Raw genomic sequence first — 115,343 nt, 5'->3', positions numbered from 1 at the left:
TAAAACATTGGCTTGCTTAGGGTCTAATTCTGTTCCAAATAATTCTGCCAAGACATTACCAGAAACTGAATTCAAATTAGGCGTAAAATCATCATGTAATTGCCCAGAAATTTCTACTTCAGAATTTAGTTTTCCCTGAATAGCATTGGCAACGGGCGCCAGAACTTTAAACAACTCTAAACTTTTAAACGTTTCTCCAATAGTAAAGCTATCCATTCCTAGTTTCATATTAAAAATAGGCTCAGTTCCTTTAGTAGAAACGTTTCCACTAAATGTCATATTTCCATTAAAAATAGCGGAAGTCATATTTTTTAGCGTAGCGGTCTCATCTTTAATTTCTAAACTACCAGAAACGTCTTCTAAAACTAAATTATCATACAACACTTTTTTTGCCTTTGTAGTAATAGTAGCCTCTAAAAAAGATGGAATTTTAATTTGTTCAGAAGTGCCTTGTGTTTCTTGTGTTGTAGTTGTAGTTTCTTTAAATTCTTCAACCATAAAATCATTAACCGAAAAGGTGTCTGAATTTACATCAAAAGTACCTTGTATGTTTTCTTTATTAAATAAAAAACCTAGCAAATTAGTAATGGTACCCGCAGCATTAAAATCGGTCTGACCTATTTCTCCACTAAATTCATTTAAAGCCACTGTTTGCGGGTTAAAGGTAACAGCAGCTTTCTTTATTTGTACGGGGTGTTTCAATTCTTCGGAAGTATATTCAAAATTTTCAAGATCTAAATTTCCACTTGTAGTGGTATTTTCATATTGTTCTTTTTCCACAGATGCCATATCAAAAGCCGTTGTAAAATCTGCTACTAGTAAACCTTTTAAATCTAAATTAGGCGGTACTGGATACGCCTTAGATAAATTTGCTAAATTCATTTTTCCATCTAAATGCGCTTTTACTTTTGTATTGGCTAATAGATTAGAAATGGTAGATACCATATTAAACCTATCCTCATCTATTCCAAAAGAGAGTTTCCGAATCTCAACATAGGTATCTTCTGTAATTCCTGTTGTATTTTTAATTTCGGTATCGATGTATATATTTCGAACAGATTTTGGTAAATCTGGATATTTAAAAGAGGCGTTTTTAGAATTTATTTTGATATCAAATTTTGGGATATGCGTGTCGTCTATAATACCAGTAAATTCTCCAGCAACGCTAAAATCACCTGAGGTTTTTACATTTTCAATATTTTTAGCATATGTTTCTGGAATTAATGCTAAGAAGTTTTTAAAATCGGTAGTAGGTGTTTTAAAGCTTATGGCTAGCTCTTGGTTGGTATCGTTTAATTGCATATAGCCATCAAAAACCAAAGGCAACTGATTCACTAATGCTTCATTCTTTAAAAAGCTATATTTATTTTTCTCTAGATCTACGCCTATAATTGCATCTAGCGCTATAGGATTTTTAGATAAATAAGTAGTACTATCTAAAACAAAAGAAACTAATGCTTTTGTTTTGGTCTCTAATTCTGATGTGGATAAGGATAAATCTCCACTTCCAGAATGGTTTACATCTTCTAAAGCTAATTTTATAGCAGTACTAGCATCTTCATAAATAATTTTGGCCTTAGATAAGGTATATGATTGCATAGAGAGCTTAAAACTTTCTGAACTTTTTTCTTCAGCTGTAGTGCGTTCATCTCCTGCAACTTCTTTTGCAATATCATAATTTGCGATACCTTCTTTATTCACAAAAATATGAAGCAATGCATCATCAATAGTAAGGTTAGAAATAATGATAGGTTCATCTGCACTTTTAAAAAGTTCTTTAACAGACATATCTAATTTCACTTCTTTTGAAGCAAAAAGGGTATCTCCAACAAAAGGAGCTTGGTTTACCAAAGAAATTTCTTTTAGCGTAACTCTTGCATTAGGAAAACCGCTAAACAAACTTAAATCTGCCTCTGCAAAATCAAAATCTGCTGTAATAGTTGCATTTACTTTATTTTTAATAATATCAGCAATTTTACCTTTCAACAAAAAAGGTGCAGCTATTAAAATAATGACTGTAAGTAAAAATACAATTCCTACTATTTTTAAAATTTTCTTTTTCATTTTCAAAATGCTTTTCAAAGTATTAAACAGCTATAAAAAGGAAATGATATACGACATTGAAAACTTAATATAAAATTAACTTTCAAGGTCTATTTCTTCTCCTATTTCTAAGTTGAATCGTTTTCTAAATAGATATACGAAGAAATAGAGAAAAGGGGTGTCTATAAAGGCTACAATTATTTTAAAAATAAAACCACTTATAACTAAACCTGTAAATTTATCCCATGTTATTTGACCAAAAGTACACAACAGTAATATCACCGTAAAGGTATCTATAAATTGAGATGTAAAAGTAGAGCAGTTATTCCGAAGCCAAAGATGTTTTCCTTTGGTTAGTTTTTTCCAAAAATGATAGATTTGAATATCGATAAATTGTGCTAATAAATAAGCCATCATTGAAGCAAAAACAGCAATAATAGTGCTTCCAAAAACAGAAGAAAACACATCATTAGAAACATATGACCAATCTGTAGCAGGAACTAAAGAAGACACCGTTACAATTGCTAAAGAAAAAAATGAAGCTAGAATACCTGCAATTACAATCTGATTAGCCTTTCTTTTCCCATAGATTTCAGAGATTAAATCTGTAATCAAAAAAGTAATTGGATAAGGTAATAAGCCCACTGAAATTTCAAAAAGAGGAGCTCCAAAAATAGTAACATCACCAAAAGGTTTCCAATAAAAAAACTTCTGAAAAATAAGGTTAGACACCACTAAAGAGGTAATAAATAATGCTCCTAAATAGAGGTAAATTGTAAAAGCTAGTTTTTTATCCTTATGGGTTATCATCTACAATAAAAAAAATCTATAACAATTTTCAAAAAAAATTGACGTTAACTTCCTACAAACTAAACCAACATGATGAAAAAAATTATTTTATCAACCATATTTATTACGAGTTCAATGTATGTAAGTGCACAATCTTACATTGGCTATCTTACAGACAATTACAGTGGCGTTAATAGTGTTATTGCTAACCCTGCAAATATAGTTGATTCTCGTTTTAAATTAGATATTAATCTTGCTGGTGTAAGTGCTTTTTTTGCCAATGATTACTATGGTACAAGCTTAAGCAATGCACTAGAAAGTGACTTTAATTTTGACACAGATGGCATAAAATCGCCTACAGTCAATAACAATGGAAATGCGAATGTAGATATTATGGGACCTTCTTTTATGTTTAACATCAATAAAAAAAGTTCCATAGCAATTTACACTAGAGCAAGAACTTTTACAAATGCTAATAATATTAATGTAGAAAATATTGAAACGATTGATGATGGTTTTGATCAAAATTTAGATTATGCCATAAATGAAGGTGATATATTTACTTCTGCACATGGATGGGCAGAAGTTGGACTAAGCTATGCTCATGTTCTTATGAATAAAGAACAGCATTTTTTAAAAGGTGGACTTTCTTTAAAATATTTAAAAGGTTTTGGTAATGTTTATGGAAGTGGAGTAAATGTAAACGTAGATTTTGATGCCGATGGTACAAATTTACCAGGAGGTATTACCACTGGCGAACTAACTTCTACAGGAGAAATATCTTATGGGCGTAGTGCAGATTTTGAAGCAGACAACTATAAATATGAAGTACCAGAAAACGCAAGTGGTTTTGGTGCAGATTTAGGTTTTATTTACGAATGGAGACCTAAATATGAGGAGTACACAAAAACAAATACTAAAGGTGAATCCTATACATTAAAAGATGTAAATAAATACAAAATAAAAATTGGTTTATCTGTAACAGATTTAGGAGCTGTAAGCTATAAAGATGCTTTAGAAACCAGTTATGATATTAATGCTACTGTTAATGAAGATACTTTTGATAATTTTGATGGTATTCAAGAAACTTTAGATAATTTGTATACCCAAACAGATGCTAATACTGATATTAAAGCGGCGCTACCTACAGCAATACACTTAAATGCAGACTGGAATATTAACAATTATTTTTATCTGAATTTAAATACCGATATTGCTGCAACATCAAAGAGTAAAAGTAATACCAACAGCATTGCTAATGTTATTTCTTTAACGCCTCGTTTTGAGCGCAAATGGTTTAGTTTTTACCTCCCTATTAGTAGTGTTCAATATTCTGGCTTTCAAGTTGGTGCTGGCCTTAGAGCTGGTCCATTATATATTGGTTCTGGTTCTATATTATCTGTATTAAGCGGAGATAATAATAGAGGGGCAGATGCATATGCAGGTTTAAAAATACCAGTATACCAATCTAGACCAAAAGATAAAGATGGTGATGGTGTTTTAGACAAAATAGACAAATGCCCTAAAGTTGCTGGTCCTGTAGAAAACAATGGATGCCCTTGGGAAGATACTGACGAAGATACCGTATTAGACAAGGATGATACATGCCCAGAAGTTGCAGGACCAGTAGAAAATAAAGGTTGCCCTTGGGAAGATAGTGACGATGATACGTTATTAGATAATGTAGATAATTGCCCTAATGAGGCTGGCCCAGTAGAAAACAATGGCTGCCCCTACAAAGACACGGATAATGATGGTGTTTTAGATAAAGACGACTTATGTGTTGATGTTATTGGCACAGTAGCAAACAAAGGTTGCCCAGAAGTTGAAGTTACTGAAAAAGTTCAAAAAACATTAAATGAATATGCTAAAACAATTTTATTTAACTCTGGGAAATCCTCTATTAAAGATGAATCTACCGCTGTATTATTAGATATTATTAGCATTTTAAACGAATATCCTAACGCCAACTTTGTAATAGAGGGGCATACAGATAGTATTGGAAGCGCTTCTTTAAATCAAAAATTATCTGATTCTAGAGCAAACTCAGTTAGAGATTTCCTAATTAGCAAGGGTGTTAGCGCAGATAGATTAACAGCTATAGGTTATGGAGAAACAAAACCTATTGCTACTAATTTATACAAAGCAGGAAGAGCACAAAACAGACGTGTTGAAATTAATTTAAAAAAATAAATTACATTTTTTAAGCATAAAAAAGCCTCGACTAGTCGAGGCTTTTTTATGCTTAAAATCTATGGTTTTGATTACTTTTTCAATAAGACTATTTTACATCCAAGGCAAATGGCATTCTTGCTTGAATCCCTTTTTGTTGTAGACTTGCTTTCACTTCTTGTAAAAGCGTATATACCTCTACTCCTATTTCTTCTTTAATAATACGTTCTTTCACTTCGGATGAGGCACCTCCAAAATCTTCAAGAAGGCGCTCAAAATCAGATTTATATTTTGGATATTTCCTGATACCATAATTCTCTAATTCAACCATTTCAGCAGCAGCAGCAATGGCAGCATCTAAGCCTCCTAACTCATCTATTAAGCCTAATCTTTTAGCATCTACACCACTCCAAACTCTACCTTGCGCTATTTCATTAGCTTGTTCTACAGTAATGCCTCTACCAGATGCTACACGTTCTAGAAATGTAGTATAGGTAGCTTCTACGCCTTCTTGCATGGTTTTTCTAAAGGTATCCGTCATTGGTTCAAAAACAGAATAGTCTACAGAATTTTTATTGGTACCCACTTGCTCAGCATTAATGCCAATATCTTCTGAAAATTCACTAGCATTAGGTATGGTTCCAAAAACACCTATAGACCCTGTAATTGTTGTTGGATCTGCAAATATTTTATCGGCGCCAGCAGCAATATAATAGCCTCCCGAAGCAGCCACATCACCCATAGATACTACCACTGGTTTAATTGCTTTTGTTAATTCTACTTCTCTCCAAATAATATCGGAAACTAACGCACTTCCACCAGGAGAATTAACACGTAAAACAATTGCTTTTACCGCATCATCTTCTCTAGCTTTCTTTAAAGATTTATTAATAATTCCTTGACCAATTACTGTTGGACTTCCTTCTCCAAACATAATTTCTCCTTGCGCATATATCACCGCAATTTTATCGGCTCCTTTATATATTTTTTTCAGATTAGAAGTACCTATATAGTCACTTAAACTAATATAATTAAGATCGTCTTCTAAAGCTACCTCAGTAAGTTCTTTTAATTTAGTCTCATATTCATCATGAAATAAAATATCATCTATTAATCCAGATTGTTTTGCATATTCTGGAGACCTCCCTCCTAATGTATCTGCTATGATATTTAAATTTTCTGAAGTTATATTTCTACTCTCGGCAATATCATCTATCATAGCAATCCATAAAGAGCTTATAAGTTCTTTTATTTGAGTTCTATTGGCATCGCTCATGGTATCAGATAAAAATGGCTCTACAGCACTTTTATATTTCCCATGCCGAATTACTTCCATTTTAATTCCTGTTTTTTCTTGCAAATCCTTAAAAAATAGCACCTCTGATGATAAACCTTTATAATCTAAATTACCAACTTTATTTAAATAAAGCCCATCAGCAATGGTAGCTAAGTAATAGTCTTTTTGAGTGTAGTAATCCGCATAAGCATATATAAACTTACCGCTTTCTTTAAAATCTTTTAATGCATTACGTATAGCTCTGGTTTGTGAAAGCCCGGAGACTAAAAAGTTATTTTTAATACTAATCCCTTTTATTTTAGAATCTTCTTTAGCAATTTTAATAGCATGCAATATCTCATCTAAACCTTCTGTTTTTTCAAACAAGCCCGCAAATGGGTCTTCAGAATTAGTGCCAACATAATCTGCAATAGGGTTTTGCAACTGAATTTCTAAAATAGAATTGTTTTTTACCAATTTAACATCTTCCGCACTACTTCCAATTAAAGCTACAAAGCCGATAAATATTAAAAATAGAACGCCAAAAGCAATTAAACATCCAAGTATTGCTGCCAATAGGTTTCTTAAAAATTTCATTTTTTGTTAATTATAATTTGCCGCAAATATAACCATTGTTAAATTGTTTTATTTACTTTGCTGTTCAATTATGAATGATCTAAAAACTGTTTATTTATCGCTGGGTAGTAATCTAGGAAACAAGCTGTATCAATTACAAAGGGCTATTTTTTCTATTGGCGAAAAAGTTGGTACTATACTAGACATTTCTAATGTGTATGAGTCCGCTTCTTGGGGCTTTGACTCAGATGATTTTTTAAATAGTTGTATTAGTGTTAGAACGCGTTTAAGCCCTATCCTTCTTTTAGAAAAAATTAAAGAAATTGAAAAAACATTAGGAAGAGAAGAGTATACAGGAGAAGGATACCAAGCCAGAAGTATTGATATTGATATCATTTATTATGAGCATGAGATTGTGCAAACAGACCTCTTGGTAATTCCGCATCCATCTTTAGAACAAAGGCAATTTGTGTTACGTCCTTTAAACGATATTGCCCCTCAATTTTACCATCCTATACACAATAAAGATACTCGGAACTTTATGCAAATGTGTAGAGACAAAACACCCATAAAAAAAACGAATTTAAAACTATATAAAACACAAGAATATTTATTTTCTAAGTTAAACTACATCGCTATTGAAGGTAATATAGGAGCAGGAAAAACAACACTAGCCAATAAAATTGCTGAAGACTTTAATGCTAAATTAATTTTAGAACAGTTTGCAGAGAACCCTTTTTTGCCAAAATTTTACAAAAACCAAGCGAGATATGCTTTTCCTTTAGAGATGTCTTTTTTAGCAGAACGCTACCAACAGTTTACCGATGATACTTCGCAGTTTGACCTTTTTAAAAGTTTTTTAGTGAGTGACTATGATATTTACAAATCGATCATTTTTGCCAAGGTAACTTTACAAGAAGATGAATTTAAATTGTATCGAAAAGTATTTAATTTTATGCATAAAGAGCTTAAAAAACCTGGACTTTATGTGTACTTATATCAAAATACTGAACGCCTTTTAGAAAACATCAAAAAACGCAACAGAGACTATGAACAGGGAATTCCGCCAGATTATCTAGACAAAATAAACAGAGGATATCTAGATTTTATTAAAAATGCTCCAGACCACAATACCTTAATTATAGACATTAGTGAATTAGATTTTGTAAAGCATAAAAAAGATTATGAAATTATAATTGAAAAAATAACTGAGTTCAGCGTATCCTTATAACCTTAACATTTTTTTAGTTTTTTATTTGTGTAAAACAAAAGCTTTTCTTTAATTGCAGCTATAAATAAGTAAATTATATTTATTTACCGGTTTTAGACTAACTAACTCAAACTAGATAATCCTCTGATCTCCTTTATAAAAGGTCAGAGGTTTTTTTAGTTTACGAATTTAATTTAGACCATACATCCCAAATTACAACACCTACACTTACGGAGATATTTAAAGAATGTTTGGTACCGTATTGCGGAATTTCTAAAACCGCATCACTTTCAGAAACCACTTCTTGCGAAACTCCTTTTACTTCATTCCCAAAAACCAAAGCATATTTACTAGTAGTATTCACCTTTAAATGATGTAACATAGTTGCTTGTTCTGCTTGTTCTACTGCTAAAACTTTATATTTTTTAGCTTGGAGTTCTTTTACTACTGTTAGCGTATCTTTTGCATACGCCCAAGCTACACTATCTGTTGCACCTAAAGCAGTTTTACGAATTTCTTTATGTGGCGGTGTAGCAGTAATTCCGCACAAATAAATTTTTTCTATTAAAAAGGCATCAGCAGTTCTAAAAACAGACCCTACATTATTTAAACTCCTAATATTATCTAAGATAATGATCACGGGTGTCTTTGTAGCTTGTTTAAATTCGTCTATATTTAAACGATCTAGTTCTTCATTTTTAAGTTTGCGCATTTCTCTTATCTTAATATTATAGACTAAACCTGTTAGGTTTTTAAAAACCTAACAGGTTTAACTTTATATAAGTTATCCCCAAAATATCAACAATACTAGAGCGTATCATGGGAAAACTGTACATTCGTTTTTGGAGGATTTATCTCCTTTAAAGTGATGCAAAAATAAGTTAATTAAATATTTTTTGGCAAAGACAAACAAAAAGAAGGTGACTCCTTTAATGCAGCAATATAATACCATCAAGAAAAAATATCCTGATGCTTTATTGCTATTTCGTGTAGGTGATTTTTATGAAACTTTTGGCGATGATGCCATTAAAACTTCAAAAATATTAGGGATAATCCTAACACACAGAAATAATGGAGGAGAAAAAACAGAATTAGCAGGTTTTCCACATCATTCTTTAAACACCTATCTACCAAAACTTGTAAAAGCTGGGCAGCGTGTTGCCATTTGTGATCAATTAGAAGATCCTAAATTAACTAAAAGCATTGTAAAAAGAGGGGTTACCGAATTGGTTACGCCTGGTGTGGCTTTTAATGATGATATTTTAAATGCTAAAACCAATAATTTTTTATGCGCTGTACATTTTGGTAGTACTAAAATTGGACTTGCATTTTTAGATATTTCTACGGGTGAATTTTTAACTTCAGAAGGAAACAAAGATCAGATAGACAAACTGCTTCAGAATTTTGCGCCGAATGAAATATTAGTTTCAAAATCACATAAAAAAGAGTTTCTCACCATTTTTGGGAATCAGTTTCATACTTTTTTTATGGAAGATTGGGTCTTTCAAGAAGATTATGCGCAGGAAACCTTAACCAATCATTTTAACACAAAAAGTTTAAAAGGTTTTGGAGTAGACCATTTAACGCAAGGTGTTATTGCAGCTGGGGTAGCCTTACATTATCTTTCTGAAACCCAGCATAGGCAATTACAACATATTAGCAGCTTACAACGTATTGCAGAAGAAGAATATATTTGGATGGATCGTTTTACCATTCGAAATTTGGAACTTTATGCTTCAAATACCCTTAATGCGGTTACCCTTTTAGATGTTATTGATAAAACCATATCGCCTATGGGTGGGCGCATGCTAAAAAGATGGTTGGCACTCCCCTTAAAAAACATCGAAAAAATAAAAAGAAGACATCAGGTTATTTCTTATTTAACGGATCATAATACCATACACGAAAAATTACAGCATTATATAAAACAAATTGGTGATCTAGAACGCCTTATTTCTAAAGTAGCTACGGGGAAAATTAACCCTAAAGAAGTGATACAGCTTAAAAACTCATTAGAAGCTATTGTCCCTATAAAACAGCTTGCAATAGAAAGTAATAACGACGCGGTGAAACTTATTGGAGACCAACTCCATTCTTGTGATCTATTACGAGAAAAAATAAAGGAAATGATTGCTGAAGATGCTCCTGTAAATATGCTAAAAGGAGCTACAATTGCAGAAGGCTATTCAGAAGAATTAGACGAATTACGTGGACTAGCTTTTTCTGGTAAAGATTACCTGAATAAAATGCTGGAGCGCGAAACGGAAAAAACAGGAATAAGCTCATTAAAAATAGCTTCAAATAATGTCTTTGGGTATTATATTGAAGTTCGGAATACACATAAAGACAAGGTACCCCAAGATTGGATTAGAAAACAAACCCTTGTAAATGCAGAGCGTTATATTACCGAAGAGCTAAAAGAATACGAAGCTAAAATTCTAGGAGCCGAAGAGCGCATACAAATTTTAGAGCAGCAGTTATTTTCAAAACTCATTGTATGGATGCAAGAATATATTGCTCCAGTACAAAACAACGCACAACAAATTGCACAATTAGATTGTCTTTGTGGTTTTACGCAACTTGCTAAAGAAAATCAGTATGTTGCTCCACAACTAAACAATACTACAGCAATTGAAATTAAAAACGGAAGACATCCTGTTATCGAAAAACAATTGCCACCTGGAGAAGTTTATATTGCCAATGATGTTATTTTAAATAGAGAAGAACAGCAAATTATTATGATTACGGGACCTAATATGAGTGGTAAATCTGCTATATTAAGGCAAACTGCCCTTATTGTACTCCTAGCGCAAATGGGAAGTTTTGTGCCTGCAGAAGCTGCAAAAATTGGTTATGTAGATAAGATTTTTACACGTGTTGGTGCTAGTGATAATATTTCTATGGGCGAATCTACTTTTATGGTAGAAATGAATGAAACGGCTTCTATTCTAAATAATTTATCGGAACGGAGCTTAGTTTTACTAGATGAAATTGGTAGAGGTACCAGCACTTATGATGGTATTTCTATTGCTTGGGCTATTTCTGAGTATTTACACGAGCATCCCGCCAGAGCAAAAACTTTATTTGCTACACATTACCATGAAATTAATGAAATGGCGACCACTTTTGAACGGATTAAAAACTACAATGTTTCTGTAAAAGAGCTAAAAGACAATGTGCTTTTTTTAAGAAAATTAACCCCTGGTGGTAGTGAGCATAGTTTTGGAATTCATGTCGCAAAAATGTCAGGAATGCCGCAACAGGTAATAAGCAAGGCAAATAAGATTCTAAAGAAATTAGAAAAATCGCATTCTAGTGAGGAGCTTACCGATAAATTGGTAGCGGCACAAGACGAAATGCAACTGAGTTTTTTTAATTTAGATGATCCTTTATTAGAACAAATTAAAGAAGAAATTACCCATTTAGATATCGATACGCTTACCCCGGTGGAGGCGTTAATGAAACTAAATGAAATTAAGCGTTTACTGCTTAAAAAGAAAGAAGCCTAACCTATTGGTTTATAGCCCCTCAGGTAAAGCTTATTCATAGAATCAAAAAAAGGAGTATTTTTTTTTAATTCTTTTCACTTAAAATTCTTTGGTTTTTATAGAATTATATTAAATTTGCACCCGCATCGGAAAGATGTATGTTCTTTAAAATTTAATTGCGAAAGTAGCTCAGGGGTAGAGCATCACCTTGCCAAGGTGGAGGTCGAGGGTTCGAATCCCTTTTTTCGCTCACTATATACCAATTATGATTTGTTATTGATAACAACTCAGGCTCGAGTGGTGGAATTGGTAGACACGTTGGACTTAAAATCCAATGGACATTAGTCCGTATGGGTTCAAGTCCCATCTCGAGTACAAAAGGGAAGCCAAGGTTTTATTACCTTGGCTTTTTTCATTCAGATACAATAAATAGGTACAACAATTTTATTTTTTAACTTTAACATTTTGATTAGCTTTAATTGGTGCTATTCATATTTTTACTCATGTAATCCTGCCATATAACCAGAACATATTTCTCTTTTCCACTTTCATTCTTTTTCAAAAACCCAAACTCGTAAGCGAATAAGTATACTTCACCTTTTTGGTTTTTCCAATAGTGTGTGAAGAATTTTGGATTAAAACCTAATTCTAGAAGAACTTTAGCTCTTATTGTTACTTTACCACCTTTATTGTATTCCTTAAGAATTTTCCTGTTCAGTTTTAATTGATTATCGACCTTGTTATAAAACCGTTCTGGACTCTCCTTCTCCTTTTTGTACTGATATGCACTTTTACAATGTGAGTCACAAAATTTCTTGTCCGTTCTTCCTTTCAGTTCTTTGCCACAATAGAAACATTCTTTATGAATTCTCATAACCAATAAATTAAGTGATATTTATACGTATTCTATTCGATTAAGATACGATTATATAAAATGTAACAGCTACTTTGGTAAAAACTTTCGTTATGGATTCTAATCGCTCTATTACCTTAAAACACTTACTTATCAATAATCAAAAATGTATTGGTCTTAAGTTTAATACAAACAAAGTTGTACAAGCCTTGGTAGATTCCTTACCAAACGTATGTTGGAGTAAGGAATTTGGCTTGTACCACATACCCAATAATAAAACCAATCTAGAGCTGATATTTAAAACATTTCGCGGAGTGGCTTGGATCAATGGAAATTATTTTTTTGCTGAACGTATAATTAATAAGGGTAATCCTGAGGTGAATCTGAAAAAAATCAGAAACCGACCTGCAAAAAAAGGTTTTAAAAAATGTCCTGAAGAGTACTTGCTTAAACTCGAGCTTAAGCGTTATGCAGAAAGTACCATTCGTAATTATGTTTCTTGTTTTGAGGCTTTCATCAATCATTATTACGATACAGATCCAACAGATCTTAATGAAATGGATGTTCGAAATTATTTACAAAAATTGATTCAAGAAAAAAGATCTAACTCATATATAAACTTAGTAGTAAATAGCATCAAATTTTTTTATGAAATAGTATTGGGTATGCCTAATAGGTTCTACTCTATTGAAAGACCCAGAAAACAAAGCCCTTTACCGAAAGTTTTATCAAAAGAAGAGGTCATCGATATCATGAAGTGCACAAATAATATAAAACACAAATGCATTATAGGTTTGCTCTATTCTTCTGGACTTCGACGTGGCGAACTTTTGAACCTATTGGTAACCGATATAGATAGTAAGAGAATGATGATTAATATTAAGAATGCCAAGGGAAATAAGGACAGATATAGTGTTCTTAGCCCAAGTATTCTTAAAGATTTACAACACTATTATAAGGAATATAGACCAAGTAAATACCTTTTTGAGGGTGCAAAAAAAGATAAGTATAGCGGTACAAGTGTATTGAATATTGTTGATGCAGCGGCAAAAAAAGCTGGTATTTTACGAAAAGTAACTCCACATATGTTAAGGCATAGTTTTGCAACCCATCTTTTAGAGAACGGAACCGATATTAGACACATTCAACTACTTTTGGGGCATAGTTCTACCAAAATCACAGAAATCTATACCCATGTAGTAGACAGATCCTTTATGGACATCAAAGATTTATTATCTTAGTGCGCACATAAGCAGGATAGCATCAATGATGCTATCCAATTGTTGTAACCAATTTATACAAGCCTTCAAGATTTTAAGAATGAGTAAAAATTCAATACTACTAATAATTACTATACTTTTGACTTCTTGTAAAGGAAAATCGCAAAACAAACAGAATTCAAATATGATTTCACTTGAGAAAATTCAAGAGATGTATGACAGCATGCATGGTAACGGAGTTGATACTGACCAGGAAATGTTATATGGCTATTTCTTCACAAATACCGAACCTAAAAGATTGGAAAAAGTAGCAGAACATTTAAAAAAAGATGGATTTGAATATGTTGACGTGTATCCTGATGAAACAGGGGAATACTGGTTACATATGGAGAGAATAGAAATCCATAATGCTAATTCACTATTCCAATTAAATAAAAACTTATATGCAGTTGCGGACAAATATCAAGTGACTTCCTATGACGGCTTTGATGTTGGGAATCCCGACAAAAACAAACCTATAGAAAGAGACACATATGCAGTACCTGAAGAATATGGCACTAAAGACTTAATCATTGAAGGAATACCTAAACTAATAGTTGCAAATAAGGCATTTGAACAGTTTCCGCATAAAGATGAGTTCATTTATTTCATTGAAATAAAAACAAAATATGCCGTTGAAAATGCTTCTATGCTACCAACGAATAATGAGTTAGAAGTTCTTAACGATTTTGAGATGTTCATTGAAAACAACTTAACACAAAACAATATATCCAATTACTATATTGGTCGTACAACCTTCAATGAAGAGAGAGTATTCCATCTTGTAACTAATGAGAAAGACGGGGCGACTAGACTCTTGGAATTTATAAAAGAAAACGGAAAACAAAGAGAATTTGAGTATAAAATAATTGAGGATAAGGAATGGAAATTATACTCGGATTTGATTAGTATGCTGGAATAAAAACTGGTTACAACAAAACCTATAAACAATACGGGCTTCGGGCTTAATCGCTGGGTTTATGTATTTTTATGAAGTCCGCAAAATCTTTGGGATTTTGCTTTGGACAGGAAAAAATAAATCAAAACAAAAAGATTTTGCTATGCGCGTGGCGGAAAGCAAACTCAAGTTTGCCCCCGTACTGTTCATAGCCGAGACCGTTACCTGCCATTAGACCAATCCACCAATGATAGAGAAAATCACAAAGAATAAAGACAATTTAGGAGAACCAGACTTACAACCAATTGAAAAAATTGTCGAAAAGCTAGATTATTTTCGTTCATTCTTTGGGAAAATTCAAGATTTAACTGACGAAGAATTTGAGAATTTAAGAAATGAAATTTCAAAGTTCTTTACTCTAAAAGTAGGTTCAAATACTGATGAACCACCAAAAAGACTTGTAAGAATATCGACTAACAATAGAATTCTCGAAGCTCAAGGTAAAGAATTAAGCTACTTAACAGATATATCACAATTATTAGCACCACCAATCGAATATTGTAATTTTGGAAGATGTAATATTCCTAATCAACAAGTATTGTATTGTGCAACTTCGGAAGCTGGTGCATATTGGGAAATAAAACCTCAAAATGGAGATGTAATAACAATCTCTCACTTCGAATTAAAACCAAACACAAAAGTTAACTCTTACATTGTAAAGAAAGAAGTAACAGAGAACCCAGAAATTAAAAGTAAACTTCACGAAGTTTATTATCTGCTTGAACAATTTTTTGAAGAAATTTATAGCCTGCGTGTTTCACGAGATAGACCGAGAGATTATTTGTTTAGTGGACAAATTTCATCTGACCAATTATTTTATCCTGTTGTATCAGATTTAAACTTTGATGCAATCTTATATCCAAGTGTACAAAGAAAAAAACACGGATGGAATGTTGCTATCCGAAATGAGTTAATCTTGGAACGTTATAATTTAATCGGAGTTGAAACAAGATTTATTCTTGACGAATATACTGACCTTGACCATACTGCAGAGGAAGTGACAACTGACCAAATTATAGGCTCTTTTGGAACAGAAGCCTTTGATTTTGACAACGGAAAAATTCTTTACGATGAAGAAAAAGCAAATAAGGCATTTCAGCTATTTAGGGAAATGCAAACAGGAGAAGGAAAACAAGTTCGTTATGAACACGAAGGATTGCCAAAAAACATAATGTTTAATTGCACACCACAGAATTACAAAAAAGAAACAAAAGTTGTATCTAAAGTCAAACTTGGTAGGAATGACCGAATCAACGTGGTGTATCAAGATGGAAAACGAGTTGATAATATTAAGTTCAAGAAAGTTCAATCAGACATACAGGCAGGAAAGTGTAAAATAACCAAATACTAAAAACGGCAGGTAACAATGTATAAGAAAACATAGGGCTTTTGGGCTCAATCGAAAGGTCTGTGTTTTTTTGCAATGTCGCCAAATATAAAATTTGGCGTTTATAGCAAAAAAGATAAAAGCAAAATATTTATATTTGGCTTAGTACCAATCCGAAACGTATCGCTTATCACCTGCCCTACGTTTCTTATACGAGACGTTATACCAAATAGAGTATGAAATATTTTATAATACTGATTATTGTTTCGATAAGTGTTTGCTCTTGTGATAAAAAGAAAAAAGAAAGTATTGCTAACCATGTTCAACTCTTATCGGAAAAAACTGATCAGACTGATCGTAAAGAATTTGAGTGCTCTAAATTTAATTTCAAATCAAATAAAGTTCAAGCAGACTCAATTATTAAGTTTTATGAAAAGGCCAAAAAGTCAACAGGTAATAATAAGATAGAATTTGAGAAGTTGTTTTTTTGCTCATTTCCTAATTCATTTAACCAAATGGAAAATATTTTTGGATTCAATTCGGAAACTGGAAAACCAGCTGCTCTTTATGATTATTCTGGGGGATTTGATGGAGTAAAAAAAGGCAGAGGAATTATGTCACATTCCATAATTGAATACTTTGCAAATCTTAGATCAATACCACCTGAAAATTATTATGATAAATTTGTCAATATATGCACAAATGGCTCTTGGCAAGCGGATAATATTAGAGATGGTTTTTATATTTCTAAGAGATTTGAAAATGATACTAAATCTATTTGTCGTGTTTTATCAAAGAGAAATAAAAAAGAGATTTACAGTGTTTTTAAGTTTATTTTTGATGGACCACATCCTAACAATGAATTTAACGAAGAAATCTTTAATACAATTCACCCCTTGATTTCAAAAGAAAATGTTGAATTAGGTAATGCTTTAAAAAGAGCCTATAATGATTTGATTACAAGAAGTAAACACGGACATTAAAAACTTGGTATAACAATTTGTATATTGCATATGCCGCCTTCGACAGGCAAACGCAACATACAAGAGACGTTGTACACCATTAAACTGAACGAAAAAAATGACCTATAAATATTCTATTTGTCATCCTGAAAAAGAAAATATTGAATATCTTAATAATCCAATTTCTGGTAATGAAGTAAGGAAAATAGCTGAAAATTATCCTTGGATTGAAAAGTTGAAATTTTCGGATTCATTAAATCCTGAAAATATTCATTACAGTCCTTCTCTTGACTTTACTTGTATTGAAAACGGAAAAAGTTTTTGTTTGACCGCTAATTATGATAAAAACCAAAATCTTGAATTTTCTCTTTGGTATAATAGACCAAAAAAAGTAAAAGTTTTATTTGGGTTATTAGGAGAAAAAGAAAAAATGGTAGTTGAAGATGTTTGGGGATTTAGTTTGGAAAAATCTTTGAATTATTTGGAACATTTTGCGAACGGAAATCACTCATTGATTGAAAAATTATATGAAAAATAACGGTGTACAACATTTGACCAAATAAAAATGATATTCTTAATTGATATTGTAGATAATGAACATCAAGTAATTGTTTACAAAAGTATTACTGATTTGACAAAAAGGGTAGAATGGCAAGATATTTTTGAAGGAAAATCAGTTATTATTGATAAAGATGGAACTGAATATGAATGGGATTCTTCAAAGAAAGATGAAATAGGGATTGTTTATGATTATACGCTAATCCCAACTTCAAGAGTTTCAAAATTAATTACCGAGTGTCTAAAAAGTATAAGTGAAGGCCAAAATATTTGTGAATTTAATTTTTAAAAATTGGACGAAAGAGCATTTAAAACATTAATAGAATATCTTGAGAAAATTCCATCAATGACAAAACCAATTTCATTCGGAACAGACGATGATGGGTTTTGGTGGGTTAAATTTCAACTTGACATAACCAATAAATTAGCTTGGAATGTAATTCAAGAATTAGGTTGTGTTGTGAATTATATTTCGATTAATGAAAGATTACCTACGGTATTTTACCCTGTCTCACCCGCACCTTATATGAATGGAGGACCAGAAGACTTTTTATCTTGGGTGATTGAGACAAAGGATAAAGAATTTAAACCTGGAACACTAATAAAATGGTTAGATGGTAGATTACCAAATCCAGTAGATGATTTGGAACAATGGGAAATCGAATAAAACGTTGTACAACAATTTGTATATTGCATGTGCCGCCTTCGGCAGGCAAACGCAACATACAAGAGACGTTACCCAACATTTGAAGAAAACAATATTCATATTAAATATTATTTATAGCACATTAATTTTTGCTCAAAATACCAAATCATCAACTCTTTATGAAAAAGAGTATTATGATGTGATGAATTATATTCCTAAAAGTTTAGAGATTGACACAATTCAAAAACCAAATAATAGAATTTCACAGAAGGAATTAAATACAATAAGTAAAATAAGCCTCTATCAAAAATTAAGGGACGATCTAAAATTAACCGAAAATGAAAAGCAGTGGTTGGATAATAGAATTGATCAAATTGCAACTGCACTATTTCTTGATGGAAAAAAAATTTTAATTACTTCTGTTGGGGGCTATTCTGGTTGCCCAGACAAAATGATTGATACCATTAAATTAAACAATATAGAGATTACTAACTTAAAGTTTTGTCACGGTTGCACTGACTCATATCGTGATAAAAATTTCATCAATATATTTAATAGTAAAATGTACTCTTTGATGAAAATTGAGCCGCCAAATGGAATGACTTATAGATTCTATGGGAAGTTTATTGGTTATAGAAAAAACAATAGTGGAATTGAATTAATTCTAACTGATGACAGAACATTTAAATTTTGGAAAAGAAAAGGACACAGTTCTGATTTTACCGAAGGTTTATGGAAAAACAGAAATGACACGCTGATTTTGAATTCTAAAGCTTTAACCAAAAATGACAGTTTGACTTTTGCTTTGTCAAGTTCAAAGTGGATTGAATTCAATAATTTAAAATTTCGGTTTAAGAAAGAAAGACTGACTGAATTAAATAGTGGAAAGCGAAAATTGAAAAAAAGAACTGAATAAAAACGTTGGGTAACAACACCTATGCGATAATGCGGAGTTTGTGTAAAATCCAAAGGTCATTGTTTATATGGTTTGTCGCCAAAGTATTAAATTTAGTATTTTAGAAAAAAATAAAAACAAAATATAAACTTTGGCTGAGTGCTTGCCCGAAAACCTATGATTTTCCGCTTCCGCACTACGCATAGCTAACCGTTACCATACATTAGATGAAAACAGTAAAATCAATTATTAGTCAAATAATCATTATTGGAATTCTTTTATTGATGATATTAACAGATTATTTGAATCCGATTAAGGAATACTTACCAATTCTATGGACTTTGATAATTATTTGGTCAATGTTTTATAGTATAAAATATCGAAAAGGTAATGTTAAAAACGAGCTAAGGTTTTTGACAAATAATGATGATTATAATAAAATCTATCCTTATATAATTGGAACACTATTGTTAATTGGTGGAGTTTGTGCGATAGTTTTAATAAAAGAGTATATGATTTTCACATCAATAATGACTTTAAATGGATTGTTATTAATTATTTCTGGAATACTATTTATCCCAAATGGTGTAATTTGTATTAAAAATGATAAACTGAATTCAACAAGCGGAAAGCAAAAATATAGTATCGAAATTAGAAATTTAACTGGCATTAATTTATACCAAGATAAAATTATTTTTCTTGATAAGAACCAAAAGGAATATGCTCTTAATCACTTAGATCTAAAATCGATTGATTTTTCTAAAATATCTGATTTTGTAACCAAAAAATTGAATACGAAAATTGAATTAAAAACGTATGGTAACACTATGTAATCGCAATGCTTTCAAGTGTTTAATCCAAAAGTTAGTTGTGTATTTGTGAAGCCGGCGTCACAAATTTTATTATTTTAATATTGAAATATAAAAACTAAAAAGTGTAACGCCTTGTGCTCAACCGAAAGTCACTGACTTCCTGCACGCACAGCCGTTTACATTTAACGTTAGCAAACATTCAGAATTGAATATATGAAAATTCAACTTTTACAGTCAACCGAAGTTTTAAGTGAAATTCTTGAAAAACAAATTATTTCTCGATCTAAATCTTGGATTGAATGGGCGCTTGATGCTATAATAGAATTTAAATCGAATTATGAAATAGAAAATTGCTCAACAGACGAAGAAACGGACGAATTACTTGCCGAATATGGAACGTATAATTGGAATCCAGATGAGGATCCCAAATTTGAATTTACTCTGACTCGACAAATACAACTTGACGGAGAAGAAGAATATTATCAAATTAAACTTAAATTGACTTTCAGTCCTAAAAATTTTGACGGAGTTGAAAGCGCAAATTTTTGGGTGATGGATTTTGAAAACGTATCTCAATGGAAATCTGAAATTGAAAAAACGGATGGATATGTAAATGCAAGCCAAACGGAATTGTTAAATCAAGAAATCAGTTTGGATCTAACTTAAAAAACGTGTGGTAACACTATATATGTGTTCATAGCAACTAAGTGATGAATCGAAAGTTCTTGTCTATTTGGTAAGGCGCAATGCTTTCAGAAGATAAAAGTTAGCAACCAATGCACAGAAATATCGATAATTGGATAACATTTTGCACAGCTACGACACATATATTAAACGTTGCGTGTCATTTGAGAACAGCGTAACTCAATGAAAATAGCTGTTCACTCATTTTGACTTTTTTGATTAATAATATTAAGAGACATTTGAGAAACTAAATTGAAGAAAATGAAATTATTTACATTAATGTTACTTCTGACTTTCTTAATTGGTTGCAAATCTCAAAGCAATCCTGAAAAGGTACAAACCGAAAAAAGTACTGAATTAAAACCGCCTTTTAAGAATCAAGGAGAACAAGAAGATTATTGGACTCAAGAATTATTCAAAAAAGAATATAAAAAACTCTCTTATAAAACATATCGTAATGAAATTGTTAAAAAAGAAGGAACTGAATTTATTTATGACAATAAATCTTTCAATATTTATGAAGTAAATGAAGCTTTAAAACTGATATTTAAAAAAGGAATAATATATCCTCAACTAATTAGTGGATTTACAACTGAAAAACGCAAATCGGAAAAGGAACTTGATTCTCTTTCTGCTACCCATAGATACTTCTACGAAATGAGTAGAGGAGACAATCTAACTATAGCGAATTTAGAAGAACTTCATTTTCTTTCTGACTCACCGAAAATTAAACGATTTCGATTTTGGTTAGGCAAACCAAAGTCTGCTAATCCACAAGTTTATATATTTGAATTAACTAATGAAACTGCTGATAAAAAAACAGAGCTGAAAGATTTTATTGAGAATTCTAAATTGACTTTTTTAAAAGAAGGTTGGTTAATAATCTGAATTTAAAGAAAATCAAACTTAAGAGGTGTATAATTCATTGCTAGTACTCGCCTACTTACGAAAATCCTCGCGGATTTTCTATTCAGTTTGTATTTGCTAAATTAGTTGATGAAAAACGCAACGAAATCATACACAAACACGTTACCACACATTTTGAGAAAATTAAACAACTAACATAATGAAAGACTTTTTCACCTTAAAGAATCTTAAAATGGGATTCGGATTTGCTACTGGATTTTTACTTTATGATTACTTTGTTCATGGCGAACTAAATTGGATTGCGGCCATAATTACAGGAATTATTCTGTCAGCATTAATGCCTCTTTTTTATAAAAGTAAAAAGTAGCAAATGGAATTTTCAATCTGAATGCGGACAGAATTGAAAACCTCTATTTAAATGGACTTTTAAGCTAGTTTACGTAAATAGATTTTACTCAAACGCAATCATTGCGAATGGACTCAACTCTTGTAGAATAAAAAAGAATGTGAAAGTAGAATGTTGCCTACTCGGTCGAAAAAACGTGCGGTAACATAGCCTATAATTAATTGCTTGGGATTTTCCTGCGGAAAATCTAAGCATTTTTACTATGTTTAGAGTGCGACCGGAAATCCTTCGGATTTCTTACGCCGCAACTAATCATAGCCCAACCGTTGTAAGTAAGGCAAAAAAAGAAATATGAACATTGTATTTTTAGTAATTGGAATCATAGTTCTGTCAATCATTGTATTTATGATTTACAGATATTTTGCATTTAAAAAAGAAAGTGCTCAAACTCATAAATTGAGATTTGAAAGAATTCAACTTATACACCAAAAATTAGAAAATGGAGAAGAAATCAAAAAGGAAGATGTTTTTAAATATGCAAAGGATAATAGGACACGTGAAATGACTTATCAAATACTATCTGAATATAATAAAACGGATCTGTTCCCTAAAGAATATTTAACTATTGAAAGTGGAGCCGAAAGCAATTTGGTAAACTGGCTGGAATTCCCAACTGAATTGGACAAAGTACCAGATGACATAAAACATCTTGAAAAAATAAAAATAGAGTTTGACGGAAATGATGTGTTTTATCACGTATTCCAGTATATGACAATTGAACCACATTGGGCCGCAAAAAACGGATGGATGTTAGGAGTAGTTGGACCTTATTTCGTAGACAGTAAACCTTACGATTTCCCTAGAGCAACATTCAGTCGCTGTAGTAGTAAGGTTGGAGAAATTGCACCTGAGGAAGAAGCCAAATGGGTTCACGAAAACATAGCGTTAAAAAGAGCATAAAGCCCTACTTACAACACTATATATAGCAAATAGGGCGGTTTAAGTCAACTCGAAAAGCCTGTGTTTCTTAGCTGTGTCGCCAAATCTTTTGATTTAGCTTTAGAATGAAAAAGATAAATCAAAATACAAAAGTTTAGCTTAGTACCAATTCGAAACGTATTGCTTATCACCTGTCCTACGTTTCTTATACTGAACGTTATGGTCAATTAAAGTGAAATGATAAAAAAACTGATTACATATCTATTAGTGATACTTTTTGGAATTGTTTCTTGTAAGAAAAAAGATGCTCTTTCAGAAAAGGTCAACTCTGAAAAAATCACTCAAGAAAAATTAATCGATTCGTCTAAAATCAAAGCGACTAAAAATCAAATAATAGATTCAGTTCTGAAAATTAGCCAGAGTCCCAAAGACCTTAAGTCTTATCTAAAAAATAAAGTAGAAAGGTTATCTAAATTAGAGCACAATTATATAATTAAAGATTTTGGACTTATTGAAGTTGAAAAAACTAGATTAATTCGAGGATTCGAAAGATTAATAAAGTCTGATTTCAATAAACCAGAAGAGATTGAAAACATTAGTCTTGACAAAATAAAAAATTCTATTCTAGAAAGTAGATTTGCCTTTATTAAAGCTACAAAAAGTAAAACTCCAAATAGGAATACTTTTCCTAGAGCAACCATTACGGAATACATTTTTAAAAATCAAGATATTGCTTATAGTACATTTAAATCTTTAAGTGAGCTAAGAGAAATTGACAAGATTTGGTATAGAATAAGTAAAGAACCAAACTCAATGCTTCTTGAAGATAATAGATTATATTACGTTAGTACTGGAGGATGGTATATGATGGATATTTATAAAGAAATAGAAAACGAAATCAAAAAAAGACCATAACAGTTTGTATAGTTCATTTGCTCCCTTTGGGAAGCAAACGCACCATACAAGGGCCGTTGTAACACATTTAAAAAAACCAATATTGCCTAAAATAAATAGACTGAAAGGATTACCGAATACTATAACTCAACAGTTTTTTAGTACGACTTTTTATTATAGTAAAGGATATATGGCTGATTGGGTTTTCAACGCTGCATCTGAAAAAAATGTAAGTGAATTAACAATTGACTTTTGGAATAATACAATTACACCAAATGAACTCGAAATAAAACCAATCTTAAGTCAATTACCAAGATTAAAAGAGACTGTACATAAAACATTAAAGAGTCAAAATTTCGAATCAGACTTTATAACAAAAGGCTTTGTGACAGTAAAAATGGGTAAGACTGGATATCGATATTTGTATTGTAAAACTATATTAATTGACAAGAATGGAACTAAACATATTGGGAAAGAATATACAGAATCTGTTTACGAAGATGACTTTAAAGTTTTTAGGACTAAAAAAAAATATTCTGAAGCTATTAAAGACAATTTTAAAACATCTAATAAAAGTATGCTTGAACGAATTAAAAATCTATTCAAATAAAAACGTGTTACAACAAGATGTATAAAACATAGTTAATAAGGGCTAAACCAAAAGGTCTGTGTATATTTAGAAAGTCCACCAAATTTTTAATTTGGCTTTTAAAAAGGAAAAAAATTAAAAACAAAATATAAAAATTCGGATCTGTGTTATCCCGATAGCTATCGGGACGAAATTTTAGTGTCTTTTTTACGCTACGGTTCATACACAAGACCGTTGAGGGTAATGACCCAAAGGCCGTATTGCTAGGCTGCAAAAAAAAGAAGTACCTAAATAGCTGTTTTTTTACGAATCCCATAATATGCATTGACCCTCAACGTTCTGGGCATGCCGCGACTTTAGCACAAATATTTTTGTACTTGTTATATTTTGTGACTACTTTAGATAACTACACACAACAGGGCATATATTCAAGAAGTCGCAGCAATATTCCTACTCGGTAGGCCGCATCTCCCAGAAGATATACCCAGAGCGTTAGGCACAAGCTAAAAAATGAAATCAACTTTCTAAACCTTAATAACCTTTTTTACATTTATTAATTCCAATTCATAAATGGGAAATACATACTTCACATGGAAAAAATATTCTGATAACTGGCGGACTGAATTACTGAACGCGATAGGACTTTATGAGAGGATTGCGAATGATAAATTCCCAGAATACGGACTAAATCATCTGGACTTTACATTTGAAAGTAATAAAAGAGAAAATTTAGTAAACCTTTCAAATTCGCTTTCCGAAAAATACAATTGTTCAGAATTAAAGATAACCAAAGAGAATGGACTTTATCAACTATATGGGAATACTGAAGAGTTCCCAATTACCGAAGATAATATAGTCTTTTGGGAGCTATCGTTTTACAAAGAAGGTTATCAGTTTGATTCTAAACTTGCAGGTTATGGAGCATTTAACGACAATGAAAAAGTTAAATTTCTGGACTATTCACCTGACAAAGAAAGGCTCTACTACAAAAAAGCTGTTGAATTATATAGAAAAGAAAACCTTTTTGGAGCCATTGTAAATTGGAATAATACACTCAAAGTAAATCCCAACGATTACCACTCATACTATGACTTGGGTTATGCGAAAAACGAGCTTAATATGTTCACATACGCAATTAAAGACTACGATAAAGCAATTGAAATTAACCCTAAATTTTATGGTGCAATTGTATCTCGAGGAACTTTGAGCGACGAAAATGAAGAATATAATATTGCTATCGAATTTTATGACCGAGCAATCATATTAAAACCTGAAAATCCGCAAGCTTATTTTAATAAGGGAAACACATATTTCAATTTAAAGCAATTGAAAAAAGCATGTGAATTATGGACAAAAGCAAAGGAATTGGGTGCGGAATATGCACAAGAAAGGATTGACAAAGAATGTGAATAAAAAAGCCTGTACCTAACAATGGCTATAGTAAATAGTGCTATATATGTTATATTTAAAGGCTTGAGCATGTTTACTAAGTCTGCCAAATCTTATGGATTTGGCAATTAAAAAAGAAAAAGCTCTGGTTCGTAGACACCAGACGGAAACAAAAAGTTTCCTTGCCTACCCTACTTGCAATAGTCGAACCATTGGCAACAAGTTGAGCAAAAACACTTGAGTTCATTAACATAATATAGAAAAGTTGAAAATAAATATCCCGAAAATATCTTTTGACAAACTGACTAAAAAACAATCAGAAGTATTTTACAATTTAAATTCTAAGAACTATGGTAAACAAATAGCCCGTAGAGTATCTGAGAAATTAACACAGTCTGTTAATGAATATGATGGAATATATTTTTCTCATCGTGATTATTGCGGAATAGGAATATTTTTCAAAAATGGAATTTTTATTTTAAGTACAGTCTATGATGGTTATGGAATTGATAAGGTTATTATTGAATTTGATTCCAACACTGAATTTATCAATTGGCTCTCTAACGAAAATGACCAGAGTATGTCATTATATGGAGAGGATTTTAATAATCAAACTATAACTAAACTGAGATTAGATTGGTTTTTCGAAGAGAACTATTCGCCAGTTTGGAATGACTATTGTCGCTACGTAAGAGAAATTTTGAAATGATTGAATTTTATATTTATTGAATAAAAAGAAAACCTGTTGCCAACAATGGTTATAAGTATTTTTGTACTTGTTACTTTTTGTGACTACTTTAGATAACTACACACAACAGGGCATATATTCAAGAAGTTTCAGCAGTCTTGCTACTCAGTAGGCTGTGCCTCCCGGAAGATATACCCAGAACGTTGTAAGCAGTTGTAGATAAGGTTCAAAAAATTTAATATTGAAATCTGAAAAGATAACATTTGATTCAAATACATTACCAAAATGTAAACTAGAAGAGAAAAAATTTGAATGGGGAGAACCATACACTGTTATGACCCCTATATTTGATTTAGATGTTAAAGAAACTGAATCTAAACTTGAATATTTTATAGATGTTTATGGTAAAAACAATTTCAAAACTCAGTTACTAAGACTTTATAATAAAATTAATAATTATGAAGAGACTAAAGGAATAATCAATTTCCAATATGAAGAATTACCTGATGAGAAAAGGGTTACTCTTAAAAAGAAAATAAATGAATATCTGGAAATGACAAAAGACAGAATTTCTCCTTGGGAATAGTATGAACCTTATAATTATACTGAATTAGATTATATTGAAAAACTCTCGAAAGAAATTAACGGGGAAATATATTATGTTGAAAAAGAATAACTGCTTTTTCATCGATGCTATAAGTAATAGCGGTTAAAGTGATAAAACGAAAGTATAAATATAAAACAAAAGTCAGCACAAAACCGAAAGGTTTATGAGTAAAAAACCGCTACTACTCATACACAAGTCCGTTGTGCATAATAAAAATCCACTTTTTTTTAAAAAATAAAAATGTACTATATAATTCAAAAAAACATATTCCAAGAGCCCAAATATGACGAAATATTTAAGGTTATGAACGAATTGAATCTTGAATACGAAGAAGTACAATTTAAACCAAATAGCACAGAGTTTGATTTTAAAACCAAGCGGAAAGATATTTTTGTTTATGGTTCAGTTAAACTTGCAAAAGTCACATCTGAATTTGATTGGAATCCTGGTTCATTTTACGGAAATAACCATAAATTTGAAAAGTATTCAGCTGGTTATGGAGTACATTTAATTAACTATGGTAGTTACATTTGCGAACTAAAAGATAAAATTGATTGGTCGAACAGTACGACTCTTTTTATAAAACCGAGTGAAGAGGCCAAAATATTTACGGGTAAAGTATTTAATCAGTACGAATGGAACGACTTCATTCATTATAAACTAAACGACCCGAATGAGAATAGAATTACAGAAAAAACAAAAATTCAGATTTCAGAGCCTTATCATTTGACTAAAGAAGCAAGGATTTGGATTATTGGAAAAAAAATAGTCTCCAGTTCATATTATAAATTTCACGGCAATGTTGAGTTTGAAGAAAATGTTCCTCAAAATGGATTGGATTTTGCCCAAAAAATGGCTGAAATATTTAACGTAGCTGATGCTTATGTTATGGATATTGCATACACGATTAATGAGTGGAAAATAATGGAAATCAACTGTATCAACAGCGCAGGTTTTTATAAAGGAAACGTTAAAAAAATAGTATTGGCTCTTGAAGAATTCTTCGGATAAAGTACTATGCACAACACCATGTATAAAAATTTGGCTCTTTGCTAAATTGATAATCTGTAACTGTCTACACGCTGTGGTTCATAAACAAGACCATTGAGGGTAATGACCTAAAGGCACGTATTGCTACGCTGCAAAAAAAAGAGCGCATGAATAGCTGTTTTTTCACGACTCCCACAATACGCATTGACCCTCAACGCTCTGAGCATGGCGTGACTTTACCATAAGTATTTTTGTACTTGTTAACTTTTCTAACTACTTTAGACAACTACACAGAACTATGCATATATTCAAGAAAGTAGCAGCAATCTTCCAACTCGGTAGGCTGTGCTTCCCAGAAGAAATACCCAGAGCATTGCCCTCAATTTAGAAAAATATGAAAGTAAAACTTAATAACTGAATATGGGAAAATTAACTACAGAATTCATAAACGAAATTGCTAATCATTATGTTATAATTAGTGCTCTTTTAGCTGGTTTCTCTATTACATTTATTGCCAATATTATCGTCACTAAAACCAAAAAGAATATTGATAAAGCTTTATTAATTGTTTCTACTATTACCGCAAGTTCGTTTCTAATTAGCGTCTTTGCTTTGACAAAGATTTTAACTATAACATCGATAAATTATCCATTAGAAATTAACTCAGAAACGCTCCAGTTTTTATACAGAGCTTCGGAATGGGCTTTCGGTTTAGGAATGATATCAATTTCGGTATTAATATCATTGTCGGGTTGGACAAAATCGAAAACAATTGGTATTACAACTACAATTATAGGTCTCTTAATATTTATAGGTGCTCAATATTTATCTCGGGTATAATTATTGTGAGGTTAATCTCAGCAGAATAGATATAGAAACAATCATAAAAAACTAAGAATTAAAAAAAGCAGATAGAAAATTGCAAGCCAAAATTAAATACAACTTTTCAGGAAAAATTTGGAAACACAATGCAAATGGAGGGTGGTTCTTTATTTCACTGCCAAAAAACATATCAAAAGAGATTAGGAGAAACTTACAATGGCAGGAAGAAGGCTGGGGACGAATGAAAGCCTCTGCCGTAGTTAATGGACTTTATTGGGATACTGCCATTTGGTTTGACAAGAAACAAGACACTTACCTGCTTCCGCTAAAAGCGGACATTAGGAAAAAAGCCAATATTAAATTAGGAGATGAAATTACCGTGAGTGTCTCTATATAATAAATTTATGAACAGGCTAACAAGAATAACAGCAATCCTCATTCAACTACAATCCAAAAAGATTGTAACTGCAAAAGAAATAGCAGAGCGTTTCGAAATCAGCCTGCGAACAGTATATAGAGATATTAAAACATTACAAGACGCTGGAGTGCCAATAGGTTCAGAAAATGGAGAAGTAGCTATTAAATCTTTGGGTAATGTGGAAATCAGTAGAAGGAATTAGTTTAGAAGAAGCAAAAAAATCAATTATAAAACTAAATGATTTTGTAAGTGAACAATCTGGATTTATAGCAAGAAAAACTGCATTGTCGGTAGACGGAAAGTTTCTAGATATAGTTTACTGGACAGACTTAAAATCGGCAAAAAATGCATCAGAAAAAGCCATGAAAACCGAAGAATTAATGCAGATTTTTAGTACAATTGACCAAAAAGGAATGGTCTTTCAACACTTTGAAATATTTAATGGAATAGAAAAATAACTGTGTACAATAACCTATATATGAAATAGCGGTTTGATTGAAAAATCGAACTGCTATTTCGTTTAAATAATGTATATTACTATCTAAAAAGTAGTCGAATAAAATCTGCTACTGCTCATACAAAAATCCGTTAACACTAATACTAAACCAAGCTTGAGCTTAAAGCTATTTTTTCGATTTTTATTGTCCATGGGCTTTTTTCTATGGATTCTATCTCTTATCGGAGACGCTAAAGGACTCCTACCATTATCGACTTATGGAATGCTTGTTTCCGTGATTTTAACTGCCTTTGGAATTTACCTTTGGTATCTTTCGTATAAATCAATTAGAGGTCATTTTCCAAATTTTTATAAACTCTATATGGTCTGGTATAGGAAAATGAGAAAGAATCCATTTTTTGGGTTTCTATTTTTGGTCAGACATTTCTTGAAATTCTATATAGCACTCTTAGTTTTCTCAATGTTTCTAATATTTCTTGGGTTTTTAACTATTGGTCAATCAAAACCTGTTAAAGCCACCCAAAATTATTGCAAAAATACAGCTGATATAAGAGCAGAAACAGGTTTAATTAAGCATTATGGAATCCTTAGAAATGTTAAATCTCAATACAATGATTTGACCGGGAATTCTAAATTATCATTAACACTAGTTGCAGAAAAAGGAATTTTCTATGTTAAATCTGAGTTGGAAAAAGTTAATGGAGAATGGATTGTAATTGACCTAAAACTGACTAAAAAAAGTACTAACACTAACAAAAACTATAATTAATACGGGTCTAGTGTTTAGCACTAATTTTAATGCCATATCAGAGAAAAATTGGAAGATAATAAGACAGTATAAAACAGGACTATATTATGTATTAATTAATTTCCCTGAAATTGCAAAATATATGTCGAAGAGATTCATTTCAAATTCAATTCCATTGACATTAATTGCTGCTGAAATCCGTAATCCAACTAAAGAAATTGGAGATACAGAACAAGATATGATTAACATAACAAACTGTTTAAAAGACTTTGGAAATCTACCAAATCATAAGTATATCTTAGCCTCCAATACTGAACATAAAGTTTGGAAAAAAAAGCCGAAACTTGTGATAAAGGAAATCATAAAGCTTTACAGACAAACATCAAAGCCAAACCGTTAACTTAAGATGTATAACCGCAATTACAGCATCGACTACACCTGTATCCACTCGGAGTTGCTGGCGTTAGTCTTTGAACGAAAAACAACAAATATAAACTCGTAACTGAATATTATACAGGATATTATGTAAAAAAATACCTATTTTAGATTTATGTTGAGGCTTCTTTTTTTATTTCTTTTTTTATCTATTATTCAAGGGTTTTCCCAAGATCATATCCTTGAACCAAGCTATATTCCCGAATATGGGAAAATTATATGGGATTTTGAATATATTTCTGTAAGAGGAAGACCCAAAAAGGTAATAAAACAAGAGCTTCACAGAGATATTAAAAGGATTTATTCATTTGATCAAAAAAAGAACTTGACTAAAATTCAAGTGTACTCAAAAGATTCATTGAAGTATTCCATTTTAAGATCTTTTAATGCTCAGGGAAATATCAGTAGTTCTAAGGAAATATTGGCAAGTGGTAAAATCGAAGATTCTGTAAGCTATAGATACGATTCATTTAATAGGATAATTGAAGAAAAAAGATTAAAATTTAATTTTAAAAAGCAGTATCAGTACAATAAAGAAAACAACATCATGCAAGTTACTGACTTTTATGGAGATAAGCCTGCAACAATTAGAGTTTTCACCTATGACAAAAATCGCCTGATATTAATGGAGGAGAAGAGTAAGCATGGTAGTTATATAAAAGAATATAAGTATAACTCAAAAGGGTTGTTTATGACACAAGCTATTAGAAAAGATAACAAGCATCCTATAGATAACTACATTATAAAAACAACGTATTCCAAAAAAAGAGAACGCACCGAAAAAAAATTTTCAAAGGAAGCAGGAATCTATTTTAGCGCTCAAAAAATCCCAAAACTACAAGAACTAATATACAGTTCTGAAGAAAATCCAAAAACAATAAAATTTATAGAAAACAAAGCTACTTTATACACTTATTCTATTGAATATGACAATTATGGAAATTATATCAAAGTTATTGATGATAAAATCTCAGAAATAAACCCAATAGCGACTAGAGTCATTGAATATTATTGATTTCGAATTATCCATAAATAAAATAGCGCGCAACAATTTAAAATCAAATTACAAATCCTAATCATGAAATTATGCTGACTGATATCATTCCGAAATTACCAATGCGTGACAAAAATATTACCAGAGCATTTTATATAGACAAGTTAGGATTTAAAGAAATAGGCGATTATGAAGCGTATTTAATGGTACAAAAAGATAAAATAGAAATTCATTTCTTTGAATTTAAGGAACTTAACCCTAAAGAAAATTACGGACAAGTTTATATTAGAACCAATGGTATTGACAATTTTTACCAAACATTATTAGACCATAAAATAAAAATACACCCAAACGGGAAATTAGAATCAAAACCTTGGGGGCAAAAGGAATTCTCATTACTTGATCCAGATACGAACCTATTGACCTTTGGACAAAGCATTTAAAAAAAGTAAAAACGAACCCTCCAATAACATATATAATTAATTCAAGTGAATTTTCTGTGGGGAAAATCACAACTGATTTTCCGCAACGTACCATGTACAAACCTTTGGCACTCACAATTCCAAAAAAAATTAGCATACATTTATAGAACTAAAATAAGCCAAAGGTAAAGTGTATTAGACAGGAACGTTCTGCGCGCTTTATAACTTGACCATTGACATCAATTGAAATTGAATGAAGATAAAAATTTTATTTACCATAGTTGGAATTTTAATTGTGTCTTACTCAATAGCTCAAGACGGTTCAAATATTAGATACTATGAACCGAAAAACCTTGACAATTCATTAGTTGAAAAATATTGTCACATAGATTATGGAAAAGAATCATTTGCAGGACAAGCAATTGACACAATTGAAATCAATGTAAAAGGTCAACAAATGAAGTTCTATGAACATAGGAAAGATAACGGATTTAATAATTGGTTCAATGAACAATATTTGATTCGAGTTGAGGATAAAAATCAGGCTTCGGCACACCTAAAAGATTCACGGATTGACAGTCTTACGAATGACAAAATATATTTAACAAGTATTTTGAGTTATTACGCTAATGAATCACCAATTGATACAATCACGGTTTTTCATCATTGGTATAGAAGAAAAAATATCTCAAAAGTGCTCATAAAACAGTAAAAGTAATAGATTGTAAACGTAAGAAGTGTATAATTAATTTCTTTGGCAAGTGCCTATTTGTAAAATTCATTCAGAATTTTCTCTGATACGTTTTTGTTCGCTAAATTACCTGTTAAACCTCGTAACTAATTATATACCTTAGGCAACATTATGAAACACGCATATATATTACTTTGTGTATTTAGTCTATTTCTGGGATGTAAAACTATTGAAAATCAAAAAGAGAACTCCCCAACTGTTATCAAAAATATTTTGTTGAGATTAAATGGTGATACGATTGGGGATGAATTTACCGAAGATCTAATCCATTCTGTAAAAGGGAATGTAAAATCTGTACAATTTACCAATTACGAATTTTCAAAAATAGATTCCATTTTCACTCCAACTTTTGCAGCTTTCATAGATTCCTATAAAAACAGCACATATAATATTGATAGAAATGGTAAAATTACAGATAGAATAATTTTCAGAGGAGCGGGTAATAGCGGAAATACAATTGAGAAGTATGAAATTATTAATGAAACAGAAAACAAATTTCAAATAGATTATAAACTTTATGACTATAATGAGGGGAAATTAGGGGATTTATATACACAACCTAGATATACTGATTTTTACGAAAATGATAAGCTTGTCAAAAAATATCATCATCTTAAAAAAGATACTTTATTATATCAATATAATGATTCTGGAAAAATCGCAATAATTCATTTCAATTTTGGAAGATTAAAATATAAATACGATACATATGAGCGAATAATAGAAAAATATCATGAATATAATGAGGAAACAAAATACTATTATTACACTAAATATTTCTACAAAGAAAACGGTTATTTTAAAATAAGAATTTCAAATACTCATAATGGAGAAGTAACTGCTATTTATGCAGAATACATAGAGTTTAACAAGTTCAACGATAGAATTGAAAAGATAATATGTGATCCTTTATGGTATAACGAGAAATTACTAGAGATTAAAGATGAAAAAGTTATAATCGAAGAAGTATTATCAGAGCTTGAGAATCAAAGTGCTAAATGGAATTGGAAATACGATACTTTAAAATACAAATATGAGTATGACGAAAATGGTAATTGGGTAAGTAAAACAGTTTATGTCAATAATAAACCGACTTATAAATTAAAGAAAGACATTAAATACTATTAACATTACCTAACACGGTATATAAAACATGGCTAATAATTGTTTACCTCTTGCCAAAATACCATATATTTAAAGTTCAATGCATTTAAAAAAAATATACAAATTAACTATTACATTTTTAATTTTAGGGTTATTCCTAATTTCAAGCTGTGCTATTTTCCAATCTAAATATATTGTGATTGAGGAAGAAAACGGTGAATATTATAATAAATATCAGTATAAAATAATAGAACATAAACTTATAGAAATAAACAACTCAAAATTTAATAACTTAACATTTAAGATAGTTGATTCAGAAAATCTTGAATCTGAACCAGAAATTTTTCCAAGCGCCATTAAACTGGAAAGTGAGTTAGCCAAGTATGAAATTATATTTGATTTTAAAGAACCTATTTCTGTAAAAAATAACACGTATGATATCTTTGTACAAGATTTCGCTCAAAATCCTGAATCAAATGGAGATTTAGGTGAGTATAAAAAAATAGGGACTATTGAATTAGAAAAAGGAGGAAAAAGAGAAATTACAATTAGCAGTAAAGTAATATCTGCCGGAAGTATAAGCTATACGACCAAAAGAAAAATATTAAGAAGTAAACTGAATAAAACCAAAAGGCAATCAAAAAATTAACTGTATAAATTTTTAATGCCTTTCATTACTTAATAAACGAACCACTGCCAGATTAAATATTAAATAACGGTTAAATATAAAAATGCATTATAACAATGACTATAGTTAATACGAGTTTAGGTGCTTAACTAAAAGTTTAAGTATATTTATGAATTACGCAAAATCTGTTGCATTTTATTTTGAAGAAAAAAAAGAAAGATTAAAGTTTTGGCTTGTGGCTAAACCTAAAATAATTGCTTATTTTTTGCCCTACTTACCATTTATTAAACATTGGAAACAAATAAAAAATAATTATGAAAAAAACCTTACTTCTATTCTTTATTGGAATTTCTACATTTGGATACTCTCAAAAATTATATAAAGCTGTTGAGAAAGAAAATTTTGAAAAAGTTAAATCGCTTATTCAAAAAGGAGCTAATGTTTCTGAATATAGCAAACAAGGTTTATTCCCATTGTGGAGATCAGCTGCTGACAATAATTACGAAATATCAGAATTACTCATAAAGAATGGTGCTGATGTAAATCAAGTTAATAAAGTCAATCCAGGAAATTCAACTCCAATTGAATTTCCTTGTCAAGAAGGTTATTTTGAAATAGTAAAACTACTAGTTGAAAATGGAGCTGATGTCAATTTCAAAGGGTATCGTAATTTCACTCCCATCAGAATAGCTGCGAGAAATGGACACTTAGAGATTGTTAAATATCTGGCTGATAACGGCGCTAAAATAGACATTAAAGCTATGGATGGAGCTACTCCTCTTGAACACGCAGCATCTAAAGGTCATTATGAAATATCTAAATACTTAATTGAAAAGGGGGCCAACGTAAATAATAAAGATAAAGATGGTGACTTTTCTTTGGGCGAAGCTGCGAAAAGAGGGTATTTAGATATAATTCAACTTCTAATTGACAATAATGCAGATTTGACTTTAAAAAATAAAGAAAAGAAAAATGCTTTTGATTTAGCTAAGGAACGTGGTCAAAAAAAAGCTGCTGATTTGATTAAAAAATATATGGAATGAATTTTAAACACTTATTATTTGTCTTTTTTTTTATGATATATCAATTGGCTAATTCTCAAAAGATGGTGTCAATTACAATTGATGATGTTCCAAATACAGATAGATTTCAAAAAGATGCTTATAAATCTGTTCTTTTGAATAGACTAGACGCATTAAAAATACCAGTAGCAATATTTATCAATGAAGGATTTCTGTATAAAACTGATTCTATTTCTAAAAATTTTACACTTCTTAACAATTGGGTTAAAAAAGAATATTTAACCTTAGGTAATCACTCATTTAATCATTCTAGATTTTCTACAACAGGAATTGATTCTTTCAAAAATGAAATTATAAATGGAGAGGCTATTACACGTCAACTTGCAAAAAAGTATAAAAAACCGCTTAACTACTTTAGGTTCCCCTACAATGATTTAGGAAAAGATTCCATTCAACACACAAAAATAAATAGTTTTTTGGCTCACAAAGGGTACACAATTACACCTTTTACGATTGAAAGCTCTGATTGGATGTACAATACTGTGTATGCGTATTATTTGAGTAAAAAAGAGTACAAAAAAGCAAAAGAAATTGGAGAAACCTATTTGATTAAAACTTTAGAATTTTTTGAATTTTTTGAGACTCTTGCAAAAAAAGATTATCAAAGACCAATTAAACAAATTTATCTATGTCACGATAACAAGTTAAATGCAGATTTTCTACCACTCTTAATAACTCAATTGAAAAAAAAGCAATATAAATTTATAAGCTTAGAAAACGCATTGACAGACGAAGTTTATCAACAAAAAGATAATTATTTCCAAAAATGGGGTATTTCTTGGCTGTATCGGTGGGAAGCATCTCGAAAAGAGCGGATTGAGAATATGAAAAAGGAACCCTCAATGGAAGTAATTACAAAATTGTATGAAGAAATCTTAAAGGAGAACACCAAATAACTCACAAAACAAAATACGTACACGAGCTATAATTAATACTGATTTTGTGTTTTATATATTTTTTTAATGATGCTCACCTTTTGATTGGGCTTTAAAACAGAAAAATGGAAATAATACAATGCTAACATTTAAACATGAAGCATTCTCAAGGAAAAACTTAAGATCTCGTATCACAAGGTTCAATTTGAAAACAAATAACTATTGGTAGCAAAATGTATAGTTTACTTTTTACTATCTTAGTATTTGCACCAATAAAACCAAACACAAAACGTTTGCAAATGTTAGCATAGTAATGAGTTATTATTTCATTTTATTGATTTTACCTATTATTGCAATAAACCTTGCTATTAAAAGGACTTTGGATAAAGGAAAAGATTTCACGGACATAATTGAGGCGGATTTAAAAAAACACGGACTGAAATACGTGAGCGCTACCTACCCAGGACTTTTTAAAGTAGGTCCTTTTAAAAAATTTGGAATAACAATCGTTAAGCCAATGATTAATAATGGTGCCATACAGTATGATCGTACTTATTATCGTATTATAGAATTGAAAACTAAAAACAACCGTACAGAAAAGATTTGGGCTAAAATAGAAACGAATTGGTTCAAAAACACTCAAATAGAATTTAAACCGAGTTTATCGGAACTCAAAAAATAACATGTTCTTACAATACCTAAAACTCACTGCTTTCGGATTTACTAAACGAAAATCACTAGCAAAAAGCTATCTTTATTCTCAGTTAGATGATGCTTTTGACGAATCACAGTAGAGAAACATATCCAAACTATTAGTGCTCAATTGAGCACCAATGGCCAAGGTGAGAAACGCTTTTTTAAACAAGTAGGCAATCAGCGTGAAATTCTCACCATCCATAGACAACATAACGTAATATAAAGCAAATAAGGTATTCCAAAAGTTAAATGGAGAGGAAAAATCAAAAATCTGAATATCAAAATTGTTGGAGAAGTGAAATGGACTTTAAATATAAAAAACCATTGAAAAATTAACGTATACTAACAAGATATTAAAATTACAAGAGTTAAATACCAAAACTATAGTTGTACATTTTTAACATAGTCCGTAAAAATTTATAATTTAAAGAAAATAACGATAAAATTGTAAATTTAGCTTTAGTGCTTAACCTAAAAAAACTGTTTATTTTCTACTCTAAATACCATATATTTAACATAGTATGCAATTTAAAAACATCTTGTAATGAAATGAAAAACGGATTAGAAATACTTTTAGAGAATGCTAATCTCTTTGATGAAAAAGAAAAAAAAATAATTTTAAATAAATTTTCATTAATTAAGGTTAGTGCTAAAAATGAACTTGTTGCTATCGGAAAAAAATCTAACTCGTTATTTTTTGTCCTAAAAGGTTGTATAAGGAAGTATTGCGAAAAAGACGGAGAACAAATAACCATACAAATTATAACCGAAAATCAATTCGCTGTTGAATTTATAAGCTTTATTACAGGAGAAATAAGTTCTAATTCTTTAGAAACGTTAGAAAATTGTGAATTGCTTGTAATACCTAAAAATGAACTAGAGACTTTATATAAAATAGTACCTAAAATGAATATACTGATTCGTAAGGTATTAGAACAAGTTCTTTTAACTACTGGTAGTTTACTAAACGATTTTATAATACTTTCGCCAGAAGAACGTTATCTAAAATTACTTCAAAACAACCCGGAGATATTAAATAGATTACCCCAACACATCATTGCATCTAATCTTGGTATTAGTGCAACTTCTTTGAGTAGAATTAGAAAAAGAATTTTTAAACCTTGAAATCAATTTCATTTCTTGCCTTTTGTAAACGTTAAAAAATAGGTTTCGCAATAATTTTGTTTTTTTCAATTTAAAAACAATAATATGAAACGCTTCTTTTTTATAATCTTACTATTACTTGCATATCAATTCTCTTTTAGTCAAACTTCGGGGAATTTAAAAATCAAAGTAACAGAACTTAGAAACAATTTAGGTAAAGTAGGGATTAGGTTATTTGACCAATCCGATGGGTTTCCATCAGACAGAAAAAAGGCTATGATGGAATTTTTTGTAACACCAGTTAATGGTATTGCAACATTTACAATAGAAAACCTAGAATTTGGCACTTATGCAATTGGAACTATTCATGACGAGAACAACAATAAAGAGTTCGATAAAAATTTTATAGGCTATCCAAAAGAGGGCTTTGGCACCTCTAATAATCCTAAAATTTTTATGGGACCTCCCGCTTTTAAAAAAGCTAAGTTCAACTTTGCAGTAAGTAACCAAACTTTAAAAATTAAGATAGTTTATTTCTAAGTTATTTTTAAATATGGATAATAAGAGTAAAACAGTATTTGTTACAGGAGGTTCGGGGTTTGTAGGCCGTAATTTAATCCCTTTACTATTAGAAAAAAATTATATAGTAAAGGCTTTATCTCGTTCTAACAAATCAAGAAAACTACTAAAATCTTTAGGTGCAATAATTATCAATGGAGATTTAAATAATAAAGAGGCAATTTCTAAAGGGCTTACAGATTGTATATCTGTTTTTCATTTAGCCGCTTCTGTTGATTTTTATGCTTCTGAAAAGCAACTAACAAAAATTCATGTAGAGGCGAGTAAGTTATTAGTTAAAGAAGCTATAAAAGCTAATGTTAAAAATTTTATTAATCTTGGAGCAGCGTCAGTAATAATTAATGGTAAACCTATAACAAATGCTAATGAAACATTTATTTCTAATAATTTGCGCGATGGATATTCTAGAACAAAATTAAAAGCGGAACAATATATTCTAAAATCTTCTACTCCAAAATTTAGAACAATTTCTTTAAGACCACCCTTAATTTGGGGAAAAGGGGATTTACACACCTTACCATCAATTGTAGAAGCAATACATAAAGGACAAATGATGTTTATAAATGGTGGCAATCATCTCTTTAATACTTGTCACATTAGTAATATTTGTTACGCTTTATTACTAGCAGAAGAAACAAAAGAATCTGGAGAAGCATATTTTATTACAGATGATGAGGATGTAGAGTTTAAAGATTTCATAACACAATATGTGTCAACAAAAACAGACAAAGTGCAACAGAAATCTATTTCTTTGAAAACAGCTAGAGCATTTGCCTCAATATTAGAGCTCATTTGGAGGGTATTCAAATTAAAAAACAGCCCTCCTTTATACAACGGGTTAGTAAATGTTCTTGGATTACAATTTACATTAGACATACAAAAAGCAAAAAAAGATTTGAAATATGTAGCTGTAAAAACTGTTGAACAAGGTTTAAATGAAATGGCAAAATAGAAACTGTATATGATATCGAATAAGTAATTCTTATAAAGCAATATCATGGTAGAGCTTCGAAGTTACAAACTTCAAAAAACAAGCATAGAGATTTGGTTTTAAAGTGAGTTCTATAGTAAATCTAAAAACGCTTTCTTTTTAGATCTGCTTATTAATGCCTGTTGCATATTACTCATAATAATCATATTATCATTTTTCTTGTATTCCTGAACATGATTTATGTTAATAATAAATGATTTATGTATCCTAACAAAAGTATTTGAAGTAAAATGCTTTGTACCTACATCTTTTAATGTCTTGGATATTATTATTTTTCTATCATTTGTTAAATAGATACGGGTATAATTTCCATCAGCTTTAAGCAAAATAATTTCTTCGGGTTGAAAAAAATAAAAAGAACCGTTTATTAATATTTTAATTTTATTATTTACAATAGAATCTTGATATGATTGGCTTTCTACACACCATGATTGGTATTCAAATCTTAGTATACAATTTAGAAGTTCATCTCTATCTATAGGTTTTACCAAATAATCAAACTTGTCTTCTTTAATTCTTTTTATCAAACTTCTTTCATTTGGAGTAATAAAAATAGTTTTAAAAGAGTTGTGCTTTACCAACTTTAGAACATCTTGACAATAAAAGAAAGGCATTTTAATATCAATAAAGATACAATCTGGTTGCAAATTTGTAATTGCAGAGATTACTTTGTTAGGGTCTTTTATTTTTTTTAAAATAGAGAGTTTATTTTTACAATAGCTCAGTATTTGTTGTTCCAGAAGATTTAAACTACTGGAATTACTATCAATTAAAATTACAGTTTTCATAGAAAATATGGGGATTTCTATCAAATTTAACTAAAAATGCATTCAATATATAATACTTTTTTCTTATCTAAATATAAGTAATACCTATACTGTTTATTGAGATAGGACTCTTTATTTACGATTTGATATTCATCATGATAGCTATCAAAAAATTCAAAAAGAAAAACAAGAAAAGAGTTTAAATCACTTCATTATTTGCAAAGTAGAAAAAAGCTCTATGGCTTATGAAAAAGAAAAGTAGAAAGATACAAGGGCATTTCAAAAAGTAAATTCTTTATAAACAAATTCAGAACAGAAAAAACTTAAAAACTATTTATAGAATCAACAGCCATTTATAACTGTAATTGAGCACACTTGTGTTTTAACTATATAACACTAAATTTAATGTACAACAAAAATCCTGTGAAGGTTGCTTCACAGGATTCAAGTTGGCTAGTTTAAAAAACCATAAACCTATTCCAGGGCATGTTCATAGAAATAATTAATTGCTTTCTACTTCAGCTTTTAATTGTGTTTTAAATGCATTTTTACCAAATTCAAAACTAGCAGCAATATTTATACCAGCTTCTACTGTAGTAAGAGGATCTTGACCTTCCAGTACTTCTGTAATAACCAGAAGAGAATGACAAGGTGATAATGGGATAACAAGAGTATCAGAAAATACATTAATACCAGGAGATATAGGAACAGATCCATAAAATCCATATCTAACACCTTCTTGGAAAAAAGAGTTTTCAAATGGAAGTAAAAAGTTTTCTGTACCAAAACCGGGAACAGGTGCTGCTTCAACAATAATCGGCCCACCATTTTCAAGATCTCCAGTTATACCTTGTAAAGTTGTACTCCAGTTAGGCATATTATCAAAATCGATTAGTGTTTCAAAAACTTCGTCTGAACCCTTATTGATCAAGATTGTACCAAGAAACATAAAGTTATCAGGACCCAATTCAATAATATCTGAAGTCTCAAATTCTAATTCTGATGAACAGCTACTCGATTTATTCTGTTTGTTGTCATTTAAAAGTTGGAGTGCACGCTTGTAATTATTATTTACAAGTTGATCAAAATCAGGAATATTGTTGTTCTGATTAAGGAATTCACTGACATCAGTTACTGTAGGTTGGTCACTATTTTGATCATTACCTAATTCTTCTTTAGAACAAGAGGTTAATAATAAAAAAAATAAGGATGCGGTTAAAAAAATGTGTGTTCTCATAATATATATTTATTTGTGATGAATAAAGAACCCAAAATAGAAATAAAAGACATTCATATTTTTTGAAATGAGTAAAGTGTATTTATTCTTAAATGAATGGTATAAAAAAACGATTAAACTGTAATTTTTTAAAACATATTCTTACATTTTATAAATATATTTAGGTTGCAAATATGCAGCGTTTAAATTTTATCTAAATTTAGACCCTATTTTCATATATAGTTAAGAACTGATTTTGGGTTACTCCTCAGTTACCATAAGAAATCTTTAGGCTTTCACAAAAACGAACTACCAAATAAATAATAGCTATTTGTAACAATAAAAATTCACTTTTGTATCTTAACTACAAAACACCAATTTATGGTATTACAAAAAATCCTGTAAAACTAGTTTCACAGGATTCAAGTTGAGTAGTTTAAAAAACCATAAACTTATTCTAAGACAGACTCATAGAAATAATTAATTGCTTTCTACCTCGGCTTTTAATTGTGTTTTAAATGCATTTTTACCAAATTCAAAACTAACAGCCAAGGATACGGCTTCTGCAGCTGTGATAGCAGGATCATCACCTTGGATTGATTCCGTAATAACAAAAAGAGAATGACAAGATGATAGTGGAATCACAAAAGAATTATATGCTACAGTAATAGCAGGAGCTATAGCAACAGATCCAGAATATCCATATCCAACACCATCTTGATAAGAAGAATTTTCAAATGGAAGCACTAAGTTTCCTGTACCAAAACCAGGAGGAGCAGCTGATTCTAGTAGGATTGGCCCTCCATTTTCAAGATCTCCTGTTATACCTTGTAAAGTTGTACTCCAGTTGGGCATATTGTCAAAATCTCTCATTGTTTGCCAAACTTCATCTGCACTATCATTAATTAATATAGTAGTAACATAGTTAAAATGATCAGGTGCCAATTCAGTAACATCAGATGTAGCAAATTCAAATTCTAATGAACAGATATTAGATTTACCCTGTTTATTGTCATTTAAAAGTTGGAGTGCACGCTCATAATTATTATTTACGAGTTTATCAAAATCAGTAGTACTGTTATTCTGATCAAGGAATTCACTGATATCAGTTACTGTTGGTTGTTCACTATTTTGATCATTGCCTAATTCTTCTTTAGAACAAGAGCTTAATAGTAAAAAAAATAAAGTTCCGGTTAAAAAAATGTGTGTTCTCATAATATATATTTATTTGTGATTAATAAAGTATCCAAATTAGAAATAAAAGACATTCACATTTTTTGAAATGAGTAAAGGGTATTTATTCTTAAATGAATGGTATAAAAAATTGATTAAACTGTAATTTTAAAAGATATATTCTTACATATTTTTTCAATAATTGTAAGTTATAAATATGCAAGGATTGAATTTTATCTAAAAATTAAACTCAATTTTCATATATAGTTAAGAACATATTTAGCGTTACACATCAGTTATAAGCTTGAAATCCTTAGGTTAAAAAAACAACAAACTAAACAGAGAAATAAGTGAAAGAAAACAAAACTACACACAAAACATTTTATAAAACATAGCTATTATAGGCTTCCTGAGAGATTTTTGTATATTTACAATGCATGGCAAATTTTTAATTCAGTTTTATTTAGAAAAGAAAATTAAAAATTGGGCTCGTTCTAAATCTAAAAAAAGTCAATGTTATTTTGTGCTATGTTTCAACATAACACCGTTAAGTGCAATGTGAACAAAAATTCCGTTTTAGAATAATTTACAAAAAACTATATGATGAAATTCGTAAATCGACTTTTATTATTACTCCTATTTACACCTATGCTGAATTGCAAGGAATCTGTTGAACAAAAAAATACGATACCTACTCAAGAAAAAACGGAATCGATTGATGCCTTAAAAACAGAAAATATAACTTTTGAAAGTGAAGGCGTTAAATTAGCAGGTACAATTTACAATCCTAAGCATGCACATGCAGCAATTGTAATTGTTCACGGCTCTGACCAAGTACCTCGGATGACAAGATTTGCTGAACTATTAGCCCAAAATGATCTTATGGTACTAACTTATGACAAACGTGGAGTTGGAGAATCTGGTGGAGTTTATGCTGGACCAGAAGTGGGAACGAATAATATTAGTATTGAAAATCTAAATCTATTAGCAAAAGATGCAAGTTCTGCAGTGCATGTAATCCATAAAAAAAATAAAGATTTACCCATTGGACTCATCGGTGCTAGCCAGGCAGGATGGATAATTCCAATCGTTGCCCATAAAAACCCGCTTGTAGAATTTATGGTTTTATTCAGTAGCCCTACAATAACTACTCTGGAACAATTAAGATTTCAGTTTTTCACAAATGGAAGAACAGATTTTTGGGAAAATCATACAGAAGAAGATGCACGAGAACATATCAAAAACGACCCCGACAAATATCAATTTAAAGCTACAGACCCAAAAGACAATCTTAAAAATATTTCAATTCCTGGTCTTTGGCTTTTCGGAGAAAAAGATATTCAGATTCCTGTAAAAATGTGTATGGAACATCTCAATGCTTTAAAAAAAGAGCATAAACCTTTTGAATATGTTTTATTTCCGTCATTAGGACATAATACAAATAAAACGGAACCAATAAATATTTCAGTGAATTGGATAAAACAAAAGGCTTTAGAAATTAGAAATAATAAGTAAAAATAAGCCATTGCATAACTTATAACCTGTATAATTTATTACGAATACTCACTTATTATGTGACAGTAATTTATATTACATAGCTAAAATTTAACAAATTAACTATTTTAACCAAGACTTATGCTACTTGCACAACACGTATGTTCAATACGGTGTAATTGTTTACCAAATAGATTTGTCTTTTTGCGATCTCCATAATACTTATTGACACAATTTTTTCCTACATTTAAAAATTACAAAATGTATTGCTTTGTGCTTAACTTTAAATTTATAGAATTTCTACACTGCACTAAACATACATAAACGTTAACAATAATTCTTATGATAAAACGGCAAAACCTACGTAAAAACACTACTCCAATTATATACCTCAAAGCAATAATAACTCTTTTACTGCGAAAGATAATCAGATTCAAAGTAAGATTTTTTTTCTCTCAAAGTGGAGAAGATATCATTCTAAAGATTCTGCTGGATGAAGTACCAGATAAGGATATTTATTATGTTGATGTAGGTTGCAATGATCCAATTAGAGATTCGAACACCTTCTTATTCTACTTGAATGGCGGTTCTGGTATTTGCATTGATGCTAACAGAGAATTGGTAAGAAGTTACAAAAGAGTTAGACCAAAAGACATAGCATTGTGTCACCTAGTTTCCGACAAAAAAGAAGATGTCACTTTTTACGTTTCACATGAGAATAGGGTTAGTACAGCTCACAAGAAACTTATGGAAAGTAGATCTCAACGTTGGCCTATCAAAGAGGAGCTCATATTAAGTACATCTACTCTCGATGATATTTTAAGAGATCATCTCCCTATCAACCAAAAAATCCATCTCCTATCTATTGATGTTGAGGGCTTTGATTTTAGGGTATTGAAGTCCATTAACTTAACAAAATACCAACCAAAAGTTATTGTAATTGAACTTGCTGAATTCAATTTGGATTCTAAAACCCTAAAAAACAATGAGGTAGTCTTATATTTAAAAAGCTATGGCTACAAATTAAAATATTTTGCTACATGGAGTGCATACTTTGTTTATCACGGAAAAGACAATTCCTAATAAACACAAAAATGGATATGCCAAATGTGCCATTTGATCTTATCGAATCTACATTCTGAGGTTTCAAAAATAATGGTAATATTGACTCTTTAAAGTTAAAAAACGAGGTTCTTTAGAATTAGAACAAATCTTATCCGAGTTAAAAATGGAAAAAAATTCAAAGCAAACTTTTTTAAATCCCAAGTATTCAATAGACTATAAATCCAACAAAATTGACACTATTTATATAAATACTACAATTGATCAAGGCTATTCCGTTTAAAATAAAAATCTTTTGTTAATACAAATGGAACGTTAATAGAATTCTTTAAAAGAAATGACTTACTAACTGATTTTGGCAAAGTTTAAATTAAATAAATAAACCTTTAAAACAACATATATGTGTTCATAGCGGTTAAAGTTCTTGTATTTTTGGTAAGACAAAATGCATGCAGAATACAAAAATTAGTAGCCAATGTACAGTTTTTGTCGAAAATAGAGTAACATTTTTCTCAAACACAACACATCTATTAAACGTTGTAAGTTATTTGAATCTAATATGGAAACTTCAAAAACTTTTTTTAAAAACACAATTATTGATAGGCCACAAGTCATAATGGAAAACATAAAAAAATGGTTGATTAATCAACAAATTATATCATCAAAGGAACAACCATTAGAATTTGAAGCGCCTCACACTTATTATGGAGATATAAATTATAAGAAAATAATAGCAGAAGAAGATTTTTATGGAAAGGTTGAGTTCATTACTAAAAGAACAGAATTAATACATACTATAGGTTGGGATTGGGGAGTCGATTTTTTATTACCAGATGTTGTTATCTGTCCTCAATGTAAAAAAGATTTAATAAAAGGAATTGATCCTGCTACCTTTTATGGAGAAAACAATTTAAAACAAGACGCTAATGGAATTAGGGTTTTACAAGAATTAAGTAGCGGTATTTCATTATGGGAATCAAATAAGGAGGTTACTCTTTCCTGTTATAACTGCGATAGTCAATGTTTAATTGAAGAGTACGATTATAATAACAGTTTAATTTTTACAAATTTTGCCATTATTTTTTGGAACTGGCCCAAATTAAAAGACGAATTTAAAAATATTCTAATAAACAAATTAGGCATAGAGACAACATTATTTATCGACAGGTAAAACAATTTATAACAAAGAGCTGGATTAAAAAATAAACATTTTTAAGCTAATTTTAAAACAAAGTTCTCATCATAGGGCAAGTCCCTTTTTACTATACCAAAAGATTGTTTTAAGAGTTTATTAAAGATTACTATAAGTGTTATTTTTTACTTTTACCATTGATTATAAACGCTTTACATCACCTACTTTATAAACTTACTACAGCAAGTATATACAATACAGATATTTTAATTTCGTATTGTATTGCGTAAGTAATTCCTATAAAACAATATCATGGTTGAGCTTTGAAGTTAAAAACTCTGCTAAAAAAGAGATAAATTCTTCTTTTCTTATGATAAAAAACTGCTCAGAAAAGTTGCGTATATTACTTAAATTTAACTGCACTAATAAATCTCAACTATTTTTAATGTACTTAATACACACTATTCAAAATATATCAATAAGCATCGTATTTGTTATGTTTAATAGAAATGTGTATTTTGGTTTATGCTTTAAAATTAACTGCACAAATATATTTGTTGGGCATAACTAAAATGGATGCTAATGCAAAAAATAACCTTATTGTTTTTAATGGTATCAAGCGCTTTAGCTTACAGTCAGAATAAAGAAACTGACAAAATTCTGAATGAAGGAAAGTTACTTTTTAGATTAGAAAAAGGGTCTTGGTATGGAACCGATGATATGTTAGCGAGATTTAAAACTAAAAAGGATTCAATAGGCGGATATTTATCATATGAAAATGAAGAAAATAAAATCAATACCATTTTTTTTAGTCATTTTGATTCTAATAAAATATTAGTTAGATATGAGTTTGACAGTTTGCCAAAAATTAAACCAATTAAAATCGATTCAACTAACCATATAGCTTCTGATTTAGAAAAAAGCCTAATCAAAATTCGACAAGATGCTAAAAAAAGGGCATCTGTAAATGAAGATAAATTTTTCAGTTTCTATGAAAATACTGCGTTGAATTTTATCCCTGTTATTAATAAAAATGGTAGAAATGTTTTTGTTTTAACTGGTCCACAAATTTCAGGGATAGTATTAATTGGAAATGACTACAAACTGGACTACAATAAAAAAAATGAATTTGTAAAGAAAATGAAAATTCACAATTCAATTTTACAATTCCCATATACATCTAAAAACAAAGAAAACCCAACTGTTTCTACTTTTCATTCACACGTAGTTACCGAATATATTTCATCAACAGACATCTGTACTTTACTACTCTACAAAGACTATGTGGAATGGAATCAGCATATTGTAATCAATGAAAAAGAAGTATCAATATTTAATTTGGAGAAAGAATCATTATTTACAATGAAAAGAAAAGCTTGGGAAAAAATATATAATAACAAGAAAGATAAAAAATAATGCTGCCCCACAACAGTAACTTTTGAACAGCCTCCACTATGCGAAGTATATGTATGTTACACAAAAATTTAATACACCTGAATAGTTATTTTCTTAAGGCTTTTGTAGATGTTATTGCCCTTAAAACTCTGATTATGTTATGACTTTACATGAAGTATTTTTGTACTCGTTATCTTTTGTTACTATTTTAGATAATTAAACAAGGGTATATATGTAATATATCACAGGCATTTACTTTTTTTCACATCTATCGACTGAATTAAAATCAATTGGAAAAGATTTAAATTTTAGAAAGTTTAACGGAATAGTTGACATAGAAAAACAAGTGAAAAAATTATTAGAATAAAAATACTCATGAAATTCTACAGACCCTTTTTTTCTATAATTCTTATTCTTATACAACTACTACTATCTATACTGGCATATTTTGATCATATAAGGTATATAGAAAAAATAAAAACTGAAAATCTAGAGCTATGGGAATTAATTAGCTATAGAACTACCTATAACTACTTGTTTTTATTTGTTTTGATTATTGGAATTTATGAAATGACTACTAAACCGAGTTTATTTAAAATTTTGGCACGAGTATTTTTAGTTTGTATAATTCTTGGAACACAATTTTCTGAAAAAATCCAAATAAAAGACTTTTATTCTGGTGTGTATAATGCAGCTTGGTTCTCTGCGGTATTAGTATTTATCCTGATTTTAACCAGAATCGGAATAAATATTATATCTCGGAATAAAATAAAAAAAGCCATTAAGTAACAAAGAACTAAGTTTTTTTAACGCTGTTGAGCATACTGTGTGCCATACTAAAATTTTAATTTCGTATTGTATTGCGTAAGTAATTCCTATAAAACAATATCATGGTTGAGCTTCGAAGTTACAAACTTCGAAAAGTAAATTTAAAATTTTACCACTGCAGACATCCCTGGCTTTATTAACTTATTAAAAACGATAGTATGATCCGTTTTCATGACTTTGATCTTTATTTTTTCACCAAGCCTTTTCACTTCAATATTAAAATCTTCTCCAAAAGCTTTTATATTATTAAGCATCATATAATCCCAATCTTCAGGCAATTGTGGTGTGCATTTAAAACGTTTAAGTCCTTTAGGCACTATACCAAACAACCCTTCTGTAAATACTCTGCAATACAATCCACTTTCTGCTGACAAATGCGCCATATTCCCCTCTGGAAAAGCTTCTACCACATAAGGCACTCTATCACCCAACAAACGTTTTTCTGAAAAATCAATCAGTTTTTGCATGGATTGTTCTGTAGCACCTGCCAAAAATGTGCCTCTTAAAGCATAAAGCGTAGCTCTATCCCAAAATATCTTAGAAATCGCCTCGTTTTCTTCGTTATTCTCTACATGTAGCCCATTATCAGACCATAAACGCTCAAAAAGAGCTGTTGTAGTAGCCTCTTTCCTATCAAATAATTGTACTACTAAGGGCAAACATATCCAATGTCTTAGGTATTTATGCTCTTTATAATATTTATACGTCTGTAAACCCTTTATTTCAGTTCCAAAATAAGTCTCTATTGCAAACGCTAATGCTTTTGCCTGATTTTTATAGGTTATGAATTCTTTTTTAGGAATTCCTATCGCCTTTCCTAAGTCATGAGCCAAATGTAAAGCTCCATAATACAAACTAGAGGTAGCTAAATTTGCATTTCCTGTTGGGATGCGTCCTTCCATCTCATCAGATTCAGAAGTAACTACTCCATTTTCGTTGAGTTTACGGTTATTGTATTCTAAACACCAAGCAATTAATGGCCATAAACGCTTTGCTATTTCTTGATCTCCACGAGCAAGTGCAAATTGCGATGCTCCATAAGCAATCATGGCAGCATCTCCCCTATCCAAAGGATTTATAGGCGCATCTCCTTCTATTTCAAAAGAATATCTAATATTTTTATAGCTGTCATTAATTTCTTTGGAATAGATTTCAAACATATTGAGTGCAGCATCATTACCTGTTTTATATCCTAGGTAAGGAAAAAATGGATTTACATATTCTGCCTGATCATTTGCCCAAAAACCAACATAATAACGTCCACCACCTGGTGAATGGATTAATCCTAATTTAGATTCAAAAATACTTTCTGATGCCCTTATTTTAGAAAATTCGAATAAAGTATTTAAGGTTTTATTTGGTGTTTTTAAATTTAAAGTGCTTTTCATTTCATTTAAAAACGCTTTACGTTCTTTTAAAAAAATAGCATCCTTAATTTGTATTTCTTTTTCTTGGTTTAGTGTAGCAGATATGCCGATGGAAAAGGTATATGACTCACTGGGTTTTAAATTAATGTCTTGGTTTAAATTTGTGTTTACAAATGCTGTATACTTTCCTTTAACGCCATTAACTTCTTTTTGGATGCGTGTGCTACTCCCTTTTAATTTTATAGTATTGTTTGTGGTATTGGTAAACGTCCATTCTTCTATAAAAATACGTTCTGTGGTTGAAGGGAAAAAAGTTCTCGTTAATGCAATGCCATGAACTGGTTTGTGCTGAAACTGCAACATACCATCAATAACAACTTTATCAACTTCCCCAAGCGCATAAACCTTATGATCAACTACTATACTTGGTAAGATCTCATCTGTATATGTATTTTTAAAGTAAGCGCGATACTGTTTCCATTCTGGGTCATCTGTTTTTATAAAAGTCCTTAACTGTGGAAAAAAAATCTCTCGGGAGATGGATACTTTTTTATTTTCATCAATCTTATATGAAATAATACCCGCTACGCGTTTACCCGCCATTTCAATATTATCCTCATAAGGCACATTAGTAGTTTTAGAAAGATCTAAATAAATTTCATTTGCATGAGCAATATTCCAATGCTGCTCATTTTGAGCAAAAATGGATAGATTTAGTATCAAAAAAATAACTGCAGTTAGAAAATTTTTACTCGTCATTAGTCGCTTTTTCCATAGTTATGTGTCAATTATTTAAAGATACAAAAGAATAAACAACTTATTTTTTTATAAATGAGCACCAGTTTTTTGTTGCTTAAGTCGCATTGCTAAAATGCCTGCGATCACAAAGAATACACCAGCAAATAGCATTGCGTTTATGGCATTTCCCCCTAATACATACTCGTAAATTGGGCCAAAACTTAGCGTTTGTATAAACATTGGGATAACAATCATCATATTTAAAATACCCATATAAACACCTCTACGATCTTGCGGAACAATTTTAGATACCATGGTATAGGGTATCCCCATCATAGCAGCCCAACCAATTCCAAATAATACCATTGGTAAGAGTACCATAATAGGATCTGAAATATAGGGTATGGTAAATAAAGCAATTGCTGTACCTATTAAACTTAAAGCATATACTTTTTTACTTCCAAAACGGAGCGTTAAAGGTACTAAAGCAAGCGCAACTAACATTGTTACTGTATTATATGTTAAACTCATTTTTGCTGCTTGTGAGGCAGCTTCTGATGTTGAATACCCTAAAGTTAATTTAAATAGCGGTGTAGTAAACTGCCAATAGATAAACAATGCATACCATTGAAATAAATATACTGCCCCAATTTTCCACATAAATTTTGGCATCTCTTTTATAGCTTCTATAATTTCTAAAAAAGGTTTTATGATACGAGCGCCAAAAGACAAGCCTTTAATTTTATGTATTTCTTCTAATTCTTCATTCGAAGGTGGAATTTCAGGAGTTTTAAAAACCGACCATAAAATGGTAGTTAAAGATAAAAAAGCTCCAATATAAAAAGAATAATACAGCCATTGTGGAATAGCACCCGCTTCTTCTACAGATTCTCCACCAAACCAATATTGAAATAAAACAATAGAACCATTTGCTAATAAGATACCAGCACCAACAAATAAACTTTGCATTTGGTATCCTAAACTAAGTTGCTTTTCAGGTAATTTGTCTCCAACAAAAGCTCTGTAGGGCTCCATAGCCATATTGTTACCTACATCTAAAATCCACAATAAACCAACAGCAAACCAAAGCACAGGACTATACGGGAATATGAATAAACATACACTACCCAACAATGCTCCAATTAAAAAATAAGGTTTTCGTCTTCCCCAACGTGATGACCAGGTTTTATCTGACATGGCTCCAATAATAGGTTGTACAATTAACCCAGTTACTGGACCAGCAATATTGAGTATGGGCAACATTTCTTCTGGTGCTCCTAAATATAAAAAAATAGGATTTATAGCCGTTTGTTGTAAACCAAAACTATACTGAATACCTAAAAACCCAATATTCATATTAAAAATCTGCCAGAAAGATAATGTGGGTTTCTTTAGTTTCATGTTTAAGTTGGTTTGTTAGGTTTTAATGTACTGATAGAGTCTATAGCAATATACCTATTCTTTAATTAACGCTACTTCTTTAATTCAAAATCTTTATTATTTCAAAGAAACAATAACTGCCTGATAGGGTTTAAGGGTTATTATATCCTTAGCTATAGTTAAATCTTTGTAATTATTAATCTGTGTTTCTCCTATGGTTTTTATTTCTGCTAACTGAACTTTAGAATCGTGATCCATAAAATTTAAAAGCACTAACATTTTTTGGTCATCTAATGTTCTAGTATACGCGTAAACTTCTTTGTTTTCTGCATCTAATAATTGGTAATCGCCATACACTAAAACCTTATTATCTTTACGTATCCTAACCATTTTTCTAAAATGATTTAATATACTATTTGGGTCTTTATCTTGGATTGAAACATTTATTTCTTTATAGTTTTCGTTCATTTTTTTCCAAGGCGTTCCAGTAGTAAACCCTGCATTCTCCGTATCATCCCATTGCATTCCTGTACGAGCATTTTCACGAGAATAAAAGTTAAGATCTTTCATAAATTCTGTCATATCTTTCCCTTCAGATTGGGCTCTTTTATAATCTCCGATTGCAGCTACGTCTACATATTCTTCAATATTGGGCATATCAATATTGGTCATCCCAAGTTCGTCTCCATAATAGGTATACGGTGTTCCCCGCATACTAAGCATAAATGTATTTAACATTTGGGTAGAAACAGTTCTAAACGCTGGACTAGGATTCCCATATCTATTTACTAGTCTAGAATTATCATGATTAGAAAGAAAAATTGCCAGCCAACCATTTTCTTTAAATGAAGTATCCCATTTGGTAAAAACTTCTTTAAAATCTAAAAGTTCGTAGCCTTTACGTCCTTTGGAAATACCCATGCTTTCAAAATGATAAGCTACTTGAAGTTCTTTTCTATCTTCATCAACCAAATCATGTGCATCTTTAAAAGTGGTTCCAGCACCTTCTGCCACAGCAAATAAATTATAAGGCTCTATAACTTCTTTATACATTTCTTTTAAATAATCATGAAGTTGAGGCCTCATACCATACCATTTATTGAAATCTTTTTCGTGTCCTTTTGGCCATTCCGGAAAAGTAACATCTTTACTTGCATATTGAAAAGCATCTAATCTAAACCCATCTACACCTTTCTCTGCCCAAAATTTCATAATATCATACACTTCCTGACGTAATTTAGGGTTTTCCCAATTTAAATCTGGTTGTGCTTCAGCGAATGTATGGAGGTAATATGCATCTGTAGTTTCGTCATAATCCCAACCACCTTCTGGATCAAATAAGCTATGTCTGTATGGTGGTTTTCCTTTTTCTGCTGGCCACCAATGGTAATAATCTCGATAAGAGTTATCTCTTGAACTACGTGATTGTTTAAACCAGTCGTGCTCGTTACTACTATGGTTAACCACTACATCTAAAACAAATTTAATACCACGCTTTTTCATACCATCAAGCATTTCCTGAAAATCTTCCATAGTACCGTATCGTGGGTGTACCGATTTATAATTACTTACATCATATCCATTATCTACTAAGGGAGATTCAAAGAAAGGATTCATCCAAACCGAAGTAATTCCTAAACTTTCTAGATAATCTAATTTTTCTATAACTCCTTTAAAATCTCCAAATCCGTCTCCATTGGTATCTTTAAAACTTTGTGGGTAAATTTGGTATAGAACACCTTCTTTCCACCAAGCTGAATTATCTATTTTTTTTTCTGCTACATCTGTGGTTTTTTCTTTACAATTATTCATTAGTAATAGGGTTAATAGGGATAAAGCTATTTTTTTCATTTTTTTATAATTATATGTACTCATAATTGGTTACAACAATTTCTTGAATTATTAGCATAATTTGGCGTTTTTGGACTATAACCGTTAAATTTTTAAGCGAAATCGTTTTCGAAATGGTGTAGTGAATGTGCTTTATTACAAAAAAATAATTGCAATATTAATTTTCTATAGCAAATGATTGATTTAAAACAAATTACACCAATCAAGAAAAAATTTTTTAAAGAAAAAAGGCTTACTATTTCAAGATTTTTTAAAGGCTTATGAAATTTGATCTTTAATTGATTAGTCCGTTTTAATGGGTATGTAAACTTCTGTCTTCCATTCCAATTCATTACCGCCAAAATTTGGATTATTATGAAATACTTCTATTGGTTTAGGAGTTAGTTTTATATTATTCTTTTCAGCGTAATCTAACAAACGATACCAAGAACGATCGGATGTAGTATAATTACCATTGTAAACTGCTTTTAAAGAAGGTGCTATATTGAGTTGTTTATATTTAACAAGATCACTAACAGGCAAAGAATCTGATTTTATAATTGGATAACAAAAATTATAATGAACACTATCCGTTTTTATATCCCATTTAGTGACTTCAATCATAGGAGTGCCGTTTAATTTAATTCTATTAGACACTACAAAATTATTAAGCACACCATAGTTTTGCATAATTCCTTGTGCCTTATGCAATTGTGTACTTTTAACTGGAATATATGCACAATAGGTACTAGCCAAGCTATCTTTACCTATAATCTTTATCTTTATCTTTTTAAGATGCTGCTTTAGTTTTTCATTAAAATCTAATAGTAATCGTTTTGACGTTTTTTCAAAATTAGTTTCACTAAAAGGGCTCTTAATTTTATGACTTAGGCTATGGTTTACATCTTTTATATAAACTTTTACTTTAGTTGTAGAATCTGTAAGTGGCTCCAACTGCCAATTGTAATTGTAGGTAGAATCATTAATGGTGAAATTGTGTGATATATTTTGCAGATCTTCTTGTATGATCTCAACTGAAGGGTCTTGCGTTTTGCTCCACAATTTAATACTTTGATTAATGGTTCCAGGAAAAGTATTTACTTGGAGGGTAGCTAAATAATTATAGGGTTTTAGAAATAAATACCAACCAAGAAAGCCAATCACTACAATACTAAAAAATAATAAAATTTTCCGTTTCATATTTTATGTAAACCTTATTATACCTCATTATTTAGAGTTGTTCATCATTTTTAGATGATCTACCATAAAACTACCTAAGTCTCTTCCTTGCTTCACCCCAATTTCTACTGCTGCTCTATAATGAATACCGCCATACATTCTACTAATAGCTGCTTCATCTGCTGCGGCTGCAAAAGATTTAAAACTCCTTACCGGAAGACCATATCGTAATTCTGTATCATCATCAAAAGAAAAATTATCTCCAAAAATATTCGTTAACGCTACTGATGCTGCACCCGAAATTACAGAGTGTCCACTTACGTACTCTGGAAAAGGTGGTGTTTGTAAGATAGGTTTCCAATTCTCATCTAAATGCTCATTTATCAATGTTTCTGGTCTTACCAAATTACTTCTGTATTTTTCATCCCAACAGCTTATAAAAGCATCAAAAATAGCCATCGACGTTTTTGTATGGGCATAAACTGTCTTATCAAAATCGGAATTTGTTTTAGTAGCTGCTATTTTTGTAATACCGATCCAATGCGCACCTGGTGTTATTTTTTTAGTAGCAAACATTAGATGTCCTCTAGTTACGGAAACATATGGATTACAATCCCAAAATTGGGCAATTGCAACTTCTTGTGAGGTATCGCCTTCTTTTGTAATTTCATTACTAATATCATAGACTTCTTTTAGCTCTTTATAAAAATCAGATGCTATATCCATAGAAAATGCTGGTGGGGGTATTGGCTTAAATTGGTCTGCTGTATTGATGACAAAAGTTCTAATTTTATTCCAATGTGGTTCTATACCATCCATATAAGCAGGCGGTGTAGGCTGCCATCTAGATGGGTCATCTGCATTCACCGTAAATTTTGGCATTGTTCGTGTTTGCTTATAGTTATCTTTATCCATCCAGTTTGCAATATGCTGAGCAACTTTTAATCCATATGTCTTAGCTGCATTAAACTCAAGAGCATTTTTATGTTCCCATACTTGATATAAGCTATCTCTATAAACTTCTAATTTATCTTCAGAAAAAACAAGTCTTTTACTTAGATCTATATGAGCAATTAATGCTGCCAATTGATAATTTACTGGTTCCGAAGCTTTAGGAATACTTGTTAAACCATTAATTTGTTTCTCTAAAGTGGTATAGTCCTTATTTTGTTGGGCGATAATTTCATATGCTGCAATATTTGGATATACATATATTCTACTGGCAACTGGCGGCGAAAATATATCATGCACCATAATATCGGTTACTCTGTCTATAGTATTGTGATAATTTTGAGTAGAAACCACAATAGGCTCATCTTCACGGTTACATGATATTAAAATTAGTAAACTAAGTACTGTTATTAATTGTTTTCTCATTGTCTTACTAAAATTATTCTAATTTAATTTATAAACCTGTGCATCATCATTATTTATAGTGACTAATAAATAATTTTTATTATTTAAGATGATGATATTAAGATGTCTTACCGATTTCTGAGCAAAATCTAAGCCTAATTTGTTTCCTAAAATTACATCTTTTTCATTTTTAATCAAAGCACCTGAAAAAGAGTCAAATCTACCATGAAAAGGTTTCACGCCAAAATAATTACCAGCTGCTAAGACTTCATTTTTACCATTAGCATCAAAATCATATGCTAAGAAAGCAGTAATAGGTGATACTTGTAATTGAGGGATAAATGGAATAAAAATAAAATTACCATTTTCATTTTTTAGATAACCAGATGCTAATGTATTTACTTCTAACAATGTTGCTTTACGTAATTCTTTTTCATCAAAAATCTGCTCAACTGTTTTTCCAGCAAAACTTTTATAGCTAGGAAATTTTTTACGTAAACTTACTAATTGAGAAGAAAGTTCTTCTAATCCTAACAACGGGTAATATGCTCCTCCTTTTTCAGTACAAACAATAGTTTCTGTTTGGCTGTTGTTATCAAAATCGCCATAATACATTTTCATAGGACTTTGTTCAGAAGCTTTAAATTTAGAATTAGTGCCCCAATTGCCTAACATATAATCTAGATCACCATCACCATCAATATCAAATGGAGTTATAACCTGCCAAAGCCCTGTTATTTTTTTATCTAAAGGTGTTACTTCTGTTAACTTACCCTTACTGTTCTTAAAGAATTTTGGTTGCATCCATTCTCCTACAATGATAAGGTCTTTTATTCCGTCTGCATCAAAATCGCTCCAAATAGCGTCTGTAATCATACCGGTATTTTGTAATTCTGGATTTTCGAGTATAGAAAACCTACCTCCTTCATTTTTTAAAATGTATGAATTAGGCATTTTTCCAAAATCATTGGATACTGCATTACTGGCTACAAAAAGATCTAAGTCTCCATCTCCATCAAAATCATTTTCTCTAATAGTAGAAACATTTTCAAAAGAGTCTGGGAGTTTTGATGATTCAAAAATAGAATCATTATTAATATAATAACTATTTAATAGTGGCTTCATTTTATTATAAAAATCTGCACCGCCAGATCCAACAAACAAATCCTTTTTACCATCACTATTAAAATCCGAAATAATGGCTGAGACATCTTCCTTAATAGAATCTTTTGCAATGGAAGCAATTCTTTTCTCTATAAAAGCACTGTCTTTTTGTACATAAATCTTGGATGGTTTATATTTTGATCCTCCAAAGAAAATATCATCCATACCATCATTATCAATATCTCCTATGGAAATGGCTGGCCCGCGATCTGAAATTTGATATGGTATTAATTTTTGCCTATTGAAATCTACATAATTGTCTTCTATATGCTTAAAATTAATACCTAAATTATTTTCAACTTTCTTAAAGATCTTTTCTTTTTTAGGTTGTAATAACTCATAATTAAATGGTTTAGTATTATTTGGCGAAAGTACCAATGTCTGATTTACTGCAACATCGGTTAGCAATTGATATGTTTTATTGGGCCAAATAATTTTAATAGAATCTACTTTTTTAATGTTTCCATAACCAAAATGGATCATGGGTTCAGATGAAGATTGAAAACCTCTTACGGTATATAATTCTTTATATTGAAGTTTAGCATTGTCATGATACGCATATACTTTTGTACCAATTCCGAAAGGATTAGGATGTGTATATTTAAATTTAATTTTTAAATAATTTGAGGCATCATCTGTTTTATTAATATAAAGCGCAGCTTGGTTATTAATATTATTCACAACCAAATCAATATCGCCATCATTATCAAAATCTCCTATTGCAGTAGCACCAGATGTTAAGGTATCTTTTACAATCCAATTAGTAGACTTATCCTCAAATACTAATTCTTTAGTTCCTTTAAAAATATAATTATGTGTTGCGCCAGAAGGCATCATATCTAATGCTTGTTGGTCTATTAATTTTGTATTATTCAGTTTTTTATGAATCTGTTCGTTAGATACAAAATTGATATAATCTAGATCATTTGGTCTTTTTGGAATGCCATTGGAAATAAAAATATCTTGCTCACCATCTTGATTGTAATCTGCAAAAATCCCACTCCAACTCCAATCTGTAGCAGCAATACCACTTTGCAATGCTACCTCGGTATAATTGCTATTTTGTTGATTGATATATAACATATTTCTTGTAAACTGATAATGGTACCCATATCTTTCTGTTCGTAACTTTTGAGTTTGAACATTATCATCACCAGCAGAAGACTTTAATACGTTTTCATTTTCAGGTAGCATATCTAAGGATAAAATATCTAACCAACCGTCATGATTTAAATCGGCAACATCATTACCCATAGAAAAACGGCTAGTATGGCTAAAATAGGTCTTTAAACTCTCCGTAAAAGTGCCATCTCCATTATTTAAATAGTAATAGTCATCTTCATGAAAATCATTACCTATATAAAGATCTGGATACCCATCTTGATTAAAATCTGCAACAGCTATTCCTAATCCATAACCATTTAAACCGCCATAAATCCCTGCTTCTTCGCTTACATCTGTAAATTTAGCACCATCATTACGCATTAATTTATCTCCCGTTTGATAATTTCTTTTTTCGCGTAAATCTGCTCTACCAAAAGACTCTTGTGTATGCACCGCATGGTTTAAGATATACATATCCAAATCGCCATCTAAATCATAATCTAAAAAAGCTGCAGATGAGCTGTAGGAGTCAAAATCTAATCCGTATGCAGCAGAACGCTCTGTAAAAGTTAAATCCCCATTATTAATATACAATTCATTATAACCATCAAACCCCTTGATACCCACTACAGCACATACATAAATATCTAACAAACCATCTCCATTAACGTCTCCCATAATAGTTCCTGTATTCCAGCTACTATTTCCTGCTATCCCTGCCTTATCGGTAATGTCTTCAAATTTTAAATTCCCTTTGTTTAGGTATAATTTATTCTGTACTTGATTTCCAGTAAAAAAAATATCTGGCAAATCATCATTATTAATATCACCAACGGCAACACCACCTCCATTATAAAAATAGAGGTAATCTAAAATATTTAAGTCTTCTTTTCCTGTAAGTGTATTTTGAAAAGTAATGCCAGTTTCTTTTAAAGTTGGGTTTTTAAATAAATCACCTTCTTTACTACATGCCAGGAATACTATAGCAATTAGAACAACTATTATTTGTTTATTCATTTATAGAAAATACCTTAGGTTTATCATTATTAATAGCAGTAATGATATAACTTTTACCATTTTTATCTTTAAACTCCTTTATGTGTTTGATTTCATTTTTAATAAAAAAACCGCTTTCATCATAAGTCTGCCAACTAAAGCCAAGCTTTCCATCATTTATTAAGACGCTTCCGTAATTGGCATCTAAACGAGAGTATTGCGGCTTAAATTCAAAATTATTCCCTCCCATAATAATATCTAAATTCCCGTCTTTATTTACATCAACACAGGTAATACCACATACACAAGACAACTGAACTCTACTTGGTAATTTTTGAATTGTAAACTTACCATCTCCTTCATTAAGGGCAATAACACTTTCGGCAATAGTTGCTTTTTTCACAATTGACTTTTCTATTATTTCTTTAGGAAATAATTCATCAATTGGTCTTTTTGCATATTCAGAAGCTTTTAAATTTTGTTTTTTTAAAGAGACTAATTGACTTGTTAGCTCCTTTTTCATATGAATTGGATAGTCTTTACCATCAAAATCTCTTGTAACGATTTGCTCTATAGTACCATTATTATCAAAATCATTGATCCAAATTTTCATTGGGTTTGTTTCTGATGTTTTATAAGCAGTATTACTACCTTGATTACCAATGATTAAATCTTGATCACCATCATTATCTAAATCTGCGGTTTCAATAGTATTCCACCAACCGTGAAGACTATCTAAATCTGAAGAAAAATGAGATAATCTTCTTCCAGAATTTTTATAAACAGTTGGCACACCCCAATCTGATACGGTAATTAAATCCTTCTTGTTATCACCATTAACATCGGCCCAAACAGCATTAGTAATCATCCCTGCATCTTTTAGCACATATCCAACACGTTCCGTAGCATTGATAAAAGTGCCGTCTCCATTATTTTCTAAAAACAAATGATCTGGATTTATACCATAGGTACTAACAACACTCCTAGATCCAATAAAAACATCTATATCTCCATCACTATCAAAATCATAAGGTGCAATAATTGAGCTGTTCTTATACACTGAAGGTATTTTAGTATTAGATTTTTTAAAATTTCCTTTACCATCATTCAAATATAATCTGGTTTTATAGGTTTTTTCTTCACCAAATTGATTCCCTCCTGAGCCAATCATTAAATCGATATCTCCATCATTATCTACATCAAAAAAGGCAGCTGCTGTATCTTCAAAATTTTTATCTGAGTCCAATATTTTTTGAGGTATTTCTCTAAGGTTTCCATTCCCTTCATTTAAGTAAATAGTACCTGCCTGTCCTTTTGCCCCACCAATAAAAACATCTTCATTACCATCATTATTCACATCTGCTACTGAAAGCGCTGGGCCTTCTTGCGAAAGCATATTAGAAATTAAACCTTCGTTATCAAAATCATTATAATTATTTTCTTTATGGGCTATTGCGTCAATAGCAAGTTCTTTAAGCAAGGTGTTTTTTGTTTCTTTTTTTACTGGAATATAGGTTTCTTCTGCATCAATTCTCTTTAAAAGAATTTGCTGATTTGCTATAATATTGGTAAGTTTTTGAGTAGCATCATCTGGCCATATTACTCTTATAGAATCAATGGTTTTAGAATTTCCTAAACCTATTGTCATTACATGATCCATTGAAGATTGAAAGCCACGGGATGTAATGAGTTCTTGAAACACTATATTATTTTCATGATATAACTTTACTGAAGTACCCAGCGCAAATCTATTTCTTTCATCGCCTTCAAATTTGAGTTTTATATAATTATGATTGGTAAGTTTCTCTGCATTATTACGGTACAAGAAAGATTCCATATTTACATTATTAACTACTAAGTCTAAATCTCCATCATTATCTAAATCTCCATATGCTGCCCCGTTTGAAAGGCTAGGGATTTCTAAACCCCAATTGCTTGTTTCGTTACTGAAAGTAATATCATGTTTGTTTTTATATGCATAATTTGTTTGGGGTGCAATTGGCATTTTATTGAGTATAGAATCAATAGCTTCTTTTTTACCTGTGAGTGCCATTTTCTGAATAATATCATTGGCAAAAAAATCAATAAAATCAAGGTCTGTTAAATCATGATTAACGCCATTGGTAATATAGATATCTCTAAACCCGTCGTTATCCATATCAAACAATAAACCTGCCCAGCTCCAATCTGTAGCCTCAACGCCACTAAAATTTGCTATTTCTGAAAACGAGCCATTACCATTATTTAATTGTAATGTATTCTGTATGTATTGCTGATAAAAATCTTTACTTTGTTTTAATTTAAAGATATTATAGCCTTCAAAAGTCATTACAGATTTAACACGTTGATCTCCTTCTGGTAGCATATCTGTAATAAAAATATCTGCATTACCATCGTTATTAATATCAGCCATATCAATTCCCATAGCCGAGAGACTTAAGTGCGATGTCCAATTTTTTATATCCTCTTTAAAAGTGCCATCCTGGTTATTGATATATAAATAATCTCGTTCATAGAAATCATTAGACACATAGATATCTGGATACAAATCATTATTAATATCACTTATCATTACACCCAATCCAAATCCGATAAGGCTGCCATAAATACCAGCTTTCTCACTTACATCAGTAAACGTACCATTATCATTACGTAGCAACATATCACCAACCCCTCTAAAAATTTCGGGTACTCCTTCCCAATCTTGCGCTCTAACATGCCGTTGTTCAGCATAACCTAAACTACTTACAGGAATATTACTATTATTTAAAATATAGGCATCTAAATCTCCATCTTTATCATAATCAAAAAAAGTAGCATGAGTGCTAAAACCTGTTTTTGCTAAATTATATTCTGCTGCTTTTTCAGTAAAAGTAAGATCACCATTATTAATATACAGATCATTATCATGGTTATTCCCTTTTAAATTACCTGCATTACTAACATAAATATCCAATAATCCATCTTGGTTAATGTCTACCATATTAACACCTGTAGACCAAGGTTTATTCCCTTCAATACCTGCTTTTTCAGAAATATCTTCGAACTTTAAATTACCTTTATTTAAAAATAATTTATTAGGTTTCATGTTACCTGTTAAATAAATATCAGGTAATCCATCATTATTAATATCGCCTATAGCTACACCACCGCCATTATAAAAATTACGATACATAAAAATATTAAAGTCATTCTGATTGATAACTTCATTCAAGAATTTCATACCAGTATCCTCAGAACTTAGTAAACTGAATAGTTTTAATTCGCTATCAATTGGTGGAGTTACTTTCTTTTCTGTTTTGTCACATCCAGATACTAGGAGTACTACCAACATTAAATATAAAATTGGTATGTGTTGTGATATTTTCATTAATAGTTACGTATTTAATAAAAATTACAAAGTGGCTATAATAACATTCAAATCTACTCAAATGTTCTAAGTTTCATAAACAAATGAGTAAAAATCTATTAACAAGTTAACATTAAAAAAACGTCTTTAACACAAATCGTTAAAGACGTTTTTCACTAACTCTAATAATTAATAATAATTAGGATAAATTAATATCCGGGGTTCTGTACTAGGTTTGGATTAGCCAAAACATCAGCTATTGGTATTGGAAAAATCTCTCTAGTACTATCTGTAGCATCTTTAAGGTTCCATGCTCTAGTAAATTGACCAAATCTAATTAAGTCTTGTCTTCTTGTTAATTCTGCGTACATTTCTCTACCTCTTTCAGCCAATAAATCAGCCTCAGTAATGCCAGCCAGAGCTGAAGCTCCTCTTACAGTTCTTAAATTATTAATCATTGCTAAAGGATCTGCTCCCATTCTAAACATAGCCTCTGCCTTCATTAAATACGCATCAGCATATCTATATTTAACAACATGCGCTCTTTGAGACCCTCCTTCTTCATTTGGATGATATTTTAACATTCTAGTACCGTCCGTTTCTAATATAGCATTGTCTGCAGGAGCAGTGTATTCAGCGTTTGTAACTTCTTTAGTAAAAACTAAAGGAACGCCATCTACATTATCTCTTGCATTTAATGGAGTACCGTCTTCTTCAAATTGTTGACCGATTAAAAAACCGTAACCAATTCCTAAGTTTTCAGAATTTGCTGTTGTAGCATCAGGCACCCAACCTCTTCGTTCTTCTTGGCCATCACCTACATAATTAGTATCAGGATCTCCTTCAAATGATTGATAAAATTCTGACAGTGTAGCGAAACCATTCCATCCACCACCTCCATTATCTGGAGAATTAAGATTGTAATGTAATGTATTCCAAGTTCTTTGTCCAGCATCACCTGGAGACCACCAGATGGTTTCTACATCATTGCTTGGTCTAAAGATATCAAAGAAATCACCAGAAGCGGCTAATGCATAGTTATCCGCTTCAATAGCATCTACTGCATCTATAACCACTTGCATGTCCGCTGCTTCAGCAGTAGTTCCTAAATATACATGCTTATTTAAATGTACTCTTGCTAATAAATGTCTAGCAGCAGCCTTGCTAGGTGATGATTTTAAAACAATATCATCATTAACAGAAATCGTTGGGAGCCCTGCAATGGCATCATTCAAATCAGCCACAATAAAATCTATAGCAGCCTGTCCTGTAAGTACTTCTGGAATGGCACTATTTGGTAGATCTACATCTCTAAAAGGGACTTGTCTATACATGTCTAAGATCCAATGCATGGCCCAAGCTCTGTAAAAACTAGCAGCAGCTTTTAGTTCTGTTATGTCGCCTTCACTAGTATTTACGCTTTTGTCATTTAAAATACTTGTAGTATTAATAGTAATACTATTTAATTGCTGCCAAGCAAGAATAACATCAGAAAGCTCTGCATTCCATGTATGTTGATGCATTGCTAACCATCTACCATTATCTCCCCAATCGGTACCTCTAGTAGCGACTACATATTCGTCTGAAGATACTTCATTTAAACCATATAGACCTCCAACGTTTGCCAAATCTCCTCCGGCAATAATATTAGAGACATTTGCAACTTCTCCTTTAATATCTGCAACACCTGCAAAACCATCTGTTATTAATGAATCTGTTGCTTCTATTTCCAAATCAGTACATGAAAAGACCACAGAAATTAAAAGCATTAAACATAAATAATTTGTTATTTTTTTCATAATTATATTTTTTATTTTTTTTCTATAAGATAACATTTTTTTTAAAAAGTAACATTAATTCCTAAAGTATAGGTTCTTGGTCTAGGGTAAGACAGGTAGTCTATAGAAGCAGATGGTAAGCCATTTGCTGGTATATTAGAAGTACTTATTTCTGGATCTAAGCCATTATATCCTGTAATTAAAAATAAATTCTGACCAGTTAAACTAAAACGCATATTTTTAAAGACTCCATCTCCACTCAAGGGCAAGTTATACGATAGTGAAGCTGTTTGAAGGCGAACAAAATCTCCTTTTTCTAAAAAGAAGGTACTTGGATTTGTTGATGATAAAGTTATATCATTGTCTACAACACTTGTTCTATTATTTCTACTCCCTATTTGAGGTGATGCAAAAAGTGCATTATCAGTATTGTTATATACATAGTGACCAAATTGACCACTAAAAATTACAGAGGCATCCCAATTTTTATAGGAAGCACTTGTAGAGAATCCTGTTGTAATATCAGGAAGACCAGATTGATCGAGTATAGTAGGATCTGTTTCTACATTAAAATCTTCATCTACCAGACGTAAATTATACGTAAATAATGACTGTCCGTTTGTGAAAATTTGAGTAGTAGCTCCTGTTAACCCTTGACCAAATAAATTACCTGCCTGTAAATTTGGGCCATCATACTCAGTAATCTCATTTTGATTAAAAGCAATATTAAAGTTTGCATTCCAAGTAACATTATCAGAACGAACAATATCATAATCTAGTCCTAATTCCACTCCTTGATTTACAACTATAGCATCAACATTTTGAAAATTAAAAGCTACATTAGCAGGTTGAACAGCAGGTAAATTTAATAAGATATCACTAGTCTCTTTTCTATAAAAATCAATAGTACCATTAAAACGATCATTGCCAAAACCAAAATCTATCCCTAATCCATATTGAGCAGTGCTTTCCCATTTAAGATCTGCATTTGCAAATGCTACATTAGAACTTGCAGGAGTACTTAACAGCGAACCAACATTAATCCCTAAGGCATTCCATCTTGTTCTATTTACAAATTGACCAAAACCAAGGCCATCTTGATTACCTGTTATACCCCAATTTAATCGTAATTTAAGCGTAGAAAAAGTCTCTCCTACAAAATCTTCTTCATTTAATTTCCAAGCAAAAGCAGCTGAAGGAAAATATCCGTACTGATTGTTTTCTCCAAATCTTGAGGATCCATCCGCTCTTAAGGTTGCTGTAAATAAATATTTATCAGAAATAGTATAATTAACTCTTCCGAAAAAAGATTGTAATTCGTCTGTATTATCAAAAGTATCTACAGAAAGTGCATTTATAAATAGTTCAGGCACAGGTAAATTTCTTGAATTCAGATTAGGAAACAAATCTAATGCTCTAAACTGTCTCCCAGCATCACCTTCGCCAGTAATTTCACCAATACCATAGCCTTGTGCATTACCAACTAGATCTCTTGTGGTATTAAAAGCAGCTTCTAATGTGTTTGTTATTCTACTCAAACTACGAGAACCAAAACCTTGTCCTACTATGTTCTGACCCTCTCTTTGAAAATCTTGGAAAGAATACCCTACTAAAGCTTCTAATTTAGAATTTTCAAATTCTGTATTATAATTCAATGTAAATTCTAATAGATTACTATTTGCATCTAAATTACTGATAGCAGCACGTCCATTATTTTCTGCTCCATTACCTAAAGAAAGGATTTGAGGCCCAGCAACTTGGGCTCTTGAAGATGTAGAAGTATCTAAGCCTAAAGTTAACTTTGCAGAAAGTTCACTAGTAATAGCATAATCTAAAGACAAATTCCCTAAAAACCTATTTGTATTTGTATTGTCATCATAATATTCTAGTAAATTTGCAGGATTCCTGTCAGGAGAAGTGTCAAAATCAGGATTAGCCGCTAAAGTTGGATTAGAATAATAAGCCGCAGCTAATAAATCTCCATTACTCCCAGCTGTTCTACTTATAAAAGGAACTCTATCATTAATTCTTGAAATAGTTCCTTGAAAACCAACTTTTAACTTATCATCAAAAAATCTTTGATTTACATTTACTCTACCTGTAACACGTTCTAAATCTGTATTTTCTATAATACCAAACTGCTTACCATAACCGAACGTTGCTCTAATGTTTCCTGATCCATAATTCAAAGAATAAGATAAATTATTATCTGTAGATGCGGCTGTTCTAAAAATAAAATCTTGCCAATCTGTAGCACCTCCAAGATCAGCACCACCTCTGTCTATAAATTCTTGAGTTGGTAATAAATCTAATTGATTTCTAACAGAAGCTATATTAAGATTAGTTCCAAAATTCCATTGTCCTTTTGAACCTCCTCCTTTTCCAGATTTTGTAGTAATCACAACTACTCCATTTGCTCCCCTAGAACCGTAAATAGCAGTAGCAGAGGCATCTTTTAAGATACTCATACTTTCTATATCGTTGGGGTTTAAGAAGTTTAGTGGATTTCTAGAACCACTAGTACCTACACCAACATCTGCTCCCGTTGCAGAAACATTATCGTTTGATACCGGCACACCATCAACTACAAATAATGGGCTATTATTTGCTCTAACAGAGCTTGTACCTCTAATTCTTAAGGCTACACCAGCTCCTGGCTCACCGCTTGACTGAGAGATTTGAACACCCGCGGTTTTACCTTGTATTAATTGCTCTGGAGAACTAATAACGCCTTGATTAAAATCTTTAGCAGTCACAACAGCAACTGAACCTGTAGCATCTTTAATAGTTGTAGTACCATAACCTAGAACTACCACTTCATCTAATTGATCCGCATCTTCTTCAAGTGTAACATTAATTGTAGTTCCGTTTACTGTAACTTCTTGGGTTGAATACCCCAAGTAAGAAAATACTAGTGTATCTCCATTTTTGGCATTAATTTGGTAATTCCCATCAAAATCTGTTACTGTTCCAACTGATGTTCCTTTTACCAAAACATTTACACCTGGTAATGGACCAGATGTATCAGAAACAGTTCCTGATACTGATTGAGCATAAACGACGCTCCCACCTAATAAAAGGAAGAAAAAAATCATTTTTTTAAGTAGTTTGTTTTTCATTTCTAATTGAGTTTTAATATTTGAGTTTGAGTATTAAGTTTATTGTCTATTAATTCATAATTATATATACATTGTGATTTTCCACAATCATAAATTAACAGTTATTTAACGAAGATTTGTTTTTTTTAATGGTTGGCAAAAAAAAATAAACAAAAAAGTCTATAATAGCACCGAAAACGTTTTCGAAATTTATCATTTTCTTAATTTTTGGGTGTTTTTTTAAAAATATCTCTTTTTAATAATGCTTAAATTATTAAATTATATTTTTCGCCTAATTCTTTAGGTTTATTATTCATACTTTAGATTGGAAATTAAAAAGGCAGATTATACCATTATACAGGTATTTTAGTTAAACATATTTTTAATAAAATTTAATTTTCTTGACTAGAAAAATAGCATGGAAAAAGTTACATTAAAAGCACTTGCTCATATTTTAGGCTTATCAACTTCAACAGTTTCTAAAGCTTTAAAAGATTATCACGATATCAGTCCAGAAACTAAATTTAGGGTTCAAGAATTGGCTAAAAAATTAAACTATACTCCAAACGTATTTGCACAAAGTTTAAGAAGTCATGAAACTAAAATTATAGGGCTTCTCGTTCCAGATTTAGTACATCATTTTTTTTCTAATATAATTAATGGAATTATTAATGAAGCTGAAAAACATGGCTATTTGGTTATTGTTCTTCAATCTAATGAATCCTATGAAGAAGAAATAAAACAATTGAAATTACTTGTCGACAAAAATATAGATGGTATTTTACTATCATTATCAGATAAAACCGTAAAATATGACCATATCAATGATATTATTAAAAAAGGCATGCCTGTTGTTTTATTCGATAAAATTTCTCGATTAATTGACTGTTCTAAGGTTATCATTGATGATAGAAAAGCGGCATTTAATGCTACAGAACATCTTATTAAAACTGGTTGTAAAAAAATTGCTCACATTACTGGTCCTTTAAAACCCAAAACAACTATTGATCGTTACATGGGTTATAAAATAGCACTTGAAAAGTATCATATACCATTTGATAAATCTTTAATTTACACTAGTGAAAATCTTTCTTTTGACGATGGTTATCATTTAGCAAACCAAATGATGGATGAACACCTTGATATCGATGGTGTTTTTGGCTTTATAGACCCCGTAGCTATTGGAGCACTACAAGCGTTTAATGAGCAAAAAATAAAAGTACCTGAACAGGTTTCTGTTATTGGTTTTAGCAATTGGTTTATGTCTAAGACCACTACCCCATCTTTAACAACTATTAACCAACCTGCTTACGAAATAGGAAAAAAAGCGTTTGAACTTCTTTTAGATAATTTAAAACAAATTAAAGAGGGTAAGGCTGCAACCTATAAGACCATTGAAGTTGCAACAAATATTGTTTACAGAAATTCTACAAAAGCTATTAAAATTTAAATAGTAATCACATAGCTTTACTTTATATTTATAATTCCTAATTTAGATCTATTTAAATTGAAAAGATTTTTAATAAATTTTAAGTTTCTACAACTGGAACATTAGTTATGCAAAAAGTTACATTAAAAGCACTTGCTAAAATTTTAGGGCTATCAACTTCAACGGTTTCTAAAGCCTTAAAAGATTACCATGATGTTAGTGCAGAAACGAAATTAAAAGTTAAAAATTTAGCAGAAAAGCTTAACTATACTCCTAATGTATTTGCCCAGAGTCTAAGAAGTCATGAAACTAAAATTATAGGACTTTTGGTACCTAATTTGGTACATCACTTTTTTTCTAATATCATTAACGGAGTTATTCAGCAGGCCGAGAAACATGGTTATTTGGTTATTGTAGTGCAGTCTAACGAATCTTATGAAGATGAAATAAAACAATTAGAATTACTAGTTAACAAAAATATTGATGGTATTTTACTAGGCTTATCTAACGCAACAGAAAAATACAATCATATTAACGATATCATCAAAAAGGGGATGCCTGTTGTTTTGTTTGATAAAATATCTCGATTGGTGGATTGCTCTAGGGTGATCATTGATGATAGAAAGGCTGCATTTAATGCTACGGAACACCTTATTAAAACAGGTTGTAAAAAAATAGCTCATATTACAGGCCCATTAAATCCTAAAACCACTATTGATCGTTATATGGGATATAAAATAGCCCTTGAAAAATATAATATGCCATTTGATAAGTCTTTAATTTATAATGGAGAGAAATTTTCTTTTGAAGACGGTTATAATTTAGCAAACCAAATGATGAACGAACACCCTGATGTTGATGGTGTTTTTGGTTTTACTGATCTTTTGGCTATTGGAGCATTAGAAGCTTTTAAAGAACGAAAAATAAAAGTTCCAGAACAAGTTTCTGTAATAGGTTTTAGCAATTGGTTTATGTCTAAAACTACTACTCCCTCTTTAACTACTATCAATCAACCAGCACATGAAATAGGAAAAAAAGCATTTGAACTCCTTTTAGATAATCTAAGTCAAATTAGAGATGGTATGGATGTTACATATGAAACTATTGAAATCCCAACAAGTATTATCCATAGAAATTCTACAAGAAATAGTTAAGCTTAAACTCTAACGAGAGCAATTAATTCATTTTGAATAGTATACAGCAGTCATTTAAAGTTTCGTTTAATATGTGATGCCATTATAATTTTTATATAGTAGCAAAAAAGTATTCTGGATATTATTCTATTGAAACGCTTTAATTATTACGTTTTCTAATCGCACGTTTTCATCTGATGTAATGATTGATAATGTCTCAAATGGTTCATTTGGAAAAAATATCTCTGTCATCACAGTTTCTCCTTCTTTATAAAAAACTTCTATTGAAGTTTTATCCAATAGCACATGCATTTTTAACGTATCAGAAATATTTTCTGCCTTTGCTTTTGATATGTTATTAGCAAATTTATCTGAAAAAGTAACCATTCCTGCTTTTTGCCTGTTGATAAAATACTGTTTTTTAAGCGCATCAATTCCAAATGAAAGACTATCTCCAAATTGATTATGAAATAGGAATGTATATGTATTTTTACTTATATCTTTAATATCTAATTGGATACTTAAGCGTGATAAGTCTACTTCTTCTTTAGATGTAATTACCCCTTGCTTATGTATAACCAAAGAATCCTTAATAATGGCTTTGGCATGGTATTTAGATAATTCAGAAACTGGAGTTGAAGCCAATAAATAGTTATCCTTATTTTTTATAAGCTTAAGCTCTCTAGGTATGGTCATGGTGCTTCTCCATGTTTCAGTAGGTACATCTCTGGCGTATTCCCAATTAGACATCCAGCCAATAAATAATTTTCTGGCATCTTGTTCAGGAATATTAGACCATGTTACGCCTGCATAATTATCTCTTCCATAGTCTATCCATACTGCATTTTGTTTCTCTAATTGTGTTTTAAAATCAGCATCAAGTGTAAATTGATGACCATCAAAATCCCCTACAAAATACTGCGTACCACTTCCCCCGTTTGGAGCCGCTGGGTTTATACTTACAATTAATATCCATTTGATTTTATCAGTTCCATCAATTTTTACAGGAAACAAATCTGGACATTCCCACACACCTCCATGTTGTCCTACATCTTTCCCAAAATCAGATTCAAAATTCCATTCTTTTAAGTTAGTTGAACTGTAAAACATAATCTTATTAGCAGCTGCTAATACCATAATCCATTTATTACTTTTATCGTCCCAAATCACTTTTGGATCTCTAAAATCTTTAATCCCAGGATTAGAAATAACTGGATTTTTATCATATTTAGTCCATGTTAATCCCTCATCTAATGAATATGCAATCGCTTGGGTTTGAAAATCTATTTCTCCAGCACTTTCGCCATCCATATTGTGGTAAGTATACATAGCTACAATTGGCGTAACACCCTCTTTTCCAAAACCAGAGGTATTATTTTTATCAACTACAGCACTTCCTGAAAAAATAAGCCCTAAATCGTCAGGATAAAGCGCAATAGGTTGTTCTTCCCAAGCAATCATATCTTTACTAATAGCATGCCCCCAATGCATTGGACCCCATACATTACCATCAGGATAATATTGAAAATACAAATGATAAGTACCATTAAAATAAAACATACCATTAGGATCATTCATCCAATTTGCTTTTGGGGTAAAATGAAAATTAGGTCTGTATAATCTTTCTTCGATACTATCATTACCTTCTAATGTAGCTATTGATGCTTTTTCTTCTTTTTTAATATTTTCTTTACAACTCATAAAAACTCCAAAAATTAAAATGATTAAAAAAATATATTTGGTATAGCATTGCTTTTTATTTTTCATTTCGTATTAATTTTTCACTTAATTCTTCTAATGTTTTTCCTTTTGTTTCTGGCATCATAAAAATTACAAACACTAATTGTAAAACCATCATTATAGCAAATATCATAAAAACAACTCCTGCTCCGATAGTTGAAAAAAGTACTGGAACTAAAGAGGGTATTATAGCAGCCAAAACCCAATGCGTTGAACTTCCAAAAGCTTGCCCTGATGCTCTTAAATGATTTGGGAAAATTTCGGAAATAAATACCCAAATAACAGCTCCTTGCCCAATAGCATGCGATGCAATAAACATAAATAAGAATATTGGAACTGCTAAACCTTCCCATTCTAAAAAGAATGCCATTGATACCAAACTTAATGAAATGATGTAGCCAAAAGAACCTACATACATTAATAATTTCCTACCTAATTTATCAATTAAAAAAACGCCTAATAATGTGAATATTAAATTGGTTATACCGATACCAATACTACTTAGTAATGCTGTACTTTCTCCTAAACCAGCTTCTTCAAAAATTCTTGGCGCATAGTATAAAAAAGCATTTATACCTGAAAATTGATTAAACATGGCTATTAAAAAAGCGAGAATAAGTGGAAAGCGGTATTTTTTCATGAAAATGTTTTCTCCGGAAGTACGGCTTTCATTTTCTTTTTTTACCGCTAACATTAACTTTTCGGCATCTTCATCTGGATTAATAACACCTAGCACTTTTTTAGCTTCTTCTAATCTATTTTTTGAAATTAACCATCGTGGGCTTTTTGGAACAGTAAAAACAAGTAAGGTATAAACAAGTGCAGGAAATGCTTCTACTCCAACCATCCAACGCCAAGCATTTTCACCTATGCTGCTCAGTAAATAATTAGATAAAAAGGCTATTAAAATCCCTAAAACAATATTAAACTGGTATAATGCTACTAACCTACCTCTATCCTTTGCAGGAGAAATTTCAGAAACATAAGCTGGAGCAGCAATAGTTGAAGCGCCTACACCAACGCCTCCCAAAAATCTAAAAAAAGCAAAGGTATAAGGATCATTAACCAAAGAAGAGCCAACTGCAGAGATAAAATAAAATACGCCAATCCAAATTAATGTTTTCTTTCTTCCTAAAGTATTGGTTGGTATACTACCAAAGAATGCTCCAATAACGGTACCCCACAATGCCATTGCCATAACTACAGAACCATGAAAAGCATCAGAAGAATCCCATAACACTTGTAATTTTTTATCTGCTCCAGAAATAACAACTATATCAAACCCAAAAAGAAATCCAGCTAAAGCGGCTGTTATAGACCAAATTAATATCTTATTATTCATAATTCAGTTTAATTAATTTGTAAATGTGCTAGTCAAATTAATTAAACTTTATAATGATGATAAATTATAGCTAATAAATCATTCATAAAAAGTACGAAAACGTTTTCGGGTATCTTAAGATAACTTACATGTAAAAATTGTCAATGTTAGACAGCAAAAATCAACTCAACAAATGTGGTATATGACTTAAATCAATTTCAATTTGTACTAAAACGACCTAATTGTTATAATATGATTTTTAAATTTCCTTATTATTCAATTAAAATATCCAATAACTGAATAGCTGCATCGCTTATTTTAGTACCTGGTCCAAAAACAGCTACAGCTCCTGCATCAAAAAGAAATTGATAATCTTGTTTAGGAATTACGCCTCCAACAATGACCATAATATCTTCTCTATCATATTTTTTTAATTCAGCTATTACAGCAGGCACTAAGGTTTTATGTCCAGCAGCTAAGGATGATACTCCAAGAATATGCACATCGTTTTCTACAGCTTGTTTGGCTGCTTCTTTTGGGGTTTGAAATAAAGGACCAATATCTACATCAAAACCTAAATCTGCATAGCCTGTTGCTACTACTTTTGCACCTCTATCATGACCATCTTGTCCCATTTTTGCAATCATAATACGTGGTCTACGCCCATCTTGCTCTGCAAAACGGTCTGCCATTTCTTGTGCTTTTTTAAAGCTACTATCGTCTTTTATTTCTTTTGAATACACCCCTGAAAAAGAATTAATTACGGCTTTATGTCTTCCAAAAACCGTTTCTAATGCGCTACTAATTTCTCCTAATGTAGCGCGTTCTCTCGCTGCTTCAACCGCTAAAGCTAGTAAATTTTGACTAGCAGACAAATTTTGATCTCCCGCTTTCATTTTTAATTTAGCTGCTGCTGTTAATGCAGATAAGGTATTTTGAACTGCATTTGTATTTCTTGATTTTTTAAGGCTTTCTAAACGCTCTAACTGCTGTTTTCTCACCTCTTTATTATCTACTTCTAAGATATGAAGTTCATCTTCTTCTTCTAATTGAAATTTATTAACGCCTACAAGCACATCATGGGTACTATCTATCCTAGCTTGTTTCCGTGCTGCCGCTTGTTCTATTCTCATTTTAGGAATACCTGCCTCAATAGCTTTTGTCATTCCGCCTAAACCTTCTACCTCTTGCAACAAGTCCCATGCTTTGTGTACTAATTCATCTGTTAAATATTCTACATAGTAACTCCCTGCCCATGGGTCTACTGTTTTGGTAATTTTAGTTTCTTCTTGCAGAAAAATTTGTGTTTCACGAGCAATTCGTGCAGAAAAATCTGTAGGTAAGGCAATTGCTTCATCTAAAGCGTTGGTATGCAAACTTTGAGTACCTCCAAAAATAGCAGCGTTAGCTTCAATAGTAGTACGCGCCACATTATTAAATGGGTCTTGCTCTGTAAGACTCCATCCACTGGTTTGACAATGGGTACGTAAAGCTAATGATTTATCGTTTTTAGGGTTAAATTGTTTCACCAATTTAGCCCACAGCATTCTGGCAGCACGCATTTTAGCAATTTCCATAAAATGATTCATTCCTACACCCCAAAAGAAAGATAAACGTGGAGCAAAATCATCAATTTTTAAACCTGCTTTTAAACCTGTTTTTATATATTCTAAACCATCTGCCAAGGTATAAGCAAGTTCTAAATCTGCTGGTGCTCCTGCTTCATGCATATGATAACCAGAAATACTAATGCTATTAAATTTTGGCATCCATTGGCTGGTATATTCAAAAATATCTGCTACCAATTGCATAGATGGTTTTGGTGGATAGATATAGGTATTCCGAACCATAAATTCTTTTAAAATATCATTCTGAATAGTACCTGCTAATTGCGCTAAAGCTACGCCTTGTTCTTCTGCTGCAACAATGTAAAAGGCCATAATTGGAAGTACAGCACCATTCATTGTCATAGAAACCGACATTTTATCTAGCGGAATTTCATCAAATAATACTTTCATGTCTTCTACAGAATCTATAGCTACACCAGCTTTACCCACATCTCCTACTACTCTTTCATGATCGCTATCATAACCCCTATGGGTAGGTAAATCAAAAGCTACAGATAAACCTTTTTGCCCTGCTTTTAAATTTCTTTTGTAAAAAGCATTGCTTTCTTCTGCCGTTGAAAAACCAGCATATTGCCGTATTGTCCAAGGTCTACGAACATACATAGTACTATAAGGACCACGTAAATAGGGTGGTATCCCTGCAGCAAAGTTAAGATGCTCTGCTGTTTCGATATCATTTTTTGAGTAGGTAGTTTTTATAACAATTTGCTCAGCAGTTTCAAATTCAGATTGTGCTAATTCAACATCCTGAACTTTTGATACAGATTTTTTTAGACTGAGATGTTGTATATCTTTCCTACTGCTCATTTTTAAGTCTTTCTTGTTCTATATTTTCAGCCAAACGCTTTTCTAGTATGGGCTGTATCAAAGTTTTTCTAGGATTTGTTTTCAGAAAAGGATACAACTCAATAGTCTCTTTCATTTTATCATTTTGATTTTGATATTTATTTGTCCCTACCAAAACAATCTCCTTAGCGCTATTGAATTTCTTTTGCTCTTTTTGAGCACTTTCTTCTATTTTTTTTTGAATAATTCCTTTTTGCAGTTGTTTTAAAAACCCTCCATCTTTTTCTATTTTTTTAAATAGCGTTAAAGCTTTTTCAGCTAATTGTTGGGTTATACTTTCAATATAATACGTACCATCTGCAGCATTTGCAACCTTATCAAAATAACTTTCATTTTTTAAAAGCAATAATTGATTCAATGCAATTCGGCTACCAAAATCATTATCCTTATGATAAATAGCATCATAAGAGAGGTTAAATACGGTATCTGATCCTCCTAAAACAGCAGACATACATGCGGTGGTTGTTCGCAGCATATTGGTATTATAATCGTATAACACTTTATCTCTTTTTGTAGGTATGGAAACAATATGACAGTCTCCAGAAATATCATATTCCGTAGCCAAAGTGTTCCACAATATTCGTAAGGCTCTAAGCTTTGCTATTTCAAAAAAATAATTACTCCCTATAGCCATCTTAAAACTAAAAACTTGGTCTTTTATATTTTTTATCTCATTAAGATATTCATTAGCATGTGCTAAAGCAAACGCCAGTTGTTGCACCATATTGGCTCCAGCATTTTGATAGTTGGTAAGATCAATACTAATATTATTTTTAAAATTATTGGCCAATATTTTATTTAGGCTTGCAAAATCTTTTTCCAGATTCTGAAACCAATTTCCAGAACGCGTTAAATTCCCAATGGGGTCTATATGTAAATAAACGGCATCATTGTTTTTGCCAACATAATTTTGAAGTCTTTCTATAAATTCCATCGATAAAAACTCCATATGTAAATGAATAGGGGTTTTCCATAAAGCGATGCCTTCTAAAAGTTTAGGTATCTCAATTTTAGTAGATGGCAGAATAAATTGTATGCTTTCCGCTCCTTTTTCCAGAGCTTTTAGAGCTTTTTCATTTGCAATAGTAGCATTAGCAGCATAAATACTTTGTCCTATATTCCAAACAGATGTATTTTGTGTTTTTGGAGTAATTTTTACTTCATCTTCAGCATTGTAAAAAGGTTTCACTTTTATACCTTCTGGAGTTTCCCATACCAAACTTTCATTGTAATCTGCTCCCTTAAGATCAAACTGTATTTTCTGCTTCCATTGTTTTGCAGAAACAGGTGAAAATTCATCAAATAAAGGCTTTTTACTCATTTACACTATATTATAATGGAATATTACCATGTTTTTTCTTTGGCAAGTTAGCTACTTTATTTTGAAGTACTGCATAGGCTTTTATCAATTTTCTTCTTGTATTTTTAGGAAGAATCACTTCATCAATAAACCCTCTTTCTGCAGCACTATATGGATTGGCAAATTTATCTGCATATTCGCTTTCTTTTTCTGCTAATTTCTCAATTGGATCAGCAGCAGTATTGATTTCTTTCTTAAAAATAATTTCACTTGCTCCTTTTGCTCCCATTACTGCAATTTCTGCTCCTGGCCAAGCATAATTTAAATCGGCCCCTATGTGTTTAGAATTCATTACATCATATGCCCCGCCATACGCCTTACGCGTAATTACGGTTACTTTAGGTACCGTTGCTTCACTTAAAGCATACAACAATTTTGCACCATTAGTAATAATTCCATTCCATTCTTGGTCTGTACCTGGGAGAAAACCTGGCACATCTACTAGTACTAAAAGTGGAATATTAAAACAATCGCAAAAACGTGTAAAGCGAGCTGCTTTTTTGGAGCTATCTACATCTAAAACTCCTGCTAAACTCATTGGTTGATTTGCCACTATTCCGATACTCTTACCTCCTAAGCGCGCAAAACCAACAACGATATTATCGGCATACTCTTTATGAATTTCAAAAAAAGTTTCTGTATCAATAATTTCATTAACCACATGCCTCATATCATAAGGTTGATTGGCATTCTCAGGAACGATATCCTCTAATGCTTCGCGAACCTCATCATTTAGTTGATATGCAATATCACTAGGAGTAGCCTCGCAGTTTTGAGGCATATAACTCAACATTTGCTTTATTTGATTAATGCATTGGATATCATTAGCAGCGGTAAGATGAGTAACACCAGATTTTGTAGCATGTGTGCTAGCACCTCCTAATTCTTCTGAAGTGACTTCCTCATTGGTTACTGTTTTTACTACATTTGGCCCTGTTACAAACATATAACTAGATTGTTCTACCATTATGGTAAAATCTGTCATTGCAGGAGAGTATACTGCTCCACCAGCACAAGGCCCCATAATTGCAGATATTTGTGGTATTACTCCTGATGCCATTACATTTTTATGAAAAATATCAGCATACCCTCCTAATGAGCGCACTCCTTCTTGTATCCTTGCACCTCCACTATCATTTAAGCCTATTAAGGGCACACCAATTTTCATGGCCATATCCATAACTTTACAGATTTTTTCAGCGTGTGTTTCTGATAATGCTCCTCCAAAAACAGTAAAATCTTGAGCAAAAACACAAATTTGCCTTCCGCTTATTGTTCCATATCCCGTTACTACACCATCGCCATAAAAAACTTGTTTATCCATTCCAAAGTCTTTGGTACGGTGCGTTACTAAAGCGCCCATTTCCTCAAAAGAACCTTCATCTAATAAAAAATGAATGCGTTCTCTTGCGGTTAATTTTCCTTTGGCATGTTGCTTATCTATACGTTTTTGACCACCTCCTAAATGGGCTAATGCTAATTTATCTTCTAATATTTGTTTTTTGTCTTTCATTCTTACTATTCAATATCGATTTGGAATGATTATGCTCTATTTTTTTTCCAATTAGCGGAAACAACAGCAGGTTTTTTTACTATTTTTTTGTCCTCTAAGTATAAGTGAAGCCCTACCAAAGCAGCAATTTTTTGTTCATCTTCATATTGCTGCTCTATTTTTTCTACGGAATAATAATTTTTAACAAAATGAGTATCAAAATTACCAGAAATAAAGGCCTCATGTTCACATACAAATTTCCCAAAAGATAAAGTTGTTGCCACACCTTCTACTTTATAGTTATTAATTGCTTTTATCATTAATTGTATTGCTTCATGTCTATTTTCCCCATAAGTGATTAATTTAGATAGCATAGGGTCATAATATATAGGCACTTCCATTCCTTCTTCAAAGCCATCATCAACTCGTATCCCTTCTCCTACCGGAATTTTATAGGTTGATAAGGTACCTATACTGGGCATAAAGTTATCTGTAGGGTCTTCTGCATACACACGTACTTCTAGTGCATGCCCTTTAATACTTAGATCATCTTGAGTAAATGTTAACTTTTCTCCACGAGCTACTTTAATTTGCTGCTCTACCAAATCAACGCCAGAGATTAATTCAGAAACTGGGTGTTCTACTTGTAACCTTGTATTCATTTCTAGAAAATAAAAATTTAGGTGCTCATCTAATAGAAATTCTACTGTTCCTGCTCCAACATAATCACAAGCTTTTGCCACTTTTAAGGCTGCTTCTCCCATTGCTTTTCTAATTTTGGGAGTTAACATTACGGAAGGGGCTTCTTCTACTACTTTTTGATGCCTCCTTTGTACACTACATTCTCGCTCAAAAAGATGAACGCTATTTCCATGTGTATCTGCCAAAACTTGAATTTCTATATGTCTTGGTGAAGCTACATATTTCTCTATAAAAACAGCTCCATCACCAAAGGCCGCTTCTGCCTCACTAATGGCTCTATCCATCTGCTCAGGTAATTCGTCTAGGTTTTCCACTACACGCATTCCCTTTCCACCACCACCTGCTGAAGCTTTTATTAATATGGGAAAACCGATTTCTTGAGCTATTTTTTTAGCCAACTTTATATCTGTAATAGCTTCTTCTATACCAGGCACCATTGGAATATCATAGTCCCGAACCGCCTCTTTAGCTGCTAATTTATTCCCCATAACCTCAATTGCATGTGGTTTGGGACCAATAAATGTAATGCCGCTGTCTTCTACCATTTTAGCAAAGCTTGCATTCTCACTTAAAAAACCATATCCTGGATGTATGCCTTCTGCTCCTGTACGTGTGGCAGCTTCTATAACTTTTTCCATGACTAAGTAAGATTCTGATGAGGGCGCCTTCCCTAATAGAACAGCTTCATCTGCATATTTAACATGTGGTGAATTTCTGTCTACTTCTGAATATACTGCAACCGTTTTGATTCCCATTTTACGGGCTGTTTTCATAATACGCAATGCAATTTCACCTCTATTCGCTATTAGTATTTTTTTCATTTATGCTGAATTTGTTTCAGTATCTTTTTTTAGTTCTTTTATTCAATAATCGAGATTTAAATACTCTTAGGTTTTTCTAGAATTCATTAAAAAAATGTCTCGTAAGCTAGCTTCAAAATGGCTTATTCCATTTCAATAATTAGTTGCCCTTTTTCTACAGGTTCATTTTTTTTAACCATTATTGCTTTTACAATACCTTCTCCTTGAGAAAGAATTATATTTTCCATTTTCATAGCCGATAAAACTAATAAAGGCGTGCCTTCTGAAATTTCTTGTCCTACTTTAACCATAATGGACACAATAAGACCAGGCATTGGTGCTTTTATCGCATCAATTTTTAAAGTGTTGTGTGCTAATAATCCCATTTTTTTCACTTGTAGATCATACTCATCTTCAATTTTAACTTTATAGGTATTTCCATTTACTAATAAGACTATCGTTTTATCAGTAAGATTAGAATGGGTTACATTAACTTTATATGCCTTATTTTTCTGCAATAAGTGAAAATTTTTAGTATCAATTCTACTTATATCTAGCATTTCTACCTGCTTTTTGGTTACAGGTATTTCTTTTTCATTTACCGTAACGAGATAGTCTTTCAAATCATTCATACTAAGGCAATATTTTAAATTTATGTACTAAAGGTATTAAAAATTAATTTTAATATTACCCCTCTAATATTACTCATTTTAACTAAGTATAAGATTACTTTTTGTGAAGTATTTAATAGTAGAGGTAGCGCCAAATTAAAGTCATAAATACATGATAATTTTAAAATATAAAGAATTGTATCATTACTATTTTAAATTTGTATTCAACAATTTGGTATCAGCTACTTTTATTTAGATATTTATCCTAGTTATAAATAAATTTTATTTGACAGTTTCTACTCTTCAATAGTAGTTAATATCCATTCTAATTCAGGATCTCTACCAGCTTCTCTATCTTCTTTTGTAGGAATAATTTCTTTATCGGGCTTTATACCATAACCATTTATTGCTGTTTGATATGGCGTTTCTATCTGAAATAAACCTATACTCATATTTATTTTAGAGGAGGGTAGTTTATTATTTTTAAAATATCCAGCAACTGTTCCATTATAATGTCCTCCTGTTTCTTCACCTACAAAAAAAGCTCGTTTAGTAGCATGCAAATTGGTTGATAGTATAGAAGATGCTGAAAAGGAATTTCCATTAATTAACACATAAATCTTTCCTTTAAAATTAATAGGATTAGGTTTGTATTCTGTTTTAGAGCTCGAAAATTTGTAAAATTTAGTGCCTTTTTTTCTACTACTCTTAACTAAATCTATAAAAAATGAAACTGGGCTAGCTAAAACACCAATTACATTTACTTTACTACCTCCATGAATTACTGTTTTAGTTAGTGGAAAATTTACTAAGCGTTCACCTTTTTTAATAAACTGAAACTCTTCTGATACCAAATAAGAATATAATTTTGCAATTTCAACCAAGCGTCCACCGGTATTATCTCTTAAATCAATAATTAAATGAGAAGCTTTTACAGAATCAATTTTTTTAAAGCTCTCTTCATAAAAATCTTTATACCCGCCATTAGTAAAACTTCTAATTTTTAAATACGCAATGGTACTATCCTTACCCATAAAGTTTAAGTTTCTTGTGTATTGCTTTCTAGATTTAATATAACCGTACTTGAAGTTATCTTTCTGTTTTTCTTTAGCTTTTTTCTTTTTTAATTTTCTTTCTACTTTAGTTAGCTTTGGTGCCTTTTTTATTTCTAGCGAATCATTACTCAACGGTTTTTTATTTGTTGAGTCTTTAGGTATCCTTCTAAACATCTTTGTATAAAGAGAGTCTTTATTTTTAAGGGTAATTGATATACTATCTAATCTTCCTTTATCTCTAAAATACATTCTAGAAAAACGTAATGCTGTAAACCTATCCTTAAAAGTAGTATTGTAACCATCAGAAGAAAATAAAGTTTTATACTCTTTTAATAACACTTCAATAGGTGTATCATTAATTTTAATGACCTCATCACCTACAATAGTGCTATCTATACCTTGATAATTTTTTACTAAAAAGGCATCTTCAACTTTTTCAAAATCTAAATCATAAAATTCAAACTTATTTTTATTAAATTCTTTACGCACTTTTTTAGCATATCTTTTTGTAGGAGGTGCTATAGAGATATGTCCTTGTCGTACCTCAGCTATTACAGGAGCTAATTTTTTATAAAACTCTTTACTTGTTAGCGGCGTACTTATGGTTTGTTTAAGACTATCAATTTTATAATCTAATACTGCTTTTGCGACAAACTGGTATAGTTTAGGATGATGCCTTTGTAATATACGATACGCTTTATCTGTATCTTTTTGTAGCGCTGCAATAGAATGCTTAGCACTAATCTGCTGGTTATGCTTTTGCACGCTAACGCAAGAGAATAAAAGAATTGAGGAACAAATTAAAAATAATTTTTTATTCATAAGGTTTAAAATAAATGGTCTATGACTTTAACGTACAATTTACTAAGAAATAAGCAAAAGCTAGTGTTGATTTAATTAACTTTATACTTTTATAAAGTAGATGCGAAAAAAAATTATTTATAGTTTCTCAATTCTAATACTATTACTACTAGTACTTCTTATAACTTGCAATACCATAATAGCTAATAGCACAGAGGAGAAAACATTTTCTAATATTAATACTATTGCTAGCAACAAAGTTGGCTTAGTTTTAGGCACTTCTTCTCATTTAAAAAGTGGCGTTGCAAACCCGTATTACACTTATAGAATTAAGGCCACTGTAGCTTTATACAAAGCTGGAAAAATTAAATTTGTTCTGGTAAGTGGTGATAATAGAACTAAATTTTATAATGAGCCAAAAACTTTTAAAAAAGATTTAATTGCCAAGGGTATTCCTGAAGAAAGAATATTTTTAGATTATGCAGGCTTTAGAACCTTAGATTCTGTAATGCGGGCAAGATATGTTTTTGGCTTAAAAAATGTAACGATTATTTCTCAGAAATTCCATAATGAAAGAGCTATTTATATTGCTCATAAAAAAGGGATTAATGCAATTGGTTTTAATGCCAGAGATATTTCTGGAAAAAATGGACTTAAAGTACAGGTGAGAGAATATTTTGCGAGAGTAAAAGTATTTTTAGATTTATTGACTAATAAACAACCTAAATTTTACGGAGATAAAATTGAGATTAAATAATATGAGTAGTTTTAAATCTTTTTTAAGAATTTTAGGACCTGGACTCTTATTTGCCAGTATGGCCATTGGCACCTCTCATTTAGTTTTATCTACTAAAGCTGGTGCACAATATGGCTGGATTATGGTTATCCCAATTATTTTAGCAAATATTTTAAAATATCCATTTTTTGAGTTCGGAGTCCGATACACAAATATTACAAACAAAACAGTAATAGAAGGATATTTAAATAGAGGACGTGGTTATTTATGGTTTTATGCATTAATAACAATAGTAACCACTTTTACAATATTAGCTGCTTTATATACCGTTACAGCTGGATTATTTATAAATCTATTTAAAGTAGATTTTAGTGTTAGTGAAACTGCATTAGGCTTATTTGCATTTATTAGTTTATTGTTAATCATTGGAAAATATACTTTCCTAGAAATCTCTTTAAAATTTGTAGTTAGTATATTATTTATCGCTTTAATTTCTACAACTGTACTAGTTGTTTATAATGGCCAGATTACTCCTGAGGCTAATTTTATCCCTCCTACAATTTTTAATGAGGCTGGAGTGCTATTTCTAATAGGTTTAATGGGTTGGATGCCAACTACAGTAGAAGCATCAAGCTGGGTTAGTTTATGGAGTATTGAAAAATTTAAAAATACCTCTAAGCCAACTTTAAAACAAGCTTTGCAAGAATTTAATTTAGGATATATTTTAACAGCAGTCTTAGCTATTTTCTTTTTAATTATTGGTTGGATGACATTATATGGTTCTAACACAAAAATTAGTGATAGTGCCGTAATTTTTTCAGATCAATTAATTACATTATTCACTACAAATATTGGGTCATGGGCCTACATATTAATTGCTATAGCTGCATTTTCTACTATGTTTAGTACTTGTATGACGGCTCATGATGCAATTTCTAGAGTAAGTGTGGATATCGTAGAATTGTTGGCCAATCAACCTAAAAGCAAGCATAAAAAATATTTTTTTGCTATTGCTGTTATCGTTCTTGCAATGATTAATTTTATAGTAGTTGCAGCTTTTAAAGCCAATATGGGTAAATTAGTTGCACTAGCCACCTTTGTATCTTTTGTAGTGGCACCTATTATTGGATTCTTGAATTACAAAAACGTTACTAGTAATGATATTCCTATGGAATATAAGCCTAATAAAAGCTTAAAGATACTAACCTTTATAGGTATTATATTTCTGTCCTTATTTTCGTTGTATTACTTCTGGATTGTTTTAAAACAATATATTGTAATTTAAAATAACGATTAGAGATCTCCTATTCTGTTTGTGTAAAAAATCTAAACAATACACTCCATTTCTACATTTATTTACTAATTTATCTTCTCCATAACCAACAGCATATGAAATATTTGTAGTAGGCACTCCATTAGTAGTAAGGTATTTTTTAATACGATCTGCCCTTTTTTGAGAAATTAAAAAATTAGAACTACTTCCTCCACGACTATCTGTATGACATTCTATTCTTAACTGTAACTGCGGAAAGTTTTTAATAGCAGCTACTACTTTATCTAACTCAGTAGCTATTTCTGGAGTAATCCTGCTAGAGCCTCTTGCAAACCAAAATCTTTCTAGTTTAAAGACAGTTTGTTTTTCTTTCTTTTCAACTAAATCATCTATTAATATTAAATCAACATCTAGTTTTTTACCCGTAATTTCATTTAATTGTTCTTCATTGTAAGTTGATGTAAAATCTGCATGGCGTTCTTTAGAAACTTCTAATGTAATCTGTTCTTGCCAAGGAACCTCTATCCTATAATTACCCTCTTCATTAGCTGAAAGCTCTTTTAGAAGATTTTGATCTTTATCTAAAATTCTAATTTTAGCTTTACTTATTTCTTTTTTATTTTTTTTATTTACAATACTTCCACTAAAGACTAATGTTTTTATTCCTGGTTTTTCTTTTACCATAAAACCGTATACATCATCATTTCCTTTACCTCCTTTTCTATTAGATGAAAAATAACCTAAAAGACCACCTTGAGAATCATTCTTAATAATAAAACTAAAATCATCTGAAACACTATTTATTGCTCCACCTAAATTTAATGGAACACTATACTCTCCATCAGACAATTCATTTGCTTTATAAATATCCATACCTCCTAAACCGTAAAAAATATCTGATGCAAAATATAAACTTCCTTCAAAAACAAAAGGTGAAATTTCATTTCCAGGCGAGTTTATACGTGCTCCTAAATTTATGGGAGCTGACATGATCTGTCCATTATTTGTATGCACATAATAAATATCTGTACCACCATATCCATCACCGAAATCTGCTGCAAAATATAGCTTACTTGTATTTTTATCGTAAAAAGGATAGTAAAAAGAGGTGCTTAAATCTCTGAGCAAATATCTAAATACTCCTTTTGTATTTCCTAAGCCTATCGCGAGTGCATTCTTACCATTCTCATCAAAGGTTAACTTTCCGTTTTCAGCATTAGATAACATATATAATACTGCATTTAATTTTTCCACGTAAAAAGGAGTTGCCTTATGAAAATTAGAACTAGGAATTTCTTTAAAAACTTGAGGGGCATTAACATTGCCATCCGCATTTATTTTTCCATGAAAAATATCCAAATACGCTTCTCCGGAAGGGCCATAAGTTTTCTTTTTACCTTGTGGCCTTCCACTGGTAAATAACAAGTCTTCTTTATAAAAAGAAGGGGAGAAATCTGCTTGAGGACTATTAAAATTACAATTAAAAATTTTATAGTCTAAGGCATTATTTTCATCAGACTCTAATAATTTATAATTAAGCTCCGAGTTCTCTAACAATTCATCAGACAAAAAATTAGAAGTATTTTTTAGAAAGGTTTTTACCGTTTTTAAACTATCTGTTTTACCGATAGTTAATATCAACTTATTAATATAGGTATTAGATAAAGTACTGTCTCTTGCGTAAATAAGTTTATATAATGTAGATGCTTTTTTATATTGACCTGTTTTTAAATAAGCGTCAGCAAAATTTAATGTTTGTTGATTGGTAAGTGGTCTGTCTTTTGATTCTTTCGTGTAAGCCTCAATTGCTTTTTCATAAGAATACTCAAAAAAGAAAAAATCTCCTTTTGATTTCTTTTGCGCAAAACCTAATGTAGATAACATTAGAAAAAATAATATAATTCCTTTTAGTTTCATTATACTTTTATAATTAGAAAAACCTTGGAGAATCTATCTGCTTTGGTTTCTTTTTAGAATTATGGTTCTTAGTTCTGTTGTTTTTTGAATTGGATTCACCTACACCTAAATTAAATTTAAGGATTGCTTCGTGTGACCCATTGTTAAAAGCTCCTAAAGCATTGGTATCATAATCATATGAATAGCCAAAAAACATATTTTTAGAAATTTGCACCCCTACTAGACCACTTACAGCTGCATCTAGCCTGTAGGAAGCACCAACAGTTACAATATTATTAATTAAAAAATTAGTGGATAAATTTACATTTAAAGGGAGCCCATCGGTATAATTTAATAAAAATGCTGGTTTAAATTTTAAATTTTCTGATAAATCAAAAACTACACCACCTATAGCATTAAACTGTATAGTATCATCTAAAAAATTAATAATATCATTATTATTAGATAAGCTGGTTAAAAAATTAGGAACGGACACTCCTCCATACCAATTATCACTATATAAAAACAAGCCTGCACCTATAGTAGGATAAAAACCACTGATTTCTTGGTCTATATTTAGTAGCAAGGGCTCATTTATATCTTCAAAATTGCCTCTAGAATAATCCACATTTAAAAGAGCTCCACCAGCATCTAAGCCAAAAGAAAGTTTTGTTACTTCAGATACGTTTATTTCATAAGAATAGGCGATATCTATAAAAGTTTGTGTAGTAGGTCCCAGCTCATCATTAACAATATTTAAACCTAAACCTGCATTTTTTCCACTAAAAGGTAAATTAGCTCCAAATCGTATGGTTTTAGGTGCTCCTTGAACAGAAAGCCATTGTGAACGGTATGCTAAAGCTATTTCTGTATTTTCTACAGTACCCACATATGCTGGGTTAAAACTTCCTATATTGTACATATATTGTGTATACTGAGGTTCTTTTTGCGCATAATTCACTTGTGCAAAAAGGCAAAACAATATTGTAGATACAATACATTTTATAGTTATCGAATACTTCAATTTATAAGTTGTTCTCATATTATCTTATAATTTGAATCCATCCTGTAGTTGTTTCAGAACCATCTCCTAAATTTAATATATAATAGTATGTTCCTTTTGGCACCTCTCCATTTTTAGTTGATCCATCCCATGTGTTATCATAACCATTAGCCTGAAAGATCTGGTTTCCGTATCTATCGAAAATTTCTATAAAAGCATTTGGAAAATTTTCAATACAGTTAATTCGTAATAAGTCATTAACACCATCTCCATTAGGTGAAAACTGATTAAATAAAAGACCACATACATCACTAGACCTTATAATAACAGCTACAGTTATGCTAGCAATATTATTAGAAATATTATCATCTTGCGGAAAAGAGGCTATTATTGCTGCTGTATTTATAAAATCTCCTTCATCTAAAACCTCAGCTACGATAATTAACGTATTAGTTTCACCTGCCTCTATTTGTTCTGTGATTCTCCAAATTCCATTTTCTGGATTGTAATTTCCTATTGAAGTTACATGGGAAATATACCTAAACCCTCTAGCATCATCTAACTGTTCAATTATATCAGCACCAAAAACTACATCTTGGCTAAGATTTGCTAGTGTTATGGTAAAAATAATTTCATCACCTATTTCTGGTCTTTGTATATCTACCTCTTTAGTTATTTCAAGATCAATAGGATCTGGCATACAATTTGCAGAAATTTCAGGATCACAGGCATCTAATGGATCACTTCCCATACTTTCTTCATCTCCGTCAGTAAAACCATCTCCATCGGTATCACATAAGCCTACAGTATTGTCTGGTACACATGGATTTGTATTTCCTGGATCTTGTTGATCTATAAAACCATCCATATCTGTATCTAAAATATTAGAATCTAGAATATCTAAGATAGCATCCCCATCTTCGTCATTTGGATTATCTAAATCGCCCCCAATTTCATCTGCATCTAATAGCCCATCACCATCCGTATCATTAGAATTAGGGTTACTTCCAATACTATCTTCGTACTCATCACTAAGTCCATCATTATCTGCATCTCTAATGCAATTTTGCACTGTAACGGTTAATACAACAGATTTATCTTCACAAGGCGCAACAGCTGTATTTGTAGTATATGTAAATTGATAATCTCCTGGAGCAACACCATCAAAATCTACTGTATTATCATTATTAATGACTAAGCTATTAGAAGGATCAGTTGTAATACTCCAAGTTCCAGCAGCTGTATCTGTAGTTAATCCATTATCTAAATCTATAAGAGACGGGTTTGTTGGTGAGCCCGAAACATTACATGCCATTAGGGTTCCATTGGTGTCTGCAATAGGTTCAATATTGATTGTTGCTATAACAGGTTGCCTACCAGAAGTACATCCGTTAGCTGATGCTTCAACGAAATAAGTGGTAGTTACATCAAGGTTAGGTGTTGTAAAATTTAAACCATTGGTTAAAGAAATTGTACTGGTTTCAGTTTCGTACCAATTTACAGTACTCCCAACTGTAGCGGTAACGCTTAAAGTTATCACTCCTGAACCGCATAATGAAACTTCATCTACACTCAGAATTTCAGGATTAAATACACGTACTAAAGAAACAGATAGGACAGCACTTGCGCAATTATTTGCTTCATCTAAAAAAAATGCAAAAAATGTACCAGGCTGGGTTATCACTCTATTGCTCTCATCTACATAAGCATTTGTTCTTCTAAAATCTGAACTTCTACTCCATATTAATCTAGTACCTAAAGGTGGTGTATCATTTGTATATTCATTTAAATCTTGACTAAAAGTACTTCCATTATCCACACAAAATGTTGTGGGCACTGATGTATTTAATGTTGGTGGTAATATACCAGCTCCACAAGGTCTACAATCTGTAACATATATTGGAATGGTTATACTTTCTCTAGGGCATGCTGGGGCTGCTGCAAAACTTGGTGTATAGGAAAATTCGTATGTGCCAGGTGGTAATCCATTAAAATTTACTTGGTTTGTACTCGTGTCTATAGTAACAGCAGCGCCAGATGGAAATGAAACTGCATTCCATCTTCCTCCGGGCGTTTCGCCATCAATTGCCGCATCTAAATCTATGATAGTTCGTATACCTAATGGATTACTTGCATCGTTACATCTAATATTATTGTTATTTGCTCTACCAAGAGATGGCGGAGTATCAAACGTTAAGGTTGGTACTGCAACTACCGGACTTATACAAGGTCTACCATTACTATTAGAAAAATAAAATCCAAAATAATCTCCCCCTACAGTTACGATAGATGATGGTAAAAAGGAAGCAGAATCATTAGGATTGGGATTTAAGCTAGTACTCCATCTAAGCGTTGTTAAAGGTGGTGTATTACTTGTTACAAAAGCAGATAAATCTACCTCCATACCAGAACAATATCTCGTTGGTATTGGTAATTGCAAGGTTGGGGCATTTGGTCCTGCTTCGCAACCATCATTATCTATGATAGCTACAGATGCATTACTACTACTATTATTTGCAATAATAAAAGATGAGTTATCGGAAGTTAATAATCTAATGACAACATCTTCATTCCCTTCAAAAACAGCATCATCAATTGGAACTACGGTTAATTCAGCAATTCGTTGCCCATTTGGGATTAAGATTGAGTTACCTAAACTGATATAATCAGAATCAGGTATTGCTGATCCTCCAATAACATAATTAATAGTTACAAAATTACCCGAATTATTTACGGAACCTAAATCTATACGAAAAACTCCTAAAGAAGTGATATTATTTTCTTCATTAGATGTATTACTATCATTTGGTGAGGAAATGGTTACTGTAGACTGGCTATAACTAATTACAGATAATAGAAAGAGTATTCCAAAAAATAGATGTCTTTTATAGCTTTTCATTATTTAAAAATATACAGTAAAATCTAAATTACTCATAAAATAAGTACTGGTTTTTAATTAACAGTCAAAATGCACTTATTTCGGTTTAAAAACTTACACTATTATTCTAATACTACAGGAGAAGTTTCTACTGAGGCATCTATCTTTTTAACCAAACCTTGCAATACTTTGCCAGGACCAACTTCTGTAAATTGTGTTGCCCCATCTTTAATCATATTTTGTACACTTTGTGTCCATTTTACTGGAGCGGTTAATTGAGAAATTAAATTTTCTTTTATTTCATTAGACTCGGTTACTGCTATTGTTGTAACATTTTGGTAGATAGGACAAACTGCCTTTGCAAAATTTGTGTTTTCTATGGCTGCTGCTAATTCTTCACGAGCTGGCTCCATTAATGGGGAATGAAAAGCACCACCCACAGGTAAAACTAATGCCCTACGAGCTCCTGCTTCTTTTAATTTTTCGCAAGCTGTGTTAATAGCCTCTACTTCTCCAGAAATTACTAATTGCCCTGGGCAATTATAATTAGCAGCTACTACAATTCCTGATACTTCTTTACATATATTTTCTACTACATCATCTGCCAATGCTAAAACAGCAGCCATAGTACTTGGTTGCAATTCACAAGCTTTCTGCATGGCTAAAGCTCTTTGTGAAACTAATTTTAAACCATCTTCAAAATTTAAAACACCATTTGCTACTAAAGCCGAAAATTCCCCCAAAGAATGCCCTGCTACCATATCTGGTTTAAAAGCATCTCCCATAACTTTACTCAGGATAACAGAATGTAAAAAAATAGCTGGTTGCGTAACTTTTGTTTGTGTTAAAGCCTCTTTGGTTCCTTGAAACATAATATCAGTAATACTAAAACCTAATATAGTATTAGCTTGCTCAAAAAGTTCTTGGGCTATAGGGTACTTTTCGTAAAGATCTAAGCCCATTCCTACAAACTGTGCGCCTTGACCTGGAAATACATATGCGTTCATCTCTATGTTATTTTTAGGGCGATAAAAGTACTAAAGTTAACTGGCAAGCACAAGTATCTATTTCAAAAGGTTTTTACGCCTCTTATATCCAAAAAAACAGTTCTTAAAGAAGCAATTATTCTTTGAACCATCCAGAGTACATCACATAACTTTCTGCAATACGGTCTATTTCTCCTTTGCTTAATTCTGGACTAATATCTTTTATTTTTTTTGCAGGCATTCCTGCAAATATGGTCCCTGATGGCACATGGGTTCCTTTAGTTAATACAGCCCCAGCAGCAATAATACTATTAGATTCTACAATACAATTATCCATAACTATGCTGCCCATACCTATTAAAACATTATCTTTTATAGTACAGCCATGCACAATTGCATTGTGCCCTATAGAAACATTATTCCCTACTGTAGTTGGTGATTTTTTGTATGTAGCATGCAGCACGGCCCCATCTTGTACATTTACTTTATTCCCCAATTTTATAAAATGTACATCGCCTCGTAATACCGCATTATACCAAATACTACATTGGTTCCCCATAGTAACTTCGCCAACAATAACAGCATTTTCTGCAATAAAACAGTCTTCCCCTATTTTGGGAGTTTTATTATTAATGGTTTTTATGATCATAAAAAAGGTTTCAGGTTTGAAAAGATTTAAAGTTATTTAATTTTAATACTCTGAGTAAATTTAGTAAAAGAAAAATAGTTGCATTTTAAAACTGAAGTTATAAACTTCCTAAACCCTTTTTATTCAAAAAAAGCTAAAAATTCCTTTTTCTTTGAGGCAGATACTAATAATTCTTTTCCATTAGAAACTACAACGCTACCCCCTTTACCTTTTTTATAATGAATTACCTCATTTACATTTACTAGATACGATTTGTGAATTCTAGCAAACTGAAAACCAGACAAAGCATCTTCAAAATATTTAAGTGTTTTACTTACTACTATCTTTTTATGCTCTAAATAAATCTCTGTGTAATTATCATCTGCCTTACAGTACAAAATCTCTGAAACATTTAATACCTGAAAGCCATCTTGTTGTGGAATTGTAATCTTACCATCAACTTTTTTTAGTTTTGGTTGTAAAACCCTGTCTTCTAGTGCATCTTCTTTTACTCTGATTTCGGTAACATAGTCTACTGCTTTTATCAGTTCATCTATATTTATAGGTTTCATTAAATAATAGGCTGCATGGTTATTTAAGGCATCCATTGCATATTGATTATATGCGGTTACAAATACGGTTTCAAAGGTACGGTCAGGCACTTTATCCAAAAGATCAAATGCATTACCAAACGGCATTTCTACATCTAAAAAAATAAGATCTAAATTATGCTTTTCAATAAGAGCAAGTCCTTCTTTAATACTACTCGCCTCGTCTACTAAATTTACATTTTTGCAATACTTAGCCAAATAATTTCTTAGAATCTCTCTACTATTTGCTTCATCCTCTACTATAATTGCATTTAATTTCATGTATTCTAAATTTATGATGGCTTAACTATTAAATCAAATTAATCTTTATGTAATGTAAAAATTACTTTTGTCCCAGAACCATCTGTTTCTAAATCCGCAATAACTACATCAACTTTATCTTTATACATATCATTTAAAATGGTAATTCTTTTTTTGATATTCCCCATTCCTTTTGATTTCTGTTTTTTCTGATGTACTGTTTTTAGTTCTGCTGATTTTACTCTTCCTATTCCATTATCAGAAATTGTAATTTCTATAATTTCTGATCCTTTCTGTTTTAATTCAATTTTTAAAAATCCCTTTTCTTCTTTGTAACGCAATCCATGCCAAATAGCATTTTCTATATACGGTTGAAGTAGCATTGGAGGAATTTGAAAATCTGAAATCGCAATATCTTCATGAACCGTAATTTCATAATCAAACTTATCAGAAAATCTAGAATGTTCTAATTTAGTATACAATTCTAAGAGCTCTAATTCTTTGCTTAGGGGGATAAAATCTTCTTCAGAATTCTCTAAAACAGCACGCATTAAAGTAGAAAACTCACTTAGGTATCTATTAGCACTACGCTCATCGCTCTTTGCGATATAATTATTTACAGAATTTAAAGCATTAAAAATAAAATGCGGATTCATTTGTGAACGTAAAGACTTTAAGGCCAATAAATTATTAGCTAATTTTTGTTGACGATTGCTTCGGTAGAAAAAATATGCTGTTAAACCTAATAACAGCATGGCAACGCCTAAAGAATAGATCACTAATTTTTGTATTTGGTTATTCTGCTGTACTAATTGTTGGCTTGTAAGTGCTAAATCATATTTACTTTGCGATAATTCCTGCTCTTGCTCTAAGCTGCTTATTCTACTCTGTTTAGAAGCTATTTCTCTATTAAAACGAGCAGCTCTAGAAATTTCCTGCTCTTTACGCCTGTACAAGGTATCTACTACAGTAACATATTTCTGATACGTTTCTAATGCTTTATTAAACGCTCCTATATTTTTATAAACTTCAGATAGCTTACGGGTAGCATCTTTTTGTACTACCAAGTCATCTTCATCTTCGGCATCATCTATACTTTCTTCTAAATATGGTATAGCCTCATCATTTTTTCCTTGTAAAATATAAGCATTAGCTATTTTATAATTAATACGTTGCGAAGAAATAGAATCTGGAGAAATTGTAGTTCCAGCAGAAAAAGAAGTTCTCCCTAATGATGATATATCTTCTAGAACTTTAATACTATTTTTACGGAGTTCTATCTCTTTATCATATTCATTTTTTTTATTGTAAAAATCGGCTACTTTAGCTTCTTCTTTTAAATTTCGTGCAGGTGCTTCTTTTTTAGATAGGTTTAAAGAGTTCCCATAATAAGTTTCTGCTTGTTCTAATTGATTATCAGCTACATATGCATCTGCAATTTTAGAATTTAGATCCGTAATTTTAGGTCTAATAAGGTTTTTCTTTGCTATATCTAGCCCTTTTTGATAATTAGTTATTGCTTTTTTAGCATTTCCTAAACCTAAATAAGCGTCTCCTAAGCCTTCGTAGATTTTAGCTTTATCAAAAGGGGCGTTTTTTTTAGTCTTTACAATCCTTAAAAAAGTACTTTCCGCTTTTTTAAACTCTTTATTTAACAAATAACTTTTACCCAATAACAGACTTGTTTGTATGTTGTTATTAGATTTTAACGCATCTTTATAATTCTTAATGGCTAAATCATATTGTTTATGATATTGATATACTTCTCCTAAACTAGTTAATGATTTTGCTAAAGCTTTTTTATTCTGATTTCTTCCTAAAGCCGCAATAGACTGGGTAATAAAATCAATACTTTTTTCAATATCTCTTTTCTTGTACAGCTTGGCAGAATCTAAATAAGCCTCGTGAATTGAAATTGTTTTCTTAGAAACACTTCGTTTATCCTTATATTTAAAATCTTCATCATAATCTTTCACAGAAACATCTACATCTTCATCACTATTAATGATATAAAAAACAGTATCAAAAGAAGGACTATCAAAACGAATTTCATCCCCTATAACAGCATTTATTTTATACTTACCAAATGTATCTGTAACTTCGTACCCTCCACTAGTAGTTGTAACAACTACACCTGGTATAGGTATTTTATCTTTATAACTTTCTACTTTTCCCTTTATCACAACAGTTTTTCGGTTCAGTAATGTTTGCGAAAAACCAAACGAACTAAAAAGTAATAATAGAATACAACTGTAATATAATTTGCTCATATTTTATACCTCTAAGTAGTATAACAGGATAAACTTAGTTGATTTATATGATATTAAAAAATGACAATCTTTCTGCAGACCTCTTAATATCATCACTTTTTAGCATTTTACAAACTCAAAAAGCAACTTTACGCATCCAAAATACCATTTAACTCATTGGATGTTTTTTTAGAAAAAGTTTGCCGATAGTTTTACAGCATAATCAAAAAACAATAGAAGTGATGAAATATATTAAACAAATTGGAATGAGCTTACTTTGCTTATCCTTAAGTACAGTTTCTGCTTGTGAGTCTAAAAAAACTAATAAAACAATTATAGCACAAGCTAATGCTGAAGACCACAAACACAAAAGTAACACTGTACAAATTGCATTGTTACTAGATACAAGCAATAGTATGGATGGGCTTATAGAGCAAGCTAAAGCACAATTATGGGATATTGTAAATAAGTTTGCTTATGTTAGGGCAAAATGTGGTAATGATCCAACTCCGGATTACATTAGACCAGACTTACAAATTGCATTATACCAATACGGAAATGATGGTTTATCTTCTAAAGAAGGTTACATACAACAAGTATTAGGTTTTAGTGATGATTTAGATGAGATTTCTGAAAAACTATTTTCTTTAACCACAAATGGTGGTGAAGAATATTGTGGTGAAGTTATACAGACTTCTCTAAAACAATTAGAGTGGGGTAAAAACCCTGATCATCTTAAAATGATCTTTATTGCTGGTAACGAACCCTTTTCGCAGGGAAAATTAAACTATAAAGATGCTACTACAAATGCAAAAGAAAAAGGCGTTGTAGTAAATACTATTTTTTGTGGAAATTATGAACAAGGTATCTCTGGTCATTGGAAAGATGGTGCACAACAATCTGGTGGCGACTATTTTGCCATAGATCATAATAAAAAGCTTGTACAAATAGATACGCCTTATGATGATGTTATTATACGATTAAACAAAAGATTAAATACCACTTATATTTCTTATGGCTATTTAGGAGCAAGTAAAGTACAAAACCAATATAAGCAAGATTCTAATGCTATGGAATTAGAAGAATCTGTAGCTATAAAAAGAGCCGTAAGCAAAAGTTCTAGATTGTATAGCAATGCGAGCTGGGATTTAGTAGACGCCGCAGAGGATAAAGAATTTGATATTAGTAAAATAAAAAAAGAACAATTACCTGTAGAATTAAAATCAAAATCGAACAAAGAAATTGAGATTTATATTACTCAAAAGAAAAAGGAACGCATTCAAATTCAGAAAGAAATTCAAGAATTAAATACCAAAAGACAAGCTTATATTGCTAAAAACCAAAAAGATGGAAATACTGGAGAATTAGAAAATGCTATGATCAGTGCTATAAAAAAACAAGCTGAAAAAAAATCATATAAATGGGATGAATAAAGTATAGGGGTACTTAATCCTTTTTAGTTGTTGGTTTTTTTATAATAGGCTTATTGCATTTTGCAATGAGTCTATTTCCTTTTAATTAATACTAATAGTTAACTGCGGGGCAATTACAATCGTAGCGTTTTTCAGATTGTCCAAAATCATATCCTAAAGTAATTTGGTGAAAACCACCTGTACCAAAAGTAACGTCTCCTATGTGGTACGAATAATTATATGAGACAAGGAATTTTTTATAATTGACACCTACAAGAGGTGTAATGATTTGTAATGGTTGATTTCTTATTCCGTTCGAAGATCCATCAAAACTTCTTCTGTAAGAAATACCTCCCCATAGTACAGTATCTTCATTAAAATCATTATACACTTTTGCATTAAAGTCGGCTAATCTCTCTAGACTTAGAGAAGGTACAGGATCAGCAACACTCTGAAATCTAAACTCCGCTATTTGTAATAAAACTGATGGTTCTAACCGCCATTCATTCCTACCAAAAATATAACCCGCAGATAGTAAATATCTTCTTGCATTATTAACAACAGGAAGGTTATTTATATCATCTCTTCCAAAACGATATAAATTTCTTTCAGATCCTAAAATATTTAAAACTGCAAAATGCGAATAAAATTCCCTTAAGTTATATGACACTCCAAAATCTAAATTAAAGTAAGACTCACTTATTACCGTATTACTAATAGCTGGATCGTTTTCAATAGACCTAAACTCTGTTTCATCTAGACTATTTTGTAGAACAGTACCACTTAAACCAAAAGAAAGCTGATTTAATACTCTAACATCTCCCGAAAATCTGAGGTGATGTGCATAGGTTAATTTAGCTCCTAATTGCGAATGAAAACCATTTGCATCATTGAACAAAATAGCTCCTACACCGCTATTTTCATTTAATCTATAATGCCCATTTAAGGTTTGTAAATTTGGTGCATCATCAACGTTAAACCATTGTTTTCTTGCAGTTGCTCTAATTTTACCACCTTCTCCAATACCAGCCATTGATGGAAAAACTAAGTAATAGTTATCAGATAAGTAATCAAAATAAACAGGAATACCTTCTTGTGCAGATAAAGTATTGTTTAATAAAAAACATACTAATAAAGTATAAAAAAGGTGTTTCATTGAATTAGATTAAGGGATTTTGGTAGGTTGTTGCTATCAAATATAAAGATAACGGCATAAATACAACATTATTATATATTCATTTACATGGTTTTACTTTGTATTTTTGTAAAAAAAATTAAAACTATGAAAGAGTTTAATATTACCATCGTAGAAACGAATAACCCTAGCATATTAAAGTTTGACACAAACCATTTTATTACCAAAAATGCCAATTACGAATATAAAAATATTGACGAGGCTAAAAACTCCCCTTTAGCACAACAACTATTTTACTTACCATTTATAAAAACGGTCTATATTTCTTCTAATTTTATTGCTTTAGAGCGTTACGATATTGTACAATGGGAAGATGTAAAAGGTGAAGTAGCACAACAATTGGTGGAATACCTAAATAGTGGAGAGCCTATTGTTCACGAAGAAGAAGATCCTAAAAAAGTACCAGCTACTGTTTATGCTGAAAGTACTCCAAACCCTACAGTAATGAAGTTTGTTGCTAATAAAGCATTAGTAACAACTGCTTTTGAATTTAAAAATATAGATGAAGCTAAAGACTCCGCTCTTGCTAAAAACTTATTTCAATTTCCTTTTGTAAAAGAAGTGTTTTTTGATGAAAATTATGTTTCTGTTATGAAATATGATGTTGCAGATTGGAACGAGGTAACTTTTGAGATTAGAGAACTTATTAGAAATTTTTTAAGTGAAGGAAAAGAAGTTGTTTCAGCCGAAAGTGTTACAAAAAAGAAAGCTGAAGCACCAGCTACACAATTACACAATGAAAATTTAGACGATACTTCTAAAAAAATAATTGATATCTTGGAAGAATATGTAAAACCTGCAGTGGCCAGTGATGGTGGCAATATTCTATTTAAATCTTATGACCAAGAAAGTAAAACTGTAAATGTAATTTTACAAGGTGCATGTAGTGGTTGCCCATCCTCTACTTTTACATTAAAAAACGGAATTGAAAATATGCTTAAAAATATGATGGCTGATAAAGTAACAAATGTAGTTGCTTTAAATGGTTAATTTTTTAATATAAATTTTATGTTATTGTAATAATTTCATTAGTTTTAAAGAAATAATTTAAAAACACAAACCATGGCAATTTTAAAAGTAATTGAAGTATTAGCAAATTCGGAAAAAAGTTGGGAAGACGCTACAAAAAAGGCAGTAGCCCAAGCATCTAAAAGCATAAAAAACATTCGCTCTGTATATGTACAGGATCAAAGCGCTAGCGTTGATAATGGCGAGGTTTCTGATTTTAGAGTTAACGTTAAAATTACTTTTGAAGTAAAATAATAACGTTTATAGTTAATCAAAAGAAAAGGCTGTCTACATGTAGACAGCCTTTTCTTTTGATTAATGTAATGATTGATGAAAGATTTTCTTATAAGGTCTTTAACACTGTAAGCACCTCACTTGCTCCACTAACTTTTGCATAATCTGCTGCAGTCCACCCTAATTTAGAAGTACTAGTTGTATCTGCTCCATTAGCTATTAAAAACTGTACTAAAGCTACATTATTGTAACGCGCGGCATACATTAAAGGTGTCATTCCACTGGCTACTGTTTTTTCATTTACATTAGCACCAAATTCTATAAATTTATGTACCGTAGCGAAGTCGTTTTTAGCAACCGCAATACTTAATGGCGTAACCCCAGTAATAACTGTTTTAGTTACTTTTTCTTTGCTAGGCGTTACAGGAGTAGCAGCGTTTACTGTTGTGGTTAAAAATACACTTGTTAAAAGTCCGAAAGCGATGATTGATTTTTTCATGATTAAAATTTTAAAATTAACTGTTCGTTTTTGATTACAATGTAAAAGTATAGCCATTATTCAGCTTTTAAAAAGCTAATATGACGAACGGTTATTTTTAAGTACTGAATGGGGGTATTTCAATTCTAAATCGAAATAGGAGAATTTATAGTAGTTAAAATCTATTGTTCTTGCTTAAAAGAAAATAGTATAAAGTTTTATACCTATTACATAACCCAACCAAAGTCCTATAATAATAATAAGAAGAAGGAGTCTCTTAGAAGTACGCGATGTTTTGTGATCTAATATAATTTGAGAATCATTTTTATGAACCTTTATACTTTTTCTAGTTGGTTTTGTAATATTAATTTTAGGAAAAACATTATTATTACTGTGACCATCAGAAAAGTAATGATCAGTTCCAGAGGTCATTTGTTTTTTCGAAATTTTGTTATTATTTATCACTCTTTACTTATTACAACTTAAAAATTGAAAATTTAATTCCTATCGTTATCTATATAATATTCTCTGTATTAGAAATCAATTAACACGTAGCACTCTATTCTATAGAATACTCTGTTTTAAATTAAAATTAATTGTATTAGTTATAAGAGGGGTATTAACTAATAAGTTATGATTTAGTATCATGGTTTTTTATAATAAATACGTAAATATTTATCATATGGATTACAAAAATAATAAAAAAATCTTACAAAGATATAAACTAATAGTAACTTATCTTATTTTAGGAGGGTATGTTGCAAATACTTTGTTTACAACTTCTTGCAATTTTTGTTTGCGTGTTTCCGGCTTAGCATTTTCTTTAAAGCCACTTGTACTTGTTGCTTGCCAGAACAAAACATTTTTATGTGAGTCTACAAAATCAAATTGTATTTCTCGTTTTAAACTAGAAGGGTTAAACGGTATACCCACAGAAATTCCCCCGGTAGTATTTCTACCTGTGCTCCCTACTCCAACGCCAATTGTGTTATTTTGACCCGTTCTGTAAGCATTACTTGTTATATTGATAAAAAAATCTGGTTCCTCACTAAGCTTTATACCTTTAGTTAGCATGGTAGAATCTATAATTTTTAAAAGCCTTTTAGTGTCAAGCCCGCTTAAACCAGTTTCCATTTCAGGAAAATAGTTATAGGTGGTATAGTTAGAAAAATCTTCTTTAGTATCATAATCATAACTTACTCGTACAGCAGTACAAGAAAATAAACATATAATTATTATTACAAAAGAAGTTATTCCTTTCATGATTTAACTTTATATAAATATAGATATAATAGCATTTAATATATGCACACTTTTAAGTGTTTAACATTTTCCAAAGGCTATCTTTAAGCTCTTGAATTCCTGTTTGTGCTACAGATGAAATAAACAAATAAGGAATATTTTCAAATTCCTTGTCTAATTCTATTTTCATTTCAGCTTTTAATTCATCATCCAACATATCACTCTTAGAAATTACTACAAGACGTTCTTTATCTAAAAGCTCTGCATTATACCTTTTCAGCTCCCCAATTAGTATATTGTATTGTTTTTTAATATCTGGTGTATCTGCTGGTATTAAAAACAATAAGGTTGAATTACGCTCTATATGTCTTAAAAAATAATAGCCTAGGCCTTTTCCTTCTGCTGCTCCTTCTATAATACCAGGAATATCTGCCATTACAAAACTCTGAAAGTCTCTATTTTTTACAATTCCTAAATTAGGTTTTAAGGTTGTAAACTCATAATCTGCAATTTTTGGTTTAGCAGTTGTTATTACAGAAAGTAAAGTAGATTTACCTGCATTAGGAAAACCAACTAAACCAACATCAGCCAATAATTTTAACTCTAAAATTACAGAAAGCTCTCCTCCAGGAATACCTGGTTGCGCATATCTTGGTGTTTGGTTTGTTGCTGATTTAAAATGCCAATTACCTCTCCCACCTAAACCACCAGGCAATAAGATTTTTTCTTCACCTTCATCCGTAATTTCCATAATTACTTGCTCTGTCTCAGCATCTTTAATTACGGTTCCTAAAGGCACATCTAAATATACATCCTCACCGTCTGCTCCAGTACTTCTACTTTTTGCACCGTGCATACCATGTCCAGCCTTAAAATTTCGTTTAAATTTAAAACTTAATAAAGTCCAAAGATCTTTACTTCCCCTTACAATGATATGACCACCTCTACCACCATCACCACCATCTGGACCACCTTTTGTAATATACTTTTCTCTATGTAAATGCACAGAACCTTTTCCTCCATTACCAGATTCTAGGTTTATTTTTACATAATCTACAAAATTACCCTCTGTCATAAGGAAGTTTGAAATAGTTAAAAACTAATTAATTTATATTGTGTTACAAAAATACATAATTCATGCTATGAAAAAGAAAATGAGTTTATACCGCAACAAGGATACAAACTCATTAACTCCCAAAATTGCTGGGACATTTTTTATAGTTACAGCTCTTCTATAACTTTACTTAACCGTAATGTAATTTCATCTATAGCGCCAATACCATTAACACTATAAAATTTATTTTGATCAGAATAATAATCCATTAATGGAGCTGTTTTTTCGTTGTACTCATCAAAACGATTTCTTATTTTAGATTCATCTTGGTCGTCTGCTCTACCACTTACTTTACCTCTTTCTAATAAACGTTGTATCAGCACTTCATCATTAGCTTCTAAGGCAATTGTAGCATTAATTTTCATTCCTTTTGAGCTTAAAAATGCGTCAAGAGCTTCTGCTTGTGCTGTAGTTCTCGGAAAACCGTCAAAAATAAACCCACTTGCTTCTGGATTTTTATCTACTTCTGCTTGTAACATATTTATGGTGACTTCATCTGGCACTAAATCTCCTTTATCCATATAAGACTTTGCTAAATTCCCTAATTCAGTTCCATTTTTAATGTTATAACGAAACACATCCCCAGTAGAAATGTGTTTTAAATTATAAGATGTCTTTAAAAATTCTGCTTGCGTGCCCTTGCCAGCACCAGGTTTTCCAAATAACACAAGGTTTATCATAGTATTCTGATTTAATTGGTATACTTCTTTTAAATTTCTACCCAATTCATTATAATCTAATCCATATCCCACAATAAACTTATTAGGGATTTCTTTACCTACATAATCTATTCTATATTCTCCATTATATACCGATGGTTTAAAAAATAATGTAGCAATTTTAAATTCTTTAACATTAATGTTAGATAACAGATGTACTAATTCTTTTAATGTTCTCCCCGTATCTATAATATCTTCTAAAATTATAACACTTTTGCCTTCTAAATTTTCTGGAAACTCTAAAAGTGTTTCTACAATTCCGGTAGAAGTAAGCCCACTGTACGAGCTTAATTTCACAAAAGAAACTTCACATGGATGTTGGTATGCTTTTAAAAAGTCTGTAACGAACATAAAAGAACCATTTAAAACCCCCACAAAAACAGGTGTTTTATCTTTATAATCTAGTGCAACTTTGGTGGCAATATCTTGTACGGCAGTAAGCAATTCTGATTCGCTTATATAGGGTTCAAATTTTTTATCGTGGAGTTGAATCACTTTTATATCTCTTATTTTATGCCAAAGACTATATGGTTTTTTTAGCAAAAGGCAAATATAGCATTTTGCTTTCTCTTTTTAAGGCTGATATAGGTGGTTTTACAAATTCGGTGTATTTTTGTGATATTAGTAAGATTTGCTTAAAAATATGTCAGAAGAAAATTTAAAAAACTACTTTTCATCTAAATTTAAACTAGGAATTTTAGGAGGTGGACAATTAGGGAAAATGATGCTCTATGAAACGCGAAAATATGATATTCACACCTCAATTTTAGACCCAAGTAATGATGCTCCTTGTAAAATTGCCTGTAATGAATTTTATCAAGGAGACTTATTAGATTTTGATGCTGTTTACAATCTTGGAAAAAAAGTAGACGTATTGACTATAGAAATAGAAAATGTAAATACAAAAGCATTAGAAAAATTAGAAGAAGAGGGGGTTAAAGTATTTCCTCCGACTAGTGCATTAAAAATTATACAAAATAAGGCAAAACAGAAAGCATTTTATATAGATAATCGTATTCCCACTGCTGCTTTTAAACGTTTTGCTCATAAGAGCGAAATTGAAGAGAGTATCAAAAATGAAGAATTAAGTTTTCCATTTATTTGGAAAGCTGCACGGTTTGGATATGATGGACAAGGTGTAAAAGTAGTACGTGAGATACAGGATCTAGAAGGTTTACCAACTGGAGAGTGTATTGCTGAAGAAATGATTGCATTTAAAAATGAACTCGCAGTTATTGTTGCAAGAAGTGAGCGTGGCGAGGTAAAAACATACCCTGTTGTAGAAATGGAATTTCATCCAGAAGCAAACCAAGTAGAATATGTAATATGCCCTGCACGTATAAATGCCGATGTAGCTAAAAAAGCACAAGAAATAGCCTTACAAGTCTCGCAAAAAATAAAACATGTTGGTTTATTGGCTGTAGAAATGTTTCAGACCCAAGAGGATAATATTTTAGTAAATGAGGTAGCTCCAAGACCACATAATAGTGGACATTATAGTATTGAAGCAAGTTACACCAACCAATTTGAACAACATATTAGAGCAATATTGGACCTACCTTTAGGCAATACTGAAAGTAAAGTTGCTGGTATCATGGTAAACTTAGTAGGGGCAGAAGGGTATACTGGTAATGTAGTTTACGAAAATATAGCTGATATTATGCAATTAGAAGGTGTTACACCTCATATTTACGGGAAAAAACAAACCAGACCTTTCCGTAAAATGGGTCATGTAACCATAGTTAATGAAGATATTACTAAAGCCAGAGCAATAGCAGAACAAGTAAAAAATACCATAAAAGTAGTTAGCCTATAATGCTAACATTTTAATAGAAAAATTAGATTTAAATTTAATCATTTTATGAGCAAAGTAGCTGTAGTCATGGGTAGTACAAGTGATCTCCCAGTAATGCAAGAAGCAATTGATATTTTAAAAGGTTTCGATATTTCTGTAGATGTAGATATTGTTTCTGCACATAGAACACCTGAAAAATTATTTGATTTTAGTAAAAATGCCCATACCAATGGTTATACAGTAATTATTGCAGGTGCTGGCGGTGCAGCACATCTTCCAGGAATGGTTGCTTCTATGTCTCCATTACCTGTAATTGGTGTCCCTGTAAAAAGTAGTAATTCTATAGATGGTTGGGACTCTGTACTTTCTATTTTACAAATGCCAGGTGGCGTTCCTGTAGCAACAGTTGCGCTAAATGGCGCTAAAAATGCTGGAATTCTTGCAGCACAAATTATTGGTGCATCAGATAAATGCGTTTTAGATAAAATTATACTTTACAAAGAAGGCTTAAAACAAAAAGTTATAGAAGGAGCCAAATCAGTAAAAAGTAAATAGTGAACAGTTAGCCATTGACAAAATTAATTTCCCAATTCCTTTGAGTATTCATAACTATACATTTATGAGTCACTTGAAATTTAACTTTATAAAAACATGAATCCATTATTATCTTCTTTTGATACCGCGCCATTTTCACAACTAAAAAATGAGCATTTTAAGCCAGCTTTTTTGCAAGCTATGAAAGATGCCAGAGCGGAAATAGATGCAATTACAAATACTACAGAAACGCCTACTTTTAAAAACACCATTGAAGCCTTAGAATATTCTGGACAACAATTAGACAGGATTTCAAGTATATTTTTTAATTTAAATTCAGCGGAAACCAATGAAGAGATTCAGAAAATAGCACAAGAAATTTCTCCTTTACTTTCAGAGTTTAGTAATGATATAACGCTTAATGAAAAATTATTTCAGCGAATAAAAAGCGTTTACCATCAGAAGGATAATTTAGATTTATCTACAGAACAAAAAACACTCTTAGATAAAAAATACAAGAGTTTTAGTAGAAACGGCGCAAATCTTCCTGAAGATAAAAAGAAACGTTTGCGTGAAATAGATGCTGAATCAGCTAAGCTAAAATTAAAATTTGGAGAAAACTTACTTGCTGAAACAAACAAATACGAAAAGCATTTAACAAATGAAGCCGATTTAGACGGACTCCCGGATGGTGAAAAAGAGGCTGCTGCACAACGTGCTAAAGCAAAAGGCAAAGAAGGTTGGCTCATCACATTAGACTACCCAAGTTATATTCCGTTTGTAAAATATGCTACTAACAGAAGTTTACGCAAAGAACTTACTTTGGCTTTTGGTAGTAGAGCTTTTCATAATGACGCATTAGATAATCAGGAAAACATATTACAACTCACAAAATTAAGATTTGAGCGTGCCAATCTTTTAGGCTATAAAACACATGCACATTTTGTATTAGAAGAACGAATGGCAGAAACGCCAGAAAAAGTACACAAGTTTTTAAATGAACTACTTGAAAAAGCGAAACCAGCTGCCGAAAAAGAGTTTCAGCAATTAGAAACTTTTGCAAAAGACTTAGATGCTATAGATCAGTTAGAAAAATGGGATGGGAGTTATTACACTGAAAAATTGAAACAAAAATTATTTAGTTTAGATGATGAGCAACTAAAACCCTATTTTAAATTAGAAAATGTTATTGACGGAGTTTTTAAAGTTGCCGAAAAACTATTCAATTTACATTTTGAAGAAGTATCTGATATTGAAAAATACCACGAAGAAGTTAAAACCTATCGTGTTTATGATGCTGATAAAACTTTTATCGCTGTTTTTTATGCTGATTTTCATCCAAGAGCAGGAAAACGTGGTGGTGCTTGGATGACTTCTTTTAAATCGCAATACGTAGAAAACGGAGAAAATATCCGGCCACATATTTCTAACGTATGTAACTTTACGCCATCTACACCAAGTAAGCCATCACTCTTAACCTTTAACGAAGTTACTACCCTATTTCATGAATTTGGTCATGGTTTACATGGTATGTTAGCAAATACAACCTACCCAAGCCTTTCTGGAACCTCTGTATTTTGGGATTTTGTAGAATTACCAAGTCAGGTCATGGAAAATTGGTGCTATGAAAAAGAAGCTTTAGAACTTTTTGCAAAACATTACCAAACAGGAGAAGTTATCCCTATGCAATTGGTACAAAAAATTAAAGATTCTGCAACGTTTCAAGAAGGTATGCAAACTTTGCGTCAATTAAGTTTTGGGTTATTAGATATGTCTTGGCATGGTACAGACCCTACACAGATTACAAATGTACAAGCCTATGAAACAAAAGCTTTTGAAGGTACTAATTTATATCCAAAAACTCCTGAAACTTGTATGAGTACTGCTTTTGCACATATCTTTCAAGGTGGCTATTCTTCTGGATATTACAGTTACAAATGGGCAGAAGTTTTAGATGCTGATGCATTTGCTTATTTTAAAGAAAATGGTATTTTTAATAAAGAAATTGCTGCAAAATTTAAAGATAATGTCCTTTCTAAAGGCGGTACAGAGAACCCTATGACTTTATACAAGCGTTTTAGAGGAGCAGAACCTAAGGTGGAAGCTTTGTTAGAAAGAGCTGGATTATTAACTATTTAAGGAGGTTTCTCACTCAAAATAAAAGTTTTTACTTACTAAATACTTTTTGCATATTTAAGGCGTTAACAGAATAACTCGTTTATGTAATAAAAAGATGTTTCACTTTCTTATTTTCAAAAAAACTCATAAATCAAGAATTATTAAGAAGATTCTTTTTATTACAGTGTGCATTCTTACCATTGCCAATTCGTATACACAAAATTCTGATCGGAAAGCATTAAAAGATTCGCTAAAAATTCTTGCAAAGAAAAAAAAAGATACTAATTACATTAAATTATTAAATGAAGTTGCTCTTGCTGATAGGTATATTGAGTTAGAGAGTATGCTAACCAATTCCGAAGAGGCACTACGTTTAAGTAAAGAGTTAAACTTTGTAAATGGAGAAATTTCTGCCCTTCATATTTTAGGTAACTATTATCAAGACACTGGTGAATTAGAAAAAGCGATTGATTATTACAATAGGGTTCAGAAACTTTCTTATGAAGTTTCTGATAACAAAAATAGACTCTTGGGGGTAATAGGGCTAGCAAACACTTACTCTGTTATGAGTGATTATAAAAAAGCAGTTGAAAATTATCTTAAAGCTAAAGATATTGCTGTAATGGAAAACAATTTACCTAAGCTGTTTGTAATTAATGCAAATATTGGTGTTGTATATGCTGACGCAAATAAATCTGAACAAGCACTTGTATTTTTTGAAGAAGCGCTACGAATAGCGAAAGAATTAAATAATAAATCTTCCGAAGCGAAAATAAATGTAAATATAGCAATTATTAAAAGTGAATTGGAAGATTTTGAAGTTGCCAAAGCAATCATAATCAAAAGTATAGCTTTTTTAGAAGAGAATTCAGACTTTTACTGGCTATCTTCAGCTTATATGGTAGAAGGCGATATTGCTTTAGGTCAGAAAGAGTATGAAAGTGCATTAATAAGTTTTAAAAAAGCTGAGGCATTACAAGTTAAAATAGATAATCCTGCGGAAGAGATTCAAGTATTTTATAATTTAGCACAAGCCTACTTTGGTTTAAAGAAAAATAAGCTTGCTACATCATTAGCTACAGAAGCTTACAATAGGGCTAAGGAACAACGCCATATAGGAGTAGAATTAAAATGTGCTGAAATACTGTATAAAATTAAAAAAGCTTCAAATAACCTTGAAGAGGCTATTGCGTATTTTGAAATTTATCATAAACTTTCTGACTCTTTATCTAGAACTGAAAACCAACAGAGTTTATCTTTATTATCTGCTAAAACTGCATATGAAAAACAAAAAGAAGTAATTACCATTGAAAACGAAAAAGTATTAGCGCAACAACGTAATTATTTTAATATTATAATAGCTGTATTGGCTGTATTATTATGTATGTCTTTTCCGATATACTTAAAACATAAAAAATTGAAACTAAAAAATGAGATCCTAATACAGCAAGAAACAGAATTAAAAGAAAACAATAAAACAAAAGATAAATTATTTTCAATTATTGGTCACGATTTAAGAGGACCTATAGGCAGTTTACAAAGCATATTAAATTTGTATAATAATGGTGAAATAAAAAAAGAAAAGCTGGTTTCTTTTTTACCTATGCTTAAAAGAGATGTAGACAGCGTATTTTTTACACTTAACAACCTATTACACTGGGGAAAGACACAATTAAAAGGTGCAAATACAAAGCCTTCTAGCTTCTCTATCTACAAAACAGTAGAAAATAATTTAAACTTACTCTTTGAACTTTCTTCTCAGAAGAAAATAAAAATTAAAAACTCCTTACCAAAAAGTTGCATGGTATTTGCTGATAAAAATCAGATTGATATTGTTATTCGTAATATTATAAGCAATGCTATTAAATTTACTCCAGAAAATGGATCTATTACTGTAAATGCAGAAATAAAAGCTTCTTTTTGGATAATAACCATAAAAGATAGCGGTATTGGAATGCCTAAAGACACTATCAAAAAAATATTTGAAAAACATTCTAATATTACTACTTACGGTACTAATAATGAAAAAGGAACTGGACTAGGCTTATCTTTATGTAAAGAAATGGTTGAAGCCAATAAAGGAACTATTTGGGTAGAAAGTTCATTAGAAATAGGCTCTAGCTTCTATTTTACACTACCTAAAGTCAAACAAAAAAAGGAAAAAATGGCTTAATTCAGATAGTATCCATAATTTTGTATAAATAGAATTTTACCAAGTTTACCTATTAATAATTGCACTTGTTCTTTAAATATGGTTTAGAATTGTAATACGTTAGCTATCTTTTAAATAGTCTTAAATTTAATATAACTTTCTACTTTCAATAAACTTTAAATTAAGTCCTAATTTATTTATATAAACTGTTGAACTATTGAGTTCTAATATTTCTTCAGCTTTAAAAACAATTTTATTATTTTTTGTTATGCGATAATCACCAATAAAAACACCTTTATGATCATAAAACTTACGTATTGCTCTAGGTTTTTTTGATATTCCATAATATTCATGCCTAATACCATCTATTTTATTTTCATGAAATACTTCAACATGTATGAGTACTGCTTTTGCTCATATTTTTCAAGGTGGCTATTCTTCTGGATATTACAGTTACAAATGGGCAGAAGTTTTAGATGCTGATGCATTTGCTTATTTTAAAGAAAATGGAATTTTTAATAAAGAAATTGCTACGAAATTTAAAGATAATGTCCTTTCTAAAGGAGGTACCGAAAATCCTATGGTTTTGTATAAACGATTTAGAGGAGCAGCACCTAAAGTTGAGGCATTGCTAGAAAGAGCTGGGTTAATCTAAAACTGATATTTAACTAAAAATTAGTAACGTAGTTTTAGATCACTACATTATTTGTTGCATTCACAACATAATATAGAAATAACTTATAGTATTATAGAGATTTGTGATATATTGTATATCAATATGTCAATCAAACTAAATTTTAAAAACTATACTATACTAAGAGTTCAAAAACAATTCCTATTATTTGTTTTTGTAACATTACTGTGTCTACCTCTAATACAAGCGCAAAGTGAGATAAAAAATTCCTTATCCGACTCCGTAAACTTATATAATACTCATACAAAAGATACACTCTACATTAATAAAATTAATGATTTTGCATTTCAATACAGGTTTTTAAATTCTGATAGCTTAAAATTGTTATCTGAGCAAACCTTAGCATTAAGTAAGTCTCTTAAGTACCCTAAAGGAGAGATTATTGCCTTACTTAATTTAGGAGATTATTATAGTGATTTAGGAAAAAATGACAAAGCTATCTCATATTATCAAAAATCATTAGATATGGCTACAAAAACCAATGATACTGATAATAAAATAGTTGCAAATATTTGTATAGCATCTACATATGAACAAAAAGGAGATGATTCAGAAGCACTAAAAAACTATTTAAAAGCAAGAGATTTAGCAATTTTAAGTAATGATGAAAGAAGGTTATGCGTGATTTACCAGAATATTGCAACAATGTACAGTTCTCAACATGATCATAAGCAAACCTTGTATTATATGAAGGAAGCCTTGAAATTAAGTAAGTTAATACAAAATGATGACTATACTGCCCAGATAAATACTACGCTAGCATTAACTTATGCTAATTTAAAGGATTATAAAAATGCTATGCTTAATATAGATAGTTCTATTTTATTTCTTGAAAAAAAGGATGAAAAAAATTGGTTAGCTTACGCTTTAATGGCGAAAGCACAAATATTTCTTGACACAAAGGAATACCAAAAAGCTATCAATTTGTTTAAAAAATCACTAGACATATATCAAAAAATACATAATCCTGCACAAGAGTCAGATCTCTTAAGATGTATGGCTCAAGCATATTTAGGCTTAGGCAATTACAAATTAGCATCAGATTTAGCTACGCAATCTTACAAGATGGCTATTGAGATAAATTCTATTTCTCAAAAAATGAACTCAGCTGAAATTCTTTATCAAATTAAAAAAAATACAGGTAGTTTTGAAGAAGCGCTAACATATCTTGAAGTATCTAAAAAACTAAATGATTCTATATCACGTGATGAAAATCAGCAAAGTCTTAGACTTTTTAAAAGTAAAATGAGTTATGAAAAAGAAAAAGAAGAAATTGTAGCTAAAAATGAAAAAACCTTAGCAAAACAGAGAAACTACTTTACTTTAGCTGTTATCGTTTTTCTTTTATTACTAAGTATGGCAATCCCTTTGTATTTAAAACACAAAAAATTAGGTGGACTTTATTCTGAACTTGAAGTAAAAGCAGAAAACTTAAAACAAAGCCAAACGGAATTAAAGAAAAACAATAACACAAAAGATAAACTATTCTCTATAATTGGTCATGACCTCAGAGGCCCCATATCTGGACTGCAGGGTTTACTAAAACTCTTTGGTGATGGTGATATAAAAAAGGAAGAGTTGTATTCTTTTATCCCTAAGCTAAAAAAAGATGTAGATCATATCTTTTTCACCCTTAACAATTTATTACATTGGGGACAAGCACAACTAAAAGGAGTAAAAACAGACATAGAGGAAGTCTCTTTACATGAATTAGTTAATAACAGCAAAAATCTACTTTTTGAACTCGCTAATAATAAAAAAATAAAAATCTTGAATAAGATAGAAGAAGACACAATAGCCTACGCAGATGAGAGTCAAATAGATATCTTAATCAGAAATCTAATCAGTAATGCTATTAAATTTACACCTAAAGATGGTACTATTAGCATATCTGCGCAAGAAGATAATGATATGTGGGTTGTAAAAGTAAAAGACACAGGAGTTGGTATAGATAAAGAAATACAAAAGAAACTATTTAGTGAAGATACTAACATCACTACCTATGGTACAGATAATGAACAAGGAACAGGACTAGGACTTTCTTTATGTAAAGAAATGGTTGAAAAAAATAAAGGAACTATTTGGGTAGAAAGTTCTTTAGAAATAGGCTCTAGCTTCTATTTTACATTACCTAAAGTTATCAACAAACAACAACAAGCCATATAATTCTAGTACAAAATCCAAATTTAACTTTTAAACTTTATAATTTGGTAGTATCTGATAAACTATGTTAATAGCGAACTAGTTTAGGCTTTAAACACTGCTATTTATCGAATTTTATTCTCGTACAAAATATTTAACACAACTAAGTACTCTATTTTTACAACATTAGTTATGCTACATATCTGAATATTCTTATTTTTAAGATGTCATTAAGCTGATTTATTTGAAAATAAAGAAAAAAAGTTGTCCATTCAATGCAATCCTAATTATTGGTTTGTTAATCCATTATTGTTCGCCTCTTTTTGCACAAACTGAGCCGAAAATTTCCTTGCGTGATTCAGTAGTTCATTATCAAAATACTCTAAAGAGAGACACTACTTATGTTAATAAGATCAATACAATATCCTATAAATATAGGCATGTGCATGCAGATAGCATGCAATTATTATCTTTAAAAACACTAGAGCTAAGTAAAAAGTTAGGGTTTTTACACGGTGAGATACAAGCATTATTAAATATTGGGGATTACTACTTTGACTCAGGAAATCAAGAACAAGCTATATCATACTACCAAAAAGTCCTAGAGATTGCATTGAAAATAAATAACAATGAAAATATCTTGATTGCTTATGGTTCTTTAGGAGGGGCTTATTCTGTTGCAGGAAACCATCCAAAAGCACTTGAAAATTATTTAAAAGCAAAAGATAAAGCTATTCTGGTTGACAATAAATTCATACAAAGTATGGTAAATCAGCATATAGCCGTTCTTTACAGTAATCAAAAAAATCACAAACTGGCTTTAGAATTTAATTCCAAAGCACTTGAATTAAGTGAGGAAATGGAAAATGATTATCTATCCGCACTATTCATGATTAGTATGGCGTCTAATTACGTAGACTTAAAGGATTATGAACTGGCAATGCAATATGTTAAAAAAAGTATTCCAATATTCAAAAAAGAGGATGATATTGATAAATGGTTAGCATATGCTTATATGGTAGAAGGAAGTGTTTTTCTTGGAACAGAAAACTATAACAAAGCACTGAACTCATTTACAAAATCAAAAAACATTTATGATCAAATAGAAGATCCTCAACAAGAAAATATTTTAATTTACAATATTGGTAGAGCACAATTAGGTTTAGGAAATTTAAATGAAGCATTAAATATTTCTATGAGAGCCTATGAAATGGCAGTAAAATTTCGTTTTATAAATCCAGAAATGCGTTCTGCGCAATCGCTCTATGAAATAAAAAAACAAACTGGTGATTACAAAGAATCTTTGGAATTTCTAGAAATTTACAATAAGCTTAATGATTCTATTTCTAGTAAAGAAAACAAAAAAAGCCTTGAACTCTATGAAATAAGGTCTAATTATGAAAAAGACAAAGAAAAAATCTTAGCGGAAAATAGCATAAAACTATCAAGGCAGAAATACTATTTCACCACCGCAGTTATTATTTTCTTAATACTACTATCTACATCAATTCCTTTATACTTAAAACATAAAAAACTAGGTGCCCTTTTTAAGGAACTTCAGAAAAGTAATAATACGAAAGACAAATTATTTTCGGTTATTGGTCATGACCTAAGAGGTCCTATTGGAGGATTGCGAAGTCTTTTAGGGCTTTATAGTGAGGGTGAACTAAATAAAAAAGAATTATTAGAATTCTTACCCAAACTAAAAAAAGATGTTGATGGTATATTTTTTACTTTAAATAATTTACTACAATGGGGGAAAAGCCAATTGGAAGGAAGTAAAACTAGACCTAAAGCTTTTTCAATGTATAAATTAATTGAAAATAACACTAATCTTGTTCATGAAATGGCCAACAAAAAATCAATTAAAATAAATAATAACTTGTCTGCAGACCATCTAGTTTATGCCGATGAAAACCAAGTAGATATTATTATGAGAAATCTACTTAGCAATGCCATTAAATTTACTTCAGATAATGGTATTATCTCAATAGATAGTGAAAATATTAAAGATTTTTTAAAGATATGTATTAAAGATACTGGTGTAGGTATAGATATGGAAACTGCAAAAAAACTTTTTGATGATAAAACCACAATTACCACCTATGGTACTAATGATGAAAAAGGAACCGGACTAGGACTTGCGTTATGCAAGGAGATGGTAGAAAAGAATGGCGGTTCTATATGGGTTGAAAGTATACCAACAAAAGGTTCTAATTTTTGTTTTACATTACCTAAACAAAATCTAAAAAAGAAAAAAGTAGCTTAGTTACCAATAGGAAATATGATTGATAGAATAAAAGAACTACTTTAAAATAAATTTTAAGACAAGCATAAAGTTACAGAGACTCAAAATAATCAATTGTATATGCTACTTCTTCTAAACCTCCTAACATAAAATTTTCCTCATACATTAAAATACTTATATTGTTTTCATCAATTGTTACCGCTGCATTTTTTAATTTATCTGATTTCAACTTCTCTATTTCATGAGTTAATAAACCTTCTCGTTTATAATAAGTACTAAAATCATGAGCTTTCATTTGATTGTAAAATTCTTTGGTTCCCTTAAACTTTAATATGTATTGATGAATGGTATAACCAGATATTGCCAAAATAGATTTGTTCTTATCTAATACATAAGTCTTAGAATTGGGCGTAATTTCCATTAGCATAGCTTCTGAAGTAGAACCTGCCAAAGCATTATCATCTAATCTAAATTCTGTAGTAAAATCTTTAAGTCCGTCTTTTACCCTCTT

96 protein-coding genes, 2 tRNA genes and 1 pseudogene (2 of these 99 running past the window's edge) are annotated in these 115,343 nt (G+C 31.0%); 60 read left to right on the top strand and 39 right to left on the bottom strand.

The features are described 5' to 3' along the window. A protein-coding gene (locus ACZ451_RS10120; protein WP_464212008.1) for an AsmA family protein crosses the window boundary here: on the bottom strand, positions 1 to 2,064 show its 5' portion. The gene continues 660 nt to the left of window position 1, outside the view; the window shows 2,064 of its 2,724 coding nt (coding positions 1-2,064); its start codon is at positions 2,062 to 2,064; its stop codon lies beyond the left edge, outside the window. 75 nt (positions 2,065 to 2,139) lie between these two features. Further along, on the bottom strand, positions 2,140 to 2,850 hold the full coding sequence (locus ACZ451_RS10115; RefSeq protein ID WP_464216919.1) for a queuosine precursor transporter: 711 nt from the start codon (positions 2,848 to 2,850) through the stop codon (positions 2,140 to 2,142). Between the two features lie 75 nt (positions 2,851 to 2,925). Here ACZ451_RS10115 and ACZ451_RS10110 point away from each other — a divergent pair, with 75 nt between their 5' ends. Then, complete coding sequence (locus tag ACZ451_RS10110; RefSeq protein WP_464212006.1) at positions 2,926 to 5,025, top strand: DUF5723 family protein; 2,100 nt, start codon at positions 2,926 to 2,928, stop codon at positions 5,023 to 5,025. Between the two features lie 88 nt (positions 5,026 to 5,113). Here ACZ451_RS10110 and sppA read toward each other — a convergent pair whose 3' ends face one another. Then, complete coding sequence (gene sppA, locus ACZ451_RS10105) at positions 5,114 to 6,877, bottom strand: signal peptide peptidase SppA (RefSeq protein ID WP_464212004.1); 1,764 nt, start codon at positions 6,875 to 6,877, stop codon at positions 5,114 to 5,116. Between the two features lie 70 nt (positions 6,878 to 6,947). Here sppA and folK point away from each other — a divergent pair, with 70 nt between their 5' ends. Beyond that, positions 6,948 to 8,087 carry a 2-amino-4-hydroxy-6-hydroxymethyldihydropteridine diphosphokinase gene (gene folK, locus ACZ451_RS10100; protein WP_464212002.1) on the top strand — a complete coding sequence of 380 codons (1,140 nt, stop codon included), beginning with the start codon at positions 6,948 to 6,950 and terminating at the stop codon, positions 8,085 to 8,087. A 160-nt stretch (positions 8,088 to 8,247) separates the two neighbouring features. On the opposite strand, the gene ACZ451_RS10095 is transcribed toward folK, so the two are convergent. After that, the gene (locus tag ACZ451_RS10095; RefSeq protein ID WP_464212000.1) at positions 8,248 to 8,778 is read right to left on the bottom strand and encodes an RNA methyltransferase; all 531 of its coding nucleotides are present in this window, start codon (positions 8,776 to 8,778) and stop codon (positions 8,248 to 8,250) included. A gap of 184 nt (positions 8,779 to 8,962) precedes the next feature. Between ACZ451_RS10095 and mutS the strand changes: the two genes are divergently transcribed. The 3 genes from mutS to ACZ451_RS10080 all read left to right on the top strand — a co-directional run bounded on the left by mutS (position 8,963) and on the right by ACZ451_RS10080 (position 11,929). Further along, entirely contained in the window at positions 8,963 to 11,575 is a 2,613-nt protein-coding gene (gene mutS, locus ACZ451_RS10090; RefSeq protein WP_464211998.1) for a DNA mismatch repair protein MutS, read from the top strand. 157 nt (positions 11,576 to 11,732) lie between these two features. Further along, positions 11,733 to 11,804: transfer RNA gene (locus ACZ451_RS10085), tRNA-Gly, on the top strand. Positions 11,805 to 11,845: 41 nt separating this feature from the next. Beyond that, positions 11,846 to 11,929 (top strand) — tRNA-Leu (locus ACZ451_RS10080). Positions 11,930 to 12,029: 100 nt separating this feature from the next. Here ACZ451_RS10080 and ACZ451_RS10075 read toward each other — a convergent pair. Next, positions 12,030 to 12,428 carry a hypothetical protein gene (locus ACZ451_RS10075; RefSeq protein ID WP_464211996.1) on the bottom strand — a complete coding sequence of 133 codons (399 nt, stop codon included), beginning with the start codon at positions 12,426 to 12,428 and terminating at the stop codon, positions 12,030 to 12,032. 92 nt (positions 12,429 to 12,520) lie between these two features. On the opposite strand from ACZ451_RS10075, the gene xerA reads away from it, so the two are divergent. The 36 genes from xerA to ACZ451_RS09895 all read left to right on the top strand — a co-directional run bounded on the left by xerA (position 12,521) and on the right by ACZ451_RS09895 (position 39,884). Then, entirely contained in the window at positions 12,521 to 13,648 is a 1,128-nt protein-coding gene (xerA, locus tag ACZ451_RS10070; protein ID WP_464211994.1) for a site-specific tyrosine recombinase/integron integrase, read from the top strand. Positions 13,649 to 13,727: 79 nt separating this feature from the next. Then, positions 13,728 to 14,588 carry a DUF695 domain-containing protein gene (locus ACZ451_RS10065; RefSeq protein WP_464211992.1) on the top strand — a complete coding sequence of 287 codons (861 nt, stop codon included), beginning with the start codon at positions 13,728 to 13,730 and terminating at the stop codon, positions 14,586 to 14,588. 223 nt (positions 14,589 to 14,811) lie between these two features. Next, a complete protein-coding gene (locus ACZ451_RS10060) occupies positions 14,812 to 15,975 on the top strand; it encodes an RES domain-containing protein (RefSeq protein ID WP_464211990.1) in 1,164 nt (387 codons plus the stop codon). Positions 15,976 to 16,187: 212 nt separating this feature from the next. Then, complete coding sequence (locus tag ACZ451_RS10055) at positions 16,188 to 16,934, top strand: hypothetical protein (RefSeq protein ID WP_464211988.1); 747 nt, start codon at positions 16,188 to 16,190, stop codon at positions 16,932 to 16,934. A gap of 97 nt (positions 16,935 to 17,031) precedes the next feature. Then, positions 17,032 to 17,451, top strand: coding sequence for a hypothetical protein (locus tag ACZ451_RS10050; protein ID WP_464211986.1), 420 nt, complete (start codon positions 17,032 to 17,034; stop codon positions 17,449 to 17,451). Positions 17,452 to 17,478: 27 nt separating this feature from the next. Next, positions 17,479 to 17,760: a hypothetical protein gene (locus ACZ451_RS10045; protein WP_464211984.1), complete on the top strand. Its 282-nt coding sequence runs from the start codon at positions 17,479 to 17,481 to the stop codon at positions 17,758 to 17,760. Between the two features lie 3 nt (positions 17,761 to 17,763). Then, positions 17,764 to 18,138: a hypothetical protein gene (locus ACZ451_RS10040; protein WP_464211982.1), complete on the top strand. Its 375-nt coding sequence runs from the start codon at positions 17,764 to 17,766 to the stop codon at positions 18,136 to 18,138. Then, positions 18,110 to 19,033: a hypothetical protein gene (locus ACZ451_RS10035; RefSeq protein ID WP_464211980.1), complete on the top strand. Its 924-nt coding sequence runs from the start codon at positions 18,110 to 18,112 to the stop codon at positions 19,031 to 19,033. Before ACZ451_RS10040 ends, ACZ451_RS10035 begins: the two co-directional genes overlap by 29 nt. 206 nt (positions 19,034 to 19,239) lie before the next feature. Then, complete coding sequence (locus ACZ451_RS10030) at positions 19,240 to 19,845, top strand: hypothetical protein (RefSeq protein ID WP_464211979.1); 606 nt, start codon at positions 19,240 to 19,242, stop codon at positions 19,843 to 19,845. A gap of 192 nt (positions 19,846 to 20,037) precedes the next feature. Next, a complete protein-coding gene (locus ACZ451_RS10025; protein ID WP_464211977.1) occupies positions 20,038 to 20,490 on the top strand; it encodes a hypothetical protein in 453 nt (150 codons plus the stop codon). Positions 20,491 to 20,769: 279 nt separating this feature from the next. Continuing rightward, complete coding sequence (locus ACZ451_RS10020; protein WP_464211975.1) at positions 20,770 to 21,396, top strand: hypothetical protein; 627 nt, start codon at positions 20,770 to 20,772, stop codon at positions 21,394 to 21,396. A 178-nt stretch (positions 21,397 to 21,574) separates the two neighbouring features. Beyond that, positions 21,575 to 21,742 carry a hypothetical protein gene (locus ACZ451_RS10015; RefSeq protein WP_464211973.1) on the top strand — a complete coding sequence of 56 codons (168 nt, stop codon included), beginning with the start codon at positions 21,575 to 21,577 and terminating at the stop codon, positions 21,740 to 21,742. 384 nt (positions 21,743 to 22,126) lie between these two features. After that, positions 22,127 to 22,681 carry a hypothetical protein gene (locus ACZ451_RS10010; protein ID WP_464211971.1) on the top strand — a complete coding sequence of 185 codons (555 nt, stop codon included), beginning with the start codon at positions 22,127 to 22,129 and terminating at the stop codon, positions 22,679 to 22,681. Between the two features lie 216 nt (positions 22,682 to 22,897). Beyond that, positions 22,898 to 23,575, top strand: coding sequence for a hypothetical protein (locus tag ACZ451_RS10005; RefSeq protein WP_464211969.1), 678 nt, complete (start codon positions 22,898 to 22,900; stop codon positions 23,573 to 23,575). An 82-nt stretch (positions 23,576 to 23,657) separates the two neighbouring features. Next, positions 23,658 to 24,164, top strand: coding sequence for a hypothetical protein (locus tag ACZ451_RS10000; RefSeq protein WP_464211967.1), 507 nt, complete (start codon positions 23,658 to 23,660; stop codon positions 24,162 to 24,164). Positions 24,165 to 24,713: 549 nt separating this feature from the next. Continuing rightward, positions 24,714 to 25,556 carry a tetratricopeptide repeat protein gene (locus tag ACZ451_RS09995; RefSeq protein ID WP_464211965.1) on the top strand — a complete coding sequence of 281 codons (843 nt, stop codon included), beginning with the start codon at positions 24,714 to 24,716 and terminating at the stop codon, positions 25,554 to 25,556. 241 nt (positions 25,557 to 25,797) lie between these two features. Beyond that, on the top strand, positions 25,798 to 26,241 hold the full coding sequence (locus tag ACZ451_RS09990; protein WP_464211963.1) for a hypothetical protein: 444 nt from the start codon (positions 25,798 to 25,800) through the stop codon (positions 26,239 to 26,241). Between the two features lie 220 nt (positions 26,242 to 26,461). Then, positions 26,462 to 26,806, top strand: a complete 345-nt coding sequence (locus ACZ451_RS09985; RefSeq protein ID WP_464211961.1) for a hypothetical protein — start codon at positions 26,462 to 26,464, stop codon at positions 26,804 to 26,806. Between the two features lie 261 nt (positions 26,807 to 27,067). Next, positions 27,068 to 27,838, top strand: coding sequence for an ATP-grasp domain-containing protein (locus ACZ451_RS09980; protein WP_464211959.1), 771 nt, complete (start codon positions 27,068 to 27,070; stop codon positions 27,836 to 27,838). A gap of 399 nt (positions 27,839 to 28,237) precedes the next feature. Beyond that, the gene (locus tag ACZ451_RS09975; protein WP_464211957.1) at positions 28,238 to 28,657 is read left to right on the top strand and encodes a hypothetical protein; all 420 of its coding nucleotides are present in this window, start codon (positions 28,238 to 28,240) and stop codon (positions 28,655 to 28,657) included. Positions 28,658 to 28,736: 79 nt separating this feature from the next. After that, entirely contained in the window at positions 28,737 to 29,036 is a 300-nt protein-coding gene (locus tag ACZ451_RS09970; RefSeq protein ID WP_464211955.1) for a DUF1905 domain-containing protein, read from the top strand. 7 nt (positions 29,037 to 29,043) lie between these two features. Further along, positions 29,044 to 29,259, top strand: coding sequence for a helix-turn-helix transcriptional regulator (locus tag ACZ451_RS09965; RefSeq protein WP_464211953.1), 216 nt, complete (start codon positions 29,044 to 29,046; stop codon positions 29,257 to 29,259). Continuing rightward, complete coding sequence (locus ACZ451_RS09960; protein ID WP_464211951.1) at positions 29,234 to 29,515, top strand: hypothetical protein; 282 nt, start codon at positions 29,234 to 29,236, stop codon at positions 29,513 to 29,515. Before ACZ451_RS09965 ends, ACZ451_RS09960 begins: the two co-directional genes overlap by 26 nt. A 153-nt stretch (positions 29,516 to 29,668) precedes the next feature. Continuing rightward, a complete protein-coding gene (locus tag ACZ451_RS09955) occupies positions 29,669 to 30,283 on the top strand; it encodes a hypothetical protein (protein ID WP_464211949.1) in 615 nt (204 codons plus the stop codon). Between the two features lie 121 nt (positions 30,284 to 30,404). Then, positions 30,405 to 30,662, top strand: coding sequence for a hypothetical protein (locus ACZ451_RS09950; RefSeq protein WP_464211947.1), 258 nt, complete (start codon positions 30,405 to 30,407; stop codon positions 30,660 to 30,662). A 150-nt stretch (positions 30,663 to 30,812) separates the two neighbouring features. After that, complete coding sequence (locus tag ACZ451_RS09945) at positions 30,813 to 31,712, top strand: hypothetical protein (protein ID WP_464211945.1); 900 nt, start codon at positions 30,813 to 30,815, stop codon at positions 31,710 to 31,712. Positions 31,713 to 31,783: 71 nt separating this feature from the next. Beyond that, entirely contained in the window at positions 31,784 to 32,134 is a 351-nt protein-coding gene (locus ACZ451_RS09940; RefSeq protein WP_464211943.1) for a bleomycin resistance protein, read from the top strand. A gap of 232 nt (positions 32,135 to 32,366) precedes the next feature. After that, entirely contained in the window at positions 32,367 to 32,825 is a 459-nt protein-coding gene (locus ACZ451_RS09935) for a hypothetical protein (protein WP_464211941.1), read from the top strand. A 150-nt stretch (positions 32,826 to 32,975) separates the two neighbouring features. Further along, positions 32,976 to 33,992 carry a hypothetical protein gene (locus ACZ451_RS09930; RefSeq protein ID WP_464211939.1) on the top strand — a complete coding sequence of 339 codons (1,017 nt, stop codon included), beginning with the start codon at positions 32,976 to 32,978 and terminating at the stop codon, positions 33,990 to 33,992. A 76-nt stretch (positions 33,993 to 34,068) separates the two neighbouring features. Then, positions 34,069 to 34,617, top strand: coding sequence for a hypothetical protein (locus tag ACZ451_RS09925; protein ID WP_464211937.1), 549 nt, complete (start codon positions 34,069 to 34,071; stop codon positions 34,615 to 34,617). Between the two features lie 293 nt (positions 34,618 to 34,910). Continuing rightward, the gene (locus ACZ451_RS09920; protein WP_464211935.1) at positions 34,911 to 35,639 is read left to right on the top strand and encodes an ankyrin repeat domain-containing protein; all 729 of its coding nucleotides are present in this window, start codon (positions 34,911 to 34,913) and stop codon (positions 35,637 to 35,639) included. Beyond that, positions 35,636 to 36,574: a polysaccharide deacetylase family protein gene (locus ACZ451_RS09915; RefSeq protein WP_464211933.1), complete on the top strand. Its 939-nt coding sequence runs from the start codon at positions 35,636 to 35,638 to the stop codon at positions 36,572 to 36,574. The genes ACZ451_RS09920 and ACZ451_RS09915 overlap by 4 nt, the downstream gene beginning before the upstream one ends. A 292-nt stretch (positions 36,575 to 36,866) precedes the next feature. Further along, positions 36,867 to 37,235: a hypothetical protein gene (locus tag ACZ451_RS09910; RefSeq protein ID WP_464211931.1), complete on the top strand. Its 369-nt coding sequence runs from the start codon at positions 36,867 to 36,869 to the stop codon at positions 37,233 to 37,235. A gap of 563 nt (positions 37,236 to 37,798) precedes the next feature. Beyond that, positions 37,799 to 38,374, top strand: a complete 576-nt coding sequence (locus ACZ451_RS09905; RefSeq protein ID WP_464211929.1) for a Crp/Fnr family transcriptional regulator — start codon at positions 37,799 to 37,801, stop codon at positions 38,372 to 38,374. Positions 38,375 to 38,458: 84 nt separating this feature from the next. Further along, positions 38,459 to 38,893: a DUF2141 domain-containing protein gene (locus ACZ451_RS09900; RefSeq protein ID WP_464211927.1), complete on the top strand. Its 435-nt coding sequence runs from the start codon at positions 38,459 to 38,461 to the stop codon at positions 38,891 to 38,893. Positions 38,894 to 38,906: 13 nt separating this feature from the next. Beyond that, complete coding sequence (locus ACZ451_RS09895) at positions 38,907 to 39,884, top strand: NAD-dependent epimerase/dehydratase family protein (RefSeq protein ID WP_464211925.1); 978 nt, start codon at positions 38,907 to 38,909, stop codon at positions 39,882 to 39,884. Between the two features lie 110 nt (positions 39,885 to 39,994). Here ACZ451_RS09895 and ACZ451_RS09890 read toward each other — a convergent pair whose 3' ends face one another. The 3 genes from ACZ451_RS09890 to ACZ451_RS09880 form a co-directional block, all read right to left on the bottom strand. Then, the gene (locus ACZ451_RS09890; protein WP_464211923.1) at positions 39,995 to 40,711 is read right to left on the bottom strand and encodes a LytR/AlgR family response regulator transcription factor; all 717 of its coding nucleotides are present in this window, start codon (positions 40,709 to 40,711) and stop codon (positions 39,995 to 39,997) included. Positions 40,712 to 41,192: 481 nt separating this feature from the next. Continuing rightward, positions 41,193 to 41,927 carry a hypothetical protein gene (locus tag ACZ451_RS09885; protein ID WP_464211921.1) on the bottom strand — a complete coding sequence of 245 codons (735 nt, stop codon included), beginning with the start codon at positions 41,925 to 41,927 and terminating at the stop codon, positions 41,193 to 41,195. Positions 41,928 to 42,386: 459 nt separating this feature from the next. Next, the gene (locus tag ACZ451_RS09880; protein WP_464211919.1) at positions 42,387 to 43,121 is read right to left on the bottom strand and encodes a hypothetical protein; all 735 of its coding nucleotides are present in this window, start codon (positions 43,119 to 43,121) and stop codon (positions 42,387 to 42,389) included. Between the two features lie 561 nt (positions 43,122 to 43,682). Between ACZ451_RS09880 and ACZ451_RS09875 the strand changes: the two genes are divergently transcribed. The 5 genes from ACZ451_RS09875 to ACZ451_RS09855 all read left to right on the top strand — a co-directional run bounded on the left by ACZ451_RS09875 (position 43,683) and on the right by ACZ451_RS09855 (position 48,951). Further along, on the top strand, positions 43,683 to 44,594 hold the full coding sequence (locus ACZ451_RS09875) for an alpha/beta hydrolase family protein (RefSeq protein ID WP_464211917.1): 912 nt from the start codon (positions 43,683 to 43,685) through the stop codon (positions 44,592 to 44,594). A gap of 321 nt (positions 44,595 to 44,915) precedes the next feature. Further along, positions 44,916 to 45,656: an FkbM family methyltransferase gene (locus tag ACZ451_RS09870; protein ID WP_464211915.1), complete on the top strand. Its 741-nt coding sequence runs from the start codon at positions 44,916 to 44,918 to the stop codon at positions 45,654 to 45,656. Between the two features lie 538 nt (positions 45,657 to 46,194). Further along, the gene (locus ACZ451_RS09865) at positions 46,195 to 46,806 is read left to right on the top strand and encodes a hypothetical protein (RefSeq protein WP_464211913.1); all 612 of its coding nucleotides are present in this window, start codon (positions 46,195 to 46,197) and stop codon (positions 46,804 to 46,806) included. A 543-nt stretch (positions 46,807 to 47,349) separates the two neighbouring features. After that, positions 47,350 to 48,183, top strand: coding sequence for a hypothetical protein (locus ACZ451_RS09860; protein WP_464211911.1), 834 nt, complete (start codon positions 47,350 to 47,352; stop codon positions 48,181 to 48,183). A gap of 354 nt (positions 48,184 to 48,537) precedes the next feature. Then, complete coding sequence (locus ACZ451_RS09855) at positions 48,538 to 48,951, top strand: hypothetical protein (RefSeq protein WP_464211909.1); 414 nt, start codon at positions 48,538 to 48,540, stop codon at positions 48,949 to 48,951. 140 nt (positions 48,952 to 49,091) lie between these two features. Here ACZ451_RS09855 and ACZ451_RS09850 read toward each other — a convergent pair whose 3' ends face one another. The 9 genes from ACZ451_RS09850 to ACZ451_RS09810 form a co-directional block, all read right to left on the bottom strand. Further along, positions 49,092 to 51,116 carry a six-hairpin glycosidase-like protein gene (locus tag ACZ451_RS09850; RefSeq protein ID WP_464211907.1) on the bottom strand — a complete coding sequence of 675 codons (2,025 nt, stop codon included), beginning with the start codon at positions 51,114 to 51,116 and terminating at the stop codon, positions 49,092 to 49,094. A gap of 66 nt (positions 51,117 to 51,182) precedes the next feature. Further along, the gene (locus tag ACZ451_RS09845; protein WP_464211905.1) at positions 51,183 to 52,496 is read right to left on the bottom strand and encodes an MFS transporter; all 1,314 of its coding nucleotides are present in this window, start codon (positions 52,494 to 52,496) and stop codon (positions 51,183 to 51,185) included. A 96-nt stretch (positions 52,497 to 52,592) separates the two neighbouring features. Then, complete coding sequence (locus ACZ451_RS09840; RefSeq protein ID WP_464211903.1) at positions 52,593 to 54,326, bottom strand: glycoside hydrolase family 13 protein; 1,734 nt, start codon at positions 54,324 to 54,326, stop codon at positions 52,593 to 52,595. A gap of 282 nt (positions 54,327 to 54,608) precedes the next feature. Then, positions 54,609 to 55,505 carry a GyrI-like domain-containing protein gene (locus ACZ451_RS09835; protein WP_464211901.1) on the bottom strand — a complete coding sequence of 299 codons (897 nt, stop codon included), beginning with the start codon at positions 55,503 to 55,505 and terminating at the stop codon, positions 54,609 to 54,611. A gap of 27 nt (positions 55,506 to 55,532) precedes the next feature. Further along, positions 55,533 to 56,861: a vanadium-dependent haloperoxidase gene (locus tag ACZ451_RS09830; protein WP_464211899.1), complete on the bottom strand. Its 1,329-nt coding sequence runs from the start codon at positions 56,859 to 56,861 to the stop codon at positions 55,533 to 55,535. 18 nt (positions 56,862 to 56,879) lie between these two features. Then, entirely contained in the window at positions 56,880 to 60,125 is a 3,246-nt protein-coding gene (locus ACZ451_RS09825) for a VCBS repeat-containing protein (RefSeq protein ID WP_464211897.1), read from the bottom strand. Continuing rightward, a complete protein-coding gene (locus tag ACZ451_RS09820; RefSeq protein ID WP_464211895.1) occupies positions 60,118 to 63,474 on the bottom strand; it encodes a VCBS repeat-containing protein in 3,357 nt (1,118 codons plus the stop codon). The genes ACZ451_RS09825 and ACZ451_RS09820 overlap by 8 nt, the downstream gene beginning before the upstream one ends. A gap of 188 nt (positions 63,475 to 63,662) precedes the next feature. Further along, positions 63,663 to 65,252 (bottom strand): RagB/SusD family nutrient uptake outer membrane protein, encoded by a 1,590-nt coding sequence (locus ACZ451_RS09815; protein WP_464211893.1) that lies wholly within the window; start codon positions 65,250 to 65,252, stop codon positions 63,663 to 63,665. Positions 65,253 to 65,293: 41 nt separating this feature from the next. Next, on the bottom strand, positions 65,294 to 68,350 hold the full coding sequence (locus ACZ451_RS09810) for a SusC/RagA family TonB-linked outer membrane protein (protein WP_464211891.1): 3,057 nt from the start codon (positions 68,348 to 68,350) through the stop codon (positions 65,294 to 65,296). Positions 68,351 to 68,747: 397 nt separating this feature from the next. Here ACZ451_RS09810 and ACZ451_RS09805 point away from each other — a divergent pair, with 397 nt between their 5' ends. Together ACZ451_RS09805 and ACZ451_RS09800 are read left to right on the top strand one after the other, a co-directional pair. Next, positions 68,748 to 69,779: a LacI family DNA-binding transcriptional regulator gene (locus ACZ451_RS09805; RefSeq protein ID WP_464211889.1), complete on the top strand. Its 1,032-nt coding sequence runs from the start codon at positions 68,748 to 68,750 to the stop codon at positions 69,777 to 69,779. A gap of 107 nt (positions 69,780 to 69,886) precedes the next feature. Next, complete coding sequence (locus ACZ451_RS09800; protein WP_464211887.1) at positions 69,887 to 70,912, top strand: LacI family DNA-binding transcriptional regulator; 1,026 nt, start codon at positions 69,887 to 69,889, stop codon at positions 70,910 to 70,912. Between the two features lie 126 nt (positions 70,913 to 71,038). Here ACZ451_RS09800 and ACZ451_RS09795 read toward each other — a convergent pair whose 3' ends face one another. The 8 genes from ACZ451_RS09795 to ACZ451_RS09760 all read right to left on the bottom strand — a co-directional run bounded on the left by ACZ451_RS09795 (position 71,039) and on the right by ACZ451_RS09760 (position 83,268). Further along, on the bottom strand, positions 71,039 to 72,658 hold the full coding sequence (locus tag ACZ451_RS09795) for a glycoside hydrolase family 32 protein (RefSeq protein ID WP_464211885.1): 1,620 nt from the start codon (positions 72,656 to 72,658) through the stop codon (positions 71,039 to 71,041). After that, complete coding sequence (locus tag ACZ451_RS09790) at positions 72,648 to 73,973, bottom strand: sugar porter family MFS transporter (RefSeq protein WP_464211883.1); 1,326 nt, start codon at positions 73,971 to 73,973, stop codon at positions 72,648 to 72,650. Before ACZ451_RS09790 ends, ACZ451_RS09795 begins: the two co-directional genes overlap by 11 nt. A 251-nt stretch (positions 73,974 to 74,224) precedes the next feature. Next, a complete protein-coding gene (gene scpA, locus ACZ451_RS09785) occupies positions 74,225 to 76,387 on the bottom strand; it encodes a methylmalonyl-CoA mutase (protein WP_464211881.1) in 2,163 nt (720 codons plus the stop codon). Further along, positions 76,377 to 77,747 (bottom strand): methylmalonyl-CoA mutase subunit beta, encoded by a 1,371-nt coding sequence (locus ACZ451_RS09780; protein WP_464211879.1) that lies wholly within the window; start codon positions 77,745 to 77,747, stop codon positions 76,377 to 76,379. Before ACZ451_RS09780 ends, scpA begins: the two co-directional genes overlap by 11 nt. A gap of 10 nt (positions 77,748 to 77,757) precedes the next feature. After that, entirely contained in the window at positions 77,758 to 79,299 is a 1,542-nt protein-coding gene (locus ACZ451_RS09775) for an acyl-CoA carboxylase subunit beta (RefSeq protein WP_464211877.1), read from the bottom strand. Between the two features lie 29 nt (positions 79,300 to 79,328). Continuing rightward, positions 79,329 to 80,801, bottom strand: a complete 1,473-nt coding sequence (locus ACZ451_RS09770) for an acetyl-CoA carboxylase biotin carboxylase subunit (protein WP_464211875.1) — start codon at positions 80,799 to 80,801, stop codon at positions 79,329 to 79,331. A gap of 122 nt (positions 80,802 to 80,923) precedes the next feature. Further along, entirely contained in the window at positions 80,924 to 81,412 is a 489-nt protein-coding gene (locus ACZ451_RS09765) for an acyl-CoA carboxylase biotin carboxyl carrier protein subunit (protein ID WP_464211873.1), read from the bottom strand. Positions 81,413 to 81,687: 275 nt separating this feature from the next. Further along, complete coding sequence (locus ACZ451_RS09760; RefSeq protein WP_464211871.1) at positions 81,688 to 83,268, bottom strand: S41 family peptidase; 1,581 nt, start codon at positions 83,266 to 83,268, stop codon at positions 81,688 to 81,690. 100 nt (positions 83,269 to 83,368) lie between these two features. On the opposite strand from ACZ451_RS09760, the gene ACZ451_RS09755 reads away from it, so the two are divergent. Next, a complete protein-coding gene (locus tag ACZ451_RS09755) occupies positions 83,369 to 84,004 on the top strand; it encodes a SanA/YdcF family protein (protein WP_464211869.1) in 636 nt (211 codons plus the stop codon). Between the two features lies 1 nt (position 84,005). Continuing rightward, positions 84,006 to 85,268: an NRAMP family divalent metal transporter gene (locus ACZ451_RS09750; RefSeq protein ID WP_464211867.1), complete on the top strand. Its 1,263-nt coding sequence runs from the start codon at positions 84,006 to 84,008 to the stop codon at positions 85,266 to 85,268. Here ACZ451_RS09750 and ACZ451_RS09745 read toward each other — a convergent pair. The 7 genes from ACZ451_RS09745 to ACZ451_RS09715 all read right to left on the bottom strand — a co-directional run bounded on the left by ACZ451_RS09745 (position 85,245) and on the right by ACZ451_RS09715 (position 95,768). Further along, on the bottom strand, positions 85,245 to 87,173 hold the full coding sequence (locus ACZ451_RS09745; RefSeq protein WP_464211865.1) for an OmpA family protein: 1,929 nt from the start codon (positions 87,171 to 87,173) through the stop codon (positions 85,245 to 85,247). The two genes, ACZ451_RS09750 and ACZ451_RS09745, sit on opposite strands and share 24 nt — an antisense overlap. Before the next feature lie 13 nt (positions 87,174 to 87,186). After that, positions 87,187 to 88,194: a PorP/SprF family type IX secretion system membrane protein gene (locus ACZ451_RS09740; RefSeq protein ID WP_464211863.1), complete on the bottom strand. Its 1,008-nt coding sequence runs from the start codon at positions 88,192 to 88,194 to the stop codon at positions 87,187 to 87,189. Position 88,195: 1 nt separating this feature from the next. Continuing rightward, positions 88,196 to 91,054, bottom strand: a complete 2,859-nt coding sequence (locus ACZ451_RS09735; RefSeq protein ID WP_464211861.1) for a T9SS type B sorting domain-containing protein — start codon at positions 91,052 to 91,054, stop codon at positions 88,196 to 88,198. A 101-nt stretch (positions 91,055 to 91,155) separates the two neighbouring features. After that, positions 91,156 to 92,040 (bottom strand): ACP S-malonyltransferase, encoded by an 885-nt coding sequence (fabD, locus tag ACZ451_RS09730; protein ID WP_464211859.1) that lies wholly within the window; start codon positions 92,038 to 92,040, stop codon positions 91,156 to 91,158. 115 nt (positions 92,041 to 92,155) lie between these two features. Beyond that, on the bottom strand, positions 92,156 to 92,668 hold the full coding sequence (locus ACZ451_RS09725; protein WP_464211857.1) for a gamma carbonic anhydrase family protein: 513 nt from the start codon (positions 92,666 to 92,668) through the stop codon (positions 92,156 to 92,158). 119 nt (positions 92,669 to 92,787) lie between these two features. Next, the gene (locus tag ACZ451_RS09720; protein WP_464211855.1) at positions 92,788 to 93,519 is read right to left on the bottom strand and encodes a LytR/AlgR family response regulator transcription factor; all 732 of its coding nucleotides are present in this window, start codon (positions 93,517 to 93,519) and stop codon (positions 92,788 to 92,790) included. A 38-nt stretch (positions 93,520 to 93,557) separates the two neighbouring features. Further along, a complete protein-coding gene (locus ACZ451_RS09715) occupies positions 93,558 to 95,768 on the bottom strand; it encodes a tetratricopeptide repeat-containing sensor histidine kinase (RefSeq protein WP_464211853.1) in 2,211 nt (736 codons plus the stop codon). 221 nt (positions 95,769 to 95,989) lie between these two features. On the opposite strand from ACZ451_RS09715, the gene ACZ451_RS09710 reads away from it, so the two are divergent. Beyond that, positions 95,990 to 97,180, top strand: a complete 1,191-nt coding sequence (locus ACZ451_RS09710; protein WP_464211851.1) for a vWA domain-containing protein — start codon at positions 95,990 to 95,992, stop codon at positions 97,178 to 97,180. Positions 97,181 to 97,271: 91 nt separating this feature from the next. On the opposite strand, the gene ACZ451_RS09705 is transcribed toward ACZ451_RS09710, so the two are convergent. After that, positions 97,272 to 98,315: a PorP/SprF family type IX secretion system membrane protein gene (locus tag ACZ451_RS09705; protein ID WP_464211849.1), complete on the bottom strand. Its 1,044-nt coding sequence runs from the start codon at positions 98,313 to 98,315 to the stop codon at positions 97,272 to 97,274. 126 nt (positions 98,316 to 98,441) lie between these two features. On the opposite strand from ACZ451_RS09705, the gene ACZ451_RS09700 reads away from it, so the two are divergent. Then, on the top strand, positions 98,442 to 99,344 hold the full coding sequence (locus ACZ451_RS09700; RefSeq protein WP_464211847.1) for a NifU family protein: 903 nt from the start codon (positions 98,442 to 98,444) through the stop codon (positions 99,342 to 99,344). A gap of 72 nt (positions 99,345 to 99,416) precedes the next feature. Then, a complete protein-coding gene (locus tag ACZ451_RS09695) occupies positions 99,417 to 99,617 on the top strand; it encodes a dodecin family protein (RefSeq protein ID WP_464211845.1) in 201 nt (66 codons plus the stop codon). Positions 99,618 to 99,705: 88 nt separating this feature from the next. Here the strand turns inward: ACZ451_RS09695 and ACZ451_RS09690 are convergent, their stop codons facing one another. The 5 genes from ACZ451_RS09690 to ACZ451_RS09670 form a co-directional block, all read right to left on the bottom strand. After that, positions 99,706 to 100,095: an ankyrin repeat domain-containing protein gene (locus tag ACZ451_RS09690; protein WP_464211843.1), complete on the bottom strand. Its 390-nt coding sequence runs from the start codon at positions 100,093 to 100,095 to the stop codon at positions 99,706 to 99,708. Positions 100,096 to 100,269: 174 nt separating this feature from the next. Next, a complete protein-coding gene (locus ACZ451_RS09685; RefSeq protein WP_464211841.1) occupies positions 100,270 to 100,506 on the bottom strand; it encodes a hypothetical protein in 237 nt (78 codons plus the stop codon). A gap of 303 nt (positions 100,507 to 100,809) precedes the next feature. Beyond that, positions 100,810 to 101,337, bottom strand: a complete 528-nt coding sequence (locus ACZ451_RS09680) for a DUF4136 domain-containing protein (RefSeq protein WP_464211839.1) — start codon at positions 101,335 to 101,337, stop codon at positions 100,810 to 100,812. 52 nt (positions 101,338 to 101,389) lie between these two features. Continuing rightward, positions 101,390 to 102,391: a GTPase ObgE gene (gene obgE / locus ACZ451_RS09675; protein WP_464211837.1), complete on the bottom strand. Its 1,002-nt coding sequence runs from the start codon at positions 102,389 to 102,391 to the stop codon at positions 101,390 to 101,392. A gap of 146 nt (positions 102,392 to 102,537) precedes the next feature. After that, positions 102,538 to 103,644, bottom strand: a complete 1,107-nt coding sequence (locus tag ACZ451_RS09670; RefSeq protein WP_464216918.1) for an adenylate kinase — start codon at positions 103,642 to 103,644, stop codon at positions 102,538 to 102,540. Positions 103,645 to 103,792: 148 nt separating this feature from the next. Here ACZ451_RS09670 and ACZ451_RS09665 point away from each other — a divergent pair, with 148 nt between their 5' ends. From ACZ451_RS09665 to ACZ451_RS09635, 7 genes and pseudogenes are all read left to right on the top strand, one after another. Next, positions 103,793 to 104,965 (top strand): 5-(carboxyamino)imidazole ribonucleotide synthase, encoded by a 1,173-nt coding sequence (locus ACZ451_RS09665; protein WP_464211835.1) that lies wholly within the window; start codon positions 103,793 to 103,795, stop codon positions 104,963 to 104,965. 45 nt (positions 104,966 to 105,010) lie between these two features. After that, complete coding sequence (purE, locus tag ACZ451_RS09660) at positions 105,011 to 105,499, top strand: 5-(carboxyamino)imidazole ribonucleotide mutase (protein WP_464211833.1); 489 nt, start codon at positions 105,011 to 105,013, stop codon at positions 105,497 to 105,499. A 96-nt stretch (positions 105,500 to 105,595) separates the two neighbouring features. Next, the gene (locus ACZ451_RS09655; RefSeq protein ID WP_464211831.1) at positions 105,596 to 107,617 is read left to right on the top strand and encodes a M3 family metallopeptidase; all 2,022 of its coding nucleotides are present in this window, start codon (positions 105,596 to 105,598) and stop codon (positions 107,615 to 107,617) included. 94 nt (positions 107,618 to 107,711) lie between these two features. After that, positions 107,712 to 109,769 (top strand): ATP-binding protein, encoded by a 2,058-nt coding sequence (locus tag ACZ451_RS09650; RefSeq protein WP_464211829.1) that lies wholly within the window; start codon positions 107,712 to 107,714, stop codon positions 109,767 to 109,769. Between the two features lie 370 nt (positions 109,770 to 110,139). Next, positions 110,140 to 110,403, top strand: a pseudogene (locus ACZ451_RS09645) (M3 family metallopeptidase); the annotation flags it as partial. A 123-nt stretch (positions 110,404 to 110,526) separates the two neighbouring features. Beyond that, positions 110,527 to 112,608, top strand: coding sequence for a tetratricopeptide repeat-containing sensor histidine kinase (locus ACZ451_RS09640; protein ID WP_464211827.1), 2,082 nt, complete (start codon positions 110,527 to 110,529; stop codon positions 112,606 to 112,608). A gap of 325 nt (positions 112,609 to 112,933) precedes the next feature. Continuing rightward, positions 112,934 to 114,853, top strand: coding sequence for a tetratricopeptide repeat-containing sensor histidine kinase (locus ACZ451_RS09635; protein ID WP_464211825.1), 1,920 nt, complete (start codon positions 112,934 to 112,936; stop codon positions 114,851 to 114,853). Positions 114,854 to 114,923: 70 nt separating this feature from the next. Here ACZ451_RS09635 and ACZ451_RS09630 read toward each other — a convergent pair whose 3' ends face one another. Continuing rightward, on the bottom strand, positions 114,924 to 115,343 hold the final stretch of the coding sequence (locus ACZ451_RS09630; protein ID WP_464211823.1) for a hypothetical protein. 591 nt of this gene lie beyond the right edge of the window; the window shows 420 of its 1,011 coding nt (coding positions 592-1,011); its start codon lies beyond the right edge, outside the window; the stop codon is at positions 114,924 to 114,926.

The sequence above is a fragment of the Allocellulophaga tsushimaensis genome, from assembly GCF_055383085.1.
Note: the sequence above shows the minus strand (reverse complement) of the source record. Positions and strands in the feature narration are given on the sequence as shown.

Excerpts from the sequence above, each read along its gene's own strand:
- ACZ451_RS09845 (WP_464211905.1), bottom strand. The coding sequence starts at position 52,496 with ATGAAACTAAAGAAACCCACATTATCTTTCTGGCAGATTTTTAATATG.
- ACZ451_RS09950 (WP_464211947.1), top strand. The coding sequence starts at position 30,405 with ATGTCGAAGAGATTCATTTCAAATTCAATTCCATTGACATTAATTGCT.
- xerA (WP_464211994.1), top strand. The coding sequence starts at position 12,521 with ATGGATTCTAATCGCTCTATTACCTTAAAACACTTACTTATCAATAAT.
- ACZ451_RS09655 (WP_464211831.1), top strand. The coding sequence starts at position 105,596 with ATGAATCCATTATTATCTTCTTTTGATACCGCGCCATTTTCACAACTA.
- ACZ451_RS09840 (WP_464211903.1), bottom strand. The coding sequence starts at position 54,326 with ATGAAAAAAATAGCTTTATCCCTATTAACCCTATTACTAATGAATAAT.
- ACZ451_RS09820 (WP_464211895.1), bottom strand. The coding sequence starts at position 63,474 with ATGAAAATATCACAACACATACCAATTTTATATTTAATGTTGGTAGTA.
- ACZ451_RS09885 (WP_464211921.1), bottom strand. The coding sequence starts at position 41,927 with ATGAGAACACACATTTTTTTAACCGCATCCTTATTTTTTTTATTATTA.
- ACZ451_RS09870 (WP_464211915.1), top strand. The coding sequence starts at position 44,916 with ATGATAAAACGGCAAAACCTACGTAAAAACACTACTCCAATTATATAC.
- ACZ451_RS10095 (WP_464212000.1), bottom strand. The coding sequence starts at position 8,778 with ATGCGCAAACTTAAAAATGAAGAACTAGATCGTTTAAATATAGACGAA.
- ACZ451_RS09930 (WP_464211939.1), top strand. The coding sequence starts at position 32,976 with ATGAAACACGCATATATATTACTTTGTGTATTTAGTCTATTTCTGGGA.
- ACZ451_RS10055 (WP_464211988.1), top strand. The coding sequence starts at position 16,188 with ATGAAATATTTTATAATACTGATTATTGTTTCGATAAGTGTTTGCTCT.
- ACZ451_RS09805 (WP_464211889.1), top strand. The coding sequence starts at position 68,748 with ATGGAAAAAGTTACATTAAAAGCACTTGCTCATATTTTAGGCTTATCA.
- ACZ451_RS09860 (WP_464211911.1), top strand. The coding sequence starts at position 47,350 with ATGCAAAAAATAACCTTATTGTTTTTAATGGTATCAAGCGCTTTAGCT.
- ACZ451_RS09865 (WP_464211913.1), top strand. The coding sequence starts at position 46,195 with ATGGAAACTTCAAAAACTTTTTTTAAAAACACAATTATTGATAGGCCA.
- ACZ451_RS09830 (WP_464211899.1), bottom strand. The coding sequence starts at position 56,861 with ATGAGAAAACAATTAATAACAGTACTTAGTTTACTAATTTTAATATCA.
- ACZ451_RS10015 (WP_464211973.1), top strand. The coding sequence starts at position 21,575 with ATGAAAGACTTTTTCACCTTAAAGAATCTTAAAATGGGATTCGGATTT.
- ACZ451_RS09945 (WP_464211945.1), top strand. The coding sequence starts at position 30,813 with ATGTTGAGGCTTCTTTTTTTATTTCTTTTTTTATCTATTATTCAAGGG.
- scpA (WP_464211881.1), bottom strand. The coding sequence starts at position 76,387 with ATGAGCAGTAGGAAAGATATACAACATCTCAGTCTAAAAAAATCTGTA.
- ACZ451_RS09875 (WP_464211917.1), top strand. The coding sequence starts at position 43,683 with ATGAAATTCGTAAATCGACTTTTATTATTACTCCTATTTACACCTATG.
- ACZ451_RS09725 (WP_464211857.1), bottom strand. The coding sequence starts at position 92,668 with ATGATCATAAAAACCATTAATAATAAAACTCCCAAAATAGGGGAAGAC.
- ACZ451_RS09760 (WP_464211871.1), bottom strand. The coding sequence starts at position 83,268 with ATGAATAAAAAATTATTTTTAATTTGTTCCTCAATTCTTTTATTCTCT.
- ACZ451_RS09765 (WP_464211873.1), bottom strand. The coding sequence starts at position 81,412 with ATGAATGATTTGAAAGACTATCTCGTTACGGTAAATGAAAAAGAAATA.
- ACZ451_RS09695 (WP_464211845.1), top strand. The coding sequence starts at position 99,417 with ATGGCAATTTTAAAAGTAATTGAAGTATTAGCAAATTCGGAAAAAAGT.
- ACZ451_RS09685 (WP_464211841.1), bottom strand. The coding sequence starts at position 100,506 with ATGACCTCTGGAACTGATCATTACTTTTCTGATGGTCACAGTAATAAT.
- ACZ451_RS09705 (WP_464211849.1), bottom strand. The coding sequence starts at position 98,315 with ATGAAACACCTTTTTTATACTTTATTAGTATGTTTTTTATTAAACAAT.
- ACZ451_RS10060 (WP_464211990.1), top strand. The coding sequence starts at position 14,812 with ATGATAGAGAAAATCACAAAGAATAAAGACAATTTAGGAGAACCAGAC.
- ACZ451_RS09880 (WP_464211919.1), bottom strand. The coding sequence starts at position 43,121 with ATGAGAACACACATTTTTTTAACCGGAACTTTATTTTTTTTACTATTA.
- ACZ451_RS09715 (WP_464211853.1), bottom strand. The coding sequence starts at position 95,768 with ATGAGCAAATTATATTACAGTTGTATTCTATTATTACTTTTTAGTTCG.
- ACZ451_RS09980 (WP_464211959.1), top strand. The coding sequence starts at position 27,068 with ATGTACTATATAATTCAAAAAAACATATTCCAAGAGCCCAAATATGAC.
- ACZ451_RS09770 (WP_464211875.1), bottom strand. The coding sequence starts at position 80,801 with ATGAAAAAAATACTAATAGCGAATAGAGGTGAAATTGCATTGCGTATT.
- purE (WP_464211833.1), top strand. The coding sequence starts at position 105,011 with ATGAGCAAAGTAGCTGTAGTCATGGGTAGTACAAGTGATCTCCCAGTA.
- obgE (WP_464211837.1), bottom strand. The coding sequence starts at position 102,391 with ATGACAGAGGGTAATTTTGTAGATTATGTAAAAATAAACCTAGAATCT.
- fabD (WP_464211859.1), bottom strand. The coding sequence starts at position 92,040 with ATGAACGCATATGTATTTCCAGGTCAAGGCGCACAGTTTGTAGGAATG.
- ACZ451_RS09755 (WP_464211869.1), top strand. The coding sequence starts at position 83,369 with ATGCGAAAAAAAATTATTTATAGTTTCTCAATTCTAATACTATTACTA.
- ACZ451_RS09790 (WP_464211883.1), bottom strand. The coding sequence starts at position 73,973 with ATGAATAATAAGATATTAATTTGGTCTATAACAGCCGCTTTAGCTGGA.
- ACZ451_RS10005 (WP_464211969.1), top strand. The coding sequence starts at position 22,898 with ATGATAAAAAAACTGATTACATATCTATTAGTGATACTTTTTGGAATT.
- ACZ451_RS10045 (WP_464211984.1), top strand. The coding sequence starts at position 17,479 with ATGATATTCTTAATTGATATTGTAGATAATGAACATCAAGTAATTGTT.
- ACZ451_RS09745 (WP_464211865.1), bottom strand. The coding sequence starts at position 87,173 with ATGAAACTAAAAGGAATTATATTATTTTTTCTAATGTTATCTACATTA.
- ACZ451_RS09690 (WP_464211843.1), bottom strand. The coding sequence starts at position 100,095 with ATGAAAAAATCAATCATCGCTTTCGGACTTTTAACAAGTGTATTTTTA.
- ACZ451_RS10110 (WP_464212006.1), top strand. The coding sequence starts at position 2,926 with ATGAAAAAAATTATTTTATCAACCATATTTATTACGAGTTCAATGTAT.
- ACZ451_RS10030 (WP_464211979.1), top strand. The coding sequence starts at position 19,240 with ATGAAAACAGTAAAATCAATTATTAGTCAAATAATCATTATTGGAATT.
- ACZ451_RS09780 (WP_464211879.1), bottom strand. The coding sequence starts at position 77,747 with ATGAGTAAAAAGCCTTTATTTGATGAATTTTCACCTGTTTCTGCAAAA.
- ACZ451_RS09825 (WP_464211897.1), bottom strand. The coding sequence starts at position 60,125 with ATGAATAAACAAATAATAGTTGTTCTAATTGCTATAGTATTCCTGGCA.
- ACZ451_RS09850 (WP_464211907.1), bottom strand. The coding sequence starts at position 51,116 with ATGACGAGTAAAAATTTTCTAACTGCAGTTATTTTTTTGATACTAAAT.
- ACZ451_RS09665 (WP_464211835.1), top strand. The coding sequence starts at position 103,793 with ATGTCAGAAGAAAATTTAAAAAACTACTTTTCATCTAAATTTAAACTA.
- ACZ451_RS09910 (WP_464211931.1), top strand. The coding sequence starts at position 36,867 with ATGAGTTATTATTTCATTTTATTGATTTTACCTATTATTGCAATAAAC.
- ACZ451_RS09680 (WP_464211839.1), bottom strand. The coding sequence starts at position 101,337 with ATGAAAGGAATAACTTCTTTTGTAATAATAATTATATGTTTATTTTCT.
- ACZ451_RS09650 (WP_464211829.1), top strand. The coding sequence starts at position 107,712 with ATGTTTCACTTTCTTATTTTCAAAAAAACTCATAAATCAAGAATTATT.
- ACZ451_RS09800 (WP_464211887.1), top strand. The coding sequence starts at position 69,887 with ATGCAAAAAGTTACATTAAAAGCACTTGCTAAAATTTTAGGGCTATCA.
- ACZ451_RS09795 (WP_464211885.1), bottom strand. The coding sequence starts at position 72,658 with ATGAAAAATAAAAAGCAATGCTATACCAAATATATTTTTTTAATCATT.
- ACZ451_RS10035 (WP_464211980.1), top strand. The coding sequence starts at position 18,110 with ATGATTTGGAACAATGGGAAATCGAATAAAACGTTGTACAACAATTTG.
- ACZ451_RS09640 (WP_464211827.1), top strand. The coding sequence starts at position 110,527 with ATGTCAATCAAACTAAATTTTAAAAACTATACTATACTAAGAGTTCAA.
- folK (WP_464212002.1), top strand. The coding sequence starts at position 6,948 with ATGAATGATCTAAAAACTGTTTATTTATCGCTGGGTAGTAATCTAGGA.
- ACZ451_RS09855 (WP_464211909.1), top strand. The coding sequence starts at position 48,538 with ATGAAATTCTACAGACCCTTTTTTTCTATAATTCTTATTCTTATACAA.
- ACZ451_RS09935 (WP_464211941.1), top strand. The coding sequence starts at position 32,367 with ATGAAGATAAAAATTTTATTTACCATAGTTGGAATTTTAATTGTGTCT.
- ACZ451_RS10050 (WP_464211986.1), top strand. The coding sequence starts at position 17,032 with ATGACCTATAAATATTCTATTTGTCATCCTGAAAAAGAAAATATTGAA.
- ACZ451_RS10020 (WP_464211975.1), top strand. The coding sequence starts at position 20,770 with ATGAAATTATTTACATTAATGTTACTTCTGACTTTCTTAATTGGTTGC.
- ACZ451_RS09710 (WP_464211851.1), top strand. The coding sequence starts at position 95,990 with ATGAAATATATTAAACAAATTGGAATGAGCTTACTTTGCTTATCCTTA.
- ACZ451_RS09835 (WP_464211901.1), bottom strand. The coding sequence starts at position 55,505 with ATGAAACGGAAAATTTTATTATTTTTTAGTATTGTAGTGATTGGCTTT.
- ACZ451_RS10010 (WP_464211971.1), top strand. The coding sequence starts at position 22,127 with ATGATTTACAGATATTTTGCATTTAAAAAAGAAAGTGCTCAAACTCAT.
- ACZ451_RS10025 (WP_464211977.1), top strand. The coding sequence starts at position 20,038 with ATGAAAATTCAACTTTTACAGTCAACCGAAGTTTTAAGTGAAATTCTT.
- ACZ451_RS09810 (WP_464211891.1), bottom strand. The coding sequence starts at position 68,350 with ATGAAAAACAAACTACTTAAAAAAATGATTTTTTTCTTCCTTTTATTA.
- ACZ451_RS09995 (WP_464211965.1), top strand. The coding sequence starts at position 24,714 with ATGGGAAATACATACTTCACATGGAAAAAATATTCTGATAACTGGCGG.
- ACZ451_RS09740 (WP_464211863.1), bottom strand. The coding sequence starts at position 88,194 with ATGAGAACAACTTATAAATTGAAGTATTCGATAACTATAAAATGTATT.
- ACZ451_RS10075 (WP_464211996.1), bottom strand. The coding sequence starts at position 12,428 with ATGAGAATTCATAAAGAATGTTTCTATTGTGGCAAAGAACTGAAAGGA.
- ACZ451_RS09700 (WP_464211847.1), top strand. The coding sequence starts at position 98,442 with ATGAAAGAGTTTAATATTACCATCGTAGAAACGAATAACCCTAGCATA.
- ACZ451_RS09925 (WP_464211937.1), top strand. The coding sequence starts at position 34,069 with ATGCATTTAAAAAAAATATACAAATTAACTATTACATTTTTAATTTTA.
- ACZ451_RS10065 (WP_464211992.1), top strand. The coding sequence starts at position 13,728 with ATGAGTAAAAATTCAATACTACTAATAATTACTATACTTTTGACTTCT.
- ACZ451_RS09965 (WP_464211953.1), top strand. The coding sequence starts at position 29,044 with ATGAACAGGCTAACAAGAATAACAGCAATCCTCATTCAACTACAATCC.
- sppA (WP_464212004.1), bottom strand. The coding sequence starts at position 6,877 with ATGAAATTTTTAAGAAACCTATTGGCAGCAATACTTGGATGTTTAATT.
- ACZ451_RS09975 (WP_464211957.1), top strand. The coding sequence starts at position 28,238 with ATGGGAAAATTAACTACAGAATTCATAAACGAAATTGCTAATCATTAT.
- ACZ451_RS09735 (WP_464211861.1), bottom strand. The coding sequence starts at position 91,054 with ATGAAAAGCTATAAAAGACATCTATTTTTTGGAATACTCTTTCTATTA.
- ACZ451_RS09905 (WP_464211929.1), top strand. The coding sequence starts at position 37,799 with ATGAAAAACGGATTAGAAATACTTTTAGAGAATGCTAATCTCTTTGAT.
- ACZ451_RS09815 (WP_464211893.1), bottom strand. The coding sequence starts at position 65,252 with ATGAAAAAAATAACAAATTATTTATGTTTAATGCTTTTAATTTCTGTG.
- ACZ451_RS09960 (WP_464211951.1), top strand. The coding sequence starts at position 29,234 with ATGTGGAAATCAGTAGAAGGAATTAGTTTAGAAGAAGCAAAAAAATCA.
- ACZ451_RS09890 (WP_464211923.1), bottom strand. The coding sequence starts at position 40,711 with ATGAAAACTGTAATTTTAATTGATAGTAATTCCAGTAGTTTAAATCTT.
- ACZ451_RS09720 (WP_464211855.1), bottom strand. The coding sequence starts at position 93,519 with ATGAAATTAAATGCAATTATAGTAGAGGATGAAGCAAATAGTAGAGAG.
- ACZ451_RS09940 (WP_464211943.1), top strand. The coding sequence starts at position 31,784 with ATGCTGACTGATATCATTCCGAAATTACCAATGCGTGACAAAAATATT.
- ACZ451_RS09775 (WP_464211877.1), bottom strand. The coding sequence starts at position 79,299 with ATGAAAGACAAAAAACAAATATTAGAAGATAAATTAGCATTAGCCCAT.
- ACZ451_RS09750 (WP_464211867.1), top strand. The coding sequence starts at position 84,006 with ATGAGTAGTTTTAAATCTTTTTTAAGAATTTTAGGACCTGGACTCTTA.
- ACZ451_RS09915 (WP_464211933.1), top strand. The coding sequence starts at position 35,636 with ATGAATTTTAAACACTTATTATTTGTCTTTTTTTTTATGATATATCAA.
- ACZ451_RS09900 (WP_464211927.1), top strand. The coding sequence starts at position 38,459 with ATGAAACGCTTCTTTTTTATAATCTTACTATTACTTGCATATCAATTC.
- ACZ451_RS09920 (WP_464211935.1), top strand. The coding sequence starts at position 34,911 with ATGAAAAAAACCTTACTTCTATTCTTTATTGGAATTTCTACATTTGGA.
- ACZ451_RS09895 (WP_464211925.1), top strand. The coding sequence starts at position 38,907 with ATGGATAATAAGAGTAAAACAGTATTTGTTACAGGAGGTTCGGGGTTT.